The organism is Paraburkholderia sp. FW306-2-2C-D06C (assembly GCF_058781505.1).
The window spans coordinates 113,283-223,963 of sequence record NZ_JBYSWU010000003.1; the positions used below are offsets into that span (position 1 = coordinate 113,283).

Genomic DNA, 110,681 nt, shown 5'->3' on the forward strand with positions numbered 1-110,681 from the left:
GTTGGATTTACCACGTGGATTTGCCACGTGGATTTACCGCGCTACGGCAGCCGGGCGGCGCCAGCGATGGAACAGCACGGAGCCGATCCAGCACGCCATGAAGCCCGCGACGATGCCATAGCCGAGCACGCCGAAGCGCTCGTTGATGTCCGCCACCGCATCCCATACGCCGCCGCTCAGCCCCAATTTGTCCGACGCGAGGTGCAATGCTTCGACGCCGCCGATCACGATCGCCACCACCGCCGACACGAACGTGATGCTCGCGTTGTAGTAGAGCTTGCGTTTCGGGTCGTCCATCGCCCAGCCGTAGGCGTGGACCATCAGCACATTGTCGGTGGAATCGACGAGCGTCATGCCGGCCGTGAAGAGCGCGGGGAACACGAGAATCGAATACAGCGGCAGACCTTTACCCGCTTCGGCCGCGGCGATCGCCAGCAGGCCGATCTCGGTCGCGGTGTCGAAGCCGAGGCCGAACAGCACGCCGACCGGGTACATGTGCCAGCTTTTCGTCACGAGCCGGAACAATGGCCGCAATGCGCGCGACAGCAAACCGGAGGGTGCGATGGTCCCCGTGAATTCATCAGTCAGTTCGCCGCCGCGTTGGACGTGGCGATAACGGCGCCATACGTCGCGCAGAATCACGAGGTTCACGCATGCCAGCACCAGCAGGAAGCCCGCCGACACGATCGTGCCGATGGTGCCGCCCACCGCCCTGAAGGTTTCAAAGCGGCCGTGCAGCGAATGCGCTGTCCACGCAATGCCGGTCGTCGCCGCGATCACGATCGTCGAATGGCCCAGCGAAAACGACAGGCCGACGCCGAGCGGCTGCTTGCCGGCCTGCATCAGCTTGCGCGTGACGGCGTCGATTGCCGCGATGTGGTCCGCGTCGACCGCGTGACGCAGCCCGAAACCATACGCAAGCAGCGCGGTGCCGAGCAGCAGCGGATAGTGGCGAAACGCGATCAGCGCCCACGCCCACGCGCCGAGATTGGCGGCGATCAGGACGGCGTAGAGCGTGATGAGGCGAGAGCGCAGCGAAGCGGCCGGCGTCATGAGTCGCGTGGGAAAGAATTAGTGATCGTGCGGATGCTTATGAATCGGATCGACCCAGTAGACCGTTTCCGGCTGTTCGACCGCGTCGATGTTCAGATTCACCACCACCGCTTCGTTGTCGCTGCGCACCACCACGCATTCGAGCGGGTCGTCGGTGCTCGCGTTGATTTCCTGATGCGGCACGTACGGCGGCACGAAGATGAAGTCGCCGGGGCCGGCTTCGGCGGTGAACTCGAGATGCTCGCCCCAGCGCATGCGAGCCTGGCCGCGCACCACGTAGATCACGCTTTCGAGCGCGCCGTGATGATGGGCGCCGGTCTTCGCATTCGGATGAATCGTCACGGTGCCGGCCCAGAGTTTCTGCGCGCCGACCCGTGCGGCATCGATCGCAGCCGCGCGATTCATGCCCGGCGTTTGCGCAGTGTTGCTGTCGAGCTGGTCGCCCTTGATGACCTTGACGCCATGCTCGCGCCAGTCGATGGGCGCCGACGGTTGCTCGTCATGGTAATGCGGGTGTTCGTGTTGCTGGCTCATGATGTGTCTCCTACTGGACGTGAGTCCCGGCGATGGGCGCGGCGCCATCTGGTATTTTTGCACGTTCAAAAACGTGCGTGTGGCTGACCGGCGGGCGCGGCGCTGCGGACGAAAAAAAGCCCGTCCACGAGGGACGGGCTTCGAGTCATTTGCCGGAGTTGCCAGCGTTGGCGGTGTGGCGTGATTCGCGGCACATGACGTGTTGCAGAGGCTTCAGCGCTTACTTCTGCTTCGCGTTGATCACGGCTTCGGCCACGTTGTTCGGCGTTTCAGCATAGTGCTTGAACTCCATCGTGTACGTGGCGCGGCCCTGGGTTGCCGAGCGCAGCGAGGTCGAATAGCCGAACATCTCCGCGAGCGGCACTTCGGCGCGCACCAGCTTGCCGCCGCCGCCGGCGATGTCTTCCATGCCCTGCACCATGCCACGGCGGCTCGACAGATCGCCCATCACGTTGCCCATGAAGTCTTCGGGCGTTTCCACCTCGACGGCCATCATCGGTTCGAGCAGCACCGGCTTCGCTTTGCGCATCGCGTCCTTGAACGCTATCGAACCGGCCATACGGAACGCGTTTTCGTTCGAGTCGACGTCGTGGTACGAACCGAAGGTCAGCGTCACCTTCACGTCGACCACCGGATAGCCCGCCAGCACGCCGGCCTTGAGCGTTTCCAGTATGCCCTTGTCGACCGCCGGAATGTATTCGCGTGGAATCACACCGCCCTTGATCGCGTCGACGAATTCGTAGCCCTTGCCTTGCGGCGCCGGTTCGAGCGTGATCACCGCATGGCCGTACTGGCCGCGGCCGCCCGACTGCTTGACGAACTTGCCTTCCACGTCCTCGACCTTGTTGCGCACCGTTTCGCGGTACGCCACCTGCGGCTTGCCGACGGTCGCCTCGACGCCGAACTCGCGCTTCATCCGGTCGACCAGAATTTCCAGGTGCAGCTCGCCCATCCCGGAGATGATCGTCTGGCCGGATTCTTCATCGGTCTGCACGCGGAACGACGGGTCTTCCTGCGCGAGACGATTGAGCGCGATACCCATCTTTTCCTGGTCGACTTTGGTCTTCGGCTCGACTGCCTGCGAGATCACCGGCTCCGGGAAGATCATCTTTTCAAGGATGATCACGTGGTTCGGATCGCACAGCGTGTCGCCCGTGGTCGCTTCCTTCAGGCCGACAGCCGCGGCGATGTCGCCCGCGTAGACTTCCTTGATTTCCTTGCGCTCGTTCGCGTGCATCTGCAGGATTCGGCCAAGGCGTTCCTTCTTTTCCTTGATCGCGTTGTAGACGGTGTCGCCCGAATTCACCACGCCCGAATACACGCGGAAAAAGATCAACTGGCCGACGAACGGGTCGGTCATGATCTTGAAGGCGAGGGCGGAGAACGGATCGTCGTCTTTCGGATGACGCTCGGCTTCATTGTCGTGTTCGTCGTGGCCGAGAATAGCGGGCACGTCGGCCGGCGAGGGCAGATAGTCGATCACCGCGTCGAGCATCGCCTGCACGCCCTTGTTCTTGAATGCGCTGCCGCACAGCATCGGCACGATCTCGTTGGCGATAGTGCGGGCGCGCAGACCGGCCTTGATTTCCTCTTCGGTCAGCGTACCGCCATGCAGGTATTTGTCGAGCAGTTCCTCGTTCGCTTCGGCGGCGGCCTCGACCATCTTGTCGTGCCATTCCTTCGCGGTGGCCGCCAGCTCGGCGGGGATGTCCCGGTACTCGAACTTGATGCCCTGGCTCTCGTCGTCCCAGACGATCGCCTTCATCTTGACGAGGTCGACCACGCCCAGGAAATGTTCTTCCGCGCCGACCGGAATCTGGATCGGCACGGCGATGCCTTTCAGACGATCGCCGATCTGCCTCTGCACGCGGAAAAAGTCCGCACCGACGCGGTCCATCTTGTTGACGAACGCAATGCGCGGCACCTTGTACTTGTTCGCCTGGCGCCACACCGTTTCGGACTGCGGCTGCACGCCGCCGACCGAGTCGTACACCATGCAGGCGCCGTCGAGCACGCGCATCGAGCGTTCCACTTCGATCGTGAAGTCGACGTGGCCCGGGGTGTCGATGATGTTGATCCGGTGTTCCGGATAATTGCCGGCCATGCCTTTCCAGAAAGCGGTCGTGGCCGCCGACGTGATGGTGATGCCGCGCTCCTGCTCCTGTTCCATCCAGTCCATCGTCGCCGCACCGTCGTGAACCTCGCCGATCTTGTGGGTCACGCCGGTGTAGAACAGGATGCGTTCAGTAGTGGTGGTTTTGCCGGCATCGATGTGAGCGCTGATGCCGATATTCCGGTAGCGCTCGATGGGAGTCTTGCGGGGCACGTGAACCTCCTTGGAATGGCGCGCCTGAAGGCGCTTGCCGGGCGGCGGTCTGTGCTGCCCGGGCAGTCTGGGTGCTGCGGTATCAAGAATACTAGGATAGCGCGTCGGCCCGTCTTTTGCAGGAATCTTGCCAGCCGGACGTAAGCGCCTGCTGACGGGGCTTTGGCGGCAGGGCGGCGGGCCGCAGCCCTGCAAATGAAAAAGCCGGCGCCTCGTGAAAGGCACCGGCTTTCTGGAAAGCGCGAAGCGGGGAAGCGGCGGGGCGCCGCCACGGTCGACGCGACTTATTGCGCGGCCGGCAACCCCTGGATCTTCATCCCCGGTTTGATGCCCTTCGACGTGAACCAGCCTTTGCTCATCTCCAACACGTACACGCCGTTGTTCTTCGGGCAGTGATTGCTGGTGGTTTCGGCCTGCATCTCGTCGATGTCGGTGACCGTGCCGTCGGCGCGCATGAAGGCGATCGACAGCGGGATCAACGTGTTCTTCATCCAGAAGCAATGCACTGCGTTTTCGTTGAAGACGAACAGCATGCCTTCGTTCGGCGCGAGATTCGTGCGATACATCAAGCCTTGTTCGCGGTCCGCATCGTTGGCGGCGACAGCGGCGTCGATCACGAACATGCCCGCGGTCAGCTTCGCGCGCGGAAAGTCGCCGGGCTGCTTCGCGCCGGCCGGCATCTGCTGGGCGTGTGCGGGTGCCGCGGTGGTGGCGGCGAACGACATCGCCGCGAGCGGCAGTGCAATGGCAACAGCGAAGCGCGCAATCAACGAGCGCAGGGGAAATCGCACGGCATGACTCCTTGCTGGAAATTAACCCGCGAATGTTACGCGAGCGCGTCAAAAACAAAAAGGCAGACAGCCTTGCGGCGATCTGCCTTTCAACGCCGTAAGAACGGCAATGAAGCTAGTTCTTGACTGCGTTTTTACAACAAACTTACTCCGAAGCGCCCGAAGCTGCAGCAGCTGCTGCTGCCTTCTTGTGCGACTTCTTGTGAGCGTGCTTCGTGGTCTTCTTTGCCGACGAAGCTGCTGCTGCCGGAGCTGCCATCGGAGCTGCCGAAGCTGCTGCCGGTGCCGAAGCTTGTGCGAATGCTGCCGTTGCGAAGAGACCAGCGACCAGAGCGGCGATCAGTTTGTTCATTTTGTAAATCCTCAGCTTTAGTTGATTAACCAAATGACCCGGTTATATGTAGAGTCATGTCGGTAAACGTGCCATCCACCTTTCGGTTGACAGACGCATCGAACAAATTTTCGACGCGTCTGCTTTAGCGCTCAGACTCCCCGCACCTGCCGCGAGAGCGGCTTGTACCAAGGCCCTTAAGGCTGAATGCCGGATAGCTTCGGGCGGCATCTGCGTCGAATAACGCGTGAGCTCGCGCACCGGTTGACGTAAATTTTCGCGAATATTTATTAGGCGACGCGCGAACGGACTGGATAGCCGTGCAGTACTCGCGGGCCGCAATTGTTTCACGCGTGTTTCACAGGAGTTTCACGCGGGGTTTTGTTTGCTGATACAACGAGTTAGCTTTTTCGATGCGGATGCGAATAGGCACGAATAGGCCCGAGGAGGCGCCGGGTGCGTATGCAATGCGGTTCAAACGATGCCGTCCCACGGCGCCTTCGGCGGCAATTCGACACTCTCGCCCGGTTGTAGTCCGAGCGAAAAAATATCGAGCGCGCCAACGCCGACGCGCACCAGCCGCAGTGTCGGAAAACCGACCGCTGCGGTCATGCGGCGCACCTGACGGTTCTTGCCTTCGGTGATCGACAACTCGATCCACGTGGTCGGAATCGCGGCGCGAAAGCGGATCGGCGGTGTGCGGGGCCAGAGTGCCTCGGCCGGCTCGGCGTATTCCGCGCGGCACGGCCGCGTGACGTAGTCGCCGAGATCGACGCCGCGCGCGAGCCTCTTCAAGGTGGCCTGATCGACTGCGCCTTCCACTTGCGCCCAATAACGTTTGACCAGTTTGTGGCGCGGCTCGGCGATGCGTGCCTGCAGCGCGCCGTCGTCGGTGAGCAGCAGCAGTCCCTCACTGTCGGAGTCGAGCCGGCCCGCCGGATAGACGCCGGGCACCTTGACCCAGTCGGCCAGCGACGCGCGTGTTTCGTGCGGCGAAAACTGGCAGATGGTGCCGAACGGTTTGTTCAAAGCGAGAAGGCGCATACGGGATCGGTGAAAAGACGCGGGGCGCCGCTCATGGCGGGGACGCACGGTCCCAGCCATGAGCGGCCGCGGTTCAATAATAAATGTGGGATGTTAATGCATAATACGCGGCGGGAAATCTTATGTCTTATATAAGACATAAGAATTTAGACCGCTCCAGCTTGCACTCGAGGTAGGAAAACCCCGACCCGCGGCCGGCCCGTTCCCACGCTGGCGTGGGCTAGAATAGCGGCCTGGCCGCTCGCGGGCGGCCGGCATTGCGCGTAGCGAGGAGCGCCCGGTTTCGCAGTCTCCCATCAGCTTTCAGCACAGCCATCACTGGAGTCCGATCATGCCGTATCAGCACATCAAGGTTCCTACCGGCGGTGACAAGATCACCGTCAACGCAGATTTCTCGCTCAACGTTTCCGACCAGCCGATCATCCCGTTTATCGAAGGCGACGGTACGGGTGCCGACATCACCCCGGTGATGCTCAAGGTGGTGGATGCGGCAGTTGAAAAAGCGTACGCAGGCAAGAAAAAAATCCACTGGATGGAAATCTACGCCGGCGAGAAGGCAACCAAGGTGTATGGCCCGGACGTTTGGCTGCCGGAAGAGTCGATGCAGGTGCTGAAGGAATACGTCGTGTCGATCAAAGGTCCGCTCACCACGCCGGTGGGCGGCGGCATCCGTTCGCTGAACGTCGCGCTGCGGCAGGAACTGGACCTGTATGTCTGTTTGCGCCCGGTGCAGTACTTCAAGGGCGTGCCTTCGCCGGTTCGCGCGCCGGAAAAGACCAACATGGTGATCTTCCGCGAGAACTCGGAAGACATCTACGCCGGCATCGAGTGGCCGGCTGAATCGGAACAGGCCAGGAAGATCATCAAGTTCCTGCAGGAAGAAATGGGTGTGAAGAAGATCCGTTTCCCGGAAACGTCGGGCATCGGCATCAAGCCGGTGTCGCGCGAGGGCACGGAGCGTCTGGTGCGCAAGGCGATCCAGTACGCGATCGACAACGATCGCCGTTCGGTCACGCTGGTGCACAAGGGCAACATCATGAAGTTCACGGAAGGCGCGTTCCGCGACTACGGCTATGCGCTGGCGCAAAAGGAATTCGGCGCGGAGCTGGTCGACGGCGGCCCGTGGATGAAGTTCAAGAATCCGAAGTCGGGCAGCGACATCGTCATCAAGGACGTGATCGCTGACGCGTTCCTGCAGCAGATCCTGTTGCGTCCGGCTGAATACGACGTGATCGCCACGCTCAACCTGAACGGCGACTACGTTTCGGACGCGCTGGCGGCGCAAGTCGGCGGTATCGGCATCGCGCCGGGCGCGAACATGTCGGATTCGGTCGCGATGTTCGAAGCCACGCACGGCACCGCGCCGAAGTACGCGGGCAAAGACTACGTGAATCCGGGGTCGGAAATTCTCTCGGCGGAAATGATGCTGCGCCACCTGGGCTGGATTGAAGCCGCGGACCTGATCATCAAGTCGATGGAAAAGTCGATTCTGCAAAAGCGGGTCACGTATGACTTCGCGCGTCTGATGGAGGGCGCGACACAAGTGTCCTGCTCGGGCTTCGGGCAGGTGATGATCGAGAATATGTAAGCAATGTAAGCGGTTCGAGCCGGTTTATCCGGCCTGAATTGAAAACCCCGGCGCCGCGAGGCGACCGGGGTTTTTTGTGCCTGCCGATGTGTCGAATACGCGCGCCCACACCGAGCCGAAAGCCGCTTGCGTTATGATTCTTCGACTGCTGGCTTTCCGCGCATCGCATCCGCGTCGTACTCGTATCGTACTAGTTCATTCTGCAATGACCTCTGTGTGGCGAATCCTCATCGTGCTGTCCCTCGCGTTGTTTGCAACGCAAGGTGCGTTCGCGCATGAACATGCCACGGCGCCGATGAAGAGCGTTCGCGCGATGCAGATTGTCCATTCCGTCGACGATACGTCGACCGCCGTGAGCGAAACCGCGCACTGTGCCGGCATGGCTGCTTCCGGGACGCTCTGTCGACATGATCATTCTTTCTGCTGTTCGACCTCGTGCGGCGCGCATTGCGGCGCATTGTTCGTCGCATTCGCTTTCGAGCCGCGCGCGTTCCGCGCGGCGCTGCCGCAATCGCTTGCGGAGACGCAGCGCACCGGCGTCATCCATGCGCCCCTGTTGCGGCCGCCGATAGCCTGATCGTTGCGCGCGCCGACGCACTGCGCGCCGCAAGGCAAAGGCCGCGATTCCCTTCCATAGGCCGGCCCTTGAACGATCCAGCGTGGACTCGCCCCGGCGCCTGTCCCGCTATCTGAACCAGGCAGAGGAAATCATTCATGATTCGCAGGCAATTTCTCGCCCGCGCGTTGAGCGCGGCAGCTGCGTCGCTGTTCGCGCGCAGCGCGTTCGCACAGCACGACGCTCATTCGATGCACAAGATGTCCGGCATGGACGATATGGGCGACATGGACATGTCCGGCATGCCGTCGATGTCCGCGCACAAAGCGGCCAGGCCGGCGGCCGCGGTACTGGCCGCTCCCGACGCGCTGCCGGCCGGCGCGCCGCTCGCCACTTTGCGTACGCTCGCCAACGAAAGCCGCGAGCCTGGTGTGTTCCGCGCGACCTTGATCGCACAACCGGTCAAACGCAAGCTGCTGCCCGACAAGCCGTCCACCACCTTCTGGCAATACGACCAGGGCGGCAATCCAGGCAGCGCAATCGCGCGCGTCATGCAGGCTGAAGGTCCAGTCGTCGGCCCGTTAATCGATGTCCGCGAAGGCGACACCGTCGAGATCCGCTTCGTCAACCGTCTGCCGCAAGCGTCGACGATTCATTGGCACGGCTTGCCGGTGCCGCCCGACCAGGACGGCAATCCGTCGACGCCGGTCGCGCCGGGCGCGTCGCATGTGTACCGCTTCACGCTGCCGCGGGGTAGCGCCGGCACTTACTGGTATCACCCGCATCCGCACATGAGGTCGGCGGAGCAGGTGTTTCGCGGCCTCGCCGGCCCCATCGTGGTGCGCGCCGCCGACGATCCGCTGACCGCCTGGCCCGAGCGCCATCTGTTCTTCTCGGACCTGAAACTCGCCAGCGACGGCGTCATCCCGCCGAACGACATGATGGACTGGATGAACGGCCGGGAAGGCCAGTTCGTGCTGGTGAACGGCGCACGCCGTCCGCGCATCGAGATCACGAAGGACGAGCGTTGGCGTCTGTGGAATGGATGCAGTGCCCGTTATTTGAGATTTTCGCTCGGCGACGAACAACATTTTGCGCAAGTGGGCACAGACGGCGGCCTGCTGGGGCAACCGCGCGACGGTCTCACAGAGTTGTTGCTGGCGCCTGGCGAGCGCGCCGAGGTGATCGTCCGCGCGGGGGCGAACCCTTCGCGAGCGGTGCTGAGCGCCGACGTCTACGACCGCCGCAAGATGGCGATGTCGCATGGCAGCCTGCCGCCTGATCCGGTCCGTGCCCTCGCCGACATTAGCTTTAATCCGCCACCTGGCGCGAGGGCGCGCGAGTTGCCGGCGACGTTGCGCCTCGTGGCGCCGCTCGGCACGCCGGTGGCGAAGAAGTCCGTGGTGTTCTCCGAGCAGATGGACATGGCTGCGATGCACGGCCCGAAGGCGTCAGCCGCGCATGGCAACACGCGTGGCAACACCATGCCGGCCGGCATGACGTTCATGATCAACGGTCAGGTTTTCGACCCATCGCGCATTACGCTCACCAGCCGGCGCGACGAAATCGAACTCTGGTCGATCGAGAACCGCACCGATATGGATCATCCGTTCCATCTGCACGGCACGCAGTTTCAGATCGTCGAGCGGGAGCGGGGTGGCGCGGTCACGCCCGAGCCGTATCGCGCGTGGCGCGATACGGTCAACGTGCGGCCGGACGAAATCGTGCGGATCGCCACCGTGCAGCGGATGGCGGGAGAGCGCATGTTCCATTGCCACATCCTCGAACATGAGGATCTCGGCATGATGGGCACGCTGAGAGTGGTATGACGCGTGCGGTGAGCGTCCGGCCGGTTTAGGGGGAAGCCGGAAAAAGAAACCCGGCACGAAGCCGGGTTTCAAAGGATCGGGTACCGAACGGTTTCAGGCAGGTGCCTGGATGTTCGATGCCTGCTTGCCTTTCGGGCCTTGCACGACCTCGAAGGTTACTTTCTGGCCTTCCTTGAGGGTCTTGAACCCATTCATCTGGATGGCCGAGAAGTGTGCAAACAGATCCTCACCACCTTCGTCAGGCGTGATGAATCCGAAACCTTTTGCGTCATTGAACCATTTGACCGTACCAGTTGCCATTCCAACTTCCCCTGTAACTCATGTCACTACCACGAGCCCTCGAAAAGCTCCACGACCGCGTGATGCAGCCGCTCCCTCCTCACAAGCTCACCATCGGCATTTTTTCGAAATTATGGCTCGGTGAAAAAAGTGCCAGCTTGATTGTTGAGGCTCTTTATTCGAGTGTCAAGAAAATTTTGAGATGCTCGTTGCCCCGTTGCAAACAGTCGATTTCCAGGGTTTTTCCCGCTTTTGTTATGTGCGGTTGCGCAAGCGTGCCGTCTTGAAAAGTCGCATAATCGACTCACCTGCTGTTCTGCGGGTCGTCCGCTGCTGGCAACCCGCTCCGGCAGGTTGTGCGATACTCGATCCGACTGCGGCGCAGCACGGCCGCGATGCATCACTGGATAGGGGCCGGCTCCGCAATCGGCTCGCGGAATGACGCACGCATGGGGGGAGTTACCCATCAGGCGCTGGCGAACGGGCTCACCGGCCGGACGGTCGGGTTTTGACAGGATTGCGGGCCTGTCCTAGTTGTTTAGAATGGGTGTATGGCGATTATCCCGGACAAGCAGGACGGCACCGTACTGGAGCGGCAGGAAAAGAAGCTGAAGCCGCCTTCCATGTACAAGGTGGTGCTGCTGAACGACGACTTCACGCCAATGGAATTTGTCGTGATGATCGTGCAAGAGTATTTCAATAAAGATCGTGAAACCGCAACGCAGGTTATGTTGAAGGTGCATCGCGAGGGCAGGGGAGTTTGTGGGGTCTATACGCGGGACATCGCGTCGACCAAAGTCGAGCAAGTCGTTACCCACGCACGGCAGGCCGGGCATCCGCTGCAGTGTGTGATGGAGGAAGCATGATTGCCCAGGAACTGGAAGTCAGCCTGCACATGGCGTTCATGGAAGCACGCCAGGCGCGGCACGAGTTCATAACGGTCGAACATCTTTTGCTGGCGCTGTTGGACAATCCGACGGCCGCGGAGGTGTTGCGTGCATGCGCGGCCAATATCGAGGATCTGCGCCAGAACCTGCGCAACTTCATTCATGACAACACGCCTACCGTGCCCGGCACGGATGACGTCGACACGCAGCCCACATTAGGCTTTCAGCGTGTGATTCAGCGCGCGATCATGCATGTGCAATCCACCTCGAACGGCAAGAAGGAAGTGACCGGCGCGAACGTGCTAGTGGCAATCTTCGGCGAGAAGGATTCGCACGCGGTGTACTACCTGCAACAGCAGGGCGTGACGCGTCTGGATGTGGTGAACTTCATCTCGCACGGCATTGCGAAGACGAGCAGCACGGACGCCGCGAAAGCGAGCGACGCGAATGCCGAGTCCGACGAGGCCGCCGCGCAGAAGGAAACCCCGCTGGCCCAGTTCACGCAGAACCTGAACCAGATGGCGAAAGACGGCCGCATCGATCCGTTGATCGGGCGCGAGTCGGAAGTCGAGCGCGTGGTGCAGGTGCTGTGCCGCCGCCGCAAGAACAATCCGCTGCTGGTCGGTGAGGCCGGCGTCGGCAAGACGGCGATCGCCGAAGGGCTCGCCTGGCGCATCACGCGCGGCGAAGTGCCGGACATTCTCGCGGACGCCCAGGTGTATTCGCTCGACATGGGCGCACTGCTCGCCGGCACCAAGTATCGCGGCGACTTCGAACAACGTCTGAAGACGGTCCTCAAGGAATTGAAGGAACGTCCGCATGCCATCCTGTTCATCGACGAAATTCATACGCTGATCGGCGCAGGCGCTGCGTCGGGCGGCACGCTGGACGCGTCGAATTTGCTGAAGCCGGCATTGTCGTCGGGAACGCTCAAGTGCATCGGCGCCACGACGTTCACTGAATATCGCGGCATCTTCGAAAAAGACGCGGCGTTGTCGCGCCGGTTCCAGAAGATCGACGTGACCGAGCCGACCGTCGAGCAGACGGTAGCGATCCTGCGCGGCCTGAAGTCGCGTTTCGAAGAGCATCACGGCGTAAAGTATTCGTCGGGTGCGCTGTCGGCGGCGGCTGAGTTGTCGGCGCGCTTCATTACGGATCGTCATTTGCCGGACAAGGCGATCGACGTGATCGACGAAGCGGGCGCGGCGCAACGCATCCTGCCGAAGTCGAAGCAGAAAAAGACTATCGGCAAGAACGAGATCGAAGAAATCATTTCGAAGATCGCGCGCGTGCCGGCGCAAAGCGTGTCGCAAGACGACCGCAGCAAGCTGCAAACGCTGGATCGCGATCTGAAGAGCGTGGTGTTCGGGCAAGACCCGGCCATCGACGCGTTGTCGGCCGCGATCAAGATGGCGCGCGCGGGCCTCGGCAAGCTGGACAAGCCGATCGGCGCGTTCCTGTTTTCCGGCCCCACGGGCGTCGGCAAGACGGAAGTGGCGAAGCAACTGGCGTTCACGCTGGGGATCGAGCTGATCCGCTTCGACATGTCGGAATACATGGAGCGTCATGCGGTGAGCCGCCTGATCGGCGCGCCGCCGGGCTATGTCGGTTTCGACCAGGGCGGTCTGCTGACCGAAGCTGTCACGAAGAAGCCGCATTGCGTGCTGCTGCTCGACGAAATCGAGAAGGCGCATCCGGACATCTACAACGTGCTGCTGCAGGTGATGGATCACGGTACGCTGACGGACAACAACGGCCGCAAGGCGGATTTCCGCAACGTCATCATCATCATGACGACGAACGCGGGCGCCGAGACGATGGGCAAGTCGGTGATCGGTTTCACGAGTCGCCGGGAAACCGGCGACGAAATGGTCGACATCAAGCGCATGTTCACGCCGGAGTTTCGTAACCGTCTGGACGCGACGATCAGCTTCCGCTCGCTCGATGAAGAAATCATCATGCGCGTGGTCGACAAGTTCCTGATGCAACTGGAAGATCAGTTGCACGAGAAGAAGGTCGATGCGCTCTTCACCGACGCGCTGCGCAAGCATCTCGCCAAGCACGGTTTCGATCCGTTGATGGGCGCGCGGCCAATGCAGCGCCTGATCCAGGACACGATCCGTCGTGCACTGGCCGACGAGCTGCTGTTCGGCAAGCTGATGAACGGCGGCCGTGTGACGGTGGACGTCGATGCGGACGACAAGGTGCAACTGACCTTCGACGAACATCCGGCGCCGCGCAATCCGAATCCGGAAGCGGTCGAAGTCGAGTAAGCGCGAAGTTGGCTGGCGCGAAGTTGACTGCGTTTAGCTTCATCTGAAAGCAGAACGGCGCGGGTTGAACCCCGCGCCGTTCTGCTTTTTGCGTTCTGAACGACCTTGCTCCGCGTCCCGCGCAGCGAAGCGAAGGATCAGTGCTTGCCGGTGCTGCCGAAACCGCCCGCGCCGCGTTCGCTTTCCGCGAAATCGTCGACGATGTTGAACGCGGCCTGCACGACCGGCACGATTACGAGTTGTGCGAGGCGCTCCATCGGATTCAGCACGAAGGTGGTCTCGCCGCGGTTCCACGTCGAAATCATCAGCTGCCCCTGGTAATCCGAATCGATCAGGCCGACCAGATTGCCCAGCACGATCCCGTGCTTATGACCCAAACCCGAGCGCGGCAGGATCAAGGCCGCATAACCGGGATCGCCGACGTGAATCGCCAGACCCGTCGGCACTAGCGCGGTGTCGCCGGGCGCGAGCGTCAACGCTTCGTCGAGGCAGGCGCGCAGGTCGAGGCCCGCGCTGCCGGTGGTTGCGTAGGCCGGGAGTTGGTCGCGCATCCGCGCGTCGAGAATCTTCAGGTCGAGTTTCATGCAGGTTCGAAAGGTTAAGAGGTGGGAGCCTGGCGTCCGAGTTGGAACGCGTCGGCCAGGAGTTCATAGGAGCGCAGCCGGGCACGATAGCTGCCCGCTACGGTGAGTACGATCAGTTCGTCGGCCAGGAATTGCGCCTGCAAATCCTGGAGGCGCTCGGTCACGGTCTCCGGCGTGCCGATGATACTGCGCGGCTTTTCGCGGTCGATCACCAGTTGCTCGCGTACGCCGTATTCTTGCGCCGCGCCTTGCTCGACCGTCGGAATCGGCGCATTCAGGCCAAGGGCCATCTGCACGCGGCGCAGGTCGACCGCCTTTTCCAGGTCGACGGCTTCCTGTTCGGTGTCGGCGCAAATCACGAACACGGCGGCTGCCAGATACGGCTGGTCTGCTTCCAGGCTAGCTTTAAAGCGTTCACGATAGGCCAGCGCCACCTGGTGCCCGAAGTGCGCGTTGATGAAATGCGCGAACGCGAAGCGGATACCAAGTTGCGCTGCGAGCAGGCCGCCGAATTCGCTCGAACCGAGCATCCAGAGTTGCGGGCGCGTGGCGACTTGCGGTTGCAGCAGTACGCCGCGCGCGAGATGGCCCTCGGGCAGCGGGCCGTGCATCAGGCCGACCAGGTCCGCGACCTGCTGCGGGAAAATGTCGCCGCGATTGTAGGCGCCGGCTGCCACCGCTTGCGCCGTTTGCATGTCTCCGCCCGGCGCGCGTCCCACGCCGAGATCGATACGATTGGGAAACAGCGCCTCGAGCATCATGAATTGCTCGGCGACTTTGAACGGGCTGTAGTACGGCAGCATCACGCCGCCGGAGCCGATGCGGATACGTTTGGTCACGCTGCCGAGGTGCGCGAGCATCACCTCGGGACAGGGATTCGACACGCCGCGCAGGCCGTGGTGTTCAGCGCACCAGTAGCGTGTGTAGCCGAGGTCGTCGGCGAGTTGCGCCAGTTCGACGGTGGCGGCGATCGCGTCCGCCACCGAGTGCCCGTCGATCACGGGCGTTTGATCGAGCACGGAAAGTAGCGTCATGTCAGTACTGCTCCAGATGATTCAGTGCGCTCGGGCGACTCGCGGCAAGGCATGCTGAATGCGCAGCGTGCGTCGCAGCGGGCAGCTTCAGCGAATCAGGCTAGTGTCGGGCAGACGCCTGGCGATCTCCGTAATCAGCGCGCGCGCGAGCGTCTGCTTGTCGGCGCGCGGCAGCCTGGTGGCGCCGCCAGCTTCGAACAGGATCACTTCGTTATCGTCGAGGCCGAAGGTCAGCGGGCCGAGATTGCCGATCAGGAGCGGCACCTTTTTGCGCACGCGCTTTTCTTCGCCATGCACTTCGAGCTCGCCGCTTTCCGCCGCGAAACCGACCGCAAAGGGCGGATTCGGCAGCTTCGCTACCGAGGCCAGAATATCCGGATTTTCGACGAATGTGAAAGTCGGCATCGTGCGCTCGGCGGTCTTCTTGATCTTGTGTTCGCTCGCGTGATCGACGCGCCAGTCGGCGACCGCGGCCACACCGATGAAGATGTCGCAGTCGGCGACCGAGTGCATGACCGCGTCGTGCATCTGCTGGGCGGTTTGCACGTCTTCGCGGAACACGCCCCACGGGGTTTCCAGCGCCACCGGGCCGGCAACCAGATGCACCTCGGCGCCCGCTTGCTGCGCAGCGCGAGCCAGTGCGAAGCCCATCTTGCCGCTCGAACGATTGGTGATGCCGCGCACCGGATCGAGCGGTTCGAACGTCGGGCCGGCGGTCAGCAACACGCGCCGGCCAGTCAGAATTTTGGGCGAAAAGAATGAAGCGATCGCTTCATAGGTCGCCGACGCTTCCAGCATCCGCCCGTCGCCGATTTCCCCGCACGCTTGCGGACCCGAATCGGGACCGAGCACCTCGATACCGTCCACGCGCAGTTGCGCGACGTTGCGTTGCGTCGCGGGGTTCTGCCACATCTGCCGGTTCATCGCCGGCACGACGAGCAGCGGACAATCGCGCGCGACGCACAACGTCGACAGCAGATCGTCGGCCATGCCGTGCGCGAGCCTGGCGAGGAAGTCGGTGGAGGCGGGCGCGATCACGATCGCATCCGCTTCACGCGACAGATCGATGTGCGCCATGTTGTTCGGCACACGCGCGTCCCACTGGCTCGTGTAGACCGGACGGCCCGACAGCGCCTGCATGGTGACGGGGGTGATGAATTGCGTGGCCGCTTCGGTCATCACGACCTGCACGGCCGCGCCTGCCTTGGTCAGCAGACGCGTGAGTTCGGCGACCTTGTAGCAGGCAATCCCGCCCGTCATGCCGAGGACGAGGTGTTTTCCTGCGAGTTCTGCGGTTGCCAACGAAAGCCTCCGACAAAGCGTGGTGGCGAGCAGCGGCGCACTGCACCGCCGCCGGCCTTCAAAGCAAACCTGAGCGCGAACCCAGGCGAACCTGAGCGGCGTTAGCGCGCGCCGCGCACGCGCCGCAACTCGTCGAGCACCAGCAGGATCGCGCCGATCGTGATCGCGCTGTCGGCGAGATTGAACGCCGGCCAGTGCCACGTGCGCACGTGGAAATCGAGAAAGTCGATCACGTGGCCGTACGCCAGCCGGTCGATCACGTTGCCGAGCGCGCCGCCGAGAATCAGCGAGAGCGCCGTGCAGAACATCTTCTGCGCGCCATGGCGCTTGAGCAGATAGCCGATCACCAGCGCCGCGACTACGCCGAGTGCGGTGAACGCCCAGCGTTGCCAGCCGCCCGCCATCGCGAGGAAGCTGAACGCTGCGCCGCGGTTGTACACGAGGATCAGGTTGAAAAACGGCGTGACCTCATGCGCAACACCGTAGGCAAACACCTTCTGGATCGCGATTTTCGTCAGCTGATCGAACAGGATCACGATCAGCGCGACGCCGAGCCAGGGCGCCAGCGAACCGCTTCCGGACGACGATTTCGACACGGTTCTCGCCATTATGCCGCGCTCCTCGATTCACCGTTGCCGAACAGGTTGCTGAAGCACCGGCCGCACAGCGTGGGGTGTTCGGCGTTCGCGCCGACGTCCGCGCGGTAGTGCCAGCAGCGTTCGCACTTCAGATACTTCGAGGCGATCACTTCGACGCCTTCTTCCGCTTCGCTGCCGACTTTCACGACGTTCGCCGCCGACGTGATCAGCACGAACTTCAGGTCGTCGGCGAGGCTCGCGAGCGCGTCGTAACGCGCACCGCTCGCGCGGATTTCGACTTCCGCCTGCAGCGACGAACCGATCAGGTTCGCCACGCGCGCTTCTTCCAGCGCCTTGGTCACATCGCTGCGCGCGGCGCGCAGCAGCGTCCATTTGTCGAGCAGGGCGCCGGCGTCCGGCACTGCGGGGAACGCGTGATACGTCTCGGTGAAGATGGTTTCGCTATTCGGCTCGAACACCTTCCACGCTTCTTCGGCGGTGAACGACAGAAACGGCGCCATCAGGCGCAGCAGGCCGTGCGCGATGTGATACAGCGCGGTCTGCGCCGAACGGCGCGCGACGGAATCCACAGCGGTCGTGTACAGGCGGTCTTTCAGCACGTCCAGATAGAAGCCGCCGAGGTCTTCCGAGCAGAACGTCTGCAGCTTGGCGACCACCGGGTGGAACTCATACTTGTCGTAATGCGAGAGGATGTCGTTTTGCAGATTCGCCGACAGCGCCACCGCATAGCGATCGATCTCGAGCCAGTCTTCGACCGGACGCGCGTGCTGCGCGAAATCGAAGTCGGACAGGTTCGCGAGCAGGAAGCGCAGTGTGTTGCGGATGCGGCGATAGCCTTCCGTCACGCGCTTCAGGATTTCCTCGGAGATCGCCAGTTCGCCCGAGTAATCGGTCGAGGCAATCCACAGACGGATGATTTCCGCGCCGAGGCGGTTCGCCACCTCATGCGGATCGATACCGTTGCCGAGCGACTTGCTCATCTTGCGGCCTTCGCCGTCGACGGTGAAGCCGTGCGTGAGCAGCGCGTTGTACGGCGGACGGCCGTCGAGCATCGACGCGGTCAGGAGCGACGAGTGGAACCAGCCGCGGTGCTGGTCCGAGCCTTCCAGATACAGGTCGGCCGGGAATTGCAGTTCGTCGTTATGCGAGCCGCGCAGCACGTGCCAGTGCGTCGTGCCGGAATCGAACCAGACGTCCAGCGTGTCGCGGTTCTTTTCGTACATATTCGCGTCGTCGCCGATCAGCTCGCGCGGGTCGAGCGTCTGCCAGGCTTCGATGCCGGCCTTCTCGACGCGTTGCGCGACTTCTTCGAGCAATTCCAGCGTGCGCGGATGCAGCTCGCCAGTTTCCTTGTGCACGAAGAACGCCATCGGCACGCCCCATTGACGCTGACGCGACAGCGTCCAGTCAGGCCGGTTGGCGATCATGCTGGACAGGCGCTGCTTACCCCACGACGGATAGAACGCGGTGTTCTCGATGCCTTCGAGCGCGGTTTCGCGCAGCGTCTTGCTGGTGTCGTTCGGCTTCACGTCCATGCCGGCGAACCATTGCGAGGTCGCGCGGTAGATGATCGGCGTCTTGTGGCGCCAGCAGTGCATGTAGCTATGCGTGTACTTCTCGGTGCGCAGCAGCGAGCCGGCGGCTTGCAGCGCCTCGACGATCTGCGGGTTCGCCGCCCAGATCGACAGGCCGCCGAACAGTGCGAGCGATTCGATATAACGGCCATCGCCCATCACCGGATTGATGATGTCCGAGTCGGCCATGCCGTGCGCCTTGCACGACACGAAGTCTTCCACGCCGTACGCCGGCGACGAGTGCACGATACCCGTACCGGTTTCGGTCGTCACGTAGTCGCCGAGATAGACCGGCGCCGTACGCTTGTAGCCCGGATGCGCGGAGGCGAGCGGGTGGTTGAAGCGCAGGTTGACCAGCTTCGCGCCGGGCGTGGTCGCGACGATCCTGCCTTCCAGGCTGTATTGCTTCAGGCAGGCCTCGACACGTTCTTCAGCGAGGATCAGCAGACCGCGCGGCGTATCGACCAGCGCATAGACAATTTCCGGATGCAGGTTCAACGCCTGGTTGGCGGGGATGGTCCACGGCGTGGTGGTCCAGATCACGATGCCGCCTTCGTTGCGCGGCAGCGCGGCGAGGCCGAAAGCCTGCGCGGTCTTTTCCGGCTCGGCGAAGCCGAACATCACGTCGATGGTCGGATCGGTCTTGTCCTTGTATTCGACTTCCGCTTCGGCGAGCGCCGAGCCGCAGTCGAAACACCAGTTGACCGGCTTCAGGCCGCGGAACACGTAGCCCTTTTCCATGATCTCGGCGAGCGCGCGGATTTCGCCGGCTTCGTTCGCGAAGTTCATCGTCCTGTACGGATTGTCCCAGTCGCCGAGCACGCCCAGACGCCGGAAGCCGACCTTCTGCTTCTCGATCTGTTCGGTCGCGTAGGCGCGCGCCTTCTGCATCACTTCGGCGGCCGGCAGCGACTTGCCGAACTGCTTTTCGATCTGGATTTCGATCGGCATGCCGTGGCAATCCCAGCCCGGCACGTAGACCGCGTCGAAACCCGCCAGATTGCGCGCCTTGACGATCATGTCCTTGAGAATCTTGTTCACCGCGTGGCCGAGGTGGATGTCGCCGTTCGCATACGGCGGGCCGTCGTGCAGGATGAACTTCTTACGGCCCCTGGAGGCGGCGCGGATCTTCTCGTAGACCTTGCGTTCCTGCCAGGCCTTTACCCATTGCGGCTCGCGCCTGGGCAGGTCGCCACGCATCGGGAACGGCGTGTCGAGCAGGTTGACCGGGTAGCGTGACTGCGGTTTCGAATCGGCTTTCTTGTTGCTCATGATGAGGTCGCGGTGAATTCTTTCTATGCGCAGCAGGGCGCGGTATGCGCATGATGCGCAGGGCGTTTGGGCGCGCCCGGCAGGCATGTCGCGTGAGTCACGGACGCCCTTCGATGCGCGCGGCGAGGGTACAGGCGGCACAGACAGCGCTCGCATGTACCGCGGCGGCTATCTAATTCGGTCGGTGGCCGAGGTGGCGAAACCGGTGGAACGGCTGCCCGGCGTGCCGGCGCCGACGGCCGCGAACCACGCGCGGGCATTGGCGACGTCGCGCGCAATGGCGGCGGTCAGCGTTTCGAGGTCGACGTACTTCTCTTCGTCGCGCAGCTTCTTGAGGAATTCGACGCGCACGAGTTTGCCATACGCGTCGCCGTGCCAGTCGAGCAGGTGCACTTCGAGCAGCACGCGGCCGGAATCGTCGACGGTGGGGCGCAGGCCCAGGCTTGCGACGCCCGGCAGCGGTTCATCGGTCACGCCATGCACGCGCACCACGAAAATACCGGCGAGCGCCGGGCGCTTGTGCGCGATCGGCAGATTGAGCGTGGGGAAACCGAGATCGCGGCCGAGTTTCATGCCGTGTACGACGTGGCCGCTGATCAGATAGTCGCGGCCCAGCGCCGCCCGCGCCGAGTCGAGGTCGCCCGCCACCAGCGCCGCGCGCACGCCCGAACTGGAAATGCGTGCGCCGGACGGATCGGCCACCGTGGCCATTTGCTCGACTTCGAAACCGTACTGTTGGCCCGCGGCCTTGAGCGACGCAAAATCGCCGGCGCGCTTCGCGCCGTAGCGGAAGTCGTCACCGATCATCACCCAGCGCGCATGCAGCCCGTTGACGATGATCCGTTCGACGAACCCATCCGGCGACTGGCTCGCGAAAGTGTGATTGAAATGCTCGACCACCACGCGGTCGACGCCGTTGGTGCGCAGCGCCTCGAGCTTGTCGCGCAGCATCGCGATACGCGGCGGCGCGCCGGCGGGGTTGAAGAACTCGCGCGGGTGCGGCTCGAAGGTCATCACGCAGACGGGCAGGCCGCGTGCATCGGCTGCCGCGCGCACATGGGCGAGCAAAGCCTGATGGCCGCGGTGGACACCGTCGAAGTTGCCGATGGTCAGTGCGCAGGGCGCACGGCTTTCAGCATTGGGAAGACCGCGGAAGACTCTCACGATAGCGGGTTTGAGGTAGGGTGGCCGAGGTGCCGCAAAACAAACGATTATAAACGCTCAGCGCAAGACACGGCGGCGCGTCGCGGTTTCGGTGTCCCCGAATGATAAAATCCGCGGATGAAAAAACTCGTCATCCTGATTTCCGGGCGGGGCAGCAACATGGAAGCCATCGTTAGCGCCTGTTCGCGCGAAGGCTGGCCGGCGCAGGTCGCCGCTGTGATTGCCAACCGTCCTGACGCCGCGGGCCTTGCGTTCGCGGCGTCGCACGGCATTGCCACGGCGGTGGTCGACCACCGCCAGTTTCCCGACCGCGAGCGCTTCGACGCCGCGCTGGCGCGCGAAATCGACGGCTTTATGCCCGACCTGGTCGTTCTCGCCGGCTTCATGCGGGTGCTCACGCCCGGTTTCGTCGACCATTACGCCGGGCGCATGCTGAACGTGCACCCGTCGCTGCTGCCGAGCTTCCCTGGCCTTAAAACCCATCAGCAGGCGCTCGACGCGGGCGTGCGGCTGCACGGCGCGTCAGTGCATTTTGTCACGTCGCAGCTCGATCACGGGCCGATCGTCATGCAGGCGGCTGTGCCGGTGCTCGCAGGCGACACCCCCGCCATGCTCGCCGGGCGCGTGCTGGCAACCGAACACATTATTTATCCACGCGCGGTGCGCTGGTTCGTCGAAGGGCGTCTTGCTCTCGACGGCTTGCGTGTCACGCTTACGCCGCCGGAGCCGCAATGGCTCTTTGCCGGTCACACCGCCGGAGAGGGCGTATGAGATTGCATGGTTTTCTGATTGGACAAACCGAGACTTTGCTGGCTGAAGTCCTGAAACTGAACGGCCCGGCCGACGCCACCACCAGCCGCTTCTTTCGCGCGCACCCGAAGCTTGGGCACGGCGAGCGCGGCGTGATCGCCGAGGCGGTCTTCGCGGTGCTGCGCCGGCGCATGGAATTCGCCCATCTGGCCGAAAGCGGCGCGGGCAGCCCTGCGCGCCGCATGACCTTGCTCGGCCTGATGCAGACGGCCGGCCGCACGGCGCTCAAGCCGTTCGTGTCCGAAGCCGAATCGAAGTGGCTCGAACACGTTGCGACGATCGATCCGGCGAGCCTGCCGTTGCGGATTCGCCTGAATCTGCCCGACTGGATCTGCCAGGCGCTGAACAAGCGGTTTGAAGCCGAAGAGCTGGCGCAACTGGCCGCCGCGCTGAACTACCCGGCGCCGCTCGACCTGCGCGCGAACCCGATCAAGGCGAGCCGCGACGACGTGCTGACCGCGCTGTCGAAGGCCGGTATCGAGGGCGGCGCGACGCCGTTCGCGCCGTTCGGCGTGCGCGTGGTCGGCAAGCCGCCGCTCACCAAGCTCGACGCGTTCCAGCACGGCTGGGTCGAAGTCCAGGACGAGGGCAGCCAGCTGCTGTGCTCGCTGGTCGCACCCAAGCGTGGCGAGATGATCGTCGACTTCTGCGCGGGCGCGGGCGGCAAGACGCTGGCGCTGGGCGCGGCAATGCGCTCCACCGGGCGTCTCTACGCATTCGACATCTCCGAGCGGCGCCTCGCCAAGCTCAAGCCGCGCCTTGCGCGCAGCGGGCTCTCGAACGTGAATCCGGTGCTGATCGACAGCGAACACGACGCCAAGATCAAGCGTCTGGCCGGCAAGATCGACCGCGTGCTGGTCGATGCGCCGTGCAGCGGCTTGGGCACGCTGCGCCGTAATCCGGATCTGAAGTGGCGTCAGTCGCCGGAATCGGTGGCGGAACTGGCGCCGAAGCAGGCGTCGATTCTGGCCAGCGCCGCGCGTCTGGTGAAAAAGGGTGGCCGGCTCGTCTACGCGACCTGCTCGATCCTCGAAGCGGAAAACGAAGCGATCGTGCAGCAGTTCCTCGCCGATCATCCCGATTTCGCGCTGGTGCCCGCGCGCGACGTGCTCGCGGAACAGCGCATCGATCTGGAAATGGGCGATTACCTTTCGCTGTGGCCGCACCGCCACGCCACCGACGGCTTCTTCGCCGCCGTGCTGGAACGTCAGAGCTAAGCACAACAGGCTTTTGCCGGCGCCTGCGTTCTTTCTTCGAGCGCGGCGCGCCGGCGATCTCGGCAATATCATGCAAAACCGCATTGTTTCTCATATGTTCGGCGACCTTGCGCGCGACTTCGGCCAGCCGGTGATGCTGTGGCAGGTCGGCGTGCTGTTCGGGACGCTGGCGATCGCGTGGCTGCTCGCGCGGGTGCTGCGGCGCTCGCTCGATCTGCGGCGCCAGACGCGCTACCAGACGCTGCGCTTCGGCGCGGAAAGCCTGAACCGCGCGTTTTTTCCGCTAATTGGCGCGGCGCTCGTCTGGGTGGCCAGAGCGATCGCCGGCCAGTTCATGCGTACCTCGCTGCTCGACCTGGCGCTGGTGCCGCTGTTCGGCATTGGCCTGATTTACATCGTGTTTTTCTTCGCGCGACGGGTGTTCAGCCACGATGGCAAGACCCATCCATGGCTGTTTCTGGTCGAAAAGATCGTCTCGCTGCTCGTCTGGGCCGGCATGGTGCTCACCGTGATGGGCATTCAGGACGACGTGATCCAATGGATGGCCAGCGTGCAGTTCCGGGTCGCCAGTGCGCACATGACGCTGCTCTCGCTCATCACGGGGCTGTTGTGGGTGTGCGTGACGATGATCGTCGCGATGTGGCTCGGCTCAACGTTCGAAGACCGGCTGATGCGCTCAACGACGCTCGATGCCAATCTGAAAGTGGTGGTGGCGCGGGTCGGCCGCGCGGCGTTCGTGCTGGCGGCGGTGTTGATCAGCTTGTCGCTGGTCGGCATCGATATTACGGTGCTGGGCGTGTTCGGCGGCGCGCTGGGCGTGGGGCTCGGGTTCGGGTTGCAGAAGATCGCCAGCAACTATGTGTCGGGTTTCATCATCCTGATCGACCGCTCGCTGCGAATCGGCGACACGATCAACGTGAGCGGCTTGCAGGGCATGGTTACGCAGATTCGCACCCGTTACACGGTGGTGCGCGGTCTCGACGGCATCGAAACGCTGATTCCGAACGAAAAGCTGATCACGGATGTGGTACAGAACCAGTCGTCGTATCTGACCCGCGGCTATGCGAAGGTGGCGGTACAGGTCGCGTACACGTCCAATGTCGAGCAGGCGATGGGATTGCTCACTCAAGCCGCCGGGGGCGTCGCGCGGGTGTTGCAGGAACCGGCGCCCACGCCGTATCTCGCCGGCTTCGGCGCCGACGGTATCAATCTCGAACTCGGCTTCTGGATCGAGGACGCGGCAACCGGCACAGCGAGCGTGCGCTCGGCCGTCAATCGCAATATCTGGCGTCTGTTCTCCGAGCACGACATCTCGATTCCGTTCGCGCAACGCGAAGTGCGAATCGTCGGCAACGTGAGCGACGCAGTGCCGCGACCGGTAGCAATGACCGCACCGGCAGAGAATCAGGCCGACAACGCCCTCTGACGGGCATTCGAACCCGCCGGCAGGTCTCAAAAAGATCGCCGACGGGTTCCATACGGTTGATACCGCACAAAAAATCCCTATTTGTTACAAACACTTGGAACGCTTCAAGTAGAATGTCGTCCAATCCCGCTGTATGCTTTCACTTTCTTGACATGCGCATTTTGCGTGTGTCTCGTGTCTCTTGTTCCACAGGTAAATTGCCTTGTTGAATTCCTTGCTCGATTTTCTTGCCCACGGTCTGTTGCACTTCTCGTGGTGGCAACTTGTGCTGTACACGCTGATCGCAACCCACATCACGATCATTGGCGTGACGGTCTATCTGCACCGCTGCCAGGCGCATCGCGCGCTGGAGCTGCATCCGGTCGTCAGTCATTTTTTCCGTTTCTGGCTCTGGATGACCACCGGCATGCTGACCGGCCAATGGGCCGCGATTCACCGTAAGCACCACGCGAAGTGCGAAACCGAAGAAGATCCGCACAGCCCGCAAACGCGCGGCATCTGGAAGGTGCTGCTCGAAGGCGCGGAACTGTACCGTGCCGAAGCGAAGAACGAAGAAACGATGCGCAAGTTCAGTCACGGCACGCCGAACGACTGGATGGAGCGCAACGTCTATACGAAGTACCCGATCCTCGGCGTGAGCCTGATGATGGTGCTGAACGTCGCGTTGTTCGGCGTCGTCGGGCTGACGATCTGGGCCGTCCAGATGATCTGGATTCCGTTCTGGGCCGCTGGCGTGGTCAACGGCCTCGCGCATTTCTGGGGCTACCGCAACTTCAACTCGTCGGATGCAAGCACCAACATATTCCCGTGGGGCATCATCATCGGCGGCGAAGAGCTGCATAACAATCACCATACGTATGCGACGTCGGCCAAGCTGTCGAACAAGTGGTACGAGTTCGATATCGGCTGGATGTACATCCGCATCATGTCGGCGTTCCGTCTTGCCAAGGTGAAGAAGATCGCGCCCACGCCGCGTCTGACCACCGGCAAGCTGGTGCTCGATCAGGACACGTTGCAGGCCGTGCTGGCGAACCGCTACGAAGTGATGGCGCGCTACGGCAAGGCGCTCGAGCGCGCGTACCGCCAGGAACTGGCGCATCTGAAGGAAGTTGGCGCGCGTGAGAAGTATCAGGTGATGCGCGGCGCGCGTAGCTGGTTCCACAAGGAGGAGGCCGGTCTGGACGAGCCTCAGAAGCGCCAGTTGCCGCAAATCTTCGCGAACAGCCAGAAGCTCAAGACGTACATCGAGTTGCGCAATGAGCTGGCGGCAATGTGGGAACGCTCCAATGCATCGCGCGATCAGTTGCTGATCCAGTTGCAAGACTGGTGTCATCGCGCTGAGGAGAGCGGCATTAAAGCACTGCAAGAATTCGCGATGCGTCTGCGCCGCTATGCTTGACCACGAAATCTATTAAAATTTCGTTACGTCACAAAACCCCGCGTTGGCGGGGTTTTGCTTTTTGGGCCGCGGAAATCGCGATGGACAGCGATTGACAGGGCGCGGCGGCAGAGCGAAGGCAGAGGGGATCATGGATCAGCAGGCGATCAGGGCCGTCGAATACGACCGGCCACAGGCGCAGGGCAACACCTGCGGGATCGGGCAGGCGTGGGCGAAGGTGCCCGTCACGCCGTCGGCGGAAGAAAAGGTGGCGCTGAAGGCGCGTATTCGCGCGTTGCTTGCGCGTGAGAAAGCCGTGCTCGTCGCGCACTATTATGTCGATGCAGAATTGCAGGAGCTCGCCGACGAAACCGGTGGTTGCGTCGCCGATTCGCTGGAGATGGCGCGCTTCGGCCGCGACCACGAGGCGCAAACGCTGGTGGTCGCCGGTGTGCGCTTCATGGGCGAGACCGCGAAAATCCTGAGTCCGGACAAGCGCATCCTGATGCCCGACCTCGATGCGACCTGTTCGCTCGACCTCGGCTGCCCGGTCGATGAATTCTCGGCTTTCTGCGATGCTCACCCGGATCGCACGGTCGTCGTGTATGCGAATACGAGCGCGGCGGTCAAGGCGCGCGCGGACTGGATGGTGACGTCGTCGATCGGCCTCGAAATCGTCGCCGATCTGCATGCGCGCGGCGAAAAGATTATCTGGGCGCCGGATCGGCACCTCGGCAGCTACATCCAGAACAAGACCGGCGCGGATATGTTGTTGTGGCAGGGCTCATGTCTCGTGCACGACGAGTTCAAGGGCATTGAACTCGATCTGCTGCGCGCCGAGTATCCTGGCGCCAAAGTGCTGGTGCATCCGGAGTCGCCGGCAAATGTGGTCGCGCAGGCGGACGTGGTCGGCTCGACAACCCAGCTGATCGACGCCGCGCAGAAGCTCGACGCAACGCATTTCATCGTGGCGACCGATCTCGGCATCCTCCACAAGATGCAGCTCGCTGCGCCCGGCAAGACCTTTATCGCGGCGCCGACCGCGGGCAACAGCGCGACGTGCAAGAGCTGCGCGCATTGCCCGTGGATGGCGATGAACGGCCTCGCGAATCTGGCCGACGTGCTCGAGCGCGGCCACAACGAGATTTTCGTCGATCGTGCGATCGGCGAGCGGGCGCGTGTGCCGATCGACCGGATGCTCGACTTCGCCGCGCGTCATAAGAAGCGCGTACAGGCGAGCGGCGATCTCGCGCGCGACGCGCAACTGTATTCGAACGTGGGGGCGGCGTAATGGGGGCGGTTGAACTCAGTCAGGCCGAGGCAGTATCGCCGCTGTTCGCTGAAATCCACGCGCAGTACGGCGCGGCGTTCGATGCCGCATTGGCGCGCAACGTCGCCGACGCGCTGGCCGAAGATGTCGGCGCCGGCGATCAGACAGGCCGCCTTGTGCCCGCGGACGACGTGCGCGATGCACGCATCATCGTGCGTGAAGATGCGGTGCTCTGCGGCGTACCGTGGTTCAACGCGGTGATGCGCCAGGTCGATCCGCGCATCGACGTGCGGTGGCGTTATCGTGAAGGTGACCGGATGACGGCAGACACGCCGGTTTGCGAGCTGCGCGGCCCGGTCCGTGCGTTGCTGACGGCGGAACGCAACGCGCTCAACTTCCTGCAACTGCTGTCGGGCGTGGCGAGCGCAACGCGCCGATATGTCGACGCGATCGCGCACACGCGAACGCGCATCCTCGACACGCGCAAGACCTTGCCGGGCTTGCGGCTCGCGCAGAAATACGCGGTCCGCGTGGGCGGCGGCGCGAATCAACGGCTTGCTTTATACGACGGCATCCTGATCAAGGAAAACCACATCGCGGCGGCCGGCGGTGTCGGCGCGGCGATGGATGCGGCGATTGCGTTGAATGCGGGTGTGCCGATCCAGATCGAAGTCGAGACGCTGGCGCAATTGGAAACCGCGTTGGCGCATCGCGCGCAATCCATTCTGCTGGACAACTTCTCGTTCGATGCGATGCGTGACGCGGTTCGCATGACGGCGGGGCGGGCGGTGCTGGAGGTGTCTGGCGGCGTGAACTTCGAGACGGTGCGGACCATCGCGGAAACTGGCGTTGATCGCGTGTCGATCGGTGCGTTGACCAAGGACGTGCGCGCGACGGATTACTCGATGCGGATCGTCTGAGCGGCGTGCAAGCGCTGTGGCAGCCAGGCGCTGCGCCCGCAAATGAAGGGCCATCGCGGGTTGATCCGCGATGGCCTTTTTTAGTCAGCTCGTACCTATCACACGTTGCGGTTGCGCACGTGCTCCGGCGATAGAACCGTCGGCAGCGCTTTGGGCAGGGTCGCCGGCCAGTCGCGGCTGAAGTGCAAGCCGCGGCTTTCGCGCCGCGAGCGCGCGCCGTCGACGATCAGCGACGCCACGTCGACCAGATTGCGCAATTCGAGCAGATCGCGGCTCACCTTGAAGTTCGCGTAGTACTCGTGGATCTCGTCGCGCAGCAGCGCAAGCCGATGTTTCGCGCGCGTGAGCCGCTTGTCCGTGCGCACGATCCCGACGTAATTCCACATCAACCGGCGCAACTCATCCCAGTTGTGCGCAACCACCACTTCTTCGTCCGGATCGGATACGCGGCTTTCGTCCCAGTCAGGCAGCGGTGCATGGACGGCGGCGCTGAAGCCCTCTTCCTCGATTGCCTGCGCCGCGGACCGTCCGATCACGAGGCATTCGAGCAACGAGTTGCTGGCGAGCCGGTTGGCGCCATGCAGGCCGGTGCAAGACGTTTCGCCGACTGCATAGAGTCCCGCGAGATCCGTGCGCCCCGCCAGATCGGTTACGACGCCGCCGCACGTGTAGTGCGCGGCGGGGACAACCGGGATCGGTTCTTTGGTGATGTCGATGCCGAATTCGAGGCAGCGGGCAAGAATCGTCGGAAAGTGTTCGCGCAGGAATTTGGCCGGCTGGTGGCTGATGTCGAGATATACGCAATCGATGCCGCGCTTCTTGATCTCGAAGTCGATCGCGCGCGCAACGATGTCGCGCGGCGCGAGTTCCGCGCGTTCGTCGTGGTTCGGCATGAAGCGCGTGCCGTCCGGAAGTTTCAGGATGCCCCCTTCGCCGCGTACCGCTTCGGAAATCAGGAAGGACTTGGCGTACGGGTGGAACAGGCAGGTTGGATGGAACTGGATGAACTCCATGTTCGACACGCGGCAACCGGCGCGCCAGGCCATCGCAATGCCGTCACCGGTCGCAGTGTCGGGATTGGTGGTGTACAGGTAGACCTTGCCTGCGCCGCCGGTGGCGAGCACGGTGTGCGGCGCCTCGATCGTTACAGTGCGGCCGCTTTGCAGATCGAGCGCGTACAAACCGTGGCAACGGCGGCCCGGCAAACCCAGGCGGTCGGACGTGATCAGATCGATCGCGTAGTGGTCTTCGAGCAGGGTGATGTTCGGGTGACTGCGCACGCGTTCGCTGAGCGTGGCGACCACCGCATGCCCCGTGGCATCCGCCGCATGAATGATCCGCCGATGGCTATGACCACCTTCGCGTGTCAGATGAAAGCCGAGTTCGGCGGCGTCGTCTTTGGTGAACGGCACGCCTTGCGCGATCAGCCATTCGATTGCCGCGCGCCCGTGTTCGACGATGAAGCGGGTGGCCGCTTCGTCGCACAGGCCACCGCCGGCGATCAGCGTGTCGCGCACGTGATTTTCGATGCTGTCCGTCGAATCCAGCACCGCGGCGATGCCGCCTTGAGCCCAGTCGCTCGCGCCTTCGGTCATCGATCGCTTGGCGACCACCGCAACCCGCCGTGTCTCCGCGAGATTGAGCGCGACGCTCAAGCCCGCCAGACCGCTTCCGACAATCGCCACATCGAATTCCATCGCCTGCATCTCCGTCTTTCGTTTTGCCATGACGGCGCGCCATCCGCTCGCCGATAAACGAGAAAGGATACGCGCCGCGGCGGGCGAGGGAAAGCTGGCTGATGGACCTAAGACTGTCTTAAGCGATAAAGCGCTGTTAAGCGGCGGACAAAGACGGCAAAGGCGAGACGGCAAAGGCGAGACACTGGGCGCGCCGAAAACAAAAAAGCCTCGCACGAATGCGAGGCTTTTTTGCATGTCTTTTGCCTTCGTCAGGCAGGAGCCAAGATTTACTTGATCTTGGTTTCCTTGTACTCAACGTGCTTACGGATGACCGGATCAAATTTCTTGATCAGCATCTTTTCCGGCATGTTGCGTTTGTTCTTCGTCGTCGTGTAGAAGTGACCCGTGCCTGCGGTCGATTCCAACTTGATCTTGTCGCGTGCGCCTTTCGCCATGATTTACTCCTTAGGCTTCACCGCGTGCGCGCAGATCTGCGAGCACAGCGTCGATACCGTTCTTGTCGATCAGGCGCAGGCCGGCGTTCGAAACGCGCAGACGCACCCAACGGTTTTCGCTTTCCACCCAAATGCGGCGGTTTTGCAGGTTCGGCAGGAACCGGCGCTTGGTTTTGTTGTTCGCGTGGGAAACGTTGTTGCCGCTCATCGGCGCTTTCCCAGTTACTTGGCATACGCGTGCCATGAGAGCACTCCTAATACGCTAATTCTGAGTTCGAACGCCGTGAAAGTTTCCCGGAAAGAACCGCGCTTAAGTTTTTGAAACTTCAGTCGCTTTTCCTTTCCAGAAGGCCTTGGTGGCTTCGGAACAGGGGGTTGGAAATAGGCAAACCGGAATTCTAGCAGAAAAAAAGCCGCAAAATCAAACCTTATTTGCGATGCTGGATATGGCGCCGTGCTTTCATAGTCCTGATCGTAGTCTTGACTCAGGCCCCGTCACGGCCAGCCGGCGCGGGCGAACGAGTACGTGTGATCGGCGCCGATAACGAGGTGATCGATCAATTGCACGTCGATCAGCGCCAGGGCGTCGCGCAGCGTGTGCGTCAGCCGGCAGTCGCTCGCGCTCGGCTGGACGGCGCCGGAAGGGTGATTGTGCGCGACGATCAGGCTGGCTGCATTCAGGCTCAGCGCTCGCCGCACGATCTCGCGCGGATAGACCGCCATGCGCGTGAGCGTGCCCCGCGCGCTTTCCTCGCAACGGATTAGCCGGTGCCGCGCGTCGAGAAAGAGCGACACGAAGACCTCGTGTGGACGGCCGCCGATCAGCAGGCGCAGATAGTCCCGCACGGCTTCGGGCGAGTCCATGAGCGAGCGCGTACGCATTCTGTCGATCAGCGAGCGCCGCGCCATTTCCATGATGGCGAGCAACTGCGCCTTTTTTGCCGGGCCGATGCCGCGCAGGCCGTCGAAGTCCGTGTGGCTTGCATCGAGCATCGCGCGCAGCGAGCCGAAGCGGTCGAGCAGCGTGCGCGCGACGTCGAACACGTTGTGGCCCCTCAGGCCCGAGCCGAGCACTAGCGCGATCATTTCGGCGTCGGACAGCGCGCCGGGCCCTGCGTCGAACAGCCGCTCCCGCGGCATGTCGCTTTTGCGCCATTTGCCGCTTGCAGGCGGGCGAGGCGCGGGTGTACCTGCATCCGCGGCGGCCGCTGCGCAACGCGCTCCAGACGGCGTTCCCGGCAACGCCGGTTCCCGGGTCGCGGCAGCAGGCGTCCCGGCGGCCGGCGTCCCGGCAGCCGGCTTCGCGGCCTCGGGCGTGGCCGGTTTGGGCGGCGTTTCGTATATCGTGCAGGTGCAATCGTCCATATACTGGTCCTCGCTGTTTGGGTTTGTGGCGGCAGGCGGTGCCCGCGACTCCCGGGGGCGCGACAGACCCAAGCCGCCGCCCGCCATGTGGCTTACAATAAGCGTTTTGCGCACGGCACCCCGACGGTTTGCCACACGCGTCGACTGCGCCCGCGGCGCACGCGTGCAGCGCGCTTCGACTGAGCGAGCACTGCATGAGCATCATCGACATTTCCGAAGTGAAACCCGGTTCACATGTGACGCTTCACTACCGGCTTTCCCTTGCCGATGGCGCCGAGGTCATCAATACGTTTACCGACAAGCCGGCTACGCTTCTGCTCGGGGCCGGCCAACTCGCGCCGCCGCTGGAAGATATTCTGCTGGGATTGAAGGTCGGCCACCATTCGACCTTTCAGCTAGCGCCGGGTCAGGCGTTCGGCCCGCGCAATCCGGAGTTGATCCAGCGTGTGTCGCTGGCTACGCTGCGTGAGAACAGCATGATCGGGGAGGATTTTTCGCCAGGCGATCTGATCGAATTCAACGCGCCGGGCGGCGGCCGCTACGCCGGCGTCCTGAAGGAAGTCGGCGAAACGTCGGCCCTGTTCGATTTCAATCACCCGCTTGCCGGCCAGGCGCTGGCGTTTGAAGTGAAAATCATCGGGATTCTGTAAACATGAGCATCACGGATACGACTCTTGCCGAAACCGAGATCCTGCTGGCGCAGCCGCGTGGATTCTGTGCCGGCGTCGACCGGGCCATCGAAATCGTCGAGCGCGCCATCAAGCTGCACGGCTCGCCGATCTACGTGCGCCACGAAATCGTCCACAACGCCTACGTCGTCGAGGATCTGCGCAAAAAGGGCGCAATCTTCATCGAGCAGCTTGAAGAAGTGCCGGCCGGCAATACGGTCATTTTCAGCGCTCACGGCGTGTCGAAAGCGGTGCGTGCCGAGGCGGAATCGCGTGGCCTGCGCGTGTACGACGCCACCTGTCCGCTCGTCACCAAAGTGCATATCGAAGTCGCGAAGATGCGCCAGGACGGCTTCGACATCGTCATGATCGGCCACAAGGGGCACCCGGAAGTAGAGGGCACGATGGGCCAGGCCGGTGAGGGCATGCATCTCGTGGAAGACATCGAGGACGTGCAGGCGTTGACGCTCGCCGATCCCGAGCGGATCGCGTTCGTCACGCAAACTACCTTGTCGGTCGACGATGCGGCCGAGATCATCGGCGCCTTGAAGGCGAAATACCCGGCGATCCGCGAGCCGAAGAAACAGGACATCTGCTACGCCACGCAGAACCGCCAGGACGCGGTGAAGTTCATGGCGCCGCAATGCGACGTCGTGATCGTGGTCGGCAGCCCGAATAGTTCGAATTCGAACCGCTTGCGCGAGTTGGCCGAAAAGCTCGGCGTGCCCTCCTATATGGTGGACTCGCCGGACCAGATCGATCCGGTCTGGGTCGAAGGCAAACGCCGGATCGGCGTGACGGCGGGCGCCTCGGCGCCCGAGGCGCTGGCGCAGGCGGTAATCGGCCGGTTGCGGGAGCTTGGCGTGCGCAACGTGCGCGCGCTCGACGGCATCGAGGAAAACATCGCGTTTCCGCTGCCGCGCGGACTAGGCTTGCCTGCCTGACGATTCGGCAACACTTCTGAAAGAAAAGCGCGCCCAAGGGCGCGCTTTTTTTACGCCTGCAAGATGGCGCTTCCTCTAAAAATAAAGTGCCAGATCAACAAAAAGTGGCGATTCCGGTGCCGCCACACACAAATTATTTTGAATTGCGATCGCGTTTTTATTGAATCCGGCTTCGATGCGTCCCCATTTTATGGTGTCAAAACGATCACACCGATTTTTGGCGCACTAAAATAGTGCGTATGCGTCGATATCAACGGAAACGTAATACTTAACGCGAACCGCGATGAAATCAGGCATCGCGCCGGAGAGCCGCAACACTTGATGCGATTGGGCGCGAGGGTGGTGCAACTGATGCACGAAAAACAGTCGCAACCGGGTTGCGCCTTTTGATGGATTTCGCTCTCAAAATAAGGTTGCAATGCAGGAAAACCCCACCGGTTCAACAATATTGCGCGTCGCATAATTGGAGTTACAATGCGCGCGTTCTCAAGGCCTCCGGGTCCCGAACAATGGATTTTGCAAGGCGCAGGAGACCTACTTAATGCGAGTCAAATTTGCTTACGCCGTGTCCATCGCGACCGCGGTTGCGATGTTGACCGCGTGCGGCAAGAAGCAGGAAAGCGAGGCGGGCGCGGGTGCATCGGCTGTCGTGGCAGCAGCAGCGCCGACGAGCGAAGCGACTGTCGTGAAAATCGGTCATGCGGCCCCATTAACGGGCGGCATTGCGCATCTTGGCAGGGACAATGAAAACGGCGCGCGTCTGGCGGTCGAGGAAATCAACACGCAGGGCTTGACCATCGACGGTCACAAGATCCAGTTGCAGCTCGACGCGCAAGACGACGCGGCGGATCCGAAAACGGGAACGGCGGTCGCTGAAAAATTCGTCGACGATCATGTCGTCGCTGTGGTCGGGCACCTGAATTCGGGTGTCTCGATTCCGGCCTCGAAGATCTATAGCGACGCCGGCATCGTGCAGATTTCGCCGTCGTCGACGAATCCGGGGTATACGCAGCAAGGTTTCAAGACAACCTATCGGGTGGTCGCGACCGATGCCCAGCAGGGCCCGGCGCTGGCCAACTACGCGACGAAAGTGCTTGGCGCGAAACGCATCGCGATCGTCGACGATTCGACCGTGTACGGCAAGGGACTGGCCGACGAGTTCGCGAAGACGATACAGGCGAGCGGGGCGAAGATCGTCACGCGAGAAGCGACGAATGACAGGGCTACGGAGTTTCAAGCCGTCCTTACGAAGATCAAGCGTGTTCAGCCGGACGTGATCATGTTCGCCGGTATGGACGCGACGGGCGGGCCGTTTACCAAACAGGCGGCGGCGCTCGGTATCAGGGCAAAAATCCTTGGCGGCGACGGCGTGTGTACCGACAAGGTGGTTGAGCTGGCGGGAACCGCCGTGCAAAACCTGGTCTGTTCGGAGGCGGGAGTCGCGCTTTCGAAAATGGACAAGGGAGCGGACTTCGAAAAGAAGTACGTGGACCGCTTCCACACGCCGGTGCAGATTTACGCGCCGTTCACGTATGACGCTGTGTACGTGATTGTCGATGCAATGAAGCGCGCTAATTCGATCGAGGCGCCCAAGGTGCTGGCTGCGATGCCGTCCACCGATTACAACGGGGTAATCGGCCACATCGCGTTCGACGACAAGGGTGATTTGAAAGAGGGCGCCATTACGCTTTACGACTTCAAGAACGGCAAGAAAGCGGTTCTCGACGTCGTGAAGATGTGATGACGGGACGTTACGCCTGACGGCACCGAAACCACCCAACGGTGCCGTTTTTGCATCCGCTATCGGCGAGTCCGCGACTGCACCCCAGTCGTAAGACGAACCGGGCAGCGGATAACCCTTACCGGTCTTTTATATCAGTACCCGCAGTGCCGTTGAGATTCCGTCACGCATCACCGCCCACCGGCTGATGAAGAGCGCGAATCCAGCCGCACGGGCTAAGGAGCATTAAATGGATATCTTCATCCAGCAGATCCTGAACGGACTGGTGCTTGGCAGCGTTTATGCCATCATCGCACTGGGCTATACGATGGTTTACGGCATCCTGGGCATCATCAACTTCGCGCACGGCGATGTGTTGATGGTGGGCGCGATGGTTGCGCTCTCCGCCATAGGCGTGCTTCAGAACCACTTCCCCGGCCTCGGCAACGTGCCGACGCTCGTCATCGCGTTGATCATCGCAGCAGTGGTTTGCTCGCTGGTCGGCTACACGATCGAGCGCGTGGCCTACCGGCCGTTGCGTAAAGCACCGCGTCTCGCCCCGCTGATTACCGCGATCGGCGTGTCGATCCTGCTGCAAACCCTCGCGATGATGATCTGGTCGCGCAATCCGCTGCCGTTCCCGCAGCTGTTGCCCACTGACCCGATCAACGTGATCAAGGCCACCGACACGACGCCGGGCGCCGTGATCTCGATGACTGAAATCGTGATCATCGTGGTGGCGTTCCTCGTGATGGGCGGTCTGCTGCTGCTCGTGCACAAAACCAGGCTCGGCCGCGCGATGCGCGCGATCGCCGAGAACCCGGGCGTCGCGAGCCTGATGGGCGTGAACCCGAACTTCGTGATTTCGGCGACCTTCATGATCGGCTCGGCGCTGGCCGCTCTGGCCGGTGTGATGATCGCGTCCGAATACGGCAACGCACACTTCTATATGGGCTTCATCCCCGGCCTGAAGGCCTTTACCGCAGCGGTGCTAGGCGGCATCGGCAACCTCGGCGGGGCGATGGTGGGCGGGGTGATCCTCGGTCTCATCGAGCAGCTGGGCGCCGGCTATATCGGCAACCTCACGGGCGGTGTGTTCGGCAGTAACTATCAGGACGTGTTCGCATTCATCGTGCTGATCATCGTGCTGGTGTTCCGTCCGTCGGGCCTGCTGGGCGAACGTGTTGCGGATCGCGCTTGATCCCGGGCCATAAGGAGCAAATAGACATGACCTCAATTCAACCGATCGAGCCGTCCACGACGCTCATTCCCGAGAAGAACCTGACGAAGATGCTGACCGTCGGCGTCATCACCGCGATCTTCGTGATCGCGGCGCCGATGATCATCGGCGCGGCCGGCGGCAACTACTGGGTCCGCGTGCTCGACTTCGCGATGCTGTACGTGATGCTCGCGCTGGGCCTCAATGTGGTGGTCGGCTTCGCCGGCCTGCTGGATTTGGGCTACATCGCGTTCTACGCGATCGGCGCTTACACGGCGGCATTGCTGAGTTCGCCGCACCTCGCGACGCAGTTCGAGTGGATCGCGCATCTGGCGCCGAACGGGCTGCACGTGCCGATCTGGCTCATCGTACCGATCGCCATGTCGCTCGCCGCGATGTTCGGGATTCTGCTCGGCGCGCCGACCTTGCGTCTGCGTGGCGACTACCTCGCGATCGTGACCCTGGGCTTCGGGGAAATCGTGCGGATCTTCATTAACAACCTCGACCGTCCGGTCAACATCACGAACGGGCCGAAGGGGATCACCGGCATTGCTCCGGTGTCGGCAGGCGGCTTCAGCCTCGCGCAGACCCACACGTTCCTCGGGTTCTCGTTCCCGTCGGTGTACATGTACTACTACCTGTTCGTGCTGTGTTCGCTGCTGGTGATCTGGACCTGTACGCGTCTGCAGCATTCGCGTATTGGCCGCGCATGGGCCGCGATCCGCGAGGACGAAATCGCCGCCAAGGCGATGGGCATCAACACCCGCAACGTGAAGCTGCTCGCGTTCGCGATGGGCGCGTCGTTCGGCGGCCTGTCCGGCGCGATGTTTGGCTCGTTCCAGGGCTTTGTGTCGCCGGAATCGTTCACGTTCTGGGAATCGATCGTCGTGCTGGCCTGCGTGGTGCTGGGCGGCATGGGCCATATTCCGGGCGTGATTCTCGGTGCGGTGCTGCTTGCCGTGTTCCCCGAATTCCTGCGTTCGACGATGGGTCCGCTACAAAACGCGGTCTTCGGCCATGAAATCGTCGATACGGAAGTGATCCGTCAGTTGCTGTACGGTCTCGCAATGGTTCTCATCATGCTGTACCGCTCGGAAGGCCTGTGGCCGTCGCCGAAGCACGAGGACAAGATTGCAAAACTGGCAAAGCGCGCCAGCAAGAAGCCGGTGCGTGCCTGAGGCCTGACAGGAGAAATGATATGAGCGCTAATGTGAGTGATAAGCAAATCCGACTGTCGGTGAAGGGCGTGAACAAGCGCTTTGGCGGCCTGCAGGCTCTGGCCGATGTCGGCCTCGAAATCCAGGAAGGCCAGATCTACGGCCTGATCGGCCCGAACGGCGCGGGCAAGACCACGTTCTTCAACGTGATCACGGGGTTGTATACGCCGGACTCCGGCGAATTCAAGCTGGACGGCATGAACTACACGCCGACCGCGGTGTACCAGGTCGCGAAGGCGGGGATTGCCCGTACGTTCCAGAACATCCGTCTGTTCGGCGGCATGACCGCGTTGGAAAACGTGATGGTCGGCCGTCACGTGCGTACGAAGCACGGTCTGCTTGGCGCGGTGTTCCAGACGCCGTCCGAGCGCCGCGAAGAGCGCGAGATCAAGGAGCGCGCGGTCGAACTGCTGGAGTACGTCGGCATTGCGCAGTACGCGGACTACACGTCGCGCAACCTGTCGTATGGCCACCAGCGCCGTCTGGAAATCGCCCGTGCCTTGGCGACCGATCCGAAGCTGCTCGCGCTCGATGAGCCGGCCGCCGGCATGAACGCGACCGAGAAGGTCGAGCTGACCAAGCTGCTCGACAAGATCCGCAGCGACGGCCGTACGATCCTGCTGATCGAACACGACGTGAAACTGGTGATGGGCCTGTGCAATCAGATGACAGTGCTCGATTACGGCAAGGTGATTGCCCAGGGTCTGCCGCATGACGTGCAGAAGGACCCGAAGGTGATTGAGGCTTATCTGGGTGCGGGGGTCCACTGATGGCTACGGCAATGTTGAAAATCAAGGGCCTGCAGGTCAATTACGGCGGCATTCAGGCAGTCAAGGGTATCGACCTCGAAGTCGCGCAGGGCGAACTGGTGACGCTGATCGGCGCGAACGGCGCGGGCAAGACCACGACGATGAAGGCGATCACGGGTCTCAAGCCGTACTCGGCAGGCGACATCGAGTACATGGGCCAGTCGATCAAGGGCATGCCCGCGCACGAGCTGCTCAAGCGCGGTCTGGCGATGGTGCCGGAAGGCCGCGGTATTTTCGCGCGCATGTCGATCGTCGAGAACATGCAGATGGGTGCTTATCTGCGTAACGATACGGACGGCATCAAGGCGGACGTCGATCGCATGTTCGGCTTTTTCCCGCGCCTGAAGGAACGTGCGATGCAGTACGCGGGCACGCTCTCGGGCGGCGAGCAGCAGATGCTGGCGATGGCGCGCGCGATCATCAGCAAGCCGAAGCTGTTGCTGCTCGACGAACCGTCGATGGGTCTGTCGCCGATCATGGTCGAGAAGATCTTCGAAGTGGTGCGGTCGATCTCGGCGGAAGGCATGACCGTGCTGCTGGTCGAGCAGAACGCGCGTCTCGCGTTGCAGGCGGCGAACCGCGGCTACGTGATGGACTCGGGTCTGGTCACGATGTCCGGCGACGCCAAGCAGATGCTGGATGATCCGAAGGTGCGGGCAGCGTATCTGGGTGAATAAGCAGGTGAATAACCAGGGTGCGTGAGCAAGCTGACGTAAGTTTGCTGTGCCGATGAAAAAGGCCGCATGCGTATTCGCATGCGGCCTTTTTCACTTTCGAGAGCGTCCACGGCTCAAGCCGCCGACGCAGCCACTTCACCCAGGCGCTTGCCGAGACTGATCACTTCGTCGGTGCGATAACCGAGCGCTTCATAAAACGCGCGCACGTCGGCCTTTGCAGACAGCACCTGCAGATTCAGCTTAGGGCATCCGCGTTCGGTCAGCGCTTGTTCGACATGCGCGACGAGACGCGTGCCGATGCCATGCCGGCGCAACGAAGCATCCACCGCAAGCGAATACAACCATCCCCGGTGCCCGTCGTAGCCGCCCATCACCGTGCCCACGATTCGCTCGCCGAGCGTGGCGACAAAGAACAGTTCCGGTTGCGTCGCCAGCTTGTTGGCGATCGACAGATGCGGATTGCGCTGCGGCTTCGTCAAGTCCCGGTACTCGGGGAATGCCTGTTGCCACAGCGCGACCACGGCATCGGTGTCGCGCGCGTCGAAGCGGCGGATCGATAGCGTTGCGGCCGTCGTCATGCGTGCGCTCCGAGCGGTTACAGCGTGTCGAGAATCGAACGCAGCATCGCCATCATCTGGTCGATTTCTTCGTTCGTGACGTTCAGCGCCGGCATGAAGCGCAGCAGGTTCGGACGCGCCGCGTTCAGGAGCAGGCCGTCGGGCTGCATGACACGCGCCTTTTCGACGATCTGGTTGCCGATGTCCTTGCCGAGCAGCAATGCCCGCAGCAGACCTTCGCCGCGTTCGCCCTTGAAGCCGCGTTCTTCCGACAGCTCCAGCAGCTTCGTGCGCAGATACTCGCCGCGCGCGCGCACGCCTTCGAGGAAACCCGGCGCCGTCAGTTGCGAGATCACCGAATAGCCGACCGCGGTCATCAGCGGATTGCCGTTGTAGGTGCCGCCCTGATCGCCCGCTTCGAACACGGCGACTTCGGCCTTTGCCAGCAGTGCCGCGAGCGGCACGCCGCCGCCAATGCCCTTGCCGAGCGTCATGATGTCCGGCTCGATGCCCGATAGTTCATACGCGAACAAGGTGCCTGCACGGCCACAGCCGCTTTGCACTTCGTCGACGATCAACAGCAGGTTGTGCTGTTTGGTCAGCGCGCGCAGTTCCTGCATGAATTCGCGCGTGGCCGGAATCACCCCGCCTTCGCCTTGAATCGGCTCGAGCATCACCGCGACGGTGTTCGCGTTGACGAGCTTTTCCACCGATGCGATGTCGTTCAGATCCGCCTTCGGGAAGCCCGGCACTTGCGGTGCGTAGATGGTGTCCCAGCCCGGCTTGCCGCTTGCCGACATCGTCGCGAGCGTGCGGCCGTGGAAGCTGTGATCGAACGTGATGATTTCGAACGCGCCGTCCTTGAATTTCTTGCCCCACTTGCGCGCGAGCTTGATCGCGCCTTCATTCGCTTCGGCGCCGCTGTTGGCGAAGAACACCTTGTCGAAGCAGCTGTGCTGCGTGAGCAAACCGGCGAGTTGCGCCATCGGGGCGTTGTAGAAAGCGGGCGACGGATTGAGCAGCAGTTGCGCCTGCTTGTTCAGCGCTTCGATCATGCCGTCGTTGCAGTGGCCGAGGCTATTGACCGCCCAGCCCTGGATGAAGTCCAGATATCGCTTGCCATTATTGTCATAGAGCCACGAACCCTTGCCGTGCGTGAAAACGATTTCGGGCCGGTTTGTGATGTACATCAGCGACTCGATCGGGTACTCATTGAAATTCATGACGGCAGGCTCCAGACGACGGGGGTCAAGGGTGAATGAAGGTTTGGCCAAAGTGAAACAAGGGCCGGGGGAAACGAAAAAGCAAACAAAAAAGCCACGGCATGCCGTGGCTTTCATGATTCGAACAGCTTGCGCCTTTGCGTGGCGCGAATCCGTGACGAAGCCGGCGGCGTCCCTAGGGGAGCGGCGAGCGGCGACGTCGGAGTTCGGATTGGATGCGGTTCATGCGCGAAAGAATACGACATCGCGTGCGATGGTGTAAACCATGAATTTGCACAGATTCGCGATAAGGCGGATTTTTGCGCATCCGCCTTATCGCTGACATGTTGCTCGGGAACGGCTCGATCGCATGGTCGTGAGATCGGGCCGCGCAGCCCCTCAAACCGCGTTCGCCAGATCCGCCGCGCTGGTAAACGAATCCGCATAGAACTCGTCTTCGGGCAGGCCATGATGCTGCGTGAAATCGCGTTGCGCCGATTCGACCATCACCGGAGCGCCACATGCATATACCTGGTACGCCGACAGATCGGGCAGATCCTCGATTACCGCGCGATGGACGAAGCCGACGCGGCCCGTCCACGCATCGTTCGCGTCCGGCTCCGACAGCACCGGCACGAACTTGAAGTTCGGAATCTCCTTCGCCCATTGCTCGGCCAGTTCGAGCAGATACAGATCCTTCTTGCGGCGCGCGCCCCAGTAGAGCGTCATTGGCCGCCCGAGGTTCTTGAACACCGCGTGTTCGACGATCGCCTTCAGCGGCGCGAAGCCGGTGCCCGAGGCCAGCAGCACGATCGGCTTGTCCGAATCTTCGCGCAGGAAGAAGGTGCCGAGCGGCGCTTCGAAGCGCAGGATGTCGCGCTCTTTCAGCGTGTTGAACACGTGATCCGTGAAGGCGCCGCCGGGCATGTGGCGAATGTGCAGTTCGATCGGGCCTTCCGCGTGCGGCGCATTCGCCATCGAATAGCTGCGGCGTTTGCCGTCCTTCAGAATGAATTCGAGGTACTGTCCGGCCAGATATTGCAGACGTTCGTTAGCCGGCAGTTGCAGCTTCAGCACCACGACGTCGTCGGCCTTGCGCTCGACTGCGTTGACGCGGCACGGCAGCTTCTTGACCTGCACGTCGCCGACACCGGCTACTTCGCGGATATCCACTTCGAGATCGGAGCAAGCCGTGGCGCAGCAGAAGAGCGCCATGCCGCGCGTCTTCTCGTCGTTCGACAACGCGGACGACGAATGCTGACGCTGCTCGATCTCGCCGCTGACCACAGTGCCTTTGCAAGAACCGCAGGCGCCGTTCTTGCAGCCGTACGGCAGGCCGATGCCTTGGCGCAGGGCGGCGCTGAGCACCGGTTCGTCCTGTTCTACCTGAAACTGCCGGCCGCTTTGCCGGAGAGTGACGTTAAATGCCATAGAGTGTTCGAAATCGAAAAGTCGGTAATCGTTGTCAGACCCGCGTTGTCAGACCCGCGTTGTCGGCCCCGCGTTGTCGGCCCCGCGTTGTCGAACCCGCGGCGCCAACTGCGCGGTACCTGCTGCGCTTGACGGCTACAATGCGTCCACCATGAAAGCGACACGAAAATTCCGCCGGCCGCGCGTGTTGATTGTCGGTTGCGGCGATGTCGGCATGCGCTGCGTGCCGCTGCTTGAACCGCACGCGCATGTCTTCGCGCTGACCAGCCACGCCGGGCGCCGCGCCGAATTGCGCGCCGCGGGCGTGACGCCGCTGGTCGGCGACCTCGACGCGCGCCGCAGCCTGCAGCGGCTCGCGGGTCTCGCGCCGACCGTGCTGCATCTCGCGCCGCCGCAAAAGACCGGGGACGACGACCGCCGCACCCGTGCCTTACTCGCCACGCTGAGCGCTCGTGGCCCTCGTGTCTTGCGTGCCGCGCGTGACACCGTCATGCCGGTGGCACGGCAGCGCCGCGTTCGTGCTGCGTGGATGGAATCTGAAGCAGCCAATATTGTACCCGACGGGGTGCGGCGAGCCGCCGGTTTGCGCACGCCCGTGCGGCTGGTTTATGCGAGCACGACGGGCGTCTACGGCGATTGCGGCGGCGCATGGATCGACGAAACGCGCGCGCTGCAAGCCGCCAATCCGCGTGCGAAGCGCCGCGTGTCGGCCGAGCGGCAACTGCGGCGCGCGACGGCCCGGGGCGCGATCGCGGCAAGCATTGCGCGGATTCCGGGCATTTATGCAGGCAACCGTCTGCCGCTGGCACGGCTCGACAAGCGCACGCCGGCTCTGATCGATGCCGAAGACGTCTACACCAACCACATCCACGCCGACGATCTCGCCGCGATTCTGGTGCGCATGTGCACGCACGGCCGGCTGGCGCGCGTGATCCACGCGTCCGACGACACGTCGCTGAAAATGGGCGAGTACTTCGACGTGGTGGCCGATGCGTTCGGCCTCGAGCGCGCGCCGCGCATCACGCGCGCGGCGGCGGAGCAGCAGATCGAGGCGACTTTGCTGTCCTTCATGCGGGAGTCGAGGCGGCTGGTGAACCGGCGTCTCAAAGAGGAATTGCGCGTGCGGCTGCGCTATCCGAGCGTTGAGGATTTTCTACGGGAAATTTGCGGCGGAACCGGCACGAGAAGCGCCGGCGAAGCGAAAGGGCGCAATTGAACTCCACGAACGGTTCATCGAATGCGTTTTGCCGCGAGCAAAAAAACAGCCGCGCCGGGCATCGCCGTGCATTACCCGGCAAAACGCTCGCGCCGGGCCGGCCATTGGCCGGCCGCGTGTGGCCCCGCCGCCTTACGTGAGCGCCGGCAGTGCTTCCAGCAGCAGGAAGCACAGCATCGCGCCGATCAAGGCGCCGATAAGGTTCGGATGATACTTGTGCCGCATCCGCATTGCGACCAGCAGTCCGCCAATCAGGACCAGCCCAAGGCACGTGAAAGCAATCATCGCGTACGAGATCTCGACGGTGTCGTGGATGATCATGACGCCCCTCCTTGAACCCTTTGTAGTCGTTGTTTAATCGAGTATAGAGTGGGTTGTAAGGAAGAGCATGCTGCGATGCAGCGCGCGATAGGGCTTTCAGCAGACGCTATGTGCGGATGCGAACATTTTTTTCGTGGCCGTTCAAGGCCTTGAGCGCGCGGTACCTGCGTTGTACCTGTTTACCCGCTCCGTAAAGATCCGAGGTCGGCTTCGTCGAGCCATTGCCACGCGCCTTCTGCAAGTGTGGCAGGCAATGCAAGCCCGCCGATCTGCTCGCGATGCAGCGCTTCGCAGCGGTTGCCCGCCGCGGCGATCATCCGCTTGACCTGGTGATATTTGCCTTCCATCACGGTGAGTTCCAGCGCGTGGTCACCGCGGGCCCGCGCGTTCACGGCTGCGATCGGTTGGGGTTCGCCGTGCAGCAAGACGCCGTCGCGCAAGGCGCTCAGTTGTGTGTCGTCGACCGGATGGCGGGTGGTCGCCACGTACACCTTCGGCACCTTGCGCCTGGGCGACGTGAGCGCATGCACGAATTTGCCGTCGTCGGAGAGCAGCAGCAGGCCGGTGGTGTCCTGATCGAGTCTGCCCACGCACTGCACGCCGCGTGTGGCGAACTGCGGCGGCAGCAGGCTGAATACGCTCAGATGATGCTGCGGCTCGCGCGAGCATTCGTAGCCGGCCGGCTTGTTCAGCAGCACGTAGGCATGCTCGCGATACGGCCAGACGACGCCGTCGACGCTGAACTGGAACGCGCCGTCAGCGGTTGCGAGATCGGCGTCGGGATCGGTATGGGCATGGCCGCCGATTGTCACGCGGCCATCGGTGATCAGCGCGCGGCATTGGCGGCGCGAGCCGAAGCCTTGAGTAAAGAGGATGCTTTCGAGATTCATGGCGAGCGAAGAATAACACCGCAAGAAGCGGAGCGCCGCGCAGCGTCGAAGCGGGCACGATGGTCTCCTCAAGTCCAGTCGAAGGAGTTCGCCGATGCACGCCACGTCCGCCTCATCCACGGTTCGTCTGCCGGCCGCATTCCAGCGGCTCGCGTGGTCGAACCTTGTCGCGCAGTCCGCTGAGCAGATCAGTCTGGCCGCCGCGCCGCTCGTCGCGGTGTTCGCGCTCGGCGCCAGCGCACGCGACACAGGGCTGCTGCAAACCGCGCAGACGCTGCCATTCCTGTTGCTGTCGATTCCACTCGGCGTATGGGCCGATCGCCGCTCGCGCCGCACCTTGATGACGCTCGCCGAAAGCGTGCGGGTCGTCGCCATGCTGAGCGTGCTGATGCTCGTGATGGCGCACGCGCTCAGCTTGCCGCTGCTCGCCGTGCTCGGCTTTGTCGCCGCGACCGGCACGGTGGCCTACAACGTCGCGGCGCCTTCGCTGGTGCCTTCGATCGTCGCGCGCGAAGCATTCGCGAGCGCCAATGGCCGGCTCGAACTCGCGCGCAGCGTTGCGTATTCGGCGGGGCCGGCGCTCGGCGGCTTGCTGGTCGGCTGGATCGGCGCGGGTTGGGCGTATGGCTGTGCGGCAGCGCTGTCGGCGCTGGCCGTCGTGCTGCTGGCAGGTCTGCGCGAACCGCCGCGCGCGGCGAATGCGCAACGTCACTTCTTGCTGGAACTGCGCGACGGCACGCGCTTCGTGCTGCGCGATGCGCTGCTGCGTCCAATGCTCGCAACCGCCGTCTTCTTCAACCTCGGTTTCTTCGTACTCCAAGCCGTCTACGTGCCGTACGCGGTGCATCGGTTAGGTCTGAGCGCGTCGGCGGTCGGCGTGACGCTCGGTGCGTACGGCGTCGGCATGGTGTGCGGCGCGCTTGCCGCACCGGCAGTCGCACGACGTCTCGCGTTCGGCCGCGTACTGATCATTGGACCGTTTTGCGGTTTGCTCGCGTCGCTCGTGATGGTGGCGACCCTCGTCGCGCCGTCGTTCTTTCTCGCGATGCTGAGCTTCTTCCTGCTCGGCGCCGGACCGATTCTGTGGGTGGTCGGCTCGACCACCTTGCGCCAGGCGATCACGCCCGAACGAATGATGGGCCGCGTCTCCGCGATCAACAGCACCGCGACCTATGGCGCGCGTCCGCTGGGCGCGTTGCTCGGTGCGGCAATCAGCGCGCGATGGGGGATGGACGCCTGTCTGCTTGCGGCTGCTGCGGCTTTCGCCGTCCAGGCGCTAATCATCGTCATGTCGCCGGCCGCGCGTCTTGCGCGGATTCCCGAGGGCGCCGCAGCCGCTTGATGAAAACCGGTTTTCAGCGGAGAGCCGCGCAGCGTCCCGGCGTCGGCGGCCCCTGCGAAAATCCTCGAAAATGAAAATGAATTTTTTTCGGCGAGGTTTTCATGTAAATATAATTTCATCCTATTTGCATACAGCCGCTGCTGCGCGCGCTCTCGAATGATTCATCACTCATCCGCTGCAACCAATCCCGCCGAGCAGGCGATCGCTGCGCGCATCACCGCGGCGATGCCGGTTCTGACGCCGATCCATCGGCGCATGGGCGATTACGTGCTGGCCAATCTGTTTCGCGCCGCCACCATGCGTATCGACGAACTGGCCAGCGTGGTGGGCGCGTCGGTGGCAACGGCGAACCGCTTCGCACGCGCGCTCGGCTTCGACGGTTATCCGCAGTTTCGTGAGGCGCTGGTGCGGGGTTTCGAGGCGACGCTCGCGCCCATCGAAAGGCTGCGCACTGCGCAGGAGTCGCTCGCGGCCGGCGAGAATCTGCTCGACGCGCTGCTCGAACAGGCCGCCGCCAATCTGCATACCACCCGCACCGCGATCGACAGCGCTGTCGCCGAGGCCGCGGTCGAAGCGATCATCGCCGCACGCCGCGTGTTCGTGCTGGGCTACGGCTCCAGCGCGTTTCTCGCCGGTCTGATGGAGCACGGCCTGATGCCGTATCACGACAACGTGCAATCGCTCGCGCTGATCGGCGGACCCTCGCATGCGGCGCGGCGCCTGTTCGCATCGGACGAGGGCGATCTGGTGATCGGCATCGCGTTTCCTCGCTACGTCGAAGACACCGTCGAACTCGCGCGGCGTGCCGCCGGCCGCGGCGCACGCGTGCTCGCGCTGACCGACAGCCCGCGCTCGCCGCTCGCGCAATTCGCCGATATCGCGCTTTATATCCGTGCCGAACGGCGGCTTGCGGCCAATGCCGATTCCGCCGTGCTGGCCGTCATCGAGGCGCTCTGCGATGCGGTCGCTTACCGGGCGAAACGCTCGGTGAAGGCGGCCGCCGGTGTCAGCGAATTCGTGTTGCCCTGGCTCACCGATCCGCAAGCCGCGCCGCCGGACACTGTGGAGCAGCCCACGCGCGCTTCGACCCGGACTACCCGCACCACCAAAGCGAACAACGCGAACAAATCCAACAAAGCGAAACGATGAACTCCAACGCAGTCATTGCCATTCACGGCGGCGCAGGCACCATCCTGCGGGCGTCGATGCCGGCCAGCGCCGAAGCCGAGTACCACGCTGCATTGCATGCTGTGCTGAGCGCCGGTCAGCGCGTGCTCGCCGATGGCGGCAGCGCACTCGACGCCGTCAGCGAAGCCGTGCGTCTGCTCGAAGACTGTCCGCTCTTCAATGCGGGCCATGGCGCGGTGTACACGGCGGCCGGCACGCATGAACTCGACGCGGCCATCATGGACGGCAGCACGCTCGAGGCCGGCGCGATCTGCTGCGTGAAGCGCGTGCGCAATCCGGTTCTGGCGGCGCGCCGCGTGCTCGAACGCAGCGAACATGTGCTGTTCACCGGCGAAGGCGCGGAAGCATTCGCCGCTGCGCAAGGTCTCGAATTCGTCGAGCCGGAGTATTTCCATACCGAAGCGCGTCATCGGCAATGGCTGCTCGCCCGCGATCAGCAACGCGCGATGCTCGATCACGACGGCGCGGCGCTCGCTGCCGGTCATGGCGATCCCGTGCCACACGAACCGATCGATCCGAATCGCAAGTTCGGCACCGTCGGCGCGGTCGCGCTCGATCAGCATGGGCACCTGGCGGCTGCGACGTCGACGGGCGGGGTCACCAACAAACAGGTCGGCCGGGTCGGCGATACGCCGCTGATCGGCGCGGGCTGCTATGCGGACGACGCAACCTGTGCGGTCTCGACCACGGGCTCCGGCGAGATGTTCATGCGCATGGTCGCCGCCTACGACGTCGCCGCGCAGATGGCGTACCGCAACGTGTCGCTCGAAGAAGCGGCGCACGACGTGGTGATGAACCGGTTGCCGAAGATCGACGGCCGCGGCGGTCTGGTCGCCGTCGATGCGCGCGGCAACCTCACGCTGCCGTTCAACACCGAAGGTATGTATCGCGGTTTTGCCCGCCTCGGCGAGACGCCGGTGACGGCGATCTACCGCTAAGGCCGGTTGGCTGAACCGCCGCTTGCGTTTCCGCTTGAGTCACCGCTTGAGTCACCGCTTGAGCCACCGTTTGAACCACCGCTTGAGCCCCGTTTGCCGCGTTCGAATTCAAAAAGGACTCCATCGTGCCGACTCCATCGCACTCCGCCCGCCCGCTCATCGAAGCCTTGCCGCCGCAACGCGTGCTCGCGGTCGACGATCTGTCGGTCGCGTTTCGCAGCGGCGAGACCACCTTCAACGCGGTGCGCAATCTGTCGCTGACAGTCGAGCGTGGCGAAACGCTGGCGATCGTCGGCGAATCGGGTTCGGGTAAATCGGTGACGTCGCTCGCCTTGATGCGGCTCATCGAGCATGGCGGCGGGCGCCTTGCCGGCGGCAGCATCGCGTTTCGGCGCCGCGACGGCAGCGTGCTCGATCTGGCGAAAGCGTCGTCCGGCACGATGCGTTCGATACGCGGCGCCGATATCGCGATGATTTTCCAGGAGCCGATGACCTCGCTCAATCCGGTCTTCACGGTCGGCGACCAGATCAGTGAAGCGATCGCCTTGCATCAAGGCAAGAGCCGCTCCGCCGCGCAGGCGGAAACGCTGCGTCTGCTCGAACTCGTGCGCATTCCCGAAGCGCGCCGCGTGGCCGCGCGCTATCCGCACCAGTTGTCGGGCGGCATGCGGCAGCGCGTGATGATCGCGATGGCGCTGTCGTGCAAGCCGGCATTGCTGATTGCCGACGAGCCCACCACCGCGCTCGACGTGACGATTCAGGCGCAGATCCTGCAACTGATTCGCGGCTTGCAGGACGAGATGAACATGGGCGTGATCTTCATCACGCACGACATGGGCGTGGTGGCCGAAGTGGCCGATCGCGTGCTGGTGATGTACCGCGGCGAGAAAGTGGAAGAGGGCGCAGCGGATACGCTGTTCGCCGCGCCTTCGCATCCTTATACGAAAGCGCTGCTCGCGGCGGTGCCGCGCCTGGGCGCGATGGAGGGCACCGATCAGCCCGCCAGGTTCCCGATTCTGACGATCGAACAGGCGGCCTTGACCGGTACCGATGACGCCGTTCGTCCCGCCGCCGCCGTCGCCGAAGAAACTCAGCCGCTGATTCGCGACAACGCGCCGCCGATTCTGCGCGTGCGCGATCTGATCACCCGCTTTCCGGTCAGGAGCGGTTTGTTCGGCCGCGTGACAGGCCGCGTGCATGCGGTCGAAAAGGTCAGCTTCGATTTGCGTCCAGGCGAGACGCTTGCGCTGGTCGGCGAATCGGGTTGCGGCAAATCGACGACGGGCCGTTCATTGCTGCGCCTCGTCGAAAGCCAGAGCGGCTCGATCGAATTCGACGGCAAGGAAATCAGTTCTTTGACCGGCCCCGCTTTGCAGGCGCTGCGCCGGGATATCCAGTTCATCTTCCAGGACCCGTTCGCGTCATTGAATCCGCGTTTGACGGTCGGCTTCTCGATCATGGAGCCCTTGCTCGTGCACCGCGTCGCGCAGGGCGCAGAAGCTCAGGCGCGGGTCGCGTGGCTGCTCGAAAAGGTCGGCTTGCCGCCCGAAGCCGCACGCCGTTATCCGCATGAATTCTCCGGCGGTCAACGGCAACGTATCGCGATCGCGCGTGCTCTCGCGTTGAATCCCAAAGTCGTGATCGCCGACGAATCCGTTTCCGCGCTGGACGTCTCCGTGCAAGCCCAGATCGTCAACCTGATGCTCGATCTGCAACGCGAACTCGGCGTCGCGTATCTGTTCATTTCGCACGACATGGCGGTGGTCGAGCGCGTGAGTCATCGCGTCGCGGTGATGTATCTCGGCCAGATCGTCGAGATCGGTCCGCGCCGCGCGGTGTTCGAAGCACCGCAGCATCCGTACACGAAGAAGCTGATGGGCGCGGTGCCGGTGGCCGATCCGGCGCGCCGTCGTCACGCCAGGCGGATGCTCGCCGCCGATGAGATTCCGAGCCCGATTCGCGCGCTCGACGACGAGCCGGTCGTCGCGCCTCTCATCGCTGTCGGACCGGACCATTTCGTCGCCGCGCATCGGGTCGGCGGCGCTTATTGAATCCCGCTTGTTAAACCAGCTTGTTAAACCCAGCTTGTTGAACCTCGCTTACCGAAGCCGACTTTCTATTCGCATCACACAACCCAGTTTCATTTCGCAGCCTGGAGCCAACCTCATGAACCTGCTGGTCCCGTCTTCTCCTTTTCGTTTGCGCACGCTGGTCAGCGGCGGCGCGGCGGTGTTCGCAATGCTCGCGGGCAATGTGGCGCATGCCGAGACCACTGCCGTGATGGCGGTGGCCTCGACCTTCACGACACTCGATCCGTACGACGCCAACGATACGCTGTCGCAAGCGGTCACCAAGTCGTTCTATCAAGGCATGTTCGGCTTCGACAAGGACATGAAACTGGTCAACGTGCTGGCTGAGAGCTATGAGGCGAGCCCGGATGCCAGGGTCTACACGATCAAGCTGCGCCAGGGCGTGAAGTTCCAGGACGGCACCGATTTCAACGCCGCGGCGGTGAAGGCCAACTTCGACCGCGTCACCGATCCGGCGAACAAGCTCAAGCGCTACAACATGTTCAACCGCATCGAGAAGACCGAAGTGGCCGATCCGTATACGGTGAAGATCACGCTGAAGGCGCCGTTCTCGGCGTTCGTCAACGTGCTGGCGCATCCGTCGGCGGTGATGATTTCGCCTGACGCGCTGAAGAAGTACGGCAAGGACGTCGCGTTCCATCCGGTCGGCACCGGTCCGTTCGAGCTGGTGAAATGGGACCCGGCAGGCGACCTGACGGTCAAGAAGTTTGCCGGCTACTGGAAGAAGGGTTATCCGAAGGTCGACGCAATCGACTGGAAACCGGTGGTCGACAACAACACGCGTGCCGCGTTGATGCGCACCGGCGAAGCGGACTTCGCGTTCCAGGTGCCGTTCGAACAGGCCGCGCAATTGCAGTCGAGCCCGAAGGTCGATCTGATCGCGTCGCCCTCGATCATTCAGCGCTATATCAGCCTGAACGTGAATCAGAAGCCGTTCGACAGCCCGAAGGTGCGCGAAGCGCTGAACTACGCGATCAACAAGGAGGCGCTCACGAAGGTCGTGTTCGCCGGTTATGCGACGCCGGCTGACGGCGTGGTGCCGCAAGGCGTCGAATACGCGACGAAGCTCGGCCCCTGGCCGTACGACCCGGCGAAGGCGCGTGAACTGCTGAAGGAAGCGGGCTATCCGAACGGTTTCGAAACGACGTTGTGGTCGGCCTATAACTACTCGACTGCGCAGAAGGTGATTCAGTTCGTGCAGCAGCAACTGGCGCAGGTCGGCATCAAGGCGCAGGTCGAAGCGCTCGAAGCGGGCCAGCGCGTCGCCAGGGTCGAAAGCGCGCAGGACGCGGCCACCGCGCCGGTGCGGATGTACTACGCGGGCTGGTCGTCGTCGACGGGCGAAGCGGATTGGGCGATCACGCCGCTGCTCGCGTCGGTGTCGTTCCCGCCGAAGATGGTCAATACCGCGTACTACAAGAACGACACGGTCGACAGCGACCTGAAGCAGGCGCTCGAAACCACCGACCGCACGCAGAAGGCCACGCTCTACGCGGACGCGCAAAAGCGCATCTGGGCCGATGCGCCGTGGATCTTCCTCGTGAAGGAAAAGGTCGTGTACGCGCGCAGCAAGCGGTTGTCGGGTGCTTACGTGGCGCCGGACGGTTCGTTCAATTTCGACGAGATCGCGATCAGGTGATGAGCTGACCGTTCGGTCCGGCGTGTTCTTCACGAATGCGCCCGCCGGACGGTCTTGTACTGCCCCAGAAGATCCATCGTCGCCCGCATCATTGCCGGATTGGGATTCATGCTGAACTTCCTCGTCAAACGTCTCTTTGGCCTGCTGCCGACGCTCTTTATCGTCGCCGTGCTGGTGTTCCTGTTCGTGCATCTGCTGCCGGGCGATCCGGCGCGCCTCGCCGCCGGTCCCGAGGCCGACGAAGCGACTGTCGCGCTGGTGCGCGCCGACCTTGGCCTCGACAGGCCGATGCCGCAGCAATTCGCCCGCTTCTTCGTGAAGATCGCGCACGGCGACTTCGGCATCTCCACGCGCAGCAAGCGGCCGGTCAGCCAGGAAATCGGCGAGCGCTTCATGCCGACGCTGCTGCTCACACTGGCCAGCATGGTGTGGGCGGTAGTGCTCGGCATGGGCATCGGCGTTGTCTCCGCGGTATGGCGCAATCGCTGGCCGGACCGGCTCGGCATGACGCTCGCGGTGTCGGGCATTTCGTTTCCGGCCTTCGCGCTCGGCATGCTGCTGATGGAGATTTTTTCGGTGAAGCTCGGCTGGTTGCCGATCGTCGGCGATGGGTCGTGGCAGAGCTACGTGCTGCCGTCGCTCACGCTCGGCGCGGCCGTGGCCGCGGTGATGGCGCGTTTCACGCGCGCCTCGTTCGTCGAAGTGATGAACGAAGACTTTGTGCGCACCGCGCGCGCCAAAGGCGTGCCCGAGCGCCTCGTGATCGTCAAGCACTGCCTGCGCAACGCGATGATTCCCGTCATCACGATGATGGGCCTGCAATTCGGCTTTCTGCTCGGCGGCTCGATCATGGTCGAAGTGGTGTTCAACTGGCCGGGTCTCGGACGTCTGCTGGTGGCCGCGGTGTCGATGCGCGACTATCCGGTGATTCAGGCCGAAGTGCTGTTGTTCTCGCTCGAATTCATCATCATCAATCTGGTTGTGGACGTGCTGTACGCCGTCATCAACCCGACCATCCGTTTCAAGTGAGGCCCGCATGAGCACGACCGCCACCGAAGCGAATGCGGCGAGAGCCGCTCAGGCAGAACGCGCGATCCGCACGCCGTGGAGCGAGTTCTGGCGCAAATTCCGCAAGCAGCACGTGGCGCTAGCCGCCGGCGTTTTCGTGCTGCTGTTGATCGTGGCTGCGATCGTCGCGCCGCATATCGTGCCGTACGATCCGGAAAACTTTTTCGACTACGACGCGTTGAACGCGGGGCCGTCAGCCGCGCACTGGTTCGGCGTCGATTCGCTGGGCCGCGACATTTTCAGCCGCATTCTGGTGGGCTCGCGTATTTCGCTCGAGGCAGGCTTTCTGTCGGTGGCGATCGGCGCGGTGATCGGCACCTTCTTCGGTTTGCTGGCCGGTTACTACGAAGGCTGGTGGGACCGCATCACGATGCGCGTCGCCGACGTGCTGTTCGCCTTCCCCGGCATTCTGCTCGCGATCGGCGTGGTGGCGATTCTCGGCAACGGCATGATCAACGTGATCTGCGCGGTGGCGATTTTCAGCATTCCCGCGTTTGCGCGTCTCGTGCGCGGCAATACGCTGATGCTCAAGCAACTGACCTATATCGAAGCGGCGCGCAGCATCGGCGCGTCGGACTGGACGATCATCGTGCGGCATATTCTGCCGGGGACGATTTCGTCGGTGGTGGTGTACTTCACGATGCGCATCGGCACCTCGATCATCACGGCAGCGAGCCTGTCGTTTCTCGGACTCGGCGCGCAACCGCCGACGCCCGAATGGGGTGCGATGCTCAACGAAGCACGCGCCGATATGGTCACCGCGCCGCATATCGCGCTGTTTCCGAGTCTCGCGATTTTCCTCACGGTGCTGGCGTTCAACCTGCTCGGCGACGGATTGCGCGATGCGCTCGATCCGAAACTCGACCGGCCATGAGTATCGGCAACGCTGAAAACGCGCCGCATATCGGCGTCTGTCGTTGCACGACACTGCTGCCGACCTCGCTCAACTTCTCAAGCAATCTCCCTGATGAAAGTTCTGATTTCCGCCGACATCGAAGGCGTAGCCGGTGTGTTCCATCCTGAGCAAACGCGTGCGGGCAACGGCGAATACGAAGCCGCGCGCCGCTGGATGACGCTCGAGGCCAATGCCGCGATCGAAGGCGCATTCGGCGGCGGCGCGACGCACGTGTGGGTCAACGACTCGCACGGCGGTTTCCGCAATCTGCTGCCCGATCTGCTCGATGCGCGCGCCCAGCTGGTGCTCGGCAAGCCGCGTACGCTCGGCATGATGGCCGGGCTCGAATACGGCGCGGCGCTGGTGTTCATGATCGGCTATCACGCGATGTCGCAGACGCGCGGCATCCTCGCGCACACGATCAATAGCTTCGCGTTCGCGCGAGTCTCGCTGAACGGCGTCGAAGTCGGCGAGGCGGGATTGTATGGCGCGCTGGCGCAAGAATATGGCGCACGTGTGGCGCTTTTGTCCGGCGACGACGTATTCGCCGAGGAAACGGCGCCGCGTTTTCCCGATGCGCGTTTTGTCGTCACCAAGAGCGCGACGGGGCACGCGAGCGGCGTCACGCAAACGCCGGCCGCCGCGCGTGATGCGATCGAATGCGCCGCGCGCGAAGTGGTGCAGCAGCACGTCAATGCCGGCCATGCGCCGCAAGCCACGCGCGCCGAAACGAAGCCCGTCGAATGTGAACTGCGCGTGCAAACCGTCGCGCTCGCCGATCTGTTCTGCCAATGGCCGACGCTGACGCGCGTCGACGCCGTCACGCTGCGTTTCAATGCGCAATCGGCGGAACATGCGGTGCGCATGTTGAACTGCCTGTCGGCGATGTCGTTCATGTTGCGCTAATCGCTTAACCGATACACGCCGGCCGGCCATTGAGGCGACCGGCAAATGCGCCTTCGATCGCGCGCGGCGCCGGCATCTACGGCGCGCGGATCGAACATTCGGAGCACATCGAACCGGCGTTGCGTGGAATTGGCCACGACGAATCTGCGCTGAGAAGCAGCAGCGCCGTTAAATGCCGTGAGGTGCATATGCGCATGAACTGTGGTTGTAGGCGTGGCGATAAGCGTCGCTATTGCTGCCGGCTGAGTTCTCTCGCCGCGTGATCGATCACGTCGGCGATCGCCCCTGCATGCGACACCGGCGCGAGATGACTCGATGCGACCGGCACAACCTTCGCACGCATCCGGTCGGCCATGAATTTTTCGACTTCGGGCGACACCGCACGATCCTTCGTGGTCAGCACGTACCAGGAGGGTTTTTCTTTCCATGCGACCTGGCTGACGGTTTCGTCGAACGCCTTCGCGGAGATCGGCTGTTGTGCGGCGGAGAGCACGCGCGTGAGGTTTTCGGGGACGTCGGCGGCGAAGTCGGCGTGATACTTGCCGCGGTCGAGCCAGAGGAAGCCGGTCGGGTCCGCGGTGATGCCCTGGCCCGCAGGCATGGGCGCTGCGCGCTTCATCAGATCCATCGCTGATTCGTGCAGGTCCGGCGCAATCGCCGCCACGTAGACGAGGCCCGCGACGTTCGGCGCGTTCGCGCCCGCTTCGGTGATCACGACGCCGCCCCATGAGTGCCCCACCAGCATGGTCGGGCCATTCTGCCGCGCGAGTACGCGGCGAGTGGCGGCGACATCGTCGGCGAGCGACGTGAGCGGGTTCTGCACCGAACTCACGTGGTAGCCCTTTCGCTGCAACTTCGCGACGACGCCATTCCAGCTCGACCCGTCGACAAACGCGCCGTGGACCAGCACGACGTTGCGTACGGGGCCGGTCATCGGCGCCGCGGGTGGCGTGGGGGCTGTGGCGGCCGGAGCCGAGGCCGCCGCCGGGGCTGGAGCCGCCGCCGTGGGTACGGGTGCCGGGGCCGGCGCTTCGGGCTCCTGCGAATCCATCGCCGGCGCGCCGGGCGGTTCGGCTGCAGGCTCGACAGCGGGCGCTGCGGTTTGCGCAAAGGCGCCGGTTCCAGCGAACCAGAGACACAAAGCAGCAGCGCAAATCAGACGTTTGGGCGACATGTTGAATCTCCGAAGGCTGAAACCTCGACTAGGGCAACATACCGAAGCGGCACGCCGTGTCAATCAATATCGTCGCCGTTCAGTGCGGTGCGGAACCAAGGGCCGGGTTGCTCCCAGTATTTAGGCAATACGGGCCTGGGTAAAATTTTGGGTTTTGCCGGACCAAACCACAAGTTTGATCGGGTGATCGATATCCATACACTGGGGCGCAATTTTGAATAGTGCACAGCAGCAAGACGGCCTGAAGCGCGGGCTCAAGAATCGTCACATCCAGCTGATCGCGCTGGGCGGGGCGATCGGCACCGGCTTGTTTCTCGGCTCCGCCAGCGTGTTGCAGGCAGCCGGCCCGTCGATGATTCTCGGCTACGCGATCGGCGGCGTCATCGCGTTCATGATCATGCGGCAGCTCGGCGAGATGGTTGCGCAGGAGCCGGTTGCCGGCTCGTTCAGTCACTTCGCCTACAAATATTGGGGCGACTTTCCCGGCTTTCTGTCCGGCTGGAACTACTGGGTGCTGTACGTGCTCGTGAGCATGGCCGAGCTGACCGCGGTCGGCACCTACGTGCATTACTGGTGGCCGGACGTGCCCACGTGGGTGTCGGCGCTGGTGTGCTTCGTCGGCATCAACGCGATCAATCTCGCCAACGTCAAAGCCTACGGCGAAACCGAGTTCTGGTTCGCGATCATCAAGGTGGTCGCGGTGATCGGCATGATCCTGTTCGGCGGCTATCTGCTGTTCAGCGGCCACGGCGGGCCGCAGGCGTCGATCACCAATCTCTGGAGCAATGGCGGTTTTTTCCCGCACGGTTTCCACGGACTGTTCATGATGCTCGCGGTCATCATGTTCTCGTTCGGCGGCCTCGAGTTGATCGGTATCACGGCGGCTGAAGCCGACGATCCACAGCGAAGCATTCCGAAGGCCGTGAATCAGGTGATCTACCGGATCCTGATTTTCTACATCTGCTCGCTGACGGTGCTGCTCTCGTTGTATCCGTGGAATCAGGTGGCCGCCGGCGGCAGCCCGTTCGTGATGATCTTCTCGCAAATCGGTTCGACGCTGACCGCGAATGTGCTCAACGTGGTGGTGCTGACCGCGGCGCTGTCGGTGTACAACAGCGGCGTGTATGCGAACAGCCGGATGCTCTACGGCCTCGCGGAACAGGGCAATGCGCCGCGTGCGCTGATGAAGGTCGACCGCCGCGGCGTGCCGTACATGGCGATCGGTTTGTCGGCGCTCGCCACGTTTACCTGTGTGATCGTCAACTATCTGATTCCGGCCGAAGCGCTCGGCCTGCTGATGGCGCTGGTCGTCGCCGCGCTGGTGCTGAACTGGGCGCTGATCAGCCTGACGCACCTGAAGTCGCGCAAGGCGATGGTCGCGGCGGGCGAGACGCTGGTGTTCAAGTCGTTCTGGTTTCCTGTCAGCAACTGGATCTGCCTCGCGTTCATGGCGCTGATCCTCGTGATTCTGGCGATGACGCCGGGCTTGTCGGTATCGGTGTGGCTCGTGCCGGTGTGGCTGGTCGTGATGTGGATCGGCTACGCGTTCAAGCGCCGGCGTGCTGCAGCGGATGGCGGCGTGCCGGTGGCGGAGCGGTAGGGCGCTCGGTTCGAGCCATCAGGCGGCGTGGCGTGCGATCTGCTGCGCGCCCGCCGTTTGCGCGGCGCGAACGAGGCGTTATGGTTGATTGGTTGCAATGCGGCTGCAATGCGCGGGCTGCGGGCGAGCGCGCCAGAAACGACGAACCCCGCAGGCAGAACGCGCTGGCGGGGTTCGTGGAAAAGCCGAAGTCTGTGTGACTGTGTGTTAGCCGAATTCTTTGGTGCCCAGGGCCGGAATCGAACCGGCACGCCTTGCGGCGGGGGATTTTGAGTCCCCTGCGTCTACCAATTTCACCACCTGGGCAGGTCTTGCGGCGCATGCGTCAGGGTATGGCGCGCGGCGAAGACGCAGATTATGGCCGAAATTTCGACGCCGGGCAAGCCGGTCGCGACAGCCGGTCGCTATCGAAGCCTCCACAGTCTTCAGACCGTGCGGGAAAACCGCTCGAAGGTTTGCTGACCGAGGTAACGGTCGAACACCATCGCGATGTTGCGCACGAGCATGCGTCCGGCCATCCGCACTTCGAGCTTGCCGCCGCTGACCGACACCAGCCCGTCTTCCTCGAAGCCGCGCAAGCGTTCCAGTTCCGCTGCAAATGTATCGATGAAACGGATCCCGTAAGCGGCGTCGAATTCGTCGAAGCGCAACTCCAGATTGCACATCAGTTGCGTGATCACATCGCGGCGCAGACGGTCGTCCGCGGTGAGCCGCACGCCGCGCGTGATCGCGAGCCGGCCGGCGTCGATCGCCGCGGCATAGCCGGGCAGATCCTTGACGTTTTGCGCATACACATCGCCGACCTTGCCGATCGACGACGCGCCGAAGCCGATCAGATCGCATTCCGCACGCGTGCTGTAGCCCTGAAAATTTCGGTGCAGCGTGCGCTGCGCCTGAGCGCGCGCGAGTTCGTCGGTGGGCAACGCGAAATGATCCATGCCGATGTAGACGTAGCCCGCGCCCGTCAAGCGCTCGACCACTCGTTGCAGGATCGCGAGCCGCACGGCAGACGAGGGCAGCGTGGCCGGGTCCATCTGACGCTGCATCTTGAAGAGCTGCGGCATGTGCGCATAAGCGAACACCGACAGACGATCAGGCGCGAGCGCGAGCATCGTGTCGAGCGTGCGGCCGAAACTTTCGACAGTTTGATGCGGCAGGCCGTAAATCAGATCGACGCCGATCGAATGAAAGCCCGTGTCGCGCGCGGCTTGCATGACCGACGCGGTCATCGCGAGCGGCTGAATCCGGTTGATCGCCTGCTGCACCACTGGATCGAAATCCTGCACGCCGAGACTGAGCCGATTGAAGCCGAGCTTGCGCAAATGCGCGATGGTCTCGGGCGAGGCTTCGCGCGGATCGACCTCGATCGAATATTCGCCTTCGGCATCGGGCAGCAACGTGAAGTGCCGGCGCGCCGCTGTCATCAGTTCGGCCATTTCGTCGTGCGACAGGAAGGTCGGCGTGCCGCCGCCCCAATGCAGTTGCGACACCGGGCGCCGCGTGTCGAAATGCGCCGCCTGCAGAGCCACTTCACGCTTCAGCCGTTCGACATAGGGACGCGCGTGCGCGCGGTTTTTCGTGGCGACCTTGTTGCAGCCGCAATAGAAGCACACGGTGTCGCAAAACGGGATGTGGAAGTACAGCGAGAGATCGGTGGCGGATGCACCGGGGTCGGCGGCGGCGCGTAAATAGTCGACGGGATCGAACTCGTCGCGGAACTGCAAGGCGGTCGGATAGGACGTATACCGTGGACCGTTCGCGCTGTATTTGGCGAGCAGATCGGGGCGGAAGAGCGTGTCGGCGGTAGTCATGAGAGGCTCGGGGCTGACGGCCACCGTTGAAGAGGCAGGAACCAGCTGGTTCGCCGGAGCGGATCGAACAGCGCAGGCGCCTCTTGAGCGTAGCCTTTCGTATCCGTCAAGTTTACGTGAGTCGTCGTATGCCAGATTGTGTAAAAAGGTCGCATGTGAGGCGATGGCACAATGCGGGTCTTGGCGATGTGCCGCACGTGTTCGAGTTCAGGAAAAGTGTCGTGAGCGATTGGGTGAAAAGCGGGGCGAACAACGTCGTGAAGCGCGAGTCTCCGTTTCACGTGGACGGTCACGCGTGCCGCCCCGATTGCGGCGCGTGCTGTATCGCGCCGTCGATTTCGAGCCCGATTCCGGGCATGCCGCTCGGCAAGCCGGCGGGCGTGCGCTGCGTGCAGCTCGGCGACGATTTGCGCTGCGCTATCTTCGGCCAGCCGGAACGGCCGGCGTGCTGTTCCGGCTTGCAGCCGCAGACGGAAATGTGCGGCACGAACCGCGGCGAAGCGCTCGCGTGGCTCACCCAACTTGAAACCCAAACTCGACCGGCGACGCGCAGCCAGTAGTCCGACGCGAGAGCACGCCGCCACGCAATCCAGCACGGCAAACCAGCACAACTCGACCGCATGCTCGAGAAGGCATCCACAGGAGATTTCGCATGACCCGATCCGCCGCGCCGACCCGGCGCCGCTTCCTGCTTGCAGCGCTGACAGGCTGCACGGCGTTTGGTATCGCGATGTCGCTGAGCGCCTGTGCGACGTCGATTTTTCCGTTCATCCCGTCGCATTACACGTTCTCGCAGCAGCAGGTGCAGGATGCGGTGCAACGTAAATTTCCGTATCAGCGCACGGTCTCGCAGGTGTTCGACGTCGCGCTGACCAATCCGGTGGTGGGCTTTCTGCCGGACGCCAACCGCGTGTCGGTGAAGCTCGATGCGCGGCTCGCGAGTCCCTTCATGCAGCAGCCTGTCGACGGCGTATTCACGCTGTCGAGCGAACTGGCCTACGACGCCGCCAGCAAGTCGGTCGTGCTGAAGTCGCCGAACGTCGACAACGTGAGCGTGAGCGGGCAGGCGCAGGCCTATACGCAACAGATCAACGCCGCCGCCGCGCTGCTCGCCACGCAGTTGCTGACCAACTATCCGATCTACACCTTCAAGCCCGAACAGCTGCAATTTGCCGGAGTGAACTACGAACCCGGTACAATCACCATCCTTACAAACGGCATACGCGTGCAAATCGTCGAGAAATGACGGCGCGTGCGGCCGGCAGGGCCGCGCGCTGCATCGCTGGCCCTGCTTCGACTATCTGCAGCGATGAGGGTCAAGGATGGACTGGCTAATGGCGTGCAAGGCGCTGATTCTGGGTGTCGTCGAAGGGTTGACGGAGTTTTTGCCGGTGTCGAGCACCGGCCATCTGATCGTCGTGGGCAGTCTGCTCGATTTCACCGACGAACACGCGAAAACCTTCGATGTCGTGATCCAGCTCGGCGCGATTCTGGCCGTATGCTGGGAATTTCGCCGCCGTATCGGCAGCGTGGTAGCCGGCTTGCCGAGCCGGCCCGACGCGCGCCGCTTTGCGCTGAACGTGATCATCGCGACGATTCCGGCGGTCGTGCTCGGCTTGCTGTTCGAAAAGGCCATCAAGGCGGCGCTGTTTTCACCGGTGCCGGTGGCGTTCGCGCTGGTGATGGGCGGCGTGGTGATCCTGTGGGCGGAGGCGCGGCAACGCGCGGGCGGCGGCGCCGCGGCGCGCGTGCACAGCGTCGACGATTTGACCCCGCTGGACGCGTTGAAGGTCGGTCTCGCTCAATGTTTCGCGCTGATTCCGGGCACGTCGCGCTCGGGCTCGACGATCATCGGCGGGATGCTGTTCGGCCTCGACCGGCGTGTCGCCACGGAGTTTTCGTTCTTTCTCGCGATCCCGATCATTTTCGGCGCGACCGCTTACGAACTCTACAAAAGTTGGCACGTGCTCTCTACGGACGCGCTCGGCAGCTTTGCGCTCGGCTTTGTGGCCGCCTTCGTCAGCGCCTTCGCCTGCGTGCGCTGGCTGCTGCGCTATATTGCCGCGCACGACTTCACCGCGTTCGCGTGGTATCGCATCGGCTTCGGGCTATTGATTCTGATGGTGGGCTACAGCGGGGCGTTGAGCTGGACGGATTGAGCTTTTAGCCGTGTCGGTCGGGAGAAATGAAAAAGGTCCGCGAATTGCGGACCTTTTTTCATTTGCCAGCGCGTTATCGAGCAGTTTTACGCCGCGCCGCGTTTCCTGAAGACCAGATCCCACACGCCGTGTCCGAGCCGCAGCCCGCGGCGCTCGAACTTCGTCACCGGCCGGTATTCGGGGCGCGGCGCGTAGCCGTCGGCGGTGTTTGCCAGCGCGGGCTCGGCGCCCAGCACGTCGAGCATCTGTTCGGCGTAGTTCTGCCAGTCGGTCGCGCAATGCAGATACGCGCCCGGCTTCAGGCGCGAGACGAGCAGCGCGACGAACTTCGGCTGGATCAGCCGGCGCTTGTGGTGGCGCGCTTTGTGCCACGGGTCCGGAAAGAAGATGTGCACGCCGTCGAGGCTGTCCGGGGCGATCATCTGTTCGAGCACTTCGACGGCATCGTGCTGAATGATGCGGATGTTCGACAACCCTTGCTCGCCCATCAGCTTGAGCAGCGCGCCGACGCCCGGCTCGTGCACTTCGACGCCCAGAAAATCGTCATCCGGACGATGCGAGGCGATTTCCGCGGTGGTCGCGCCCATCCCGAAACCGATCTCCAGCACGCGCGGCGCCGCGCGGCCGAACACGCTGTTCCAGTCGGGCTGCTGCGGCGCGAACGGCACGACGAAACGCGGGCCGAGTTCATCCATCGCGCGGCGCTGGCCGGTCGATACGCGGCCGGCGCGCGTGACAAAGCTGCGAATGCGGCGCCGATGCAGCGCCTCTTCCGTGGATGCGTCGCCGCCGGCGGGTTCGCCTTCGGTTTCACTGGTCAGTGGGAGGTCGTCCGGCAGGCCGGCGTCGTTTGGGTCGTGGATCATCGTCGATGCTGCTACAAGGGTGAGGGCTTCGGGCTGCATGGCGTGCCGTCAGGCACGGTCCGCGCGGTCGTGCGGCATGGGCCGCCGCTCGCACAGGTCGCCACGCCAGATTGCCGCCACTACAAAAAAGCCGCCTTCATGGAGGCGGCTCGTGCTGGATTCAGCTGAAAGCTCAGCAGAAGGTGGAGCGGGCGTTGCAAGTGCGCGTAAGGTAGCACAACCGAAAAGGGTGCGTCCAGACGGCGGGTGGCCCGAAGAGCGGCCCGGAATAGACGGCCTGATTCAACGATTTACTCTGGCTGATGGCGCAGGAATCGAGCGGCATAGCGGATGCGCGCAATCCGAAGTCGACTGCGCGCGGACTTTATCAGCCGCTGCGGCCCCAATACGATCTGAATCCGATTGGCGGAAAATCATTCGGTAATGCGGTCGAAGAATGCCAGGGCGGGATTCACTATATTCTTGGCCGCTATCACACGGCGGCATCGGCTCGGGCATTTTTGGAAAGACATCACTGGTATTGAAAAATGCGAAAGTTTCTAAGGATAGGTTTTATTTCTGCGATCTGTTCTGTGGAGAAGGTGACGAAGTAGGTTGGAGTTCGCGGCCTGGCGCGTTTCATACGGCATCGTTCAGCGCATTTTTGCGCAACTTCCAGGGATGACGCGCGGTGACAGATACAGCAGGAGGGAAGTGCGGTTGCGCAGACACTTTCTGGTGTGCCGCTTGACCAAGCGCCAAGGCAGGTGAGAAAGCATCTGGAGCGGGCGATGGGAATCGAACCCACGGCTCTAGCTTGGGAAGCTAGGGTATTACCATTATACGACGCCCGCAGAGCGCGCTATTTTACAGGGGTTTCGGCGATTTGGGGAGTCGGGATTGTGGTGGGTGGCGTGAAAAGTGTATGCGCTTCGGAAATTCTTGCTGGCATCACGCGAGTGTCATCGTCACGCGCTCACACGAACGAAAATTTGATGATTTCCCCCTGAACACGAAACTTTTGGTGGTAGAATTCGCGTTACTCGAAAACAACCTACGGTGTGTCATGTATGGCGACTTCGCCCGCTGATGGTATCGAAGCACTGGAACAACTCATCGTCCAAAACATTCCGCGTGATGCGCTGATGGCTTGTGAGGATGCATATCACAATGGGGATGTAAAAGGCCGCACCCAGGCGTCCGCGTTTGCGCAAGGGCATCGCCCGTCCGCCGCTGGCCAAGTGAAGCACTTCTACATCAATGAGGCATTCCACGAAGCTTTGTTGGCTCACGGTGCAGACCCGACGCCTCTTCGTGGCACTCGTCTGGTTGTGGGGCGCTGGGGTATCTTCCACGTTGCACGCCTCAACGTCCCCGGGCATCAATGGGTGAATTTGCGGCGGAGTGCGACGCGCAAGACGTTGGCAGAAGTCAACAAAAGCATCGAACACAAATACGTGCAGCGCGACTTGTTTGACGAAGCGTCGGAAGCGACGGCGGGCACCATATTCATTCTCGGTGTTATGGATGGTGTCGATGCGAACGGCATCGCTCAACTGACTCAGGTCATGTTGGCGCTGCCAGCGCCCGACATGAAGTCCTGGCTGTATATGAAGTCAGTGACCGAATTCTTGAGCCTGTACGAGCAAACGAACACGGTGGAGCAGCCGGACAACGCTCAGCCCAAACTCAAGACACAACCCAAGAAGCAGACTGGCAATGACGAAGGGAATTAATGATCTTCAACCCGCAAGGCTTGAGCAAGCGCTTGCGGCTCGTGGGCTGACGAAGGGCCAGCTGGCAAGCTTGGTTGGCGTTGCGGCGCCGACCGTCACCAAGTGGTGTAAGGGAGATCAAGCTCCCGAGGCGGATACATTCGAGCGGCTTGCCTCTGTACTCAACGTGCAGCCGGAATGGCTCACACGCGCTATGTTGCGGCCTGTCTCTAAGCCACTCTATCGAAGCAATGCATCGGCTTTGAAAGCCGCTCGCGCCAAGTTGGAGGCTCGGACCGAATGGACGCAGGAGATCGCCGTTCTTCTCGGCGACTACGTTGACTATCCGGAAGTCAACCTTCCCGTGCGCGCATTTCAGGATCCTGAGCAGATCAGCGACGCCGATATCGAGGCAGCGGCTGAGGAATGTCGCGCGCTTTGGCAATTGGGCCGGGGTCCCGTGCAGAACCTTGCTCTGGCTGCTGAAAGTGCGGGCGTCCTCGTCATTCGCGAAGAAACTGAAATATCGGCTATTGAAGGTCTTTCAAGTTGGAGCGAACTGCTTGGGCGGCCCATCGTGTTTCTGTCGGCTGACAAAGCCAATGCTTTCCGCAGTCGATTTGATTTGGCACACGAAATCGGGCATCTCATTTTGCATAAGCACATACCGAGAGCTGAAGAGCGCGACCGCTACAACCAGATGGAAAAACAAGCGCATCGATTTGCAGGTGCGCTCTTGCTCCCAGCGGAAACGTTTGCTAGTGAAGTTCGTGTGCCGACAAACCTAGACAATTTGCTCATCCTCAAGCAGCGCTGGGGGGCGTCTGTGGCGGCGATGATGATGCGCTTGCACGCACTTGGCTTGCTTAGTGATGAAGACAAGTTGACGCTCTTCAAGCGACGTTCCGCCCGTTGGGGATCCAAGGCAGAACCTGGCGACGAAAAATGGGAGCCAGAGGCACCGCGCTTGTTACGACGCACGGTGGAGTTGCTGATCAATGAAGGAATTTTGCCGGTCGAAAGCATCGCACGTCACTTGGGATATTCACCTCGTGATGTGGAGAAACTCTGCGGTCTGCGCGTGAATTACTTCACTGCGCCAGTTCAGGTCGTGGAGTTAGCGACCCTTCGATCAGCGAGGTCGAGCGATCCGACTGAGCGTCAAGCCGGTGTTAGTCTAGCCGATGTTGTATCGTTTCAAAAATTCAAGAAGTGACTTGCAACTCTCGACTGGTTCTACAAAAAACAAGCCGATGGCAACCCTCAATGTGAATCTTTGAGGGTTCGCTCTTAGATATGCCGAATTGACAAAGCATGAAGCGGTTGGACCTTCGTTGAGCCGTGAACGAACTCTCCGTTCCATGCGACTCGCATAGTGCTTTGCCATATAACACACAGTTACAGCGCATCGGATGCCCCTCGCTGCTTTTCCAATCCTATTGCGCGGCGCTTTGCGGTAAGGCTAGAAATAGTCGATGGTACTCGGTACCAACGGCTGCTTAACCCTCTACTTGAAAGAGCGATTACAAATGGAAGGATTACGACATGGCTAGATGCACAGCACCAGTACAAGGCCATCGCACAGCGAGCGCGGCAGCGGCCTGCCCCGCATGTGGTAGCCGCTATAGCGGCTACCGGTCATACTCATATTCGCCCTCATCGTACCCCCAATCCTATTCCTCGTCGGGGAGCAGCGGGGGCGGCCGGAGCAGCGTCAGCGGGTCAGGCAGCAGCGGACGGCCGCGCTGGTCGCGAGCAGGTTCGTCCGTGGTATACACGCCTGCCGAGGTGCGGACGCTCACGCCGGTCCGCGAAAACGTCGAGAAGCGAGCGTCTGTGCCCGATCTTCGGGACGTCTTTCTTTGCCACGCGTGGGACGACCGAAAAGGGGTCGCCAAGGAACTGCATGATCTGCTCGAGTCGCTCGGTGTCTCGGTTTGGTTCAGCGAGAAGGATGTCCTCCTAGGCGCGACGTTGCTCCGCGAAATCGATAAGGGACTGGCGAAGTCGCGAGTAGGGATCGTGCTGGTGACCCCTGCGCTGCTGCGCCGCCTCGCAGGGGAGGGCATCGCCGACAAAGAGCTTTCGGCACTCCTAGCGCGTGACCTGCTCGTTCCCATCGTGCACGACACGACGTATGAAGCTCTCCGCGAAGTCAGCCCCCTGCTCGGCTCGAGAAGCGGCCTGAACACTGTAGAAGATACGATGGCAAATGTCGCGGCCAAGCTCGCCGAGCTGGTTGCCCTCTAGCTTTATTGCCCACATAGGTTCGCCATTCAGATGGGCGGCTTCGGCGCCCTGACGTTTGTGGATTACTTGGCAACCGTGCGTGCGCTGCAACTCTGGAACATCAATGCTGGCGGCAAGCATGGTCAGTGAGCCGGCGATTTTGCGCTCTAACAAAGCCTTCCAGGCGGTCCAAAACATGCTGTCATGCCTTCGGCTTGCGCAAAGTCACGCCAGCATGTTTTGGCCGCTGAAGAGCGGCGTTGGATGTCCGCTTCAGAGCAAGGTGACAGGCTGCTTAGGGGTCGAACAAGGACGAATGGGCCGCCGAAGCACATAACTTTCGTCATGTTGTCCAGACAACGCGGACGGCGGGATAGTCTCCGCATGAACGATAGCCCCCCAAAAGAGTTGTGGGATGATCGATCTGTAGTCTGCGTCGGGAAGCACAATCGCTGCGTCGTTACCACCCATTTCAAGCGTCACGCGTTTGACCGTTCCAGCGGCAGCGCGCAACACGTGCTTTCCCGCCTCTGTAGAACCTGTGAAACTGATCTTGGCGATGTCGGGATGATTGGTCATGAGTGCCTGCTAGTGAAGGGGGCGAGCGCGTGACTGATCAGGTGGAAATGGATAGCTACGCCTGGCCCTGGCCGCTCTCAGGAACCCGCGACTTTGAGCGTCTGGCCATCTACGGCCCGCTGGAAGGCGCGTTGATCGGAATCGCCGCTACCGGCCGGGCCATCCGAGCTTCTGTGCCCGGTCGAGTGAGGCTCGCACGACGAGGCGATGGAAAGGAGCGATAAGGCCAAGATAGGCCCGACCCAGCAAACGATTGTAGAAGACAAGCGTAGTGACTATCAGTCGCTGGGGCCGGTCCTCAGATGCGGGCTGCACGAGAACCGACACGCGGAAATCAAGATGCGTGTCGTCCTCGCCCAGAATGATCTCGTCTTTATGCCGTTCGAACACGCGGAAAATACTTAGCCGGTCGTCCTTCGCGACTTTCAGATCAATCGTTCTTTTAAGGCCGAATGGCCATACGGCAATGTCGCGAACTCCCAGCAGCATCGCGATCCACTTGGGTTGCCCTGCAAAGATGTATCGAGCGAGAGACTCTGCGTCGTTGCAAGCAGTCGCTGGCAAGTCCACCGAAAATGCGTCGACAAAATCAGCCTTGCCGTACGACCGGCTCAGCCGTGAGGTCGCCGGCAGGCCGACCTGTTCGGCCTTCTTCGAATTCGTCTGCATGCCCATTCTCCTTGCGTTCAAGTCGCCCGACCGCCTCAGCGCGACCCAAGCGAACGCAGAGAATTAGCGTGACATATTCCTGCTTAAGCCGAAGCCAAACTGACTGTGGCGGTCCGGCAATGGACAATGCCAAGACATTCATCCGGCGGCTGGGCGTCTGCGAACGGACATTCGCGAAAGACCGACGCTCTTCATAGGATGATCGGTGCCAATTTCGTCCGACCGAGAACATTGGACCGGATCACCCCTCGGGAGCAGCCCACCGTTGGACACTAACCTCTGCCAGAGCCTCGAATATAGCCGGCGTGCGTTCCAGGCGGGCGATCGTCCGCGCGCCTTCGAGGGCGGCTACCAATGCGGCTGCGGTAGAGGACGCGCGCGCGGGAGCGAAACCGCACACCCTAAAATGCTCCGCAATAATCTCGGTCGACTCAACAAATCCGCGCGCTACCCGTTTGGTCAGCTCAGCGTCGAGCGCGGGCAGCTCATTCGCCAGATTTTGCATTAGACATCCATACTGGAAATCAGAGGCGACCATTTCGGCCGCGAATGTCCTGAAAATCTGATGAACAAAATTCAGAGCATCACCCGTCGTATTCGCCGAGATGTCCCGTAATACAGCAATTCGATTCGCAACGTAATTATCGATTGCTTCTTCTGCGAGTTGTGCCTTGCCGCGTGGAAAGTGAAAGTAGAACGATCCCTTAGGCGCACCGCTTTCTTCAAGGATCTGGATCAATCCCGTCGCAGTGTAGCCTTGGATGCGAAACAGTCGTTCGGCCGTGGCAATCGCGCGAGCGCGGGCGTCAGTCTTACGTGGCATGCCGAGAACATAGCACGTTTCGCTTGATTATTCTATGGTGATCGACATACTATGGTGATCACCATACAAGGAGCCCGGCGATGCCCCCCGACAGAATCGCAAGCCAAGAAAGTTCATTCAGTGATGCGCAGCCTGCCCAGATTGCGGCAGGAATAACTGAAGACGAAACGTGCGGGTTTCCTCGCTCACCCTATGCAGAGCGTCTTCGTGTCGGGGCTGATCGTCCTCGATTGCCCGGCCGCCGTGCGAATTATTCGTCGCGTGCGTTTTCGCTGAAGCTGAAGACAACGCTTGCACGCGGACGTGGCGTTCCGTCATGAGTCATCCACCTAGCTTCAAGCCATCGGCGTCCCGACGAGCCGTCTTAGCGGTGGGCGCGGTCAGCCTCGTTGCGGCTTTAATTCGACCCGCCCGCGCAAACCTCGTAGGAGGAATTGATTTGACCACATCAACATATGGCGAGGGAACGCTTCCCAAGGGGGTCCGCTCGCGCATGATCCGTGGGGTCAACGGCCTCGATGTCCATATTCTCGAGGCCGGTTACGAAAGCCTCGGCCGGCCACTCGCGCTGCTTCTGCACGGGTTTCCCGATTTGGCTTACGGCTGGCGACACCTCATCCCAATTCTGGCGGACGCCGGCTACCATGTCGTGGCGCCCGACCAGCGGGGTTTTGGCCGCACCACCGGTTGGGTGAACGACTATGACGCCCAGCTAGCGCCCTTCAGCCTTTTGAATATGACGCGTGACGCCCTTGGATTGGTTTTGGCGTTGGGGTATCGGCGTACGGCAATGCTCGTCGGGCACGACCTCGGCTCGCCCGTGGCGGCCTATTGTGCGCTAGCCCGACCTGACGTCTTTCCCTCGGTGGTGCTGATGAGCGCACCGTTCCCCGGTCCGCCGACGCTTCCGTTCAACATTGCGGAAAGCGAGGTATCGTCGGTTCAACCGAACACTGGCAATCAAAAGTTAGCGGCCGCGCTGGCGGCGCTCGACCCGCCAAGAGAGTATTACCAGCAATACCTGAGCACACGGGAGGCGAACCATGACATGTGGCACCCCCCTCAAGGCTTACACGCGTTTCTTCGTGCATTTTTCTACGTCAAGAGCGCCGACTGGCCGGGTAATAAGCCGCATCCGTTGAAGGCGCTAACCGCCGCAGAACTTGCACAAATGCCCACCTATTACGTCATGGATCTCGGCAAGACGATGCCCGAGACCGTCGCTCCATTCCAACCTTCCTCCGCCGAGGTCCTGGCCAGCAAATGGCTCACCGAGCCGGAACTTGGGGTGTACACGGAGGAGTATGGCCGCACGGGGTTTCAAGGCGCCCTGCAGGCTTATCGCGTCTTTTCCGATCCTGACCTGAACGCTGAGTTGCGCCTGTTTTCGGGCAAGACGATCGATGTCCCGTCGCTCTTCATTGGCGGGAAGAGCGATTGGGGCACCTATTCGGCGCCGGGCGCGCTCGATCTTATGAGGACGAAGGCGACGACGAGAATGGGGGGCATCGAGCTGATCGACGGCGCCGGTCACTGGATCCAACAGGAGCAGCCTGTTCGGCTCAGCGAGCTCCTGCTCGCCTTCATCAAGGAGGTGGGCGGGGCGGATCACATCAGCGGGTAGGTCGGGGAATGCCTATCATTGCTCTTGAAAATATCGCCCGGCTTCCAGACCACCGTCCCGTCAGGTCCGTCACGTTTCAGTGAAGCGCTTTGGGTTGGATGGTCCAGGTCTGGCATTAGCTTCCGGCTCCGCTGCCCTCGATCGGGGAGTGACATGCTCCCCGATGTTGAACGACGTCTCGGGGCTAGATGCACTTAACGACCGAAAGACGTTCTACACCGGACACCTACTTCGCTTCGGTCCCGAGGACCGCAGTGGGTCGAACTGAGACGACTAGCCCAGCGAAGCACATACCTTCGCCATGTTGCCCAGGGAGCGACATCGCCCGGATAGTCTTCGCATGAACGATACCTCATGCCACGGCGATTTCTCGCCCCTTACTGCCGGTCAGATTCGTGATCTGTCCGCTGCCCTTCGCGACGTTTTCGGAAGCAACCTTAAGGTCACACCTCATCCTTGAACGGCCAGCGGTTCAGGAACGCCGTGAAGTCCCGCGGTTCGCTCTCAAACGTATCCTCGCAGACTGCCTGCAAGTCAGATTTCCCAAGTCCGCGCGTTTCCCAGCACCGGCCTGAACGAGTGATCCAGAAATAGCTTTGGATTATGTCATTGTCGGGTGCGATGGCAGCGTACGTTCGATCCAGCTTCCACCATCCGCCCGACTTGATTTCGGCGGTGGCACGGGCCTCTTTGCCCGACGCAAGATGGTCTTTGGAAAACTTAACTTGAATCGACGCCAGTTTTTCGCATGACTTGTCTGTTACAAGCAGATCAATACCGCTGTCCTTCGATGGCACCCAAACTCGATGATTCGGGAAAAGTGCTTCGATTTCGCACCCAACCAAATACTCGCCTGCATGGACCGTGAAAATGGGCCTCATCTGAAGACGCCTTGTAGTGTTTTGAGATGTAGGGGGCGTGTGCAAATCGACACTTCGCACGGCAATTGTGCCTCATTCGCCCGAAATGCTCGGGATTGTCGCGGGGCTGTGACTAATGTCGGTAGAGGCGATCGCGGTCGAAGCGCGGGAAGTGGATCAGCAGCTTTTGATATTTAGCGCTGGCGTGAAAACTGGCGTCGCCGTCAAACCCGCGTGACACGTGGTTTCCAATGGTGCCCGTTAGAAAACCACATCCAAAACCCGCATGAATAGTGGGTTTGCTCAAGCCGTTGCAGCTTGGGAAGCTAGGGTATTACCATTATACGACGCCCGCAGAGCGCACAATTTTACTCGGGAACGGGTGGTTTGCGCAAATCGCGTTGCCGCCACCCGTGTCCCTACGGCGCGCTAAACGCTTTTTCAGATCACGAAGTAAGTCAACTGAACGGCGGCGCGCGTCACCACCATCAACAGCACCTGCACGATCACGAACAGCAGAATCGGCGACAGGTCGATTCCGCCGAGTTGCGGCACCACGCGGCGCAGCGGATTCAGGAACGGCGCAGTGAGCTGGTACAGAATCGGCATGGCGGGCGAGCGCGGATTGAGCCACGACAGCAGCGCCATCAGGATTGTCAGCCAGATGATCAGGTTGAGCGCCCATTTGACGAGCGTCAGCACCGCGACGATCAGCAAGGTCGGCAACAGCGTGAGCGGATCGGCGCCGGTGAGCCACACCATCAGCACCACGTAGACGATCGCGGCGATCAGGGCCGCGACGATGCTCGCCCAGTCGAAATTGCGCGTACTCGGCAGGATGCGCCGCAGCGGCAGCACGATCCAATTGGTGGCTTGCAGCACCGCGTTCGTAACAGGGTTGTACGGCGGCATGCGCACGACCTGCAGCCATGCGCGCAGCAGCAGCGCGGCGCCGAACAGCGTAAAAACGGTATTGAGCAGAAAACGGGCGATATCGCCAAACATCTCGTGTCCTTATCCTTCTGAGACGGCCGTCGATCGGCCGCGGGGTGCTGGCGCTGACCAATCGGCGCGCCGGCAGGTTCATTGGGCTTTCATGCGCCGTGTCCGCAGGGCGGCGTGTCCCAAGTGGCGCGGTGAAGCGATTGCGTGGTGTTCGGTGTTCAGTGTTCAGTGTTCAGGCAAACCAGACCGTCGAGCCGTGAATTACCGCGAAATCTTGATCTCGCTGATCAGAATCGTGCCGTTGCCGCCGTTGGTGTAATTGGGGAGGTCGGCGACCAACTGTTCCGAAGCCGGCTTGAAGACCTTGTAGAAGTCGTCCAGGCTGTCGAACAGGAAATGTCCTGCCGCGACATACGGCGGGGGCGTACCCGGCCCGGCGTTGATGCCGACGTCGACCGACCAACCCTTGAGCGACGGCCCAAACAGCCTGGCCGCAAGCGGCATGTGCGTGACGCAGTAATAGTCCACGTCGAAGTGGCCGTTTTCCCGGTATGGATAGAGGATGCTGACCTTGATCATTGTGCGTTCTCGTCTGTTGGTCCCGATGCGCGGCGCTGGCGGATTGCGCGCGGCGCCGGTCGTCACATTATCACGGCTTACTTGACGCTTGCACCTGCTGCAGCCTGATTCAGCGAACGGCTGAGAGATTCTTCGACGGCCTCGGCGATCACGTCGATCGCGGCAGGCGGCGTGGCGCGCCGCTCGGCCAGTCCCACGGCGCGCCGCGACAGCAAACCGTACAACGCGGCATGATCGCCGCCCAGACCTTCCAGCAGCGCCAACTGCTTTTCCACGACGCTGGTGTCGCCGCGCGACACCGGACCCGCCAGCGCGTTGGGCAGGCCCTTGTCGCGAGCGGTTTCGATGGTGCCGGCCAGCATCGGCAACAGGGCGCGCAGCGCGTCGTCTTCTGCAAAGCCCAGCGTGCGCCACAGCGCCACACATTCGGCGAGGCTGCACAGCGCGAAACTGGCCGCGTAGTGCGCGGCGGCGTGATATAGCATGCGCCCGCCCGCCGGGATCGATAGCGGATGGCAGCGCAACGCGACGGCCAGCGCCGTCAGCGCTTCCTTGAGCGCGCCGTCGGCCTCGATCGTGACCGAGCAGCCGGCGATGCGTTCGAGGTCGGCGAGATCGCCGCTAAACAGGTACAGTGGATGAAATCCGCCGATCGCCGCGCCCTGGTCGCGCGCCGGCGTCAGCAATTCGACCGGCGAAGCGCCGCTGCAATGCACGAGTGCTTTGGCGGGCGAGGCGAAACGCAATGTGTGTGCTGTCGTACCGATACTGTCATCGGGAACGGCTAAAAAGATGATATCGGCGGCGTCGACGGCCTGTTGCGGATCGTCGAATGCCGCGCAATGCTGGATTTGACTGGCGAGCCGGTTGGCCGAGGCTGCCGTGCGGCTCGCCACCGCCGTGACCGGATAGCCGGCGCGAGAGAAGCCGTGCGCGAGACATCGCGCGAGCCGGCCCGCACCGATGAAACCGAGACGCGGCAGAGAGGGCTGGGACATCATGGTTGCCTGCTCCTGACGGGACATGCGAAACGGGAAAGCTGAAGTATCGCGCATCTGCCCGCCCGCGGCGCGGCCCGGCGACCGCTTTCCTCAGATCAGTTTGCGTGCGATATGGCGCGCCCGGCCGGTCATCCGGCGGTGCGCGCCCCGCAGGCTCAAAAACTGCTCACAATTTCCTGATGATCCGGTTTGGCCGTTGCAGTTCTGGGTTTTTCGTCTCGCAGTCAGATTCGGGAGGTAATGATGAATATTTTTTCTTACCGAAAGCACTTGCGGTTCTTGACGCATTCGCAGCGCCGTCGCTGGTGGGATCAGAAGAAGCGCTTGACGCCTCGCGTGCGCATTAGCGGCGCATACGTCCCACCCAACGTCTCCAGAGAATTCGCCTATGTGAAAGTAGGCTGAAAGCTTCGCCCGCTCGAAGGTAAGAAATGCCCGGTGCGCTTGCGCCGGGCATTTTTTTATGTGGGCCGTCAGGATTGAAGCTAATTTGTAATCAAAGATTACTGACAAGTCAGTGCATTGCGCGCCGAGACCCGTAAGGCTGCCCTGTTTCTCCCCGTTGGACCCGCCTGACTCCTTGGTTTTCAGCCCTCTACGCCGCCAGATTGCGCCGCGTCATACGAACGCCGTTTGCGACCCATTGCCACCGATTGCAATTTGCAACAAATGTGAACAGATACTCGCTGACTTTTTCGATACATTGATTTTGTAGCATGCAAAGCATGCAAGTCGGCGACCTCAGTGGGCCGCGCCAGGAGAATAGAAGTGAAAAAGATCATTCCGTTTGTCGTTGCCGCAGCACTTGGTATGGGGCTCGCCACTGCTGCTCAGGCGCATGTTTCTGTCGGTATCGGTATCGGCATTCCAATCGCGCCGGCTTATCCGGTTTATGCCGCGCCGCCGCCGGTCTATTACGCGCCGCCGCCTCCGCCGGTGGTTTACGCTCCGCCGGTCTATTACGCGCCGCCGCCTGTGGTCGTGGGTGGTTATTACGGCTATGGCGGTCCTTACTACCACCGTGGCTATTACGGCCGCGGTTATTACGGGCATGGTTACTATCGTCGCTAATCACATGCAGCACAGTGGTTCGTGCTCCAACAGCTCCTGTAACGTAGCCTGTTGATTGTTCGTGAGTTGCTGACGGCGTAACGCCGGCTTGATCGCCGAGTTACGCCGTTTGTGTTTTGCCACGCCGCTTCAGTCCTGCTGGCTGAAGGCCGTCGCAGCAGTAACATTCCAAAGCGTTGTCGAAGCTGGGAGAATGGCTGTTTAGCCACCGCTCTGGAGAGTTTCGCCGATGCAAGCGCTTCCAACACCCACTTTCGACGACGTACTCGACGCCGCTGCGCGTCTCGAAGGGGTCGCACACCGCACCCCCGTTCTGACGTCGAGCACTTTCAATGAGCGCACGGGCGCGTCGGTGTTCTTCAAGTGTGAAAATTTTCAGCGCATGGGCGCGTTCAAGTTTCGCGGCGCCTACAACGCGATTTCGCATTTCGATGCAGAGCAGCGCGCAGCAGGTGTGCTGACGTATTCGTCGGGCAATCATGCGCAGGCGATTGCCTTGTCGGCGCGCCTCGCTGGCATCCGCGCGACGATCATCATGCCGCATGACGCGCCCGCCGCCAAAGTCGCCGCGACCAAGGGCTACGGCGGTGAAGTGATCAGTTACGACCGCTACACGGAGAGTCGCGAAGAGATCGGCCGGCGGCTCGCCGAAGAGCGCGGCATGACGCTGATTCCGCCGTACGACCATTCGCACGTGATCGCGGGGCAGGGCACAGCGGTCAAGGAACTGATCGAAGAAACCGGACCGCTCGACATGCTGTTCGTTTGCCTCGGCGGTGGCGGGCTGATTGGCGGCAGCGCGTTGTCGGCGGCGGCGTTGAGCCCGGCGTGCACGGTGATCGGTATCGAGCCCGAAGCAGGCAACGACGGCCAGCAGTCGCTCGCGCGCGGCGAGATCGTGCATATCGATGCGCCGCGCACGATCGCAGACGGCGCCGCCTCCACCCACCTCGGCGACTACACGTTCGCGATCATCCGGAAGCTGGTCGCGCGAATCGAAACGGTCAGCGACGAACAGTTGGTCGAGACGATGCGCTTTTTCGCGCAGCGCATGAAGATCGTGGTCGAGCCGACGGGCTGCCTGGCCGCGGCAGCAGTGCTCAACGGCATCGTGCCGGTGAAGGGCAAGCGGGTGGGCGTGGTGGTGAGCGGCGGCAACGTCGATCTGGCGAAGCTGGCGCAGTATCTCGCTTGATAGGCGGCTGATAGGCGCGTGATATGCGCTGATGCGTATCATGCCGCGGCTTTGGAATGCTCTGGAGCAACGGAAGACGGCTCGCCGATGCGAGCCGTTTTCTTAGCTTGCCGCGTGCGCGGTTTGCACGATCAGATCGCGATACCCGTTGACGATCACGCTATACGAGAAGTAGGCGAACAATAGTGCCGACAACACGTGACAGGCGCGCAGCAGGCCGGTGCCGGCGCGTTTGCGTCCGTGGCTGCCGAGTCCGCAGATAAAGATCGTCCAGCACAGGCCGCCGAGAAAAAAGCCGCCGAGGAACACCGGCGCAGTGGTCACGCTGGTCGCACCGGCTTTCGCGATCAGCGCGCCGCCGACTGCCGCGAACCACAGAATCGCCGACGGCGACGATACCGCCAGCAACACGCCGCGCAGAAACCCGCGCCACGCGGACAGATGTGGCGCATTCGCATCTGCATCCGCCTCGCCCGCAACCGGCGGCGCCGATGCCTGGAACATGGCTTCGCGCGCCATCTTCCAGGTGAGGAAGAGCAGAATCGCGGCGCCGCCGATCCACACAACCCAGCGTACCGACTCGAACTGCAACAGCGCCGCCATGCCCGCGAGCGCGAGCGCCGCGTAGATCAGATCGCCGACACAGGAACCGAGACCCAGCCAGAAGCCCGGTTTGAATCCATGCGACAGCGTTAGCGAAATCATCGCGACGTTGACGAGACCGATATCCAGACACAACGACAACGACAGAAAAAAACCGTCCGACATCATTGAAAAGGCGTGCATTCGCGCAACTGCTCCATCAGTTCTTGTTATTCAGATTTGTTTTGCAGGTTCGCTTTACAGGCCCAGCTCGTTCCAAAGCGTGTCGATGCGTTGTTTGACCGCGTCGTCCATCGCGATCGGGCGGCCCCATTCGCGATCGGTTTCGCCGGGCCATTTGTTGGTGGCGTCGAGTCCCATCTTCGAACCGAGACCCGCCACCGGCGATGCGAAATCCAGATAGTCGATCGGCGTGCGATCGACCAGCACGGTGTCGCGCGCCGGATCGATACGCGTGGTGATTGCCCAGATCACTTCCTTCCAGTCGCGAATATTCACGTCCTCGTCGACCACGACGATGAACTTCGTGTACATGAATTGCCGCAGGAAGCTCCACACGCCGAACATCACCCGTTTGGCGTGGCCGGGGTAGCTCTTTTTCATCTGCACGATCGCCATCCGGTAGCTGCATCCTTCGGGCGGCAGATAGAAATCGGTGATTTCGGTGAACTGCTTCTGCAACAGCGGCACGAACACTTCGTTGAGCGCGACGCCGAGCACGGCGGGTTCGTCGGGCGGCTTGCCGGTATAGGTGGAGTGATAGATCGCGTCGCGCCGCATCGTAATGCGCTCGACCGTGAAGACGGGGAACCACTCCTGTTCGTTGTAGTAGCCAGTGTGGTCGCCGTATGGGCCTTCCAGCGCATGCTCATAGGCGGCCGAGGCGCCCTTGGCCGGACGCGGCGGCGCGCCGGCCGGGGCTGGCGAGGGCGCACCTTCCTGCGGATAGATGAAGCCTTCGAGCACGATCTCGGCGCGCGCCGGCACCTGCAAGGTATCGACGCCCGGCGTGATGCATTTGGCGAGCTCGGTGCGCCCGCCGCGCAGCAGCCCGGCGAACTGATATTCGGAGAGCGTGTCGGGCACCGGTGTGACCGCCCCGAGGATGGTCGCCGGATCGGCTCCGAGCACGACTGCGACCGGGTAAGGTTTGCCCGGATTCTGTAGCGCGAACTCGCGGAAATCGAGCGCGCCGCCCCGATGGGCGAGCCACCGCATGATCAGTTTGTTACGCCCGATCAGTTGCTGGCGGTAGATGCCCAGATTTTGGCGGCTCTTATTCGGGCCCTTTGTGACCGTCAGGCCCCACGTGATCAGCGGTCCTGCATCGCCCGGCCAGCAGGTCTGAATCGGCAGTTTCGCGAGGTCGACGTCGTTGCCTTCCCAGACGATTTCCTGGCAGGGCGGCGCACTCACTGTTTTCGGCGCCATGTCCCAAACGGCCTTTGCGAGCGAGAACAGTTTGCCGGCATCCTTGATCCCTTTGGGCGGCTCCGGTTCCTTCAGCGCCGACAGCAGACGGCCGACGTCGCGCAGCGACTCCAGCGCGGCGCCATCCCCTTCACCGGCTTGCGCGTCGATACCCATGCCGAGCGCGACGCGGCGCGGTGTGCCGAACAGGTTGCCGAGGACCGGGAACGCATGCTCCTGCTTGCTCTCAAACAACAAGGCCGGACCGCCGGCGCGTAGCACGCGATCGCACAGTTCGGTCATTTCCAGGATTGGCGAGACGTTTTGCGGGATACGGCGCAGTTCACCGATCGCCTCGAGACGGCCGACGAAGTCGCGCAGGTCTTTGTATTTCATCTGGTCCGGTTCAGTGCCGCGCGAGCGGCTGGAGTGAAGAGCGAGCGCGGCAGGGCTTTGCGGCGCCAAAACGGTTGTCGATTTTACCTGTGTTGACCGACGCACGTAGATCGACCAAATGGTCTAACTGGCAGGGAGGAATCGAGATAGCTGAAGAGCCGCGCACCGCGCGGTTTTCCACGCGATGAACACTGTTCATTATTACAATTAGTTATACTTTTGCCTATCCATAGTGTTGACGATCTATAAAACCCTGCATAGAATCCGTCCACATTGGTTGCAGGGCGTGAACCTTTTTACCACCGCCCCTAGTCCCTTCAGACGCAACGCGTCACCGTTTACCGCTCCCCCTGCACGGTATTTGACGGCCTTAATGAAGTCCTCGCCAGCGTCAACTGACGCTGGTTTTTCGCGTGGGAGCCTCCGCCTGCATGTTTTCCTGGCATGCCGCCGGCCTCTTTGCAAGATGGCTCCCCACAAACGGTATTTGCCGTTTTCCCGACGTCGCTGCTGCCCTAACCAGACAGAGCGCGCGATGTCTTGACTCTGCGAATGTGCGGTACCGCCTGTTGCAGCGGCGGAGTTCGCGGATCATGCAACATGGGAGATCTGAATGAACGCCTGGTTATCGTGGCGTCCCGATGAGCGCATCGCGCAAGTTGTGCGCGGTGCGTTGCGTCATGGGACGCGAATGAGTCATCACCTGTTCAGCATCGTCGGCGGTTTCGCCGTCGTGCTGGCACTCGCGCTGTGGCTGATGCCGGCTTGGCGCGGCACACTCGCCGCCAAGTTGATGCCGGTCATTTCGGCCGCTGTGCAAGCCGGTCCTGCCCGTCTGCTGCAGGGCAATCCGCTGCCGGCTTTCGGACCGCCCAACCGCGCGTCCTCCGACGACTCGCTGTCCGCGAATTCGACCAGCAACGAAGCCGCTAGCGGCTCGAACAACGGCAACAATGGCGTCGCCGTCAGCAATACCAGCTTCGACGGCGCTTTCGACGGCAGCGGCACGGCCGGTATGGGTGTGGCTGCACTGAACGGGCTCGACCCGCGCACCATGCAGAGCGTCAGCGCGCTGGCGCGGCTGATTCCGCAGCAGCGCGTCTCGGCCGACGCACGCGACGATCGCGTGCTGATATCGAGCCGTGAGCAGAATCTGGTTTCGTCGTACCTCGCGCGGCGTTATCGCGTCGCTCAGGAGCCGGTCAGCGAACTCGTGAAAGCGGCGTTCGACACTGGCCGCGAAGTCGGTCTCGATCCGCTCCTGCTGCTGTCCGTGATGGCGATCGAATCGGGCTTCAACCCGTATGCCGAGAGCGGCGTAGGCGCGCAGGGCCTGATGCAGGTGATGTCCAAGGTGCATTCGGACAAATTCCAGTATTTCGGCGGCCAGAGCGCGGCGCTGGAGCCGCTCGCGAACATCAAGGTGGGCGCGCTGGTGCTGAAGGATTGCATCGCACGCGGCGGTTCGCTGCCGGGCGGTTTGCGTCTGTACGTTGGCTCGACCTCGCAGGACGACGGCGGCTACGGCGCCAAGGTCATGGCCGAGCGTGGCCGTCTGCGCGATGTGGCGCGTGGCCGCAAGGTGCCGATCAACGCGCCGCAGGCGCCGGCTCTGACCGCATCGACCACGGCGACGGCTGCGGCGGGTAACGGCAAGCGCGTGCAGGTAACCCTCGATAACAGCCATGCGCTGAGCGCGGCAACGCCGGTGAAGGCGCCGGCTTCCGAGCAGGACGACGCCAGCTCCAATGCTCCGAAGCATGTGGCGTCGGCGTCGGAGTTAGGCGCTTGAGGTTGTTGACCCGATTGGCGTGACGCGAGAGCGGCTGCAATAAAAAAGGACACCCCCGGGCGTAATGCCGTTCAGTTAAGCGACTGAACGGCATTTTTGCGTTCGGTCAATGCCGCCCGAACAGCTTCGCCAACCGCTCGACCGCCTCTTCCAGCTTCGGATAGGCGGTGGCATACGAGAGCCGGATGTACTCCTTCGGCGCATGCGTGCCGAAGTCCATGCCCGGCACCAGTACCACGCCCGCATCGTGCAGCATGGCCTTGGTCAGCGCGGCGCTGTCGCCGGCGGCAGTGTGCGCGACAGTCCTGCAATCGGCATACACGTAGAACGCGCCGTCAGGCATGACCGGCACCGAGAAGCCCAGCGATTCCAGCGCCGGCGCAATGAAGTCGCGGCGGCGTTTGAATTCGAGGCGGCGCGCTTCATAGATCGCGATCGTTTGCGGTTCGAAACAGGCGAGCGCCGCGTGCTGCGCAAGCGCTGACGCGCAGATGAACAGATTCTGCGCGAGCTTTTCGAATGCGCCGACCATCGCCGGCGGCACCACCAGCCAGCCCAAACGCCAGCCGGTCATGTTGAAGTACTTCGAGAAGCTGTTGACGGTGATGACGTCGTCGCCGAAGGACAGCGCCGAGACGGGTTTCGCGTCGTAGCTCAGGCCCTGGTAGATTTCATCGACGATCGTAAAGCCGCCGCGTGCGCGTACGGCCTTGACGATGCGCTCGAGTTCGGCCGGTTCGATCGAGGTGCCTGTGGGGTTCGACGGCGACGCCAGCAGCACGCCTCGGGTGCGCTCGTTCCACAGACGCCCGACATCGGCTGCGGTCAGCTGGAAACGTTCGGCCGGGCCGCTCGGCACCATCACCGGCTTACCTTCGGCGGCGATCACGAAATGCCGGTTGCACGGATAGCACGGGTCGGGCATCAGCACTTCGTCGTCGCGATCGACCAGCGCCGCGCATGCCAGCAGCAACGCAGCTGACGCCCCCGCCGTGACGACGATCCGCGCCGGATCGACGCTGACGCCGTAGACTTCGGCGTAATGCGCCGAAATCGCTTCGCGCAGCGCGTGGATGCCGAGGGCATTGGTGTATTGCGTGACGCCGCGGCGCAGTGCGCTGGCGGCTGCCTCGATGACCGGCTCGGGCGCGGTGAAATCGGGTTCGCCGATTCCCATGTGAATGATGTCGCGCCCATCGCGCTCGAGCAGCGCGGCTTCCTTGGCCAGTTCCATCACGTAGAAAGGCTGGATGGCGTCGACGCGGGCAGCGAGCCGCACCAAGGGTTCGGTCACGGAATTCATACGATCAAATCCAGTTCAGAGGCAAAAGCGGGACGGCGCGCGGCGCATGCATTCAGGCACGCAGCGGCGTCCTTGCGAGCAGCCGGTGTTCGGCGCTTTGGCCTTCAACCCGGCGTTCGGGCAGCCAGCTGCGCGCTCCGGCGTTGCCGACGAGGCGCATGGTTCATGCGCCTCACGCTCAACGCTTGCGGGCCGCCTGCGTTTCGGCGACGCGCAGTTGCGCCGACAGCTTGTCCAGCACGCCATTTACGTACTTATAGCCGTCCGCGCCGCCAAACGTCTTGGCGAGCTCGACCGCTTCGTTGATGACCACGCGATAGGGGATGTCGACGTGATTCTTCAACTCGAACGCGGCGACCAGCAGCACCGCGCGTTCGACCGGCGAAAGCTGGTCGATCGGGCGGTCGAGGCACGGCGCGATATCGGCGGACAATGCCTCCGAATCGCGGATCACGCCGTGCAGGATGGCGTCCAGATGTTCGTGGTCGGCCTTGTCGAAACCTTGCGCGCCGCGCAGTTGCGCGTCGATTTCACCGCCGGGCGAGCCCGACAGCAGCCACTGGTAAAGCCCCTGCGTGGCCAGTTCGCGGGACCGTCGGCGTGCGCTCTTCATGCCTCTTCCTCTTCTTCGTCTTCTGCCTCGTCGTCGCCGCCGAGTTGTTCGAGCGCGACGGCGAGATTCGCCATTTCGACAGCCACGCGCGCGGCGTCACGGCCTTTCTCCGTCATACGCGCGACGGCTTGCTCGTCAGTTTCGGTGGTCAGCACGGCGTTCGCGACCGGGATGCCGAAGTCGAGGCCGATACGCGTGATGCCCGCGCCGCTTTCATTCGACACCAGTTCGAAGTGGTACGTCTCGCCGCGAATCACCGCGCCCAGCGCGATCAGCGCGTCGAATTGCGCGCTTTCGGCGAGCTTTTGCAGCGCCAACGGGAGTTCCAGCGCGCCCGGCACGGTGACCAGCAGCACGTCTTCGCCGGTGACGCCGAGGCGTTCGAGTTCTTCGATGCAAGAATCGGCGAGGCCGTTGCAAACGGGTTCGTTAAAACGCGCCTGGACGATGCCGATGCGCAGTCCGTCACCGTCGAGATTCGGTTGGTATTGTCCGATTTCCATGTGAAGTCCGTAGTGTTTTGAGTAAGCGCTGAGCGCGTGATTGGTCGGATCAGCCTTGATGCGTTACCTGTGCGGCGCTACCCGGCATCGGCACGAAGCCGGTGACTTCGAGACCGTAACCTGACATGCTGCCCAGCTTGCGCGGGTTCGACAGCACCTGCATCTTGCCGACACCGAGTTCGCGCAGAATCTGCGCGCCGATACCGTAAGTCTTGAAGTCGACCGGCCGGCGCTTGAGCGCCTCGGCTTTTTCTTTCGAGTCGAAGGCTTTGAAAACGTCGATCAGATGGTCCTTCGAATCGCCGCAGTTCAGCAGCACGATCACGCCGAGGTCGCGCCGGGCGATTTCCTTCATTGCCGCATCCAGCGTCCACGAGTGGGTGGATTCGCTGACTTCGAGCAGATCCAGCACCGACAGCGGTTCGTGCACGCGCACCGGCGTGTCCTGTTCAGGCTTCGGCGTGCCGCGCACCAGTGCGATATGCGGCTGGCCGCTCGGCTGGTCGAGGTACATCACCGCGCGAAACGCGCCGTGCGCGGTTTGCATGGTGCGCTCGCAAATGCGCTCGACGATCGATTCGGTGCGGCTACGGTAGTGGATCAGATCCGCGATGGTGCCGATTTTCAGGCCGTGCTCTTTGGCGAATTCCAACAGGTCCGGCAGGCGCGCCATCGTGCCGTCGTCCTTGATGACTTCGCAGATCACCGCGGCCGGCGTGAGGCCCGCCAGCGCGGTGAGGTCGCAGCCGGCCTCGGTGTGGCCGGCGCGCACCAGCACGCCGCCGGGTTGCGCCATGATCGGGAACACGTGGCCCGGCTGCACGATATGTTCGGCTTTCGCGTCCGGCGCAACCGCCGTGGCGATCGTGCGGGCGCGGTCTGCCGCTGAGATGCCGGTGGTCACGCCTTCGGCTGCTTCGATGCTGACGGTGAACGCCGTGCCGTACTGAGTGCCGTTGCGGTAGGTCATCAGCGGCAGGTTCAGCAGCTTGCAGCGCTCCTGCGTGAGCGTGAGGCAGATCAAGCCGCGACCGTAGCGGGCCATGAAATTGATCGCTTCCGGTGTGACGAATTCGGCGGCGATCACGAGGTCGCCCTCGTTTTCGCGATCTTCTTCGTCGACGAGGATCACCATCCGGCCTGCTTTCAGTTCGGCAATGATCTCTGGAGTGGAGGCGAGCGTCATGTTGGCGAGATTTTCGGGAAAGCGCGTATTTTACGCCACGCGCGCTCTCAAGTCGCCTGCGACGGATGGCATAGGCCGTTTGGCCGACTGGCGGCGGCTCGCAGCCGCCTGTATGCTCGATAAAACGATGGGCGCATGAGCGGGGTGGGCGGCAGGGCGCCGCTTAGCCCCCGCGCGGCAGGGGTTACCCCGGAATCATTTCGGCGCGTTCAGCATGCGCTCCACATACCGCGCGATTACGTTGAGTCTGGCCGGGTGTCGTGGCAGTGTCGCAGAAGGCCATGTTTCTGTCCCCCCTTGCCGACAACGGCTATCGGCTGAAGTTTGATCCCGCGGACGCGGTCAGGACCATGGAAATGGTTGCTGCTGGCGCGCTCGAAGAAGCTGCGCTAGCGGAGTGGTTCCGGCAGCGGATCGCCGACTAAGGCTACGACGATTAAACCCAAAACTCGGCCTGGTTCAACGAGTTACGAGCGTCCTGTCGGTGACGCCGCCGATAGCATTCGTTCGACGTAGCGCGCAATTGTATTGAGTTCGGCCGGAGACGCTTGTCCCGCAAGGCGTGCGATTCGGCAGTGTGCGCGTATACCGTCAGAGATACCGTCATGTCACGCGGACTGTAGCGAGACGTCGATAGACGATGACGTATCTACTTCTGTTCGCCTGATACGGCAGGCACGAGTAGTCGACGTGCGTCCTTGAGCAACAGAAGCAATTGCTGTTCTTGCGCCGGTGAAGCTTCAAACCCGAAACGCAAATAGAAGCGTGCTGCATCCTCATCGATCGGGTGTGTCAGCAATGCACGAACGCCAGCTTGTTCGGCGATAGCCACGGTACGCCGGATTGCATCTTGCAGCATGCCAATCCCGACTCCACGCCCATGGTCCTGCATTGCTACCGCCAGCCGAGCCAGAATGACAACAGGGATTGGATAGGCTCCCATCCCTTTGCGTACCCGATCGGGCGCCTCAAAAGTATCGATCTGCCCTACAGCTAGGCTGTAGTATCCAACTAGGCGCTGATCTTCGGTAACGACGTAGGTCTTGGCCGAACCGCTGGCTTGAGCCTGCCGCGCATGGCGCAGCAGCCAGTCATTCAGGCCGGGCTTGCCGCAATCGAAGCCTTCCAACACATGGCTGCCGTCTAACGCTTGCAGTGGGGACAGCGGCATCAGCTCTCCCAAGGTGCCGTTCGGGAGAACAACTCCTTTAAGCCCGCATTGTCTTGGGTCGGGCGATCGAGCATGTCAAGCAGCGCTTTCGATTGGCTTTCGGTCACAAGGAACAAACGCTGGTCAAGCAGGGTTCGTTCGGCAACCTGACAGGCGCTGTCGAGAATGAAATCGGTCATTGATTTGTGCGCGATCTCGGCTGCGCGGCGCAGCACCGCTTCCTGCTGCGGCGTGGCTCGCAAACCCAGACGGGCGGAACGGGTAGAGGTGCTCATGAGAGATTCTCCTTCAGATGTACGTCATGTTAGCACAATAGGCGTACATTCTGGCTGATACAAGATCCGTCCCTTTTTTCATGCTATACCTTTACTGTACTCAAAAGCTGCTCAAGCGTCTGAAACCCAAAGTGATCGAGGTCGGAGGCAGCACCACGAAGCTTGGCAACTGGTATGCAACCGTTTTGCCATGGAAGCCGCAGATTGCGATGCTTGTGAATGAACGAACGCTACTGCCGGTGCTGATGCCTTTGGCTCCGGCGGCTAACCTGGCGGCCAGGTTCCCTGGGGCTCTGGTAGATATACTCGCCGCCCACGGCGTACCGCGCCCATTTATCGACTCGGAAGTGTCTCAAATGCAGGTCGTCAAATACGCGAGGACGCAAAATCGCAGTGTTGTCGGCATCATGACGCAGTTCGCATATCTCGCCGAAGCACACCGTGCCTACGACAAACCGAACGAACTCATCGCGCTGTCGCTAAAACTGGCGCGCACACCATGTAGCCCGCTTTACAAGGGGCCGGTGTCTCCAGAGGGGGCATTGAAAGAGCTGACGAGCGATGGGGGAGCGGTCGCCTGATTGCGAGCCGGCGAGGTCGGCGATAATGCCGGTCATCTGCTTTGTACCTGCCAGACCAAATTTGCCAATCGACATGTTGAACGAAGTGCTCTCGCGCCTCACCATGGACCAGCTGAAATCGCTAATGCGCTGGTTGCCCGATACGACGCCGGCCGGAAAGAAAGATCAACTGGTCGGACAGATCCTGAAGAGTCTCGACGGCGATGGGCTGCGCATGCTTTGGGACCGTCTGGACGATACGCAACGTATGGCGGTTACGGAGGCCGCGTACACCGCGCATGGGGTTTTTCATCGGAAGCGGTTTCGAGCGAAATACGGGAGATTGCCGGATTTCACTGTCAATGAAGGCGGCCGGCGCTACTCCTCCCGTGGGCAACCGACGGCGCTGGGGCTCTTCTTGCACTACGAGGACGGTTACTACCGCTTGCCATGCGAACTGGGTGAACGGCTGCGCAGCTTCATGCCTGAACCTTCGCCCGTCCGGTTGAGTCCAGTCGAGGCGCTGCCTGAAAAGATCGGCGAAAAACAGGTGACTGTGAGGCGCACAGAGCGCGACGCATTGCGGGATCTTCCGGTTCTGCTCCGGTTGACGGACCAGGGGAAGCTCCAGGCGAGCGAAAAAACGTCGTTGCCCGGAAGCGCTACGTTGCGCTTGCTGACGGAGCACCTCGCCAACGGGGATTTCTATTGGCCGGCAGGCGGTAACCCCAATCCGGAGATCGGTCCGCTCAAGGCCTTTTCCTGGCCGATGCTGCTTCAGGCAGCAGGGCTGGTCCAGCGAAACGGCAGCAAACTGGCTTTGACATTCGCGGGTCGGAAAGCGTTGGCGTCCGCGCCAGCCGTTGTGTTGAGTGCGATCTGGAGCAAATGGCTGAAGACCAATTCGTTCGACGAATTCAGCCGCATCGATGTCATCAAGGGGCAGAAATCCAAAGGGCGGGCAATGACTGCGGTAGCGCCGCGTCGGGCTGTGATCAATGAAGTGCTGCGAGACTGCCCGATCGGAGCCTGGGTCGGCGTTGACGACCTTTCGCGGTTCATGGAGGCAACTGGGCGCACGTTTGAAGTAACGAATGATCCGTGGAGCCTTTATATCTGCGAACCGCAATATGGCAATCTGGGTCACGACGGCTATCACGATTGGTCGATTCTGCAGTTTCGATATCTTCTCTGCGTTCTGTTCGAGTACGCAGCGGCCCTTGGTGTGGTCGATGTCGCTTACATCGAGCCCGCTGGCGTACGTGACGACTATTGCGGAATGTGGGGAACCGACGACCTGGAATACCTGAGCCGCTACGACGGGTTGATGTATTTCCGCATTACCCCGCTCGGTGCATATTGCCTCGGATTGAACGAAGAGTACCTGCCTCCACCGGTTGTGCCGAGTGTCAAGCTTGCCGTTTTGCCGAGTTTGCAGGTGAATGTCACCGACGGACGGCTGTCGATGGACGAAACGCTGACGCTGGCTACCTGGGCAGAGGAACTGACGGGAAACAGGTGGCGCCTGGACCATCAAAAGGCGGTTGGTGCCATCGAGAAAGGGCTCGATATTGAGGAGCTTCGGGCGTTTCTCGTGACACGGGAAGATCAGCCGTTGCCTGAAACTGTGGAGTCGTTCATCAAGGCTGCCGGGCAGCAGGGGAAGGCGCTGAAAGTCCTGGGAACCGCGCTACTGATTGATTGTGAGAACGAGAAGATCGCTTCAATGGTGGCGGACGCGAAGGAAACAGCTGGTCTTTGTCTGCGTGCGGGCGAGCGACAACTGGTGGTCAGGCTTGAACACGAAGAAAAATTTCGGAGCCTTGTCCGCAAGCTCGGATTCGGCGTGACAGTCTGATATCCGGCGCGCCGAGTCAAAGAACCCGGAGGTTCCAAAGTCGCCCGACGGACGACTTGTCACGCAGCGACAAAAACAGTTGTGCAGCGAGGGCGGCCGCAGCTGTTAGCTGCGCGCTATGGGAGACGTCGTCGACAGCATCCTTTCGACATACCGCGCAATCAGATCGATCTCCAGATTCACCTGCGAACCTTCGTGCAGATGCTTCAGCGAGGTCACCTGAACCGTGTGAGGAATCAGGTTGATCGAAAACTCGCAGCCGTCGTCGCGATCTTTAACCGAGTTGACGGTCAGGCTCACGCCGTTGACAGTGATAGAACCTTTGTACGCCAGATAGCGGCCGATCTCGCGCGGCGCCACAACGCGTAGCTCATGCGACTCGCCGACCGGCGCGAAATGCGTGACCGTGCCGAGGCCGTCCACGTGTCCTGACACGATATGGCCGCCGAGCCGGTCATGCGCGCGCAGCGCCTTCTCGAGATTGACTTCGCCCGGCTCGCCCAAGCCGACGGTGCAGTTCAGGCTTTCGCGCGACACATCGACTTCGAATGAATGCGCGGTTTTCGCCACCACCGTCATGCAGGCGCCCTGAATGGTGATGCTGTCGCCGAGTTGCACGTCTTCGAGATCGAGGCCGCCTGCTTCCACGTTCAGGCGTACGCCCGCGTCGCCGTCCGTTGTGCCGTCGTGAGCGAGGGGTTTGACCGATTCGATGCGGCCCACTGCCGCGACGATTCCTGTAAACATCGTGTTGGTTCCTTGATCAATTCGAAGTAGGTTGGGGCGCCGGCGCAGCCTGCGCGTGCGGCACGAAGCGCGCGAGAATCCGCAGATCGTCGCCGATCCGGTCGACCGCGTGGAAGTTCAGTTGCACGCGGCCTTCCAGCGTGTCAGGCGCGCTCAGATTGAACATGCTCATCGAGTCCGCGCCGAGCAGACTCGGGGCGAGATAAACCAGCAGTTCGTCGACGCAGCCTTCGCGCAACAGCGAGCCGTTCAGTTTGTAGCCCGCCTCGACGTGCAGTTCGTTGACGCTGCGCTCGCCAAGCACTTTCAGCATGGCGGGCAGATCGACCTTGCCGGCCGCGTTCGCCAGTTGCACGATCTCCGCGCCGCGATCGCGCAGCGCGCTGGCGCGCTCGGCATGACGCTGATCGAGATTGCCGCAGAAGATCAAGGTCGGCGCGCCGGCCAGAATCTGCGCTTCAGGCGGCACGTCGAGCTGGCTGTCGATCAGCACGCGTTGCGGCTGGCGCGGCGTGTCGACGGCGCGCACGGTCATGCGCGGATCGTCTTCCCTGACGGTGCCGATGCCGGTCAGAATCGCCGATGCGCGGGCACGCCACGCGTGGCCGTCGGCGCGCGCCGCCTCGCCGGTGATCCATTGACTGGCGCCCGACGGCAAGCCGGTGCGGCCGTCCAGCGACGCCGCCACTTTCATGCGCACCCACGGGCGCCCGCGCGTCATGCGCGACACGAAACCGATGTTCAGTTCGTGCGCTTCGTTGGCGAGCAGCCCGCAACGCACTTCGATGCCGGCGTCGCGCAGCATCTTGAGGCCGCGCCCGGAGACTTGCGGATTGGGGTCTTCCATCGCCGCGACCACACGCTCGACCTGCGCCTCGATCAACGCATTCGCGCACGGCGGCGTGCGGCCGAAGTGGCTGCACGGCTCGAGCGTCACGTAGGCCGTCGCGCCGCGCAGATCGTGGCCGCGCGAACGCGCGTCCTTCAACGCGCGGACTTCGGCGTGGTCCTGGCCGGCCGGTTGCGTGAAGCCTTCGCCGATCACCTCGCCGTTCTTGACCAGCACGCAACCGACGCGCGGATTCGGGTCGGTGGTGTACATGCCGCGCTTGGCCAGCGCGAGCGCGCGTTCCATATGGACGAAATCGGTTTGCGAGAACATCGGTGTCCGGTCGGGTACGGTGACTAGGCTGCGGTTAGCTTCGGTTTCGGTCGACTGCCAGCTTTATTGCCGGTTTCAGACGGCGAGCGAGGCGAACGCGCCGCGCGCGGCCTCGATCGTGGTGTCGACGATCGCATCGTCGTGCGCGATCGACACGAAACCGGCTTCATATGCCGACGGCGCGAAGTACACGCCCGCGTCGAGCATCTTGTGGAAAAACGCGTTAAAGCGCGGTACGTCGCTCTTCGTGACCTCGGCAAAGCTCGCCGGGATCGATTCGGTGAAGTACAGGCCGAACATGCCGCCGAGCGAATCGGCGGCGAACGGCACCTTCGCTTCGCGCGCGACATTCGCGAGACCTTGCGCGAGACGCGCGGTGCGCGCGGCGAGCGTGTCATAGAAGCCCGGCGCCTGGATCAGTTGCAGCGTCTTCAGGCCCGCGGCCACCGCGATCGGATTGCCCGACAGTGTGCCCGCCTGATAAACGCCGCCGAGCGGCGCGAGGTGAGCCATGATGTCGCGCCGTCCACCGAAGGCCGCCGCCGGCATGCCGCCGCCGATCACTTTGCCGAGACACGTCAGATCCGGCGTGATGCCGTAGACCTCCTGAGCGCCGCCGAGCGCCACGCGGAAGCCGCACATCACTTCGTCGAAAATCAGTACCGAGCCGTACTCGGTGCACAGACGCCGCAATGCTTGCAGGAATTCGGGGGTGGCGCGCACCAGGTTCATGTTGCCCGCGACCGGCTCGACGATCACCGACGCGATCTCGTTGCCGAACACCTTGAACGCTTCTTCGAGTTCGGCGACGTTGTTGTATTCGAGCACCGTGGTGTGCCTGGCGATATCGACCGGCACGCCGGCCGAAGTCGGATTGCCGAACGTGAGCAGACCAGAACCGGCTTTGACCAGCAAGCTGTCCGCGTGGCCGTGATAGCAGCCTTCGAACTTGACGATGCGGCTGCGGTTCGTGAAGCCGCGCGCAAGACGCAGCGCGCTCATAGTCGCCTCAGTACCGCTCGATACCATGCGGACCTGCTCGATCGACGGCACCAGCTTGCAGATTTCCTCGGCGATTTCCACTTCCGATTCGGTCGGCGCGCCGAAGGAGAAGCCGTTTGGCAGTACGCGCTGGACTGCTTCGAGTACTTCCGGATGGACGTGGCCGAGAATCATCGGGCCCCACGAGCCGATGTAGTCGATATAGCGTTTTTTGTCGGCGTCCCAGAAGTAGGGGCCTTCTGCACGCTCGATGAAGCGCGGCGTGCCGCCCACCGAGCGGAATGCTCTTACTGGCGAGTTCACGCCGCCCGGGATGGTGCGCTGCGCGCGGTCGAAGAGGGTTTGGTTCTTGGACATGGGTGTTGGCGATGCCTTTGGATTCGGGATTGCGCAGCGGCGCGGGAGGCTGCTTTTTGCGCTTCGCGCGGCGCTGGGGGTTGGTGGGGAAATTGTACCGGAGTCAGCGTGAAGAGGTTCTGTGTGTTCCCCTCCCGGCGGGTTCGCAGTTTCCTGTGCACTTCCCCGACGGCGCTGCGCGCCTTCGCGGTACTTCATCGCCCACCCGGGCGTCGTCGCCGTCGCTCAGCTTTCGCGCACCTGTTTCTTCGCAGGCGTCCTCGCCGTCGTTTTCGGCCTGGTTTGGGCGTGACTTTCTGCCGCGGACTTCTTCGGCGTCGTGGTGCGGCTCGATTCGGGTTTGACGCGCTGCGCGTCTTGCGCCTCTTGCACTCCTTGCACCTTTTCGCGGCTTTTCTCCACCGCCGCCGCGTGGGCCGTTACCTTGCTGGAGCGCGTGGGCCCCGTCGGGGCGTCGAGCTTCGGCGGCTTGCGCTTGCCGGTCAGCTCGGCCCAGCGCTTTTCCAGAGCGCCTTCGGCGATCGGCTTGATGACGGTGCCCGAGCTCTGTGCGTCCCACGTCTGTACCGAAAACGGGTGTGTGCGCAACATCTCGCGCGGGATCACTACTCCCTCGTGGGCGTCGACTAGCCAGTCGTACACGAAGTCGATGCACAAGCGGTAGCCGCGCCTCGTCGCCGGATCGGGGACCTCGTACGGCGCACGCGTCACATAGCCGGAGCCGAACACGCCCTTCGGTTCCTGGGCGACGCGGTGCAGGAACACGCGGTCGCCGGGCAGGATGCCGCGCGCAAACCCGCAACCCCACACGTCCGACACTGCCACGCCCGCGGCCACCCGCTTCGCCACGTCAGGCAATTCGGGCCACGGCCATTTTCTGGGGCTCCAGATCAGCAGGAAAGCAGTCATGACAGGGTCGGGAGAAAGCGCTGTTGAGGGGCGCGACGCGGCACGTTTGCGTTGCGCACGAATCGTTCAGGCGGCAGCTTAACCGATCGGTTCCGTGCTTGCCGCGGCGCTCGGGCGTTCCGCCCGACGGCGCCGGGGCGCGGCGAATGTTGAACCGTCGCGTACAATTGAGCCCATCAAGCCGCTGTCGTCCCCGTTTCACCGTGTTTCGCCGCCAATGACGGCGCAGCGCTTCATCTGGATTCCCATGTCTCACGCCACCAGAAGCCGGCCCGATGGCCGGCTGATTCTGTTGCTCGGCGCGCTTGCCGCGTGCGGGCCGATTTCCATCGACATGTATCTGCCAAGTCTGCCGACCATCGCGCAGGCCTTCGCGATCAGCACCGGCGCCGCGCAGACGACGCTCACCAGCTTCATGTTCGGTTTTTCGATCGGCATGCTGCTGTATGGTCCCCTGTCGGATACTTACGGTCGACGTCCCGTGCTGCTCGGCGGCATCGCCATGTATGCGCTGGCGAGCGTCGCGTGCGCGCTGTCGTTTTCGATCGGGGCGCTGGTGACGTTCCGTTTCGTGCAGGCACTCGGCGCAGGCGCGGCCTCGGTGCTGGCGCGCGCCATTGCCCGCGATGCGCACGGGCCGACCGACGCCGCGCGCGTGCTGTCGATGCTTGCCATCGTCACGTCGATCGGGCCGCTGCTGGCGCCGCTGATCGGCGGGCAGTTGCTGCTGTTTGGGGGCTGGCGCGTCGTCTTCGTGGTCCTGACGCTGTTCGGTACCGTGTGCGCGGTCACCGCGTTCCTCAAAGTGCCGGAAACCTGGCCGCGCGAGAAGCGTGCGCAGTCGGCGTTGCTGCAATCGTTCGGCGCGTACGGCAAGTTGCTGCGCGACCCGGTCGCGTGGGGGCACATGCTGTGCGGCGGGATGGCGTTTGCATCGATGTTCGCCTACATCACGGCGACGCCATTTGTGTACATCGAGTATTTCCATGTATCGGCACAGCATTACGGGTTTCTGTTCGCGCTGAATATCGTCGGCATCATGTTGGGCAACTTCATGAATACGCGTCTGGTCGGCCGGCTTGGCTCGTTGCCGATCATATCTTTCGCGGCTACCGTCAGTTGCGTCGCGTCGTTGTTTGTCTGCCTCGTATCGCTGACAGGCTGGGGCGGCTTATGGTCGATCGTGTTCGGCCTGTTCTTTGTGGTCGGCGTGGTGGGTTTGCTGTCCGCCAATTGCACCACCGATCTGATGCATCGCTATCCGCATAACGCGGGCGCTGCCGCTGCGGTATTCGGCGCAGTGCAGTTGGCGCTTGGCGCGCTGTCGAGCCTGGCCGTTGGGCTTTGGCAGGACGGTTCGCCCACGGGGATGGGCGTCGTGATAGGCGTCGCGGGCACGCTGTGCTACGTCGGCCGGATTCTGGTCGTCAGGTGGCACGGGACGAAGGCGCCTGTCGTTGCGGCTTGATGGCGGTTCGTCAGGCGGCAGCCAGAATCCGTCGCTCAAGGCGGGCAACGGCTCCCGAGCTAAAGTAAAGCGCAGCAGAACTTCTGCCAGCCCGTTCCGCGCGTGACAGAGTGACTGCGAGAGCGACCACGAGAGCGACTACGGAAAACACCAGGTGTTGCGTGCGCGCGACCGTGCGACCTAATTTGCATTGCTATGATGAGGACACTGTTCCTCGGAGCGGCAATCATGGCGATCAGAGATTTGATGAACGGCGAGCGGCAACAGGCTGCTTTCGCCGAAGCGCAGAAGCTGGCTGACAGCGGCGCATATCACGATTACACGGACATCGAATACGTCTTGCGCTTTGATTACGGTTTGTCTGATGTATCGACCTTGCTCGATAGTCAATTGATGCACCGTGACCTGAATCGCCGTTGCGCGGACGCGCGCGAAAAGCTGGACACGCTTAGCGTTTGACGCGCTCGGTTTGATTCGCGCGGTAAGCAATAAGCGGTGCGCGTTTCGAGCGGAGCGGTCAGTGGATCACGTGAGGCGCTGCATCGTTCGCGGCTGTCAATGCTCGCGCGCGACTCGTTCATTGCTTCCGCGAAAGAGATGCGGCCATGCGGACGAGCCGGGTGAAGCGTCATGCGCATAACCATGTGCCGCGATGGCGCCGTCATCTTTGGAGTTGTTCTCATGGCTGGTAACCAGCACAGCAAGCATCTGCCGCACACGGACAACCCCGCCGGTCTCGCGACGCCGGGTGGCCACTATAGCCACGTCGCGATCGCCAATGGATTTGTGTTCGTCTCAGGACAGTTGCCGATCGACGCACAGGGCGAGAAGCTTTCCGGCGCTACGTTCGAGGTTCAAACTCAACAGGTGTTGGCCAATGTGCAGGCTGCGCTCGAAGGTGCCGGCAGCAGCATTGCTCAGCTGGTGCAGGTGCGCGTCTACATCGTCAATGTCGAACACTGGGCGAGTTTCAATCAGATCTACGCGCGCTGGGCGGGCGAAGCTCGGCCGGCACGTGCGGTCGTGCCTGTTCCACAATTGCATTACGGCCTGAAGATCGAGGTCGAGGCGACCGCGCTGGTTTAGGCCAGGAAGGGGGAAAGTTGAGGGGTGGGCTACCGAGTGAGTTCGGCCATCGCGGGGCCGGTCGCGTGGTGCACAAATACGCGGCGCACAAATAGAAACGGGCCTTAAAGGCCCGTTGTCGTTCATGCTCTGGCGGAGGCGGTGAGATTCGAACTCACGGAAAGATTGCTCCTTCGCCGGTTTTCAAGACCGGTGCCTTAAACCGCTCGGCCACACCTCCAAGCCGCAAATTGTAACCTGAAAAACTCAGGCTGCGGCGTACTGGCGCGCTGCAATTACTGCGGATCTTTCAGAAACAGCGCTTGCAGATCGTTCAGGAACGCCTGACCGAGCGGTGTCGGTGCGATTTTTTCGTGATCGCGCGTAATCAGCTTGCGCCGTTCCGCCTCCTGCAAAGCCAGTTCGATCGACGTCATCGACAGCCCCGTGCGTTCGACGAAGCGATGCACCGGAAATCCTTCCACGAGCCGCAGCGCGTTCAGCATGAACTCGAATGGCAGATCGCGCGGCCCGACCTCGTGTTCTTCCTGTACCGCCGCGCCGGCCTTCGCCTGCTCGATGAAGGTCGCCGGATGCTTGTAGCGCGCCTGGCGCAGCACGCGGTTCGGAAACGACAGCTTGGTATGCGCGCCGGCGCCGATGCCGAGATAGTCGCCGAAGCGCCAATAGTTCAGGTTGTGCTTGCTCTGCCGATGCGGCTTTGCATAAGCCGACACTTCGTAACGCTCGTAGCCAGCCGCCTTCGTGCGTTCGTGGATCCAGTCCTGCATGTCGGCGGAGGCGTCGTCGTCGGGCAGCGCGGGCGGGAATTTCGCAAACAGCGTGTTCGGTTCGAGCGTCAGGTGATACAGCGACAAGTGCGGCGGCGTGTATGACAACGCCGTTTCCACGTCAGCCTGACATTCGGCCAGCGTCTGCTGCGGCAGCGCGAACATCAGGTCGAGATTGAAGTTGTCGAAGGTCGTCGAGGCGACTTCGACCGCATGACGTGCTTGCGCCGCGTCGTGAATCCGGCCGAGCGCCTTCAGGTGCGCTTCGTTGAAACTCTGGATGCCCACTGACAAGCGATTCACGCCGCTCGCGCGAAACTGCGCGAACTTCGCGGCTTCGAAGGTGCCGGGATTCGCCTCGAGCGTGATCTCCGCGTCGGCGTCGAGCGGCAGCAGCGCGCGCACATCGGACAGCATCCGGTCGAGCCCGGCCGCCGACAGCAAGCTGGGCGTGCCGCCGCCGATGAACACCGTATGCACCTGGCGTCCCCACACGAGCGGCAGCGCCATCTCGAGATCGGCGCGCAACGCGTCGAGGTAGTCGGCCTCGGGGAACGTGTCGCCTTTCCACTCGTGCGAATTGAAATCGCAATACGGGCACTTGCGCACACACCACGGGAAATGCACGTAGAGCGCCAACGGAGGCAGCGACGTCAGGCGAATGCTGCCCGGCGAGGTAAATGCCTTGATGACGCCCGCGCCGACATCGGCGGGGGCCGGTTTGATCGGAATCACGCTTCCTCCGTCAAACGCGCGAGCAGTTGCCGCAATGCAATCGCGCGATGGCTGCTGGCGTTTTTCACCGCGGGTTCGAGCTCTGCTGCGCTCGCGTTCAGCGACGGCAGGAAGAAGTGCGGGTCGTAGCCGAAACCGTTCGCGCCGCGCGGCGTATCGAGAATCTCGCCGTGCCAGCGGCCTTCGGCGATCAACGGTTCGGGATCGTCCGCGTGACGCACGAGCGCCAGTACGCAGTAGTAATACGCGCGGCGATCGGCCTCGCCTTGCAGTGCCGCGACGAGGTGCGCGTTGTTCGCCGCGTCGCCTTTCTCGCCGCCGGCCAGTTGCGCGTAACGCGCCGAATAAACGCCTGGCGCGCCGCGCAGCGCACGCACGCATAGGCCGGAATCGTCGGCGAGGGCGGGCAGGCCGGTGAGTTTCGCCGCATGGCGCGCCTTGGTCAGTGCGTTTTCGACGAAGGTCGGATGCGGCTCTTCCGCCTCCGGCACGTTCAGCTCGCCTTGGGCAATCAGCTCGATGCCGGCCGCGCCGAGCAGCGCCGCGAACTCGCGCAGCTTGCCCGCGTTGTTCGACGCCAGCACGACTTTCTGCAACGGCGACCCTGAAGCTGCAGCGCCGTTGCTTTGACGAACTTCACTCACTCTTGTGCTCCAACGCTTCCTTCTGCTTCGCGATCAGCGTGTTGATGCCGTCGCTCGCGAGCTCGAGCAGAGCATTCATTTCGTCGCGCGAGAACGGCACGCCTTCGGCGGTGCCCTGAATTTCGACGAAGCCGCCCGCGCCTGTCATCACGACGTTCATGTCGGTGTCGCATTGCGAGTCTTCGTCGTAGTCGAGATCGAGCACCGGCAGGCCGTCGTACACGCCGACCGAAATTGCCGCGACGTAATCGCTGATCGGCGAGCTTTCGATGCGGCCGGCCGCCAGCAGTTTCAATACGGCGTCATGCGCGGCGACAAACGCGCCGGTGATGCTGGCGGTGCGCGTGCCGCCGTCGGCCTGGATCACGTCGCAGTCGATATGCAGCGTGCGCGCGCCGAGCTTCTCGAGATCGAACACCGAGCGCAGCGCGCGCCCGATCAGGCGCTGGATTTCCTGGGTGCGGCCGGTCTGTTTGCCGCGCGCCGCTTCGCGGTCGCTGCGCGTGTGGGTGGCGCGCGGCAGCATGCCGTATTCGGCGGTGAGCCAGCCCTGGCCGCGGTCGCGCAGAAACGACGGAACGGTCTCGGCGATGCTCGCGGTGCAGATGACCTTGGTGTCGCCGAATTCGACCAGCACCGAGCCCTCCGCGTGCTTCGTATAGTGGCGCGTAATGCGCACGTCGCGCAGCTGATTGGCCTGGCGGCCGCTGGGGCGTTGGCTGTTGTCGGTCATGTTGGGATGGGTGTCGAAGAAAAGCGGGAAGGAAAGCGCAATTTTACAGCCGATTGGGGTTGGTCATGCGCCGGGCGGCTGCCCGCATGTGCGCTGGCTCTGCAAGGGGTCCCATCGCCAAAAATGGGATAATGCCGGTTCCCCGCCCCGCGTCTCGGACACGCCGGGCGATTCGACTCTCCGGCCATCGTCGAACGCATGGCCACAATCGCGAGAAATACGATGATCTACAGCATGACTGGCTATGCGAGCGCCACGCGCGAACTCGTCGCGGCCTCGGGCACAGGTGGCGTGAGCGTATCGGTCGAACTGCGCACGGTGAACTCGCGCTTTCTCGATCTGAACTTCCGCATGCCGGAAGACGTTCGCGTGTGCGAACCGACGCTGCGCGAAATGCTGATGAACAAGCTCTCGCGCGGCAAGGTCGATATCCGTATCAACCTGCAGCGCAGCGAGCAGTCGGCCAATGCCGGCTCGGTCAATCGCGATGCGCTGACGCAACTCGCGCTGCTCGAGCGCGCCGTGCTGTCGACGTTCCCGGAAGCAGGGCGTCTGCGCACCGGCGAGATTCTGCGCTGGCCGGGCGTGCTGGCCGAAACCGGCGTCTCGCCGGAGGTGCTGCGCGATGCGGTGCTCGCGTGCGGCAAGCAGGCGATTGCCGATCTGATCGACGTGCGGGCCCGCGAAGGCGCGCAACTCGCGACGATGCTGCTCGCCAACGTCACCGAGATGGAAGCGATCGTCACGAAGATCACGCCGCTCGTGCCGGAACTGATCGCCAGGCACCAGCAGAAGATCGTCGAACGTCTGCAGGAAGCGCTCGGCATCGCCGCGCCGGATACGGCCGCGACGATCGTCTCGCGTGAAGAAATCAACGAGCGGATTCGCCAGGAAGTGACGATGTACGGCATCCGCATCGACATCGCCGAAGAACTGTCGCGCCTCACGGCTCACCTGAACGAAACGCGTCATGTGATTCAGAAGGGCGGCAAGGTCGGCAAGCGGCTCGACTTCATGATGCAGGAGCTCAATCGCGAGGCGAACACGCTCGGCTCGAAGGCGGCCGCGAAGGAACTGGCGGATTCGTCGATGACCTTGAAGCTGCTCATCGAACAGATGCGCGAGCAAGTACAAAATCTGGAATAAGGCTGGAGCAACACGAACATGACCGACCACACACGCGAAACCAGCGCACCGCACAATCCTTATGCCGGCGCTTATCCCGGCAACCTGTTCATGGTGGTGGCGCCGTCGGGCGCGGGCAAGTCGACGCTCGTGAACGCGCTCCTCGCCGGCGACGAAGCGATCCGTCTGTCGATCTCGTACACGACGCGCCCGCCGCGTCCGAAGGAGCAGGACGGCGAGCACTATCACTTCACGACCGTCGACGATTTCCTGACGCGTCACGCGGCCGGCGAGTTTCTGGAAAGCGCGGAAGTGCACGGCAACTACTACGCGACATCGCGTGTGTGGATCGAAGAGCAGATGAAAAGCGGCCACGACGTGCTGCTCGAAATCGACTGGCAGGGCGCGCAGCAGGTGAAGAAGCAGTTTCACAATGCGGTCGAAATTTTCATCTTGCCGCCGTCGCTCGACGCGCTCGAAGAGCGTTTGAAAAAGCGCGGCCAGGACGAGCCGAATGTGATTACGCGGCGGCTGCTCGCAGCCGGTAGTGAGATGGCGCACGCGGCCGAAGCGGAGTACGTCGTGATCAACGACAACTTCGATCGCGCGCTCGGCGAACTGCGGTGTCTGGTGGCCGCGACGCGCTCGCGCTTCGCCTCGCAATACGCGCGCCACACGCAGCTTTTCGTGCAGCTCGGCATTCACCTGCCGCACGCGTGAGCGCGGCGGTGTGCCGAGCACATAAGGTAGAATAAGCAACATACTGAGAAGGAACCCAACATGGCCCGCATTACCGTCGAAGATTGCCTCAAACAGATCCCGAATCGTTTTGAACTCGCGCTTGCCGCAACCTATCGCGCGCGTCAGCTCGCTCAAGGTCACACGCCGAAGATCGAAAGTCGCGACAAGCCCACGGTCGTCGCGTTGCGTGAAATCGCAGCTGGCCAGGTCGGCGTCGAAATGCTGAAGAAGGTGCCTGTTTAAGGCGCATTGTTCTGTTTTCGATTGCCACGTATTTGCCACACGTAATTGCATCAACATGCAGACCGGCGTCCAACCCTAACCGCTACGGAGGCGAACATGAGCACGACCCCGCCCACCGCTACGGAAGCGGAACACGACGCCGACTCGCCCTCGTCTGCACGGAAGTACATCGACGCGGTCCTCGAACAGTCGTTTCGCCATCTGTTCGGACCGACCGCCACGCCGGAGCAACCGCGCCGGCATGACGTCGTTTCGATCGCCCAGCTGACGTCCGTCTTGTCCGGCTATCTTCAGCCGGAAGAGATCAAGGAAATCAAGGCGGCATTCCATTTCGGCGACGAAGCCCACCTCGGCCAGTATCGCCAGAGCGGTGAACCCTACATCACGCATCCTGTCGCCGTCGCGGAAATCTGCGCCGGCTGGAATCTCGACGCCCAGGCGATCATGGCAGCGCTGCTGCATGACGTGATGGAAGACCAGGGCGTGACCAAGGCCGAGCTCGCCGAGCGCTTCGGCGCGAAGGTCGCGGAACTGGTCGACGGGTTGTCGAAACTGGACAAGATGGAGTTTCGCAATCGCGAAGAGGCGCAGGCGGAGAACTTCCGCAAGATGCTGCTCGCGATGGCGCGTGACGTCCGCGTGATTCTGGTGAAGCTCGCCGACCGCCTGCACAACATGCGCACGCTGGGTGCGGTGCCGCATGAAAAGCGCCGCCGCGTGGCGCGCGAAACGCTGGATATCTACGCGCCGATCGCGCACCGGCTCGGCCTGAACAATACCTATCGCGAGTTGCAGGACCTGAGCTTCGCGAACTTCAACCCGCACCGCTACGCCACGCTCGAAAAAGCGGTGAAGGCGGCGCGCGGCAACCGGCGCGAAGTGGTCGGCAAGATTCTCGAGTCAGTGCAACGCGCGATTGCCGACGCGAAGCTCGACGCCGAAGTCACCGGCCGCGAGAAAACCATCTTCAGCATCTACAAGAAGATGCGCGACAAGCAGTTGTCGTTCTCGCAGGTGCTCGACGTGTACGGCTTTCGCGTGGTGGTCGAAAGCGCGCTGGAGTGCTACACCTGCATCGGCGCGCTGCACGCGCTCTACAAGCCGGTGCCGGGCAAGTTCAAGGATTACATCGCGATCCCGAAGGTGAACGGCTATCAGTCGCTGCATACCACGCTGGTCGGCCCGTTTGGCGCGCCGATCGAGTTCCAGGTGCGCACGCGCAAGATGCACGAGATCGCCGAGGCGGGCGTGGCCGCGCACTGGCTGTACAAGAACGGCGGCGCGGATCTGAACGACGTGCAGAAACGCGCGCATCAGTGGTTGAAGTCGCTGCTCGACATTCAGAGCGAAGCGGGCGATTCGAGCGAATTCCTCGAGCACGTGAAGATCGATCTGTTCCCGGATGCGGTCTACGTGTTCACGCCGAAGTCGAAGATCATGGCGCTGCCGCGCGGCGCCACGGCGCTCGACTTCGCGTATTCGATCCACAGCGACCTGGGCAACCAGTGCGTCGCGGTGAAGATCAACAATGAACTGCTGCCGCTGCGTACCGAGCTGAAGAGCGGCGACATCGTCGAAGTGATCACGGCGCCGTATTCGAAGCCGAATCCGGCGTGGCTGGGTTTTGTGCGCACCGGCAAGGCGCGTTCGGCGATCCGACACTATCTGAAGACGATGCGGCTGAACGAATCCGTGCAGCTCGGCGAGCGCCTGGTCGATCAGGCGCTGAAGGGCTACGGCCTCGCGCTGTCGGACGTGATGCCGGAAGCGTGGGAAAAGCTGGTGCAGTGGACGGGCAACAAGAACCGTCAGGAAATCTTTGCGGACATAGGCTTGGGCCGGCGTGTCGCGGCGGTCATGGCCAAGCGCATCGAAGTGCTGATGAGCGGCCGCGACGCCGACGACGATGGCTCGCGCTCCGACAGTTCGGCCTCGCATGCGCCGCCGGTGGTCATTACCGGCACTGAAGGTATGTCCGTGCAGCTGTCCGCGTGCTGCCGTCCGATTCCGGGCGACGACATCATGGGCTATATCGGCATCGGCCTCGGCATGGCGATCCACACCACGGACTGTCGTGTGGCGCAGCGTATCCACCGGCGCGATCCAGGCCGCTGGATCGACGTCGCCTGGGCGCCGCAGCCGGGGCGTCTGTTCGACGTCGCCGTGAAGGTGCTGGTCAAGAATACCAAGGGCGTTTTCGCCCGCGTCGCAGCCGATATTACTTCGGCGGATGCAAACATCGTCCACATCGCAATGGACGAGGACCTGTCGCAGGAATCCACGGTGCTGCGCTTCGTGATTCAGGTCAGTGACCGCGTTCATCTCGCCAATGTGATGCGCCGGGTGCGGACCAATCCGGACGTGATGCGCATCGCCCGCGAACGGCCGAGCGAGGAAGGGCATCACCGTCACGAGGGCGGCATGCGGATCGACCGCGAGCGGGCGGACTACTGATCCGACGGCTGCGCCGGGTTGCTTCGGATTGCTTCACCCAGACCGGCCCGAATCTGAACACGCCGGCCACCCACGAGTCTCACCTGTTCTTCAGGGAGAACGCACATGAAAGTAGCTGAACTCACCGGCACGGCGCTCGACTATTGGGTCGCCCGCAGCCTGCACGACTTCGTGCGCGAAATCCACTTTACCGACAGCGGCGAAACCGTCTCGATCCGCGGCAACGACCGTGGCCGGCCATGGGAGGGCCGTTTCACGCCCTCTATGTCTTGGGAGGCGGCCGCGGCGGTGCTGGAGCGTGCGCAGCGATTGGAGGTGCGTGAGCGGATCAATCATGGCGCGGCGCACTGTGTCGCGGAGTTCGAAGGCGGGCACCGGACGGTGGAGGGGCGAGGGGATTCACTGCGGATCGCGTTGCTGCGGGCGTTTGTCGAAAGCCGTTTCGGCGACAGCGTCGACGACGTGATGCATCAGGCGCAGGCGCTGATCGGCAAGAGAGCGGAGCCGATCGGCGAGCAAAGTGCCGGGGTGTCATTCGAAGACGTGCCGCGGGCCGATGCGCAGATAGGCGATATCAAGTCGGCGCCGCGATAGGCATTGCAGTCGCCGCCGTGGCATTCATGCGTGTGAACGCGGTCTGGCAAAGCACGGTCTAGAAAAACGCGGCCTGGAAAAAACAAAGGGCCTTCCGATCGGAAGGCCCTTCATAGGTGGTGCGGCTGGCAGGATTCGAACCCACGACCCCTTGGTTCGTAGCCAAGTACTCTATCCAACTGAGCTACAGCCGCACGCAGAAACGAGATTATAGCAAAGCTTTTAAAAAAGGGAAGCGTGTAACTGCGATTTGTCTCATTGTCCTGATCGTGTACCCTTGATAGACAGACGTTTGCTGCAGTTAACGGACCATCATGAACAAGGCCTTTGTCAAAGAGTCGAGTGAAGAGAATGACGACGACCTCGACGTCGCGCAGCCCGAGATTCCCGCGGGTACGAAAAACTACATCACGCCCGCCGGCTACCGGCGCATGCGCGATGAACTGCTGCATCTGATCGACAATGAGCGGCCGGAGGTGGTCAAGCTGGTGTCGTGGGCGGCGTCGAACGGCGACCGCTCCGAGAACGGCGACTACATCTATGGCAAGCGCCGCCTGCGCGAAATAGACCGGCGGATTCGCTTTCTGACCAAGCGCCTCGACCTCGCGGAAGTGGTCGACAGCAGCAAGCAGGAGAACGTCGATCAGGTTTTCTTCGGCGCAACCGTCGAATACGCGACAGAAGACGGCGAGGTGCATACCGTGACCATTGTCGGCATCGACGAGGTCGATCTGGATATCGGCCACGTGAGCTGGATCTCGCCGATCGCACGTGCGTTGATCAAGGCGAAGATCGGCGACACGGTCACGCTGCACACGCCGGCTGGCCCGCAGCCCATCGACGTACTAGACGTCAAGTATCCGCCGCCTGATACCGGCGGCTAGGCCGCTCGTCAGGGCGTTAAACGGGCGTTAAACGGGCGTTAAACGGGCGGCGAGGGCGAGACTCAGGTCGTTTCGGCGCAATTGCCGGTGCCAGGTGCGGCGCAGTTGCGTATGCCGCCGCCGAGCAGCGCGCGAATCTGGTCTACCGTGCCGCTGCGTTTCCATTGCAAATATCTGGCGTAGCAGGTTTGCTGCGGTGGAAAGTGCGCGGGCAGATACATCCAGCGCTCGCCCGTGCGTTCGATCCACTGGATCGCTTCGAGCACGACGCGCGAATCGGCAGTCGGTCGGCCAACGATCTTTTTTGGCGCCAGCCGTTGGGAACAGATGGCTGACGCGTTCCCATTTAGCGCCTGACAGCCGGTCCATTGGCTCTCTTCTTTTCAAAAGCACGCCTTTCTCTGCATAAAAAAAGGCGCCGCGAACGGCGCCTTTCCATGCAGCGGGTGTTGCCGGCCGCTTAGAAGCGGTGACGCAGACCTGCGGTGACAGCGACTTGGCCGTTCGTCGACGACGCGGCGCCCAAGCCGTTGATGTTCGCAACCAGGCCCGAACCTTCGTTCACGCGCTGGTACACGCCTTGCAGGTACACGTCCGTACGCTTCGACAGCGCGTAGTCCGTTTGCAGGTTGAACTGGTTGTAGTTCGGACGCACGCCGTTGATGCTTGCGCGCGTGTAAGTGTAAGAACCTGCGAGGCTCAGTGCCGGCGTGAGGGCGTAGCGGCCGTTCACTTCGAAGTTCTGGAAGTGAGCGCTGTTGCTCGGCAGCGCGACGCCATTGGAGAAGCCCGATGCGGCTGCGCTGAGGCCCGTCAGGCCCGTCAGGTTGGTCTGCGTGTAGAGGAGGCCAGCCGTTGCCGGGCCGAACGTGTAGCTCGCGCCTGCCCCCCAGGTTTGCTGGCGCTTTGCTGCGAACGTGAAGTCGTCCGACACTGCACCGCCGGTATTCGCCGTGCCGCTGCCGTTCAACTGCATGAACGCAGCTGCGACATTCAGGCCGCCCCAGTTATACGTTCCACCAACGCTGTATTCGCGGTTGTTCGCAAATCCGCCAGCCTGGTTCGAGAAGCCGTACATGGCGCCGCCCTTGAAGCCGCCGTAGTTCGCGCTGGTGTACTTGACCGAGTTGTTGACGCGGAACGAGTTGTTCAGGTTGTCGTTATCGAACGGGTGGGCGAACTGCGTGCCGCCGTATTGCGTGCCCGTCAGGGACAGCGGGCCGACGAAGTCCACCATGCTGTCGTATTGGCGGCCGAGGGTCACGGCGCCGAACTGGTCGCTCGCCAGGCCGACGAACGCTTGACGGCCGAATTCACGGCCGCCTTGCTTCAGCGTGCCGTTGTTGATGCCGAAACCGTTTTCCAACGTGAAGATGGCCTTGAGACCGCCGCCCAGATCTTCAGCGCCGCGCAGGCCCCAACGGCTGCCGTTCACCGAGCCGCTCGTTTCTTGCCAGTTGCTGTGGCCGTGCTGGTTATTCGTATAGGTGATGCCGGCGTCAATCAAGCCGTACAGCGTGACGCTGCTTTGCGCGTGTGCTGCCGTTGCAAAAACGCCCGTGAGGGCCGCGACCATGAGTGTCTTTTTCATCTTTGTAACTCCGAGAGAGCAAGAGTGGGTTTTACAACCCAGGCTTTAAGGAGACCTTTTCACGCGGGCGCTGCGAGAGGCGAAATCCGCGTGAGAAGCGCGCTGTACTCCAGGCACGCCGGTTTCCGGTTAGGCAGAGTGTAGAGAGACACTTGAAAAGTGGGCGTTCCGATTTCCGCAATAAAGTATTACGCGATAGGAAACGATAGATGGGTGGCGTTTAAGCCTTGCTGCTAAAGGCTTGTAGCGTTTTTGAGGCGAGAAGGGAGGCGTGTCAACCGAATGGCGTTGCTCATTTGCGACAGCAATCGACGTGAAAAAACAATGCAATAAATCTTTAAAGGCAGATTGTTGTTGTAATCGCAATAGATGATTGTTGATTATGCGAATAATCGATGGCGAGGAAGTCGCTATACTGGAATTTCTGCTTTGCGAAGCAGACTTTTTCGTTGACGAAAAAGATCTCCAAACCTTTGTCAGCGCGACTTCCCAGTCGCGCTTTTTTTCGCCTGTCGTTCCGGAATCCTAGTGTGCTGGCGCAGGAGTGTTGGCTTCCGTCCAGTCGGGCGCAATCGAGACGCTCCAATCTTCCATCACGTAGCGACGTGCGTCCATCGGGGAAGAAAGCAGGTTCTGCCAGTGATCGCCGTGCCACATGGGGTCGAATTCGAAGGCCGGGACCGATTCGGTATCCGCGCGGTAATCGGCAACAGTCCTAGTATGTGATTGGGTGAGCCTGGTGATGAAGTGGCGGAATTTGTCGAACAGCATTGCAACCTCCCGATACGTACTACTATTCACTGCTTTTTCCATCATGCGATGAACTATCTGGCGGAACAAGTCGGACAAACACTTACGAAAAACATTTTTTGTTACATATTTTAGACTTCGATGCTGAAATTTTTCCCGACATTAAGCATATCCCAAGCGGAGTAAGTAATAATGACGTATTTCTTGGTCAGTTTTTACTGAAAACGTTCTTCATACTTTTCCGATTTTGGCTTCGCTTATCGTGCGACGTGTTAAGTGCATGTGAAAAATTCGCTTGACGGCTATTCTTCGTTCCCCGTATAACGGCAATGCTGAATTTCAATTGCTGAGTCTGATGGCGCCGAAGCTGTCATGAATATCCGCTAATGAGTGGTATGGCAAAGGGTTCGGTTTGAGGGCAATGCCCGCTTTTATAAAACATCGAAGGAAACTGGAATATGGAAACTGGTATCGTAAAATGGTTCAACGATGCTAAGGGCTTTGGCTTCATTACATCGGATTCGGGCGGTGACGATCTGTTCGCGCACTTTTCGGAAATCCGCAGTGAAGGTTTCAAGTCGCTGAAGGAAAATCAGCGCGTCTCCTTCGAGGTGAAGACCGGCCCGAAGGGCAAGCAAGCGGCGAACATTCAGCCGCTGTGATGCGCGCAGCGCTGACTGGCGCCTGCCGCCGCGCAGCCAGTTCGCCAAAAAGCCCTCGCATTGGCGAGGGCTTTTTTATTGTCGACGTGTTTATTTTGCATAGTGGCTAACACGATTAACTATCTAGTCAGAACGGGACGTGCAATAAAACGGGGAAAAGAGGAAAACACGCCCAGTGTTTTATATGGCCGCCATAAAACCAGGATAATTCAACAGTTCGTTCGCGGCTCCTGGCCCAGCGGCAAATACTGTCTTTTGCGCGGCACGGCAGCTATGAGATTGCAATGCTGTCCGGGTGCGGAGCGGTCAACTGGTGCATACTTGCCGCAAAGCCACGCATCCAAAGTATCCTTTTCCATGTCTGAACAGTTTCTGCCGGAACCGGCGCTCGATGTGCCGATCGCGTTCGTCGACCTTGAAACCACCGGTGGCTCGACCGGCGAGCATCGCATCACCGAAGTCGGCGTGGTCGAAGTGGGGCCGGCCGGTGTGTCGCGCTGGAGTACTCTGGTCGACCCTCAGCAGCCGATTCCGTCCTTCATTCAGCAGCTCACCGGTATCACCAATGCGATGGTGCGGGGCGCGCCGACCTTCGACGCCATCGCGCCGGCCCTTCTTGAGCGCCTGAGCGGCAAATTGTTCGTTGCGCACAATGCCAGTTTCGACCGCGGTTTTCTGCGCAGCGAGTTTCGCGGGGTCGGGCTTGCATTCGATCCGGACGTGCTGTGTACGGTGCGTCTGTCGCGCGCGTTGTTTCCGGCGGAAAAGCGTCATGGACTCGATGCGCTGGTCGAACGTCACGCGCTGGTGCCGTCCGCTCGTCACCGGGCGCTTGCCGACGCTGATCTGATCTGGCAGTTCTGGCAGCGTCTGCATGGCCTCGTGCCGCTCGACGTCTTGCGGGCGCAGATCGAGCGCACCACGCGGCGCTATCGGCTCGCCGGCGACATTACCGAAGATTTGCTCGATACCGCGCCGGCCGGATGCGGCGTTTATGCGTTCTATGGGGAAGAGGATTTACCGCTCTATGTCGGGCGCAGCGTGCGTGTCCGTCAGAGGTTGCGCTCGCATTTGACCGGCGAGCGGCGTTCATCGAAGGATATACGGCTCGCGCAGCAGGTGCGGCGAGTTGAATGGCGCGCGACCGGCGGCGAATTGGGCGCGTTGCTCACTGAGGCGCAATGGATTGCGACGCTGCGCCCTGGCCATAACCGCGTTCCGCGTATCGCGAAGAGCGATCCGGCGGACGCACCTTGGCCTTTCGATGGCCCGATTGTTTTCGAGGAGCGCGAAGAGGCTTCGCTCGCTCGAACTTTCCACGTTGTCGACAGATGGCGCTACATCGGCCATGCGCCGTCGCTCGCGCAGGCGGCGACACTGCATGCGTCGAGCGTCGCCGGGCCGTTCGAACTCTCGACCTACCGCATTCTGCAGACTCATCTGGCGCGCGGCTTGCGTGTGATGCCGTTGAGCGTTCAGGCAGGTACATCGGCGCCGCTGGGCGCGCCGAGTCTCGCTTGACTAACCGGTCGCTTCGCACGGCTTCGGCCGCGCTTGAGCGCGTTTTGTGCAACGCGCAAAGCGGTGATCCGATTAGCCGATTAGCCGGTCGCGCCGACTCCTCCGGTTTCGCAAACATGGCCGAGTGCGCGTGTCAGCGCGCTCGAGTGCGTCGAATCGTAACGGGTCAACGATTTCCAGTTGGCAAGCGATTGCGCCACGCGTGACGGGCAATCCGGCGCCGCGCGCAGCGGTTGTACGCGCGCGAGCCCGGCCACCAGTGACTGCGTCAGCCGGTCCAGTTGCGGCCTTGTGCTGCTCGCCAGATCGGGCACCGGTCCTTCCGGCGGCCGCGTGCTGCGCCAGTTGGCAAACAGAGCGTTCTGCACGTCCTTGCTCGCGTCGATCTGATCCTTGAAGAAAGCATGGGCAAACGCCGGATCGACGTTCGCCGCGAGGGCGCGTTTCTCGACATCGGCGAGCAATGCATTTTCGCGTGGCGTATCGGTGATCGCCTGATGGTTTGCCCACTTCCAGCGCGCGACAGGTTCTGCCAGTGCCAGCCGTTGCGAAGCCAGCGCGATCAGATTGGTGAGGGCGGTGTCGTCGCCGTCCGCGATTGCGGGGGCGGGGGCGAACGCGAGCACAGTGAACAACGCGAGCGCGCATGATGCGCCGAAGCGATACGAACGATTCATGGGAGGCAGGCTTGGCCGAGCGGCCGCGGAAAAAAACAGAAGAATAGACGATGCGCCGATCAAGCGGCGATTGACCGCTCAAAACGAGCGCCCGAAATATTCAAAAGCGATTCAAAAGCGCCTGATAAACGACGTACGCAATCTGACGCCGGACCGCACGGCCCAGCGTCGCAATCAAGCAGCCGCAGGCAGCGGCGTGAAATCGCCGTGAAATAAGTGCAAGACGATTGTCCAGGCGCGCGCCAACCTTCGCCGCACGCCGAGCGCGCGGACGCCGATGCTGCATCGCGCCACTGCATGATTACTTCGAGTCGCACGACTTACGTTGTTCGTCGAAAAAGGCACGAACGTGCTCAGGCAGTTCCGCACCCAAAAATTCGACGCCAGCGGGTTCCGGATCCGGGCTAAAAACTTTATCCGGGGTCGGAATCTTCGGTGGTTTCGCATCCATGATCTCTCTCCTTTACAAAGCGATTATCTGCCTCGGGCCCCGTTTTGCACCAGTCTCTGATGCGGCTCGCATGCCGTTTGTTGCTTTAACGGTACACGCCAACCTGGGGGCGGAATGTTTGAATAGAATTTATCGGTTGGCTGTGCATGCTTCGGCTCTCATCGCCGCCAATTCAATAGTTCGTTATTCCGCGCTGCACCCTTCCCAGCCTTGCCCCGCGTGCTTTCAACGGATTAACTTCAGTATGTCCGTGCATCGTTCGTTCATATGTGTTGATACGAACAAACCGATTCGTTTTTGTGCGCTGCCGCATTGGCAGGATTTTCTTGTATCGCAACCGAACGTTCGTTAATTACCGATTCGTTCAATCGGCTCCTAATCTTTTTGTTAACGAACAATTCGGCGAAATCGTTGACGAGCGAGAATGCTTTTCAGGTCATTCTCCGCAAATAAATACGCGCCACGTTCCCGGCGGAACGCAGCGCGTGTCAGTGCGCCGTGAGCGGCGCTCGCAATCATCAACCTCCCGCTATGTGCGCGGAGCGGGAATCGTCACGGGCGCGGCGTAGGCCGCTGATTTGTCGGTGACTTCGACTTGTCCGTGAATGCGCGCCTGATGGCCATCGGCGAACATGTAATACGGGAACGGGCGAGCCGGTTCCGATACCGCATCGAGCCGGGAGATCAGTTCGGGCGCAAGCATGAAGTCGAGTGAGCCGAGCGACTCCTGCAATTGTTCCGGCTTGGTCGCGCCGACGATGATGCTCGACACACCACGCTTCCGATGCAGCCAGTTGAGCGCGACCTGTGCCATCGGTCTGCCTGCCAGGTTTGCTACGGCCTCGAGTTCCGCGACGATCCGAAAATTGCGCTCGGTGAGTTTGTCGAAGCCCGGCGGCGGCGCGCTTGCCACGCTCGCCAGCCGTCCGCTACCTGAAACGCTGCCAGATGCTCCGCTTTGCGATGGCCGATATTTCCCCGACAGCACGCCCATGCCGAGCGGACTCCACGGCACGAGCCCCATGCCCAGATTGGCGGCGAGATCGGCGAACTCGTTTTCGGCGTTGCGCTCGATCATCGAGTATTCGAGCTGCATCGCCGCGACCGGTTCGAAGCCTCGCCAGTCGGCGAGGGTCTGTGCGCGCCCGGCGAACCATGCCGGCGTATCCGACAGGCCGACGTAGCGGATCTTGCCGGTGCGCACCGCGTCGTCCATTGCGCGCATGACTTCGTCCACCGGCGTGACGCGGTCCCACGTGTGCAGGTAATACAAGTCGATGTAGTCGGTGCCAAGACGCTTGAGCGAACCGTCGAGTGCGCGCAGCAGATTTTTGCGGTGGTTGCCGCCTGCGTTCGGATTGCCGGTTTCGGCGTTGTAGCCGTATTTGGTCGCGATTACCAGCCGGTCACGCAGGCCGCGCGCCGCGACGAATTTGCCTAGCCATTTTTCGCTGGTGCCTTCGGTGTACAGATCGGCCGTATCGACAAAGTTGCCGCCCGCATCCACGTACAGGTCGAAGAGGCGCTGCGCCGATTTTTCCTCGGCGCCCCAGCCCCATTCGGTGCCGAAGGTCATCGTGCCGAGTGCGATCGGGCTCACGCGCAGGCCTGAGCGGCCGAGCAGGTTATAGCGGTTCATCGTCATGTCAGTCTCCTTGGGCGGTTACGCGGAACGAAGCGAGTCGATAGGGCTATCGTGCGCCGATTCTTTTCGTGGAAAAATGCCGCTTGTCTGCAAGAATTGTGAAGTCGGACTTAATAATAGGGGATGCGATGGATCCTGCTCAGTTGCCGGCGCTGATGGCGTTCGCGTCTGTCGCGCATCACGGCAGTTTTACGCGCGCGGCCGGTGAAACCGGCGTGACGGCGTCCGCGCTGTCGCAAACCATCCGCGCGCTCGAGACGCAGTTGAGCGTGCGTCTGTTCAACCGGACCACCCGGCGTGTGGCGTTGACCGAGGCCGGTGCGCAGTTTCTCGCGAGCGTGAAACCTGCGCTGGCGGCGCTCGAGGCCGCTTTCGAAGCGCTCGATGAAGCCCGTGATCAGCCCGCCGGCACGCTGCGCATCAACCTGCCACGGGTCGCGAGCGAGTTGCTGGTGCTGCCGCATCTGGCCGAATTCACGCGCCGCTATCCGCAGATCCGTCTCGACATGACACTCGACGACGGCCTCGCCGACGTGGTCGGCGCAGGCTTCGACGCCGGCATCCGGCTTGGTGAGCGTGTCGCGCGAGACATGGTCGCGGTGCCTTTGAGCGGCGAGATTCGCATTGTCGTGGCAGGCTCGCCGGCTTATTTCGAACGCTACGCACCGCCCGCGACGCCCTCCGATCTTGCCGCTCACGATTGC

General features: G+C 62.2%; 108 protein-coding genes, 4 tRNA genes and 1 pseudogene (1 of these 113 only partly in view). 56 read left to right on the top strand and 57 right to left on the bottom strand.

The features are described from left to right. Positions 1-33 precede the first annotated feature (33 nt). The 6 genes from AC3WLT_RS03345 to AC3WLT_RS03370 form a co-directional block, all read right to left on the bottom strand. Complete coding sequence (locus tag AC3WLT_RS03345) at positions 34-1,053, bottom strand: HoxN/HupN/NixA family nickel/cobalt transporter (RefSeq protein ID WP_492590510.1); 1,020 nt, start codon at positions 1,051-1,053, stop codon at positions 34-36. Between the two features lie 18 nt (positions 1,054-1,071). After that, positions 1,072-1,587, bottom strand: a complete 516-nt coding sequence (locus tag AC3WLT_RS03350) for a cupin domain-containing protein (protein ID WP_492590511.1) — start codon at positions 1,585-1,587, stop codon at positions 1,072-1,074. Positions 1,588-1,807: 220 nt separating this feature from the next. Next, positions 1,808-3,913, bottom strand: coding sequence for an elongation factor G (gene fusA, locus AC3WLT_RS03355; RefSeq protein WP_492590512.1), 2,106 nt, complete (start codon positions 3,911-3,913; stop codon positions 1,808-1,810). A 284-nt stretch (positions 3,914-4,197) separates the two neighbouring features. Then, complete coding sequence (locus AC3WLT_RS03360) at positions 4,198-4,704, bottom strand: DUF192 domain-containing protein (RefSeq protein ID WP_492590513.1); 507 nt, start codon at positions 4,702-4,704, stop codon at positions 4,198-4,200. 145 nt (positions 4,705-4,849) lie between these two features. After that, positions 4,850-5,056: a hypothetical protein gene (locus AC3WLT_RS03365; protein WP_115098857.1), complete on the bottom strand. Its 207-nt coding sequence runs from the start codon at positions 5,054-5,056 to the stop codon at positions 4,850-4,852. Positions 5,057-5,509: 453 nt separating this feature from the next. Further along, positions 5,510-6,079: a pseudouridine synthase gene (locus tag AC3WLT_RS03370; RefSeq protein WP_492590514.1), complete on the bottom strand. Its 570-nt coding sequence runs from the start codon at positions 6,077-6,079 to the stop codon at positions 5,510-5,512. A gap of 331 nt (positions 6,080-6,410) precedes the next feature. Here AC3WLT_RS03370 and icd point away from each other — a divergent pair, with 331 nt between their 5' ends. The 3 genes from icd to AC3WLT_RS03385 all read left to right on the top strand — a co-directional run bounded on the left by icd (position 6,411) and on the right by AC3WLT_RS03385 (position 10,052). Then, positions 6,411-7,667: an NADP-dependent isocitrate dehydrogenase gene (icd, locus tag AC3WLT_RS03375; RefSeq protein ID WP_492590515.1), complete on the top strand. Its 1,257-nt coding sequence runs from the start codon at positions 6,411-6,413 to the stop codon at positions 7,665-7,667. Positions 7,668-7,881: 214 nt separating this feature from the next. Then, complete coding sequence (locus AC3WLT_RS03380) at positions 7,882-8,244, top strand: hypothetical protein (RefSeq protein ID WP_492590516.1); 363 nt, start codon at positions 7,882-7,884, stop codon at positions 8,242-8,244. A gap of 137 nt (positions 8,245-8,381) precedes the next feature. After that, the gene (locus tag AC3WLT_RS03385; protein WP_492590517.1) at positions 8,382-10,052 is read left to right on the top strand and encodes a multicopper oxidase family protein; all 1,671 of its coding nucleotides are present in this window, start codon (positions 8,382-8,384) and stop codon (positions 10,050-10,052) included. A 93-nt stretch (positions 10,053-10,145) separates the two neighbouring features. On the opposite strand, the gene AC3WLT_RS03390 is transcribed toward AC3WLT_RS03385, so the two are convergent. Next, positions 10,146-10,352 carry a cold-shock protein gene (locus tag AC3WLT_RS03390; RefSeq protein ID WP_007180614.1) on the bottom strand — a complete coding sequence of 69 codons (207 nt, stop codon included), beginning with the start codon at positions 10,350-10,352 and terminating at the stop codon, positions 10,146-10,148. Between the two features lie 530 nt (positions 10,353-10,882). Between AC3WLT_RS03390 and clpS the strand changes: the two genes are divergently transcribed. Both clpS and clpA read left to right on the top strand, forming a co-directional pair. Continuing rightward, positions 10,883-11,197, top strand: coding sequence for an ATP-dependent Clp protease adapter ClpS (gene clpS / locus AC3WLT_RS03395; protein ID WP_006050100.1), 315 nt, complete (start codon positions 10,883-10,885; stop codon positions 11,195-11,197). Further along, the gene (clpA, locus tag AC3WLT_RS03400) at positions 11,194-13,491 is read left to right on the top strand and encodes an ATP-dependent Clp protease ATP-binding subunit ClpA (RefSeq protein ID WP_492590518.1); all 2,298 of its coding nucleotides are present in this window, start codon (positions 11,194-11,196) and stop codon (positions 13,489-13,491) included. Before clpS ends, clpA begins: the two co-directional genes overlap by 4 nt. Before the next feature lie 137 nt (positions 13,492-13,628). Here clpA and dut read toward each other — a convergent pair whose 3' ends face one another. The 6 genes from dut to AC3WLT_RS03430 all read right to left on the bottom strand — a co-directional run bounded on the left by dut (position 13,629) and on the right by AC3WLT_RS03430 (position 21,020). Next, positions 13,629-14,075 carry a dUTP diphosphatase gene (gene dut, locus AC3WLT_RS03405; protein WP_115098837.1) on the bottom strand — a complete coding sequence of 149 codons (447 nt, stop codon included), beginning with the start codon at positions 14,073-14,075 and terminating at the stop codon, positions 13,629-13,631. Positions 14,076-14,089: 14 nt separating this feature from the next. Further along, the gene (locus AC3WLT_RS03410; RefSeq protein ID WP_492590519.1) at positions 14,090-15,109 is read right to left on the bottom strand and encodes an LLM class flavin-dependent oxidoreductase; all 1,020 of its coding nucleotides are present in this window, start codon (positions 15,107-15,109) and stop codon (positions 14,090-14,092) included. Positions 15,110-15,196: 87 nt separating this feature from the next. Beyond that, positions 15,197-16,411, bottom strand: coding sequence for a bifunctional phosphopantothenoylcysteine decarboxylase/phosphopantothenate--cysteine ligase CoaBC (coaBC, locus tag AC3WLT_RS03415; protein WP_492590520.1), 1,215 nt, complete (start codon positions 16,409-16,411; stop codon positions 15,197-15,199). Positions 16,412-16,512: 101 nt separating this feature from the next. After that, the gene (lspA, locus tag AC3WLT_RS03420) at positions 16,513-17,019 is read right to left on the bottom strand and encodes a signal peptidase II (protein WP_492590521.1); all 507 of its coding nucleotides are present in this window, start codon (positions 17,017-17,019) and stop codon (positions 16,513-16,515) included. Then, positions 17,019-19,856, bottom strand: a complete 2,838-nt coding sequence (gene ileS, locus AC3WLT_RS03425) for an isoleucine--tRNA ligase (RefSeq protein WP_492590522.1) — start codon at positions 19,854-19,856, stop codon at positions 17,019-17,021. Before ileS ends, lspA begins: the two co-directional genes overlap by 1 nt. A gap of 168 nt (positions 19,857-20,024) precedes the next feature. Next, positions 20,025-21,020, bottom strand: coding sequence for a bifunctional riboflavin kinase/FAD synthetase (locus AC3WLT_RS03430; protein ID WP_492590523.1), 996 nt, complete (start codon positions 21,018-21,020; stop codon positions 20,025-20,027). Between the two features lie 117 nt (positions 21,021-21,137). Here AC3WLT_RS03430 and purN point away from each other — a divergent pair, with 117 nt between their 5' ends. The 6 genes from purN to nadC all read left to right on the top strand — a co-directional run bounded on the left by purN (position 21,138) and on the right by nadC (position 28,041). Next, positions 21,138-21,791 (top strand): phosphoribosylglycinamide formyltransferase, encoded by a 654-nt coding sequence (gene purN, locus AC3WLT_RS03435; RefSeq protein ID WP_492590524.1) that lies wholly within the window; start codon positions 21,138-21,140, stop codon positions 21,789-21,791. Beyond that, positions 21,788-23,047, top strand: a complete 1,260-nt coding sequence (locus AC3WLT_RS03440) for an RsmB/NOP family class I SAM-dependent RNA methyltransferase (RefSeq protein ID WP_492590525.1) — start codon at positions 21,788-21,790, stop codon at positions 23,045-23,047. Before purN ends, AC3WLT_RS03440 begins: the two co-directional genes overlap by 4 nt. 70 nt (positions 23,048-23,117) lie before the next feature. Continuing rightward, entirely contained in the window at positions 23,118-24,473 is a 1,356-nt protein-coding gene (locus AC3WLT_RS03445) for a mechanosensitive ion channel family protein (RefSeq protein WP_492590526.1), read from the top strand. Between the two features lie 202 nt (positions 24,474-24,675). After that, positions 24,676-25,872 carry a DesA family fatty acid desaturase gene (locus AC3WLT_RS03450; RefSeq protein WP_492590527.1) on the top strand — a complete coding sequence of 399 codons (1,197 nt, stop codon included), beginning with the start codon at positions 24,676-24,678 and terminating at the stop codon, positions 25,870-25,872. Between the two features lie 130 nt (positions 25,873-26,002). Further along, entirely contained in the window at positions 26,003-27,142 is a 1,140-nt protein-coding gene (gene nadA / locus AC3WLT_RS03455) for a quinolinate synthase NadA (RefSeq protein ID WP_492590528.1), read from the top strand. Further along, positions 27,142-28,041, top strand: a complete 900-nt coding sequence (nadC, locus tag AC3WLT_RS03460) for a carboxylating nicotinate-nucleotide diphosphorylase (protein ID WP_492590529.1) — start codon at positions 27,142-27,144, stop codon at positions 28,039-28,041. The genes nadA and nadC overlap by 1 nt, the downstream gene beginning before the upstream one ends. Before the next feature lie 98 nt (positions 28,042-28,139). Here the strand turns inward: nadC and nadB are convergent, their stop codons facing one another. From nadB to radC, 4 genes are all read right to left on the bottom strand, one after another. After that, positions 28,140-29,738, bottom strand: coding sequence for an L-aspartate oxidase (gene nadB / locus AC3WLT_RS03465; protein WP_492590637.1), 1,599 nt, complete (start codon positions 29,736-29,738; stop codon positions 28,140-28,142). A 269-nt stretch (positions 29,739-30,007) separates the two neighbouring features. Next, on the bottom strand, positions 30,008-30,175 hold the full coding sequence (gene rpmG, locus AC3WLT_RS03470; RefSeq protein ID WP_492590530.1) for a 50S ribosomal protein L33: 168 nt from the start codon (positions 30,173-30,175) through the stop codon (positions 30,008-30,010). Between the two features lie 10 nt (positions 30,176-30,185). Then, on the bottom strand, positions 30,186-30,419 hold the full coding sequence (rpmB, locus tag AC3WLT_RS03475; RefSeq protein WP_007180631.1) for a 50S ribosomal protein L28: 234 nt from the start codon (positions 30,417-30,419) through the stop codon (positions 30,186-30,188). A 251-nt stretch (positions 30,420-30,670) separates the two neighbouring features. Next, entirely contained in the window at positions 30,671-31,540 is an 870-nt protein-coding gene (radC, locus tag AC3WLT_RS03480) for a RadC family protein (RefSeq protein ID WP_492590531.1), read from the bottom strand. Positions 31,541-31,734: 194 nt separating this feature from the next. Here radC and AC3WLT_RS03485 point away from each other — a divergent pair, with 194 nt between their 5' ends. The 7 genes from AC3WLT_RS03485 (at position 31,735) to AC3WLT_RS03515 (ending at position 38,794) form a co-directional block, all read left to right on the top strand. After that, the gene (locus AC3WLT_RS03485; RefSeq protein WP_115098827.1) at positions 31,735-32,190 is read left to right on the top strand and encodes an FKBP-type peptidyl-prolyl cis-trans isomerase; all 456 of its coding nucleotides are present in this window, start codon (positions 31,735-31,737) and stop codon (positions 32,188-32,190) included. 2 nt (positions 32,191-32,192) lie between these two features. Next, entirely contained in the window at positions 32,193-33,152 is a 960-nt protein-coding gene (ispH, locus tag AC3WLT_RS03490; RefSeq protein ID WP_115098826.1) for a 4-hydroxy-3-methylbut-2-enyl diphosphate reductase, read from the top strand. A 541-nt stretch (positions 33,153-33,693) separates the two neighbouring features. Beyond that, a complete protein-coding gene (locus tag AC3WLT_RS03495; protein ID WP_492590532.1) occupies positions 33,694-34,893 on the top strand; it encodes a branched-chain amino acid ABC transporter substrate-binding protein in 1,200 nt (399 codons plus the stop codon). Between the two features lie 229 nt (positions 34,894-35,122). After that, positions 35,123-36,073 (top strand): branched-chain amino acid ABC transporter permease, encoded by a 951-nt coding sequence (locus tag AC3WLT_RS03500; protein WP_492590533.1) that lies wholly within the window; start codon positions 35,123-35,125, stop codon positions 36,071-36,073. Between the two features lie 26 nt (positions 36,074-36,099). Continuing rightward, positions 36,100-37,269 (top strand): ABC transporter permease subunit, encoded by a 1,170-nt coding sequence (locus AC3WLT_RS03505; RefSeq protein WP_492590534.1) that lies wholly within the window; start codon positions 36,100-36,102, stop codon positions 37,267-37,269. Between the two features lie 20 nt (positions 37,270-37,289). Further along, positions 37,290-38,078, top strand: coding sequence for an ABC transporter ATP-binding protein (locus AC3WLT_RS03510; protein WP_492590535.1), 789 nt, complete (start codon positions 37,290-37,292; stop codon positions 38,076-38,078). Then, on the top strand, positions 38,078-38,794 hold the full coding sequence (locus AC3WLT_RS03515; RefSeq protein ID WP_492590536.1) for an ABC transporter ATP-binding protein: 717 nt from the start codon (positions 38,078-38,080) through the stop codon (positions 38,792-38,794). The genes AC3WLT_RS03510 and AC3WLT_RS03515 overlap by 1 nt, the downstream gene beginning before the upstream one ends. 113 nt (positions 38,795-38,907) lie before the next feature. Here the strand turns inward: AC3WLT_RS03515 and AC3WLT_RS03520 are convergent. The 3 genes and pseudogenes from AC3WLT_RS03520 to AC3WLT_RS03530 form a co-directional block, all read right to left on the bottom strand. Further along, a pseudogene (locus AC3WLT_RS03520) lies at positions 38,908-39,375 on the bottom strand (GNAT family acetyltransferase); the annotation flags it as partial. Positions 39,376-39,389: 14 nt separating this feature from the next. Further along, entirely contained in the window at positions 39,390-40,574 is a 1,185-nt protein-coding gene (locus AC3WLT_RS03525) for an acetylornithine transaminase (RefSeq protein ID WP_492590537.1), read from the bottom strand. A 378-nt stretch (positions 40,575-40,952) separates the two neighbouring features. Further along, positions 40,953-41,984, bottom strand: coding sequence for a CDP-6-deoxy-delta-3,4-glucoseen reductase (locus AC3WLT_RS03530; protein ID WP_492590538.1), 1,032 nt, complete (start codon positions 41,982-41,984; stop codon positions 40,953-40,955). A gap of 151 nt (positions 41,985-42,135) precedes the next feature. On the opposite strand from AC3WLT_RS03530, the gene AC3WLT_RS03535 reads away from it, so the two are divergent. Continuing rightward, complete coding sequence (locus AC3WLT_RS03535) at positions 42,136-43,200, top strand: NAD-dependent epimerase/dehydratase family protein (protein WP_492590539.1); 1,065 nt, start codon at positions 42,136-42,138, stop codon at positions 43,198-43,200. Between the two features lie 132 nt (positions 43,201-43,332). Here AC3WLT_RS03535 and AC3WLT_RS03540 read toward each other — a convergent pair whose 3' ends face one another. Both AC3WLT_RS03540 and AC3WLT_RS03545 read right to left on the bottom strand, forming a co-directional pair. Next, complete coding sequence (locus tag AC3WLT_RS03540) at positions 43,333-43,521, bottom strand: hypothetical protein (RefSeq protein WP_492590540.1); 189 nt, start codon at positions 43,519-43,521, stop codon at positions 43,333-43,335. A 179-nt stretch (positions 43,522-43,700) separates the two neighbouring features. After that, positions 43,701-44,411 carry a pseudouridine synthase gene (locus AC3WLT_RS03545; protein WP_492590541.1) on the bottom strand — a complete coding sequence of 237 codons (711 nt, stop codon included), beginning with the start codon at positions 44,409-44,411 and terminating at the stop codon, positions 43,701-43,703. A 94-nt stretch (positions 44,412-44,505) separates the two neighbouring features. On the opposite strand from AC3WLT_RS03545, the gene AC3WLT_RS03550 reads away from it, so the two are divergent. The 8 genes from AC3WLT_RS03550 to AC3WLT_RS03585 all read left to right on the top strand — a co-directional run bounded on the left by AC3WLT_RS03550 (position 44,506) and on the right by AC3WLT_RS03585 (position 54,477). Continuing rightward, complete coding sequence (locus tag AC3WLT_RS03550; RefSeq protein ID WP_492590542.1) at positions 44,506-45,753, top strand: MFS transporter; 1,248 nt, start codon at positions 44,506-44,508, stop codon at positions 45,751-45,753. A gap of 156 nt (positions 45,754-45,909) precedes the next feature. Then, positions 45,910-46,902, top strand: coding sequence for a MurR/RpiR family transcriptional regulator (locus AC3WLT_RS03555; protein WP_492590543.1), 993 nt, complete (start codon positions 45,910-45,912; stop codon positions 46,900-46,902). Further along, positions 46,899-47,879, top strand: coding sequence for an isoaspartyl peptidase/L-asparaginase family protein (locus AC3WLT_RS03560; RefSeq protein WP_492590544.1), 981 nt, complete (start codon positions 46,899-46,901; stop codon positions 47,877-47,879). Before AC3WLT_RS03555 ends, AC3WLT_RS03560 begins: the two co-directional genes overlap by 4 nt. Before the next feature lie 125 nt (positions 47,880-48,004). Next, positions 48,005-49,930 carry a dipeptide ABC transporter ATP-binding protein gene (locus tag AC3WLT_RS03565; RefSeq protein ID WP_492590545.1) on the top strand — a complete coding sequence of 642 codons (1,926 nt, stop codon included), beginning with the start codon at positions 48,005-48,007 and terminating at the stop codon, positions 49,928-49,930. Positions 49,931-50,045: 115 nt separating this feature from the next. Next, positions 50,046-51,608: a glutathione ABC transporter substrate-binding protein GsiB gene (gene gsiB / locus AC3WLT_RS03570; RefSeq protein ID WP_492590546.1), complete on the top strand. Its 1,563-nt coding sequence runs from the start codon at positions 50,046-50,048 to the stop codon at positions 51,606-51,608. A 108-nt stretch (positions 51,609-51,716) separates the two neighbouring features. Then, complete coding sequence (gene gsiC, locus AC3WLT_RS03575) at positions 51,717-52,637, top strand: glutathione ABC transporter permease GsiC (protein WP_492590547.1); 921 nt, start codon at positions 51,717-51,719, stop codon at positions 52,635-52,637. Between the two features lie 7 nt (positions 52,638-52,644). Next, positions 52,645-53,550, top strand: coding sequence for a glutathione ABC transporter permease GsiD (gene gsiD / locus AC3WLT_RS03580; RefSeq protein WP_492590548.1), 906 nt, complete (start codon positions 52,645-52,647; stop codon positions 53,548-53,550). A gap of 93 nt (positions 53,551-53,643) precedes the next feature. Further along, positions 53,644-54,477, top strand: coding sequence for a M55 family metallopeptidase (locus tag AC3WLT_RS03585; protein WP_492590549.1), 834 nt, complete (start codon positions 53,644-53,646; stop codon positions 54,475-54,477). Positions 54,478-54,706: 229 nt separating this feature from the next. Here the strand turns inward: AC3WLT_RS03585 and AC3WLT_RS03590 are convergent, their stop codons facing one another. Next, on the bottom strand, positions 54,707-55,651 hold the full coding sequence (locus AC3WLT_RS03590; protein ID WP_492590550.1) for an alpha/beta fold hydrolase: 945 nt from the start codon (positions 55,649-55,651) through the stop codon (positions 54,707-54,709). Positions 55,652-55,865: 214 nt separating this feature from the next. Between AC3WLT_RS03590 and AC3WLT_RS03595 the strand changes: the two genes are divergently transcribed. Continuing rightward, on the top strand, positions 55,866-57,251 hold the full coding sequence (locus AC3WLT_RS03595; RefSeq protein WP_492590551.1) for an amino acid permease: 1,386 nt from the start codon (positions 55,866-55,868) through the stop codon (positions 57,249-57,251). 221 nt (positions 57,252-57,472) lie between these two features. Here AC3WLT_RS03595 and AC3WLT_RS03600 read toward each other — a convergent pair. Together AC3WLT_RS03600 and hemN are read right to left on the bottom strand one after the other, a co-directional pair. Further along, positions 57,473-57,557, bottom strand: a tRNA-Leu gene (locus tag AC3WLT_RS03600). A 119-nt stretch (positions 57,558-57,676) separates the two neighbouring features. Next, the gene (gene hemN, locus AC3WLT_RS03605) at positions 57,677-59,062 is read right to left on the bottom strand and encodes an oxygen-independent coproporphyrinogen III oxidase (protein ID WP_492590552.1); all 1,386 of its coding nucleotides are present in this window, start codon (positions 59,060-59,062) and stop codon (positions 57,677-57,679) included. 221 nt (positions 59,063-59,283) lie between these two features. Between hemN and AC3WLT_RS03610 the strand changes: the two genes are divergently transcribed. The 3 genes from AC3WLT_RS03610 (at position 59,284) to AC3WLT_RS03620 (ending at position 61,221) form a co-directional block, all read left to right on the top strand. Continuing rightward, positions 59,284-59,622 (top strand): YkgJ family cysteine cluster protein, encoded by a 339-nt coding sequence (locus AC3WLT_RS03610; RefSeq protein ID WP_492590553.1) that lies wholly within the window; start codon positions 59,284-59,286, stop codon positions 59,620-59,622. Between the two features lie 92 nt (positions 59,623-59,714). Continuing rightward, a complete protein-coding gene (locus AC3WLT_RS03615) occupies positions 59,715-60,308 on the top strand; it encodes a DUF1439 domain-containing protein (RefSeq protein WP_492590554.1) in 594 nt (197 codons plus the stop codon). A 76-nt stretch (positions 60,309-60,384) separates the two neighbouring features. Continuing rightward, positions 60,385-61,221, top strand: coding sequence for an undecaprenyl-diphosphate phosphatase (locus AC3WLT_RS03620; RefSeq protein ID WP_492590555.1), 837 nt, complete (start codon positions 60,385-60,387; stop codon positions 61,219-61,221). An 86-nt stretch (positions 61,222-61,307) separates the two neighbouring features. Here AC3WLT_RS03620 and trmB read toward each other — a convergent pair whose 3' ends face one another. Next, positions 61,308-62,087, bottom strand: a complete 780-nt coding sequence (gene trmB / locus AC3WLT_RS03625) for a tRNA (guanosine(46)-N7)-methyltransferase TrmB (RefSeq protein ID WP_492590556.1) — start codon at positions 62,085-62,087, stop codon at positions 61,308-61,310. Here trmB and AC3WLT_RS03630 point away from each other — a divergent pair. Then, a complete protein-coding gene (locus tag AC3WLT_RS03630) occupies positions 62,079-62,255 on the top strand; it encodes a hypothetical protein (protein WP_492590557.1) in 177 nt (58 codons plus the stop codon). The genes trmB and AC3WLT_RS03630 overlap by 9 nt on opposite strands. A 134-nt stretch (positions 62,256-62,389) precedes the next feature. After that, the gene (locus tag AC3WLT_RS03635) at positions 62,390-62,611 is read left to right on the top strand and encodes an aggregation-promoting factor C-terminal-like domain-containing protein (RefSeq protein ID WP_492590558.1); all 222 of its coding nucleotides are present in this window, start codon (positions 62,390-62,392) and stop codon (positions 62,609-62,611) included. A 235-nt stretch (positions 62,612-62,846) separates the two neighbouring features. Here the strand turns inward: AC3WLT_RS03635 and AC3WLT_RS03640 are convergent. Then, positions 62,847-62,920: transfer RNA gene (locus AC3WLT_RS03640), tRNA-Gly, on the bottom strand. 216 nt (positions 62,921-63,136) lie between these two features. Between AC3WLT_RS03640 and AC3WLT_RS03645 the strand changes: the two genes are divergently transcribed. The 3 genes from AC3WLT_RS03645 (at position 63,137) to AC3WLT_RS03655 (ending at position 66,031) form a co-directional block, all read left to right on the top strand. Further along, the gene (locus AC3WLT_RS03645) at positions 63,137-63,802 is read left to right on the top strand and encodes a hypothetical protein (RefSeq protein WP_492590559.1); all 666 of its coding nucleotides are present in this window, start codon (positions 63,137-63,139) and stop codon (positions 63,800-63,802) included. Further along, positions 63,786-64,997: an XRE family transcriptional regulator gene (locus AC3WLT_RS03650; protein WP_492590560.1), complete on the top strand. Its 1,212-nt coding sequence runs from the start codon at positions 63,786-63,788 to the stop codon at positions 64,995-64,997. Before AC3WLT_RS03645 ends, AC3WLT_RS03650 begins: the two co-directional genes overlap by 17 nt. Before the next feature lie 551 nt (positions 64,998-65,548). Then, a complete protein-coding gene (locus AC3WLT_RS03655; RefSeq protein ID WP_492590561.1) occupies positions 65,549-66,031 on the top strand; it encodes a toll/interleukin-1 receptor domain-containing protein in 483 nt (160 codons plus the stop codon). Positions 66,032-66,283: 252 nt separating this feature from the next. Here AC3WLT_RS03655 and AC3WLT_RS03660 read toward each other — a convergent pair whose 3' ends face one another. The 3 genes from AC3WLT_RS03660 to AC3WLT_RS03670 form a co-directional block, all read right to left on the bottom strand. Then, positions 66,284-66,589 (bottom strand): aldehyde dehydrogenase family protein, encoded by a 306-nt coding sequence (locus AC3WLT_RS03660; RefSeq protein ID WP_492590562.1) that lies wholly within the window; start codon positions 66,587-66,589, stop codon positions 66,284-66,286. A gap of 147 nt (positions 66,590-66,736) precedes the next feature. Then, a complete protein-coding gene (locus AC3WLT_RS03665; RefSeq protein WP_492590563.1) occupies positions 66,737-67,258 on the bottom strand; it encodes a DUF2867 domain-containing protein in 522 nt (173 codons plus the stop codon). A gap of 241 nt (positions 67,259-67,499) precedes the next feature. Then, a complete protein-coding gene (locus AC3WLT_RS03670; protein ID WP_492590564.1) occupies positions 67,500-68,081 on the bottom strand; it encodes a TetR/AcrR family transcriptional regulator in 582 nt (193 codons plus the stop codon). Positions 68,082-68,574: 493 nt separating this feature from the next. On the opposite strand from AC3WLT_RS03670, the gene AC3WLT_RS03675 reads away from it, so the two are divergent. Further along, a complete protein-coding gene (locus tag AC3WLT_RS03675; protein ID WP_492590638.1) occupies positions 68,575-69,705 on the top strand; it encodes an alpha/beta fold hydrolase in 1,131 nt (376 codons plus the stop codon). 443 nt (positions 69,706-70,148) lie between these two features. Here AC3WLT_RS03675 and AC3WLT_RS03680 read toward each other — a convergent pair whose 3' ends face one another. The 4 genes from AC3WLT_RS03680 to AC3WLT_RS03695 all read right to left on the bottom strand — a co-directional run bounded on the left by AC3WLT_RS03680 (position 70,149) and on the right by AC3WLT_RS03695 (position 73,087). Continuing rightward, positions 70,149-70,586 (bottom strand): hypothetical protein, encoded by a 438-nt coding sequence (locus tag AC3WLT_RS03680; RefSeq protein ID WP_492590565.1) that lies wholly within the window; start codon positions 70,584-70,586, stop codon positions 70,149-70,151. Between the two features lie 420 nt (positions 70,587-71,006). Beyond that, entirely contained in the window at positions 71,007-71,570 is a 564-nt protein-coding gene (locus AC3WLT_RS03685; RefSeq protein WP_492590566.1) for a YggT family protein, read from the bottom strand. Between the two features lie 201 nt (positions 71,571-71,771). After that, positions 71,772-72,089 (bottom strand): EthD family reductase, encoded by a 318-nt coding sequence (locus AC3WLT_RS03690; RefSeq protein WP_492590567.1) that lies wholly within the window; start codon positions 72,087-72,089, stop codon positions 71,772-71,774. A gap of 77 nt (positions 72,090-72,166) precedes the next feature. Beyond that, a complete protein-coding gene (locus AC3WLT_RS03695; protein ID WP_492590568.1) occupies positions 72,167-73,087 on the bottom strand; it encodes a Rossmann-like and DUF2520 domain-containing protein in 921 nt (306 codons plus the stop codon). 771 nt (positions 73,088-73,858) lie between these two features. Here AC3WLT_RS03695 and AC3WLT_RS03700 point away from each other — a divergent pair. Continuing rightward, on the top strand, positions 73,859-74,161 hold the full coding sequence (locus AC3WLT_RS03700) for a hypothetical protein (RefSeq protein ID WP_492590569.1): 303 nt from the start codon (positions 73,859-73,861) through the stop codon (positions 74,159-74,161). Positions 74,162-74,390: 229 nt separating this feature from the next. Then, on the top strand, positions 74,391-75,356 hold the full coding sequence (locus AC3WLT_RS03705) for a threo-3-hydroxy-L-aspartate ammonia-lyase (RefSeq protein ID WP_492590570.1): 966 nt from the start codon (positions 74,391-74,393) through the stop codon (positions 75,354-75,356). Positions 75,357-75,458: 102 nt separating this feature from the next. Here AC3WLT_RS03705 and AC3WLT_RS03710 read toward each other — a convergent pair whose 3' ends face one another. Further along, complete coding sequence (locus tag AC3WLT_RS03710) at positions 75,459-76,142, bottom strand: LysE family translocator (RefSeq protein WP_492590571.1); 684 nt, start codon at positions 76,140-76,142, stop codon at positions 75,459-75,461. A 54-nt stretch (positions 76,143-76,196) separates the two neighbouring features. Then, positions 76,197-77,765 (bottom strand): UbiD family decarboxylase, encoded by a 1,569-nt coding sequence (locus tag AC3WLT_RS03715; RefSeq protein ID WP_492590572.1) that lies wholly within the window; start codon positions 77,763-77,765, stop codon positions 76,197-76,199. Positions 77,766-78,378: 613 nt separating this feature from the next. Between AC3WLT_RS03715 and AC3WLT_RS03720 the strand changes: the two genes are divergently transcribed. Then, positions 78,379-79,557, top strand: coding sequence for a transglycosylase SLT domain-containing protein (locus AC3WLT_RS03720; protein ID WP_492590573.1), 1,179 nt, complete (start codon positions 78,379-78,381; stop codon positions 79,555-79,557). Between the two features lie 106 nt (positions 79,558-79,663). On the opposite strand, the gene AC3WLT_RS03725 is transcribed toward AC3WLT_RS03720, so the two are convergent. The 4 genes from AC3WLT_RS03725 to ribBA form a co-directional block, all read right to left on the bottom strand. Beyond that, positions 79,664-80,860 carry a pyridoxal phosphate-dependent aminotransferase gene (locus tag AC3WLT_RS03725; RefSeq protein WP_492590574.1) on the bottom strand — a complete coding sequence of 399 codons (1,197 nt, stop codon included), beginning with the start codon at positions 80,858-80,860 and terminating at the stop codon, positions 79,664-79,666. Between the two features lie 178 nt (positions 80,861-81,038). Continuing rightward, entirely contained in the window at positions 81,039-81,473 is a 435-nt protein-coding gene (gene nusB / locus AC3WLT_RS03730; RefSeq protein WP_492590575.1) for a transcription antitermination factor NusB, read from the bottom strand. Beyond that, positions 81,470-81,976, bottom strand: a complete 507-nt coding sequence (ribH, locus tag AC3WLT_RS03735; RefSeq protein ID WP_492590576.1) for a 6,7-dimethyl-8-ribityllumazine synthase — start codon at positions 81,974-81,976, stop codon at positions 81,470-81,472. Before ribH ends, nusB begins: the two co-directional genes overlap by 4 nt. 49 nt (positions 81,977-82,025) lie before the next feature. Next, on the bottom strand, positions 82,026-83,162 hold the full coding sequence (ribBA, locus tag AC3WLT_RS03740; protein ID WP_492590577.1) for a bifunctional 3,4-dihydroxy-2-butanone-4-phosphate synthase/GTP cyclohydrolase II: 1,137 nt from the start codon (positions 83,160-83,162) through the stop codon (positions 82,026-82,028). 281 nt (positions 83,163-83,443) lie between these two features. Between ribBA and AC3WLT_RS03745 the strand changes: the two genes are divergently transcribed. Beyond that, complete coding sequence (locus AC3WLT_RS03745; protein ID WP_492590578.1) at positions 83,444-83,587, top strand: hypothetical protein; 144 nt, start codon at positions 83,444-83,446, stop codon at positions 83,585-83,587. Between the two features lie 224 nt (positions 83,588-83,811). Here AC3WLT_RS03745 and AC3WLT_RS03750 read toward each other — a convergent pair whose 3' ends face one another. Continuing rightward, positions 83,812-84,333: a GNAT family N-acetyltransferase gene (locus AC3WLT_RS03750; RefSeq protein WP_492590579.1), complete on the bottom strand. Its 522-nt coding sequence runs from the start codon at positions 84,331-84,333 to the stop codon at positions 83,812-83,814. Next, positions 84,333-84,608: a type II toxin-antitoxin system TacA family antitoxin gene (locus AC3WLT_RS03755; protein WP_492590580.1), complete on the bottom strand. Its 276-nt coding sequence runs from the start codon at positions 84,606-84,608 to the stop codon at positions 84,333-84,335. The genes AC3WLT_RS03750 and AC3WLT_RS03755 overlap by 1 nt, the downstream gene beginning before the upstream one ends. Positions 84,609-84,688: 80 nt before the next feature. Here AC3WLT_RS03755 and AC3WLT_RS03760 point away from each other — a divergent pair, with 80 nt between their 5' ends. Next, the gene (locus AC3WLT_RS03760; protein ID WP_492590581.1) at positions 84,689-85,189 is read left to right on the top strand and encodes a DUF6933 domain-containing protein; all 501 of its coding nucleotides are present in this window, start codon (positions 84,689-84,691) and stop codon (positions 85,187-85,189) included. 73 nt (positions 85,190-85,262) lie between these two features. Continuing rightward, complete coding sequence (locus AC3WLT_RS03765; RefSeq protein ID WP_492590582.1) at positions 85,263-87,026, top strand: hypothetical protein; 1,764 nt, start codon at positions 85,263-85,265, stop codon at positions 87,024-87,026. Between the two features lie 105 nt (positions 87,027-87,131). Here AC3WLT_RS03765 and AC3WLT_RS03770 read toward each other — a convergent pair whose 3' ends face one another. From AC3WLT_RS03770 to AC3WLT_RS03785, 4 genes are all read right to left on the bottom strand, one after another. Beyond that, on the bottom strand, positions 87,132-87,773 hold the full coding sequence (locus AC3WLT_RS03770) for a riboflavin synthase (RefSeq protein WP_492590583.1): 642 nt from the start codon (positions 87,771-87,773) through the stop codon (positions 87,132-87,134). Positions 87,774-87,789: 16 nt separating this feature from the next. Continuing rightward, the gene (ribD, locus tag AC3WLT_RS03775) at positions 87,790-88,935 is read right to left on the bottom strand and encodes a bifunctional diaminohydroxyphosphoribosylaminopyrimidine deaminase/5-amino-6-(5-phosphoribosylamino)uracil reductase RibD (protein WP_492590584.1); all 1,146 of its coding nucleotides are present in this window, start codon (positions 88,933-88,935) and stop codon (positions 87,790-87,792) included. Between the two features lie 75 nt (positions 88,936-89,010). Beyond that, a complete protein-coding gene (gene hemL, locus AC3WLT_RS03780) occupies positions 89,011-90,294 on the bottom strand; it encodes a glutamate-1-semialdehyde 2,1-aminomutase (RefSeq protein WP_492590585.1) in 1,284 nt (427 codons plus the stop codon). A 225-nt stretch (positions 90,295-90,519) separates the two neighbouring features. Next, entirely contained in the window at positions 90,520-91,203 is a 684-nt protein-coding gene (locus AC3WLT_RS03785; RefSeq protein WP_492590586.1) for a hypothetical protein, read from the bottom strand. 247 nt (positions 91,204-91,450) lie between these two features. Here AC3WLT_RS03785 and AC3WLT_RS03790 point away from each other — a divergent pair, with 247 nt between their 5' ends. The 3 genes from AC3WLT_RS03790 to AC3WLT_RS03800 all read left to right on the top strand — a co-directional run bounded on the left by AC3WLT_RS03790 (position 91,451) and on the right by AC3WLT_RS03800 (position 93,757). Further along, positions 91,451-92,671 (top strand): Bcr/CflA family multidrug efflux MFS transporter, encoded by a 1,221-nt coding sequence (locus AC3WLT_RS03790; RefSeq protein ID WP_492590587.1) that lies wholly within the window; start codon positions 91,451-91,453, stop codon positions 92,669-92,671. Between the two features lie 228 nt (positions 92,672-92,899). After that, complete coding sequence (locus AC3WLT_RS03795) at positions 92,900-93,130, top strand: hypothetical protein (protein WP_492590588.1); 231 nt, start codon at positions 92,900-92,902, stop codon at positions 93,128-93,130. A 222-nt stretch (positions 93,131-93,352) separates the two neighbouring features. Further along, positions 93,353-93,757 carry a RidA family protein gene (locus AC3WLT_RS03800; protein ID WP_492590589.1) on the top strand — a complete coding sequence of 135 codons (405 nt, stop codon included), beginning with the start codon at positions 93,353-93,355 and terminating at the stop codon, positions 93,755-93,757. Between the two features lie 130 nt (positions 93,758-93,887). Here AC3WLT_RS03800 and AC3WLT_RS03805 read toward each other — a convergent pair. From AC3WLT_RS03805 to rph, 4 genes are all read right to left on the bottom strand, one after another. Further along, a tRNA-Ser gene (locus tag AC3WLT_RS03805) sits at positions 93,888-93,977 on the bottom strand. 55 nt (positions 93,978-94,032) lie between these two features. Further along, positions 94,033-95,262 carry a radical SAM family heme chaperone HemW gene (gene hemW, locus AC3WLT_RS03810; protein WP_492590590.1) on the bottom strand — a complete coding sequence of 410 codons (1,230 nt, stop codon included), beginning with the start codon at positions 95,260-95,262 and terminating at the stop codon, positions 94,033-94,035. Beyond that, positions 95,259-95,906, bottom strand: coding sequence for an RdgB/HAM1 family non-canonical purine NTP pyrophosphatase (gene rdgB / locus AC3WLT_RS03815; RefSeq protein ID WP_492590591.1), 648 nt, complete (start codon positions 95,904-95,906; stop codon positions 95,259-95,261). Before rdgB ends, hemW begins: the two co-directional genes overlap by 4 nt. Next, positions 95,899-96,639 carry a ribonuclease PH gene (rph, locus tag AC3WLT_RS03820; RefSeq protein ID WP_492590592.1) on the bottom strand — a complete coding sequence of 247 codons (741 nt, stop codon included), beginning with the start codon at positions 96,637-96,639 and terminating at the stop codon, positions 95,899-95,901. The genes rdgB and rph overlap by 8 nt, the downstream gene beginning before the upstream one ends. Positions 96,640-96,861: 222 nt before the next feature. Between rph and AC3WLT_RS03825 the strand changes: the two genes are divergently transcribed. The 5 genes from AC3WLT_RS03825 to AC3WLT_RS03845 all read left to right on the top strand — a co-directional run bounded on the left by AC3WLT_RS03825 (position 96,862) and on the right by AC3WLT_RS03845 (position 101,796). Next, positions 96,862-97,785: a YicC/YloC family endoribonuclease gene (locus AC3WLT_RS03825; protein WP_492590593.1), complete on the top strand. Its 924-nt coding sequence runs from the start codon at positions 96,862-96,864 to the stop codon at positions 97,783-97,785. Positions 97,786-97,803: 18 nt separating this feature from the next. Further along, a complete protein-coding gene (gene gmk / locus AC3WLT_RS03830) occupies positions 97,804-98,484 on the top strand; it encodes a guanylate kinase (protein WP_492590594.1) in 681 nt (226 codons plus the stop codon). A gap of 60 nt (positions 98,485-98,544) precedes the next feature. Further along, positions 98,545-98,748, top strand: coding sequence for a DNA-directed RNA polymerase subunit omega (gene rpoZ, locus AC3WLT_RS03835; protein WP_006025620.1), 204 nt, complete (start codon positions 98,545-98,547; stop codon positions 98,746-98,748). A 96-nt stretch (positions 98,749-98,844) separates the two neighbouring features. Beyond that, entirely contained in the window at positions 98,845-101,202 is a 2,358-nt protein-coding gene (locus tag AC3WLT_RS03840) for a RelA/SpoT family protein (RefSeq protein WP_492590595.1), read from the top strand. Positions 101,203-101,307: 105 nt separating this feature from the next. Further along, positions 101,308-101,796: a phage protein NinX family protein gene (locus tag AC3WLT_RS03845; RefSeq protein ID WP_492590596.1), complete on the top strand. Its 489-nt coding sequence runs from the start codon at positions 101,308-101,310 to the stop codon at positions 101,794-101,796. A 117-nt stretch (positions 101,797-101,913) separates the two neighbouring features. Here the strand turns inward: AC3WLT_RS03845 and AC3WLT_RS03850 are convergent. After that, a tRNA-Arg gene (locus tag AC3WLT_RS03850) sits at positions 101,914-101,990 on the bottom strand. 120 nt (positions 101,991-102,110) lie between these two features. On the opposite strand from AC3WLT_RS03850, the gene greB reads away from it, so the two are divergent. After that, complete coding sequence (gene greB / locus AC3WLT_RS03855; protein WP_492590597.1) at positions 102,111-102,680, top strand: transcription elongation factor GreB; 570 nt, start codon at positions 102,111-102,113, stop codon at positions 102,678-102,680. Between the two features lie 62 nt (positions 102,681-102,742). Here greB and AC3WLT_RS03860 read toward each other — a convergent pair whose 3' ends face one another. The 3 genes from AC3WLT_RS03860 to AC3WLT_RS03870 all read right to left on the bottom strand — a co-directional run bounded on the left by AC3WLT_RS03860 (position 102,743) and on the right by AC3WLT_RS03870 (position 105,042). Next, positions 102,743-103,009: a transposase gene (locus AC3WLT_RS03860; protein WP_492590639.1), complete on the bottom strand. Its 267-nt coding sequence runs from the start codon at positions 103,007-103,009 to the stop codon at positions 102,743-102,745. A 131-nt stretch (positions 103,010-103,140) separates the two neighbouring features. Beyond that, a complete protein-coding gene (locus tag AC3WLT_RS03865; RefSeq protein ID WP_492590598.1) occupies positions 103,141-104,271 on the bottom strand; it encodes a porin in 1,131 nt (376 codons plus the stop codon). 525 nt (positions 104,272-104,796) lie between these two features. Then, positions 104,797-105,042: a hypothetical protein gene (locus AC3WLT_RS03870; RefSeq protein WP_492590599.1), complete on the bottom strand. Its 246-nt coding sequence runs from the start codon at positions 105,040-105,042 to the stop codon at positions 104,797-104,799. Between the two features lie 437 nt (positions 105,043-105,479). Here AC3WLT_RS03870 and AC3WLT_RS03875 point away from each other — a divergent pair, with 437 nt between their 5' ends. Together AC3WLT_RS03875 and AC3WLT_RS03880 are read left to right on the top strand one after the other, a co-directional pair. Then, positions 105,480-105,683, top strand: coding sequence for a cold-shock protein (locus AC3WLT_RS03875; RefSeq protein WP_074300443.1), 204 nt, complete (start codon positions 105,480-105,482; stop codon positions 105,681-105,683). A gap of 357 nt (positions 105,684-106,040) precedes the next feature. Continuing rightward, complete coding sequence (locus AC3WLT_RS03880; RefSeq protein WP_492590600.1) at positions 106,041-107,204, top strand: exonuclease domain-containing protein; 1,164 nt, start codon at positions 106,041-106,043, stop codon at positions 107,202-107,204. An 80-nt stretch (positions 107,205-107,284) separates the two neighbouring features. Here AC3WLT_RS03880 and AC3WLT_RS03885 read toward each other — a convergent pair whose 3' ends face one another. Next, on the bottom strand, positions 107,285-107,881 hold the full coding sequence (locus AC3WLT_RS03885; RefSeq protein WP_492590601.1) for a chorismate mutase: 597 nt from the start codon (positions 107,879-107,881) through the stop codon (positions 107,285-107,287). Here AC3WLT_RS03885 and AC3WLT_RS03890 point away from each other — a divergent pair. After that, positions 107,880-108,092, top strand: a complete 213-nt coding sequence (locus tag AC3WLT_RS03890) for a hypothetical protein (RefSeq protein WP_492590602.1) — start codon at positions 107,880-107,882, stop codon at positions 108,090-108,092. The two genes, AC3WLT_RS03885 and AC3WLT_RS03890, sit on opposite strands and share 2 nt — an antisense overlap. Positions 108,093-108,182: 90 nt before the next feature. Here AC3WLT_RS03890 and AC3WLT_RS03895 read toward each other — a convergent pair whose 3' ends face one another. Both AC3WLT_RS03895 and AC3WLT_RS03900 read right to left on the bottom strand, forming a co-directional pair. After that, positions 108,183-108,332 carry a hypothetical protein gene (locus AC3WLT_RS03895; RefSeq protein ID WP_028200145.1) on the bottom strand — a complete coding sequence of 50 codons (150 nt, stop codon included), beginning with the start codon at positions 108,330-108,332 and terminating at the stop codon, positions 108,183-108,185. 529 nt (positions 108,333-108,861) lie between these two features. Then, entirely contained in the window at positions 108,862-109,977 is a 1,116-nt protein-coding gene (locus tag AC3WLT_RS03900; protein WP_492590603.1) for an aldo/keto reductase, read from the bottom strand. 128 nt (positions 109,978-110,105) lie between these two features. Here AC3WLT_RS03900 and AC3WLT_RS03905 point away from each other — a divergent pair, with 128 nt between their 5' ends. Continuing rightward, a protein-coding gene (locus tag AC3WLT_RS03905) for a LysR family transcriptional regulator (RefSeq protein WP_492590604.1) crosses the window boundary here: on the top strand, positions 110,106-110,681 show its 5' portion. The gene runs 336 nt beyond the window's last position; 576 of the gene's 912 nt are visible here — the first part of the coding sequence; the start codon lies at positions 110,106-110,108; its stop codon lies beyond the right edge, outside the window.

Excerpts from the sequence above, each read along its gene's own strand:
- AC3WLT_RS03590 (WP_492590550.1), bottom strand. The coding sequence starts at position 55,651 with ATGTCGCCCAAACGTCTGATTTGCGCTGCTGCTTTGTGTCTCTGGTTC.
- AC3WLT_RS03755 (WP_492590580.1), bottom strand. The coding sequence starts at position 84,608 with ATGAGCACCTCTACCCGTTCCGCCCGTCTGGGTTTGCGAGCCACGCCG.
- rpmB (WP_007180631.1), bottom strand. The coding sequence starts at position 30,419 with ATGGCACGCGTATGCCAAGTAACTGGGAAAGCGCCGATGAGCGGCAAC.
- icd (WP_492590515.1), top strand. The coding sequence starts at position 6,411 with ATGCCGTATCAGCACATCAAGGTTCCTACCGGCGGTGACAAGATCACC.
- clpA (WP_492590518.1), top strand. The coding sequence starts at position 11,194 with ATGATTGCCCAGGAACTGGAAGTCAGCCTGCACATGGCGTTCATGGAA.
- nadA (WP_492590528.1), top strand. The coding sequence starts at position 26,003 with ATGGATCAGCAGGCGATCAGGGCCGTCGAATACGACCGGCCACAGGCG.
- AC3WLT_RS03690 (WP_492590567.1), bottom strand. The coding sequence starts at position 72,089 with ATGATCAAGGTCAGCATCCTCTATCCATACCGGGAAAACGGCCACTTC.
- AC3WLT_RS03345 (WP_492590510.1), bottom strand. The coding sequence starts at position 1,053 with ATGACGCCGGCCGCTTCGCTGCGCTCTCGCCTCATCACGCTCTACGCC.
- AC3WLT_RS03445 (WP_492590526.1), top strand. The coding sequence starts at position 23,118 with ATGCAAAACCGCATTGTTTCTCATATGTTCGGCGACCTTGCGCGCGAC.
- AC3WLT_RS03840 (WP_492590595.1), top strand. The coding sequence starts at position 98,845 with ATGAGCACGACCCCGCCCACCGCTACGGAAGCGGAACACGACGCCGAC.
- AC3WLT_RS03675 (WP_492590638.1), top strand. The coding sequence starts at position 68,575 with ATGATCCGTGGGGTCAACGGCCTCGATGTCCATATTCTCGAGGCCGGT.
- rpoZ (WP_006025620.1), top strand. The coding sequence starts at position 98,545 with ATGGCCCGCATTACCGTCGAAGATTGCCTCAAACAGATCCCGAATCGT.
- AC3WLT_RS03720 (WP_492590573.1), top strand. The coding sequence starts at position 78,379 with ATGAACGCCTGGTTATCGTGGCGTCCCGATGAGCGCATCGCGCAAGTT.
- AC3WLT_RS03895 (WP_028200145.1), bottom strand. The coding sequence starts at position 108,332 with ATGGATGCGAAACCACCGAAGATTCCGACCCCGGATAAAGTTTTTAGC.
- AC3WLT_RS03505 (WP_492590534.1), top strand. The coding sequence starts at position 36,100 with ATGACCTCAATTCAACCGATCGAGCCGTCCACGACGCTCATTCCCGAG.
- AC3WLT_RS03510 (WP_492590535.1), top strand. The coding sequence starts at position 37,290 with ATGAGCGCTAATGTGAGTGATAAGCAAATCCGACTGTCGGTGAAGGGC.
- AC3WLT_RS03710 (WP_492590571.1), bottom strand. The coding sequence starts at position 76,142 with ATGCACGCCTTTTCAATGATGTCGGACGGTTTTTTTCTGTCGTTGTCG.
- nadB (WP_492590637.1), bottom strand. The coding sequence starts at position 29,738 with ATGGAATTCGATGTGGCGATTGTCGGAAGCGGTCTGGCGGGCTTGAGC.
- purN (WP_492590524.1), top strand. The coding sequence starts at position 21,138 with ATGAAAAAACTCGTCATCCTGATTTCCGGGCGGGGCAGCAACATGGAA.
- greB (WP_492590597.1), top strand. The coding sequence starts at position 102,111 with ATGAACAAGGCCTTTGTCAAAGAGTCGAGTGAAGAGAATGACGACGAC.
- AC3WLT_RS03550 (WP_492590542.1), top strand. The coding sequence starts at position 44,506 with ATGCACGCCACGTCCGCCTCATCCACGGTTCGTCTGCCGGCCGCATTC.
- AC3WLT_RS03865 (WP_492590598.1), bottom strand. The coding sequence starts at position 104,271 with ATGAAAAAGACACTCATGGTCGCGGCCCTCACGGGCGTTTTTGCAACG.
- ribBA (WP_492590577.1), bottom strand. The coding sequence starts at position 83,162 with ATGACGCTCGCCTCCACTCCAGAGATCATTGCCGAACTGAAAGCAGGC.
- AC3WLT_RS03585 (WP_492590549.1), top strand. The coding sequence starts at position 53,644 with ATGAAAGTTCTGATTTCCGCCGACATCGAAGGCGTAGCCGGTGTGTTC.
- gmk (WP_492590594.1), top strand. The coding sequence starts at position 97,804 with ATGACCGACCACACACGCGAAACCAGCGCACCGCACAATCCTTATGCC.
- AC3WLT_RS03635 (WP_492590558.1), top strand. The coding sequence starts at position 62,390 with ATGGCGCAGGAATCGAGCGGCATAGCGGATGCGCGCAATCCGAAGTCG.
- AC3WLT_RS03890 (WP_492590602.1), top strand. The coding sequence starts at position 107,880 with ATGGGAGGCAGGCTTGGCCGAGCGGCCGCGGAAAAAAACAGAAGAATA.
- gsiB (WP_492590546.1), top strand. The coding sequence starts at position 50,046 with ATGAACCTGCTGGTCCCGTCTTCTCCTTTTCGTTTGCGCACGCTGGTC.
- gsiD (WP_492590548.1), top strand. The coding sequence starts at position 52,645 with ATGAGCACGACCGCCACCGAAGCGAATGCGGCGAGAGCCGCTCAGGCA.
- AC3WLT_RS03665 (WP_492590563.1), bottom strand. The coding sequence starts at position 67,258 with ATGCAGACGAATTCGAAGAAGGCCGAACAGGTCGGCCTGCCGGCGACC.
- AC3WLT_RS03515 (WP_492590536.1), top strand. The coding sequence starts at position 38,078 with ATGGCTACGGCAATGTTGAAAATCAAGGGCCTGCAGGTCAATTACGGC.
- AC3WLT_RS03770 (WP_492590583.1), bottom strand. The coding sequence starts at position 87,773 with ATGTTTACAGGAATCGTCGCGGCAGTGGGCCGCATCGAATCGGTCAAA.
- AC3WLT_RS03750 (WP_492590579.1), bottom strand. The coding sequence starts at position 84,333 with ATGCCGCTGTCCCCACTGCAAGCGTTAGACGGCAGCCATGTGTTGGAA.
- rph (WP_492590592.1), bottom strand. The coding sequence starts at position 96,639 with ATGACCGACAACAGCCAACGCCCCAGCGGCCGCCAGGCCAATCAGCTG.
- AC3WLT_RS03880 (WP_492590600.1), top strand. The coding sequence starts at position 106,041 with ATGTCTGAACAGTTTCTGCCGGAACCGGCGCTCGATGTGCCGATCGCG.
- AC3WLT_RS03440 (WP_492590525.1), top strand. The coding sequence starts at position 21,788 with ATGAGATTGCATGGTTTTCTGATTGGACAAACCGAGACTTTGCTGGCT.
- AC3WLT_RS03725 (WP_492590574.1), bottom strand. The coding sequence starts at position 80,860 with ATGAATTCCGTGACCGAACCCTTGGTGCGGCTCGCTGCCCGCGTCGAC.
- AC3WLT_RS03670 (WP_492590564.1), bottom strand. The coding sequence starts at position 68,081 with ATGCCACGTAAGACTGACGCCCGCGCTCGCGCGATTGCCACGGCCGAA.
- AC3WLT_RS03795 (WP_492590588.1), top strand. The coding sequence starts at position 92,900 with ATGGCGATCAGAGATTTGATGAACGGCGAGCGGCAACAGGCTGCTTTC.
- clpS (WP_006050100.1), top strand. The coding sequence starts at position 10,883 with ATGGCGATTATCCCGGACAAGCAGGACGGCACCGTACTGGAGCGGCAG.
- AC3WLT_RS03350 (WP_492590511.1), bottom strand. The coding sequence starts at position 1,587 with ATGAGCCAGCAACACGAACACCCGCATTACCATGACGAGCAACCGTCG.
- AC3WLT_RS03560 (WP_492590544.1), top strand. The coding sequence starts at position 46,899 with ATGAACTCCAACGCAGTCATTGCCATTCACGGCGGCGCAGGCACCATC.
- AC3WLT_RS03800 (WP_492590589.1), top strand. The coding sequence starts at position 93,353 with ATGGCTGGTAACCAGCACAGCAAGCATCTGCCGCACACGGACAACCCC.
- AC3WLT_RS03900 (WP_492590603.1), bottom strand. The coding sequence starts at position 109,977 with ATGACGATGAACCGCTATAACCTGCTCGGCCGCTCAGGCCTGCGCGTG.
- AC3WLT_RS03765 (WP_492590582.1), top strand. The coding sequence starts at position 85,263 with ATGTTGAACGAAGTGCTCTCGCGCCTCACCATGGACCAGCTGAAATCG.
- AC3WLT_RS03370 (WP_492590514.1), bottom strand. The coding sequence starts at position 6,079 with ATGCGCCTTCTCGCTTTGAACAAACCGTTCGGCACCATCTGCCAGTTT.
- AC3WLT_RS03495 (WP_492590532.1), top strand. The coding sequence starts at position 33,694 with ATGCGAGTCAAATTTGCTTACGCCGTGTCCATCGCGACCGCGGTTGCG.
- dut (WP_115098837.1), bottom strand. The coding sequence starts at position 14,075 with ATGAAACTCGACCTGAAGATTCTCGACGCGCGGATGCGCGACCAACTC.
- AC3WLT_RS03545 (WP_492590541.1), bottom strand. The coding sequence starts at position 44,411 with ATGAATCTCGAAAGCATCCTCTTTACTCAAGGCTTCGGCTCGCGCCGC.
- AC3WLT_RS03485 (WP_115098827.1), top strand. The coding sequence starts at position 31,735 with ATGAGCATCATCGACATTTCCGAAGTGAAACCCGGTTCACATGTGACG.
- AC3WLT_RS03760 (WP_492590581.1), top strand. The coding sequence starts at position 84,689 with ATGCTATACCTTTACTGTACTCAAAAGCTGCTCAAGCGTCTGAAACCC.
- trmB (WP_492590556.1), bottom strand. The coding sequence starts at position 62,087 with ATGATCCACGACCCAAACGACGCCGGCCTGCCGGACGACCTCCCACTG.
- AC3WLT_RS03535 (WP_492590539.1), top strand. The coding sequence starts at position 42,136 with ATGAAAGCGACACGAAAATTCCGCCGGCCGCGCGTGTTGATTGTCGGT.
- AC3WLT_RS03785 (WP_492590586.1), bottom strand. The coding sequence starts at position 91,203 with ATGACTGCTTTCCTGCTGATCTGGAGCCCCAGAAAATGGCCGTGGCCC.
- AC3WLT_RS03530 (WP_492590538.1), bottom strand. The coding sequence starts at position 41,984 with ATGGCATTTAACGTCACTCTCCGGCAAAGCGGCCGGCAGTTTCAGGTA.
- hemN (WP_492590552.1), bottom strand. The coding sequence starts at position 59,062 with ATGACTACCGCCGACACGCTCTTCCGCCCCGATCTGCTCGCCAAATAC.
- hemL (WP_492590585.1), bottom strand. The coding sequence starts at position 90,294 with ATGTCCAAGAACCAAACCCTCTTCGACCGCGCGCAGCGCACCATCCCG.
- AC3WLT_RS03390 (WP_007180614.1), bottom strand. The coding sequence starts at position 10,352 with ATGGCAACTGGTACGGTCAAATGGTTCAATGACGCAAAAGGTTTCGGA.
- AC3WLT_RS03715 (WP_492590572.1), bottom strand. The coding sequence starts at position 77,765 with ATGAAATACAAAGACCTGCGCGACTTCGTCGGCCGTCTCGAGGCGATC.
- AC3WLT_RS03695 (WP_492590568.1), bottom strand. The coding sequence starts at position 73,087 with ATGTCCCAGCCCTCTCTGCCGCGTCTCGGTTTCATCGGTGCGGGCCGG.
- ispH (WP_115098826.1), top strand. The coding sequence starts at position 32,193 with ATGAGCATCACGGATACGACTCTTGCCGAAACCGAGATCCTGCTGGCG.
- AC3WLT_RS03875 (WP_074300443.1), top strand. The coding sequence starts at position 105,480 with ATGGAAACTGGTATCGTAAAATGGTTCAACGATGCTAAGGGCTTTGGC.
- radC (WP_492590531.1), bottom strand. The coding sequence starts at position 31,540 with ATGGACGATTGCACCTGCACGATATACGAAACGCCGCCCAAACCGGCC.
- ileS (WP_492590522.1), bottom strand. The coding sequence starts at position 19,856 with ATGAGCAACAAGAAAGCCGATTCGAAACCGCAGTCACGCTACCCGGTC.
- lspA (WP_492590521.1), bottom strand. The coding sequence starts at position 17,019 with ATGGCGAGAACCGTGTCGAAATCGTCGTCCGGAAGCGGTTCGCTGGCG.
- AC3WLT_RS03680 (WP_492590565.1), bottom strand. The coding sequence starts at position 70,586 with ATGAGGCCCATTTTCACGGTCCATGCAGGCGAGTATTTGGTTGGGTGC.
- AC3WLT_RS03825 (WP_492590593.1), top strand. The coding sequence starts at position 96,862 with ATGATCTACAGCATGACTGGCTATGCGAGCGCCACGCGCGAACTCGTC.
- AC3WLT_RS03685 (WP_492590566.1), bottom strand. The coding sequence starts at position 71,570 with ATGTTTGGCGATATCGCCCGTTTTCTGCTCAATACCGTTTTTACGCTG.
- AC3WLT_RS03555 (WP_492590543.1), top strand. The coding sequence starts at position 45,910 with ATGATTCATCACTCATCCGCTGCAACCAATCCCGCCGAGCAGGCGATC.
- ribD (WP_492590584.1), bottom strand. The coding sequence starts at position 88,935 with ATGTTCTCGCAAACCGATTTCGTCCATATGGAACGCGCGCTCGCGCTG.
- AC3WLT_RS03365 (WP_115098857.1), bottom strand. The coding sequence starts at position 5,056 with ATGAACAAACTGATCGCCGCTCTGGTCGCTGGTCTCTTCGCAACGGCA.
- AC3WLT_RS03870 (WP_492590599.1), bottom strand. The coding sequence starts at position 105,042 with ATGCTGTTCGACAAATTCCGCCACTTCATCACCAGGCTCACCCAATCA.
- AC3WLT_RS03790 (WP_492590587.1), top strand. The coding sequence starts at position 91,451 with ATGTCTCACGCCACCAGAAGCCGGCCCGATGGCCGGCTGATTCTGTTG.
- AC3WLT_RS03845 (WP_492590596.1), top strand. The coding sequence starts at position 101,308 with ATGAAAGTAGCTGAACTCACCGGCACGGCGCTCGACTATTGGGTCGCC.
- AC3WLT_RS03660 (WP_492590562.1), bottom strand. The coding sequence starts at position 66,589 with ATGACCAATCATCCCGACATCGCCAAGATCAGTTTCACAGGTTCTACA.
- nusB (WP_492590575.1), bottom strand. The coding sequence starts at position 81,473 with ATGAAGAGCGCACGCCGACGGTCCCGCGAACTGGCCACGCAGGGGCTT.
- AC3WLT_RS03385 (WP_492590517.1), top strand. The coding sequence starts at position 8,382 with ATGATTCGCAGGCAATTTCTCGCCCGCGCGTTGAGCGCGGCAGCTGCG.
- rpmG (WP_492590530.1), bottom strand. The coding sequence starts at position 30,175 with ATGGCGAAAGGCGCACGCGACAAGATCAAGTTGGAATCGACCGCAGGC.
- AC3WLT_RS03615 (WP_492590554.1), top strand. The coding sequence starts at position 59,715 with ATGACCCGATCCGCCGCGCCGACCCGGCGCCGCTTCCTGCTTGCAGCG.
- AC3WLT_RS03645 (WP_492590559.1), top strand. The coding sequence starts at position 63,137 with ATGGCGACTTCGCCCGCTGATGGTATCGAAGCACTGGAACAACTCATC.
- ribH (WP_492590576.1), bottom strand. The coding sequence starts at position 81,976 with ATGGAAATCGGACAATACCAACCGAATCTCGACGGTGACGGACTGCGC.
- gsiC (WP_492590547.1), top strand. The coding sequence starts at position 51,717 with ATGCTGAACTTCCTCGTCAAACGTCTCTTTGGCCTGCTGCCGACGCTC.
- AC3WLT_RS03885 (WP_492590601.1), bottom strand. The coding sequence starts at position 107,881 with ATGAATCGTTCGTATCGCTTCGGCGCATCATGCGCGCTCGCGTTGTTC.
- AC3WLT_RS03650 (WP_492590560.1), top strand. The coding sequence starts at position 63,786 with ATGACGAAGGGAATTAATGATCTTCAACCCGCAAGGCTTGAGCAAGCG.
- AC3WLT_RS03620 (WP_492590555.1), top strand. The coding sequence starts at position 60,385 with ATGGACTGGCTAATGGCGTGCAAGGCGCTGATTCTGGGTGTCGTCGAA.
- AC3WLT_RS03705 (WP_492590570.1), top strand. The coding sequence starts at position 74,391 with ATGCAAGCGCTTCCAACACCCACTTTCGACGACGTACTCGACGCCGCT.
- AC3WLT_RS03525 (WP_492590537.1), bottom strand. The coding sequence starts at position 40,574 with ATGAATTTCAATGAGTACCCGATCGAGTCGCTGATGTACATCACAAAC.
- AC3WLT_RS03410 (WP_492590519.1), bottom strand. The coding sequence starts at position 15,109 with ATGACGCTACTTTCCGTGCTCGATCAAACGCCCGTGATCGACGGGCAC.
- AC3WLT_RS03500 (WP_492590533.1), top strand. The coding sequence starts at position 35,123 with ATGGATATCTTCATCCAGCAGATCCTGAACGGACTGGTGCTTGGCAGC.
- AC3WLT_RS03540 (WP_492590540.1), bottom strand. The coding sequence starts at position 43,521 with ATGATCATCCACGACACCGTCGAGATCTCGTACGCGATGATTGCTTTC.
- AC3WLT_RS03745 (WP_492590578.1), top strand. The coding sequence starts at position 83,444 with ATGTTTCTGTCCCCCCTTGCCGACAACGGCTATCGGCTGAAGTTTGAT.
- nadC (WP_492590529.1), top strand. The coding sequence starts at position 27,142 with ATGGGGGCGGTTGAACTCAGTCAGGCCGAGGCAGTATCGCCGCTGTTC.